Origin of the sequence: Streptomyces sp. NPDC019531 (assembly GCF_044903305.1) — a bacterium.
Classification (GTDB): Bacteria; Actinomycetota; Actinomycetes; order Streptomycetales; family Streptomycetaceae; genus Streptomyces.
In genome coordinates, this window is record NZ_JBJDQL010000008.1 from 114,594 (window position 1) to 225,807 (window position 111,214).

At 69.8% G+C, this 111,214-nt stretch carries 105 protein-coding genes and 2 pseudogenes (1 of these 107 running past the window's edge); 40 read left to right on the forward strand and 67 right to left on the reverse strand.

Going from position 1 to position 111,214, the window contains the following annotated elements; all coding sequences use genetic code 11:
• The 14 genes in view from nuoN to ACI2L1_RS12955 are tightly spaced (at most 14 nt apart) and all read right to left on the reverse strand, a layout consistent with a single transcriptional unit that may run on beyond the window.
• Window positions 1–1,031: the 5' portion of an NADH-quinone oxidoreductase subunit NuoN gene (gene nuoN, locus ACI2L1_RS12890; protein ID WP_404739363.1), read on the reverse strand. Its footprint begins 619 nt before the window's first position; the window shows 1,031 of its 1,650 coding nt (coding positions 1–1,031); it begins with the start codon at window positions 1,029–1,031; the stop codon falls past the left edge of the window.
• Window positions 1,028–2,614, reverse strand: a complete 1,587-nt coding sequence (locus ACI2L1_RS12895; RefSeq protein ID WP_404739364.1) for an NADH-quinone oxidoreductase subunit M — start codon at window positions 2,612–2,614, stop codon at window positions 1,028–1,030. Before ACI2L1_RS12895 ends, nuoN begins: the two co-directional genes overlap by 4 nt.
• Before the next feature lie 6 nt (window positions 2,615–2,620).
• Entirely contained in the window at window positions 2,621–4,585 is a 1,965-nt protein-coding gene (nuoL, locus tag ACI2L1_RS12900) for an NADH-quinone oxidoreductase subunit L (RefSeq protein ID WP_404739365.1), read from the reverse strand.
• Between the two features lie 14 nt (window positions 4,586–4,599).
• Complete coding sequence (gene nuoK, locus ACI2L1_RS12905) at window positions 4,600–4,899, reverse strand: NADH-quinone oxidoreductase subunit NuoK (RefSeq protein ID WP_003974374.1); 300 nt, start codon at window positions 4,897–4,899, stop codon at window positions 4,600–4,602.
• Window positions 4,896–5,732, reverse strand: coding sequence for an NADH-quinone oxidoreductase subunit J (locus ACI2L1_RS12910; protein WP_404739366.1), 837 nt, complete (start codon window positions 5,730–5,732; stop codon window positions 4,896–4,898). The genes nuoK and ACI2L1_RS12910 overlap by 4 nt, the downstream gene beginning before the upstream one ends.
• Entirely contained in the window at window positions 5,729–6,340 is a 612-nt protein-coding gene (nuoI, locus tag ACI2L1_RS12915) for an NADH-quinone oxidoreductase subunit NuoI (protein WP_404739367.1), read from the reverse strand. Before nuoI ends, ACI2L1_RS12910 begins: the two co-directional genes overlap by 4 nt.
• Window positions 6,333–7,709 carry an NADH-quinone oxidoreductase subunit NuoH gene (nuoH, locus tag ACI2L1_RS12920; protein WP_404739368.1) on the reverse strand — a complete coding sequence of 459 codons (1,377 nt, stop codon included), beginning with the start codon at window positions 7,707–7,709 and terminating at the stop codon, window positions 6,333–6,335. The genes nuoI and nuoH overlap by 8 nt, the downstream gene beginning before the upstream one ends.
• On the reverse strand, window positions 7,706–10,210 hold the full coding sequence (locus ACI2L1_RS12925; RefSeq protein ID WP_404739369.1) for an NADH-quinone oxidoreductase subunit G: 2,505 nt from the start codon (window positions 10,208–10,210) through the stop codon (window positions 7,706–7,708). Before ACI2L1_RS12925 ends, nuoH begins: the two co-directional genes overlap by 4 nt.
• Window positions 10,207–11,556, reverse strand: a complete 1,350-nt coding sequence (gene nuoF / locus ACI2L1_RS12930) for an NADH-quinone oxidoreductase subunit NuoF (RefSeq protein WP_404739370.1) — start codon at window positions 11,554–11,556, stop codon at window positions 10,207–10,209. Before nuoF ends, ACI2L1_RS12925 begins: the two co-directional genes overlap by 4 nt.
• Window positions 11,556–12,416: an NADH-quinone oxidoreductase subunit NuoE gene (nuoE, locus tag ACI2L1_RS12935; RefSeq protein ID WP_404739371.1), complete on the reverse strand. Its 861-nt coding sequence runs from the start codon at window positions 12,414–12,416 to the stop codon at window positions 11,556–11,558. The genes nuoF and nuoE overlap by 1 nt, the downstream gene beginning before the upstream one ends.
• Window positions 12,413–13,735 carry an NADH-quinone oxidoreductase subunit D gene (locus ACI2L1_RS12940; protein ID WP_404739372.1) on the reverse strand — a complete coding sequence of 441 codons (1,323 nt, stop codon included), beginning with the start codon at window positions 13,733–13,735 and terminating at the stop codon, window positions 12,413–12,415. Before ACI2L1_RS12940 ends, nuoE begins: the two co-directional genes overlap by 4 nt.
• Window positions 13,732–14,490 carry an NADH-quinone oxidoreductase subunit C gene (locus tag ACI2L1_RS12945; protein WP_404739373.1) on the reverse strand — a complete coding sequence of 253 codons (759 nt, stop codon included), beginning with the start codon at window positions 14,488–14,490 and terminating at the stop codon, window positions 13,732–13,734. The genes ACI2L1_RS12940 and ACI2L1_RS12945 overlap by 4 nt, the downstream gene beginning before the upstream one ends.
• Complete coding sequence (locus ACI2L1_RS12950; protein WP_003998928.1) at window positions 14,487–15,041, reverse strand: NADH-quinone oxidoreductase subunit B family protein; 555 nt, start codon at window positions 15,039–15,041, stop codon at window positions 14,487–14,489. The genes ACI2L1_RS12945 and ACI2L1_RS12950 overlap by 4 nt, the downstream gene beginning before the upstream one ends.
• A gap of 14 nt (window positions 15,042–15,055) precedes the next feature.
• On the reverse strand, window positions 15,056–15,415 hold the full coding sequence (locus ACI2L1_RS12955) for an NADH-quinone oxidoreductase subunit A (RefSeq protein ID WP_007383963.1): 360 nt from the start codon (window positions 15,413–15,415) through the stop codon (window positions 15,056–15,058).
• A gap of 734 nt (window positions 15,416–16,149) precedes the next feature.
• Between ACI2L1_RS12955 and ACI2L1_RS12960 the strand changes: the two genes are divergently transcribed.
• Together ACI2L1_RS12960 and def are read left to right on the forward strand one after the other, a co-directional pair.
• Window positions 16,150–16,968 carry a C40 family peptidase gene (locus tag ACI2L1_RS12960; protein ID WP_404739374.1) on the forward strand — a complete coding sequence of 273 codons (819 nt, stop codon included), beginning with the start codon at window positions 16,150–16,152 and terminating at the stop codon, window positions 16,966–16,968.
• Between the two features lie 343 nt (window positions 16,969–17,311).
• Window positions 17,312–17,959 (forward strand): peptide deformylase, encoded by a 648-nt coding sequence (def, locus tag ACI2L1_RS12965; protein ID WP_404739375.1) that lies wholly within the window; start codon window positions 17,312–17,314, stop codon window positions 17,957–17,959.
• Window positions 17,960–18,064: 105 nt separating this feature from the next.
• On the opposite strand, the gene ACI2L1_RS12970 is transcribed toward def, so the two are convergent.
• Window positions 18,065–19,351 carry a geranylgeranyl reductase family protein gene (locus ACI2L1_RS12970; protein ID WP_404739376.1) on the reverse strand — a complete coding sequence of 429 codons (1,287 nt, stop codon included), beginning with the start codon at window positions 19,349–19,351 and terminating at the stop codon, window positions 18,065–18,067.
• 99 nt (window positions 19,352–19,450) lie between these two features.
• Between ACI2L1_RS12970 and ACI2L1_RS12975 the strand changes: the two genes are divergently transcribed.
• Together ACI2L1_RS12975 and ACI2L1_RS12980 are read left to right on the forward strand one after the other, a co-directional pair.
• Complete coding sequence (locus tag ACI2L1_RS12975; RefSeq protein WP_404739377.1) at window positions 19,451–19,975, forward strand: GNAT family N-acetyltransferase; 525 nt, start codon at window positions 19,451–19,453, stop codon at window positions 19,973–19,975.
• A gap of 110 nt (window positions 19,976–20,085) precedes the next feature.
• On the forward strand, window positions 20,086–20,406 hold the full coding sequence (locus tag ACI2L1_RS12980; RefSeq protein ID WP_404739503.1) for a PASTA domain-containing protein: 321 nt from the start codon (window positions 20,086–20,088) through the stop codon (window positions 20,404–20,406).
• A gap of 15 nt (window positions 20,407–20,421) precedes the next feature.
• Here ACI2L1_RS12980 and ACI2L1_RS12985 read toward each other — a convergent pair whose 3' ends face one another.
• The 4 genes from ACI2L1_RS12985 to ACI2L1_RS13000 are packed head-to-tail and all read right to left on the reverse strand — an operon-like array spanning window position 20,422 to window position 25,173.
• The gene (locus tag ACI2L1_RS12985) at window positions 20,422–21,117 is read right to left on the reverse strand and encodes a demethylmenaquinone methyltransferase (RefSeq protein WP_404739378.1); all 696 of its coding nucleotides are present in this window, start codon (window positions 21,115–21,117) and stop codon (window positions 20,422–20,424) included.
• Window positions 21,114–22,469 carry an acyltransferase gene (locus ACI2L1_RS12990; protein WP_404739379.1) on the reverse strand — a complete coding sequence of 452 codons (1,356 nt, stop codon included), beginning with the start codon at window positions 22,467–22,469 and terminating at the stop codon, window positions 21,114–21,116. Before ACI2L1_RS12990 ends, ACI2L1_RS12985 begins: the two co-directional genes overlap by 4 nt.
• A complete protein-coding gene (locus tag ACI2L1_RS12995; RefSeq protein WP_404739380.1) occupies window positions 22,469–24,757 on the reverse strand; it encodes a bifunctional polysaccharide deacetylase/glycosyltransferase family 2 protein in 2,289 nt (762 codons plus the stop codon). The genes ACI2L1_RS12990 and ACI2L1_RS12995 overlap by 1 nt, the downstream gene beginning before the upstream one ends.
• 17 nt (window positions 24,758–24,774) lie before the next feature.
• On the reverse strand, window positions 24,775–25,173 hold the full coding sequence (locus tag ACI2L1_RS13000; protein WP_404739381.1) for a hypothetical protein: 399 nt from the start codon (window positions 25,171–25,173) through the stop codon (window positions 24,775–24,777).
• 303 nt (window positions 25,174–25,476) lie between these two features.
• On the opposite strand from ACI2L1_RS13000, the gene ACI2L1_RS13005 reads away from it, so the two are divergent.
• Entirely contained in the window at window positions 25,477–26,511 is a 1,035-nt protein-coding gene (locus tag ACI2L1_RS13005) for a chitinase (protein ID WP_404739382.1), read from the forward strand.
• A gap of 84 nt (window positions 26,512–26,595) precedes the next feature.
• On the opposite strand, the gene ACI2L1_RS13010 is transcribed toward ACI2L1_RS13005, so the two are convergent.
• The 3 genes from ACI2L1_RS13010 to ACI2L1_RS13020 form a co-directional block, all read right to left on the reverse strand.
• The gene (locus ACI2L1_RS13010; RefSeq protein ID WP_404739383.1) at window positions 26,596–27,153 is read right to left on the reverse strand and encodes an imidazolonepropionase-like domain-containing protein; all 558 of its coding nucleotides are present in this window, start codon (window positions 27,151–27,153) and stop codon (window positions 26,596–26,598) included.
• A 7-nt stretch (window positions 27,154–27,160) separates the two neighbouring features.
• A complete protein-coding gene (gene mqnC, locus ACI2L1_RS13015; protein ID WP_404739384.1) occupies window positions 27,161–28,360 on the reverse strand; it encodes a cyclic dehypoxanthinyl futalosine synthase in 1,200 nt (399 codons plus the stop codon).
• Between the two features lie 71 nt (window positions 28,361–28,431).
• Window positions 28,432–29,292: a prepilin peptidase gene (locus tag ACI2L1_RS13020; protein WP_404739504.1), complete on the reverse strand. Its 861-nt coding sequence runs from the start codon at window positions 29,290–29,292 to the stop codon at window positions 28,432–28,434.
• A gap of 273 nt (window positions 29,293–29,565) precedes the next feature.
• Between ACI2L1_RS13020 and ACI2L1_RS13025 the strand changes: the two genes are divergently transcribed.
• Window positions 29,566–29,784: a hypothetical protein gene (locus ACI2L1_RS13025; RefSeq protein WP_404739385.1), complete on the forward strand. Its 219-nt coding sequence runs from the start codon at window positions 29,566–29,568 to the stop codon at window positions 29,782–29,784.
• A gap of 20 nt (window positions 29,785–29,804) precedes the next feature.
• Here the strand turns inward: ACI2L1_RS13025 and ACI2L1_RS13030 are convergent.
• Window positions 29,805–29,984: pseudogene (locus tag ACI2L1_RS13030) on the reverse strand (serine/threonine protein kinase); the annotation flags it as partial.
• A gap of 224 nt (window positions 29,985–30,208) precedes the next feature.
• Between ACI2L1_RS13030 and ACI2L1_RS13035 the strand changes: the two are divergent.
• Window positions 30,209–31,453 (forward strand): RNA-guided endonuclease InsQ/TnpB family protein, encoded by a 1,245-nt coding sequence (locus ACI2L1_RS13035; RefSeq protein ID WP_404739386.1) that lies wholly within the window; start codon window positions 30,209–30,211, stop codon window positions 31,451–31,453.
• 116 nt (window positions 31,454–31,569) lie between these two features.
• Here ACI2L1_RS13035 and ACI2L1_RS13040 read toward each other — a convergent pair whose 3' ends face one another.
• Complete coding sequence (locus ACI2L1_RS13040) at window positions 31,570–31,953, reverse strand: hypothetical protein (RefSeq protein ID WP_404739387.1); 384 nt, start codon at window positions 31,951–31,953, stop codon at window positions 31,570–31,572.
• A gap of 67 nt (window positions 31,954–32,020) precedes the next feature.
• Here ACI2L1_RS13040 and ACI2L1_RS13045 point away from each other — a divergent pair, with 67 nt between their 5' ends.
• The gene (locus ACI2L1_RS13045) at window positions 32,021–32,179 is read left to right on the forward strand and encodes a hypothetical protein (protein WP_404739388.1); all 159 of its coding nucleotides are present in this window, start codon (window positions 32,021–32,023) and stop codon (window positions 32,177–32,179) included.
• Window positions 32,180–32,239: 60 nt separating this feature from the next.
• Here the strand turns inward: ACI2L1_RS13045 and ACI2L1_RS13050 are convergent, their stop codons facing one another.
• Complete coding sequence (locus tag ACI2L1_RS13050) at window positions 32,240–33,088, reverse strand: menaquinone biosynthetic enzyme MqnA/MqnD family protein (RefSeq protein WP_404739389.1); 849 nt, start codon at window positions 33,086–33,088, stop codon at window positions 32,240–32,242.
• A gap of 285 nt (window positions 33,089–33,373) precedes the next feature.
• On the opposite strand from ACI2L1_RS13050, the gene ACI2L1_RS13055 reads away from it, so the two are divergent.
• A complete protein-coding gene (locus tag ACI2L1_RS13055) occupies window positions 33,374–33,577 on the forward strand; it encodes a cold-shock protein (protein ID WP_003992177.1) in 204 nt (67 codons plus the stop codon).
• A gap of 108 nt (window positions 33,578–33,685) precedes the next feature.
• Here the strand turns inward: ACI2L1_RS13055 and ACI2L1_RS13060 are convergent, their stop codons facing one another.
• Window positions 33,686–34,249, reverse strand: a complete 564-nt coding sequence (locus ACI2L1_RS13060; RefSeq protein WP_404739390.1) for a helix-turn-helix domain-containing protein — start codon at window positions 34,247–34,249, stop codon at window positions 33,686–33,688.
• Between the two features lie 68 nt (window positions 34,250–34,317).
• Here ACI2L1_RS13060 and ACI2L1_RS13065 point away from each other — a divergent pair, with 68 nt between their 5' ends.
• The 3 genes from ACI2L1_RS13065 to ACI2L1_RS13075 are packed head-to-tail and all read left to right on the forward strand — an operon-like array spanning window position 34,318 to window position 35,967.
• Window positions 34,318–34,986, forward strand: a complete 669-nt coding sequence (locus ACI2L1_RS13065) for an AzlC family ABC transporter permease (protein ID WP_404739391.1) — start codon at window positions 34,318–34,320, stop codon at window positions 34,984–34,986.
• Window positions 34,983–35,297 (forward strand): AzlD domain-containing protein, encoded by a 315-nt coding sequence (locus tag ACI2L1_RS13070; protein ID WP_404739392.1) that lies wholly within the window; start codon window positions 34,983–34,985, stop codon window positions 35,295–35,297. The genes ACI2L1_RS13065 and ACI2L1_RS13070 overlap by 4 nt, the downstream gene beginning before the upstream one ends.
• A 31-nt stretch (window positions 35,298–35,328) precedes the next feature.
• Window positions 35,329–35,967: a class I SAM-dependent methyltransferase gene (locus ACI2L1_RS13075; protein WP_404739393.1), complete on the forward strand. Its 639-nt coding sequence runs from the start codon at window positions 35,329–35,331 to the stop codon at window positions 35,965–35,967.
• On the opposite strand, the gene kstD is transcribed toward ACI2L1_RS13075, so the two are convergent.
• Window positions 35,964–37,694, reverse strand: coding sequence for a 3-oxosteroid 1-dehydrogenase (gene kstD, locus ACI2L1_RS13080; protein ID WP_404739394.1), 1,731 nt, complete (start codon window positions 37,692–37,694; stop codon window positions 35,964–35,966). The genes ACI2L1_RS13075 and kstD overlap by 4 nt on opposite strands.
• 330 nt (window positions 37,695–38,024) lie before the next feature.
• Here kstD and ACI2L1_RS13085 point away from each other — a divergent pair, with 330 nt between their 5' ends.
• Complete coding sequence (locus ACI2L1_RS13085; RefSeq protein ID WP_404739395.1) at window positions 38,025–38,918, forward strand: LysR family transcriptional regulator; 894 nt, start codon at window positions 38,025–38,027, stop codon at window positions 38,916–38,918.
• 39 nt (window positions 38,919–38,957) lie between these two features.
• Here the strand turns inward: ACI2L1_RS13085 and ACI2L1_RS13090 are convergent, their stop codons facing one another.
• Window positions 38,958–40,871 (reverse strand): AMP-dependent synthetase/ligase, encoded by a 1,914-nt coding sequence (locus ACI2L1_RS13090; RefSeq protein ID WP_404739396.1) that lies wholly within the window; start codon window positions 40,869–40,871, stop codon window positions 38,958–38,960.
• 240 nt (window positions 40,872–41,111) lie between these two features.
• The gene (locus ACI2L1_RS13095; protein WP_404739397.1) at window positions 41,112–43,076 is read right to left on the reverse strand and encodes an AMP-dependent synthetase/ligase; all 1,965 of its coding nucleotides are present in this window, start codon (window positions 43,074–43,076) and stop codon (window positions 41,112–41,114) included.
• A gap of 286 nt (window positions 43,077–43,362) precedes the next feature.
• Here ACI2L1_RS13095 and ACI2L1_RS13100 point away from each other — a divergent pair, with 286 nt between their 5' ends.
• Both ACI2L1_RS13100 and ACI2L1_RS13105 read left to right on the forward strand, forming a co-directional pair.
• The gene (locus tag ACI2L1_RS13100; protein ID WP_404739398.1) at window positions 43,363–44,646 is read left to right on the forward strand and encodes a 3-oxoacyl-ACP reductase; all 1,284 of its coding nucleotides are present in this window, start codon (window positions 43,363–43,365) and stop codon (window positions 44,644–44,646) included.
• A gap of 32 nt (window positions 44,647–44,678) precedes the next feature.
• Window positions 44,679–45,572 carry a MaoC family dehydratase gene (locus ACI2L1_RS13105; protein WP_404739399.1) on the forward strand — a complete coding sequence of 298 codons (894 nt, stop codon included), beginning with the start codon at window positions 44,679–44,681 and terminating at the stop codon, window positions 45,570–45,572.
• Here ACI2L1_RS13105 and ACI2L1_RS13110 read toward each other — a convergent pair.
• The 8 genes from ACI2L1_RS13110 to ACI2L1_RS13145 all read right to left on the reverse strand — a co-directional run bounded on the left by ACI2L1_RS13110 (window position 45,549) and on the right by ACI2L1_RS13145 (window position 51,688).
• Complete coding sequence (locus tag ACI2L1_RS13110) at window positions 45,549–46,238, reverse strand: TetR/AcrR family transcriptional regulator (protein ID WP_404739400.1); 690 nt, start codon at window positions 46,236–46,238, stop codon at window positions 45,549–45,551. The genes ACI2L1_RS13105 and ACI2L1_RS13110 overlap by 24 nt on opposite strands.
• 45 nt (window positions 46,239–46,283) lie before the next feature.
• Entirely contained in the window at window positions 46,284–46,595 is a 312-nt protein-coding gene (locus ACI2L1_RS13115; RefSeq protein WP_404739401.1) for a DUF4229 domain-containing protein, read from the reverse strand.
• Window positions 46,596–46,691: 96 nt separating this feature from the next.
• The gene (locus ACI2L1_RS13120) at window positions 46,692–47,216 is read right to left on the reverse strand and encodes a GNAT family N-acetyltransferase (RefSeq protein ID WP_404739402.1); all 525 of its coding nucleotides are present in this window, start codon (window positions 47,214–47,216) and stop codon (window positions 46,692–46,694) included.
• Between the two features lie 58 nt (window positions 47,217–47,274).
• Complete coding sequence (locus ACI2L1_RS13125) at window positions 47,275–47,922, reverse strand: UdgX family uracil-DNA binding protein (RefSeq protein ID WP_404739403.1); 648 nt, start codon at window positions 47,920–47,922, stop codon at window positions 47,275–47,277.
• Window positions 47,923–47,975: 53 nt separating this feature from the next.
• The gene (gene mqnE, locus ACI2L1_RS13130) at window positions 47,976–49,139 is read right to left on the reverse strand and encodes an aminofutalosine synthase MqnE (protein WP_404739404.1); all 1,164 of its coding nucleotides are present in this window, start codon (window positions 49,137–49,139) and stop codon (window positions 47,976–47,978) included.
• Between the two features lie 38 nt (window positions 49,140–49,177).
• Window positions 49,178–49,633, reverse strand: a complete 456-nt coding sequence (locus ACI2L1_RS13135) for an Lrp/AsnC family transcriptional regulator (protein ID WP_362670801.1) — start codon at window positions 49,631–49,633, stop codon at window positions 49,178–49,180.
• 58 nt (window positions 49,634–49,691) lie between these two features.
• On the reverse strand, window positions 49,692–50,375 hold the full coding sequence (locus tag ACI2L1_RS13140) for a UbiX family flavin prenyltransferase (protein ID WP_404739405.1): 684 nt from the start codon (window positions 50,373–50,375) through the stop codon (window positions 49,692–49,694).
• Window positions 50,376–50,449: 74 nt separating this feature from the next.
• A complete protein-coding gene (locus ACI2L1_RS13145; RefSeq protein ID WP_404739406.1) occupies window positions 50,450–51,688 on the reverse strand; it encodes an RNA-guided endonuclease InsQ/TnpB family protein in 1,239 nt (412 codons plus the stop codon).
• A gap of 266 nt (window positions 51,689–51,954) precedes the next feature.
• Here ACI2L1_RS13145 and ACI2L1_RS13150 point away from each other — a divergent pair, with 266 nt between their 5' ends.
• Window positions 51,955–52,557 (forward strand): rhomboid family intramembrane serine protease, encoded by a 603-nt coding sequence (locus ACI2L1_RS13150; RefSeq protein ID WP_404739505.1) that lies wholly within the window; start codon window positions 51,955–51,957, stop codon window positions 52,555–52,557.
• Here ACI2L1_RS13150 and ACI2L1_RS13155 read toward each other — a convergent pair.
• From ACI2L1_RS13155 to ACI2L1_RS13170, 4 genes are read right to left on the reverse strand one after another with little or no spacing between them, the layout of a single operon-like run.
• Window positions 52,548–53,120 carry a Uma2 family endonuclease gene (locus ACI2L1_RS13155; protein WP_404739407.1) on the reverse strand — a complete coding sequence of 191 codons (573 nt, stop codon included), beginning with the start codon at window positions 53,118–53,120 and terminating at the stop codon, window positions 52,548–52,550. The two genes, ACI2L1_RS13150 and ACI2L1_RS13155, sit on opposite strands and share 10 nt — an antisense overlap.
• Window positions 53,121–53,166: 46 nt before the next feature.
• Window positions 53,167–54,090 (reverse strand): menaquinone biosynthesis prenyltransferase MqnP, encoded by a 924-nt coding sequence (mqnP, locus tag ACI2L1_RS13160; protein WP_404739408.1) that lies wholly within the window; start codon window positions 54,088–54,090, stop codon window positions 53,167–53,169.
• Window positions 54,087–54,557, reverse strand: a complete 471-nt coding sequence (locus ACI2L1_RS13165) for a hypothetical protein (protein ID WP_404739409.1) — start codon at window positions 54,555–54,557, stop codon at window positions 54,087–54,089. Before ACI2L1_RS13165 ends, mqnP begins: the two co-directional genes overlap by 4 nt.
• Window positions 54,554–56,011: a menaquinone biosynthesis decarboxylase gene (locus tag ACI2L1_RS13170; protein ID WP_404739410.1), complete on the reverse strand. Its 1,458-nt coding sequence runs from the start codon at window positions 56,009–56,011 to the stop codon at window positions 54,554–54,556. Before ACI2L1_RS13170 ends, ACI2L1_RS13165 begins: the two co-directional genes overlap by 4 nt.
• 87 nt (window positions 56,012–56,098) lie before the next feature.
• Here ACI2L1_RS13170 and ACI2L1_RS13175 point away from each other — a divergent pair, with 87 nt between their 5' ends.
• Window positions 56,099–56,488 (forward strand): PLD nuclease N-terminal domain-containing protein, encoded by a 390-nt coding sequence (locus tag ACI2L1_RS13175; RefSeq protein WP_404739411.1) that lies wholly within the window; start codon window positions 56,099–56,101, stop codon window positions 56,486–56,488.
• Between the two features lie 81 nt (window positions 56,489–56,569).
• A complete protein-coding gene (locus ACI2L1_RS13180; RefSeq protein ID WP_404739412.1) occupies window positions 56,570–57,961 on the forward strand; it encodes a purine-cytosine permease family protein in 1,392 nt (463 codons plus the stop codon).
• 58 nt (window positions 57,962–58,019) lie between these two features.
• Here ACI2L1_RS13180 and ACI2L1_RS13185 read toward each other — a convergent pair whose 3' ends face one another.
• Both ACI2L1_RS13185 and ACI2L1_RS13190 read right to left on the reverse strand, forming a co-directional pair.
• The gene (locus ACI2L1_RS13185) at window positions 58,020–58,997 is read right to left on the reverse strand and encodes an isopenicillin N synthase family dioxygenase (RefSeq protein WP_404739413.1); all 978 of its coding nucleotides are present in this window, start codon (window positions 58,995–58,997) and stop codon (window positions 58,020–58,022) included.
• Complete coding sequence (locus tag ACI2L1_RS13190) at window positions 58,978–59,436, reverse strand: nucleoside deaminase (protein WP_404739414.1); 459 nt, start codon at window positions 59,434–59,436, stop codon at window positions 58,978–58,980. Before ACI2L1_RS13190 ends, ACI2L1_RS13185 begins: the two co-directional genes overlap by 20 nt.
• Window positions 59,437–59,529: 93 nt before the next feature.
• Here ACI2L1_RS13190 and ACI2L1_RS13195 point away from each other — a divergent pair, with 93 nt between their 5' ends.
• Complete coding sequence (locus ACI2L1_RS13195; protein ID WP_404739415.1) at window positions 59,530–60,837, forward strand: PucR family transcriptional regulator; 1,308 nt, start codon at window positions 59,530–59,532, stop codon at window positions 60,835–60,837.
• Here ACI2L1_RS13195 and ACI2L1_RS13200 read toward each other — a convergent pair.
• Window positions 60,834–61,757: a transglutaminase-like domain-containing protein gene (locus ACI2L1_RS13200; protein WP_404739416.1), complete on the reverse strand. Its 924-nt coding sequence runs from the start codon at window positions 61,755–61,757 to the stop codon at window positions 60,834–60,836. The two genes, ACI2L1_RS13195 and ACI2L1_RS13200, sit on opposite strands and share 4 nt — an antisense overlap.
• A 113-nt stretch (window positions 61,758–61,870) precedes the next feature.
• A complete protein-coding gene (locus ACI2L1_RS13205; protein WP_404739417.1) occupies window positions 61,871–62,863 on the reverse strand; it encodes a zinc-binding alcohol dehydrogenase family protein in 993 nt (330 codons plus the stop codon).
• Between the two features lie 88 nt (window positions 62,864–62,951).
• Here ACI2L1_RS13205 and ACI2L1_RS13210 point away from each other — a divergent pair, with 88 nt between their 5' ends.
• The 3 genes from ACI2L1_RS13210 (at window position 62,952) to ACI2L1_RS13220 (ending at window position 67,037) form a co-directional block, all read left to right on the forward strand.
• Window positions 62,952–63,278 carry an ArsR/SmtB family transcription factor gene (locus ACI2L1_RS13210; RefSeq protein ID WP_404739418.1) on the forward strand — a complete coding sequence of 109 codons (327 nt, stop codon included), beginning with the start codon at window positions 62,952–62,954 and terminating at the stop codon, window positions 63,276–63,278.
• 106 nt (window positions 63,279–63,384) lie between these two features.
• Complete coding sequence (locus ACI2L1_RS13215) at window positions 63,385–65,475, forward strand: hypothetical protein (protein WP_404739506.1); 2,091 nt, start codon at window positions 63,385–63,387, stop codon at window positions 65,473–65,475.
• Window positions 65,475–67,037 carry a hypothetical protein gene (locus ACI2L1_RS13220; protein ID WP_404739419.1) on the forward strand — a complete coding sequence of 521 codons (1,563 nt, stop codon included), beginning with the start codon at window positions 65,475–65,477 and terminating at the stop codon, window positions 67,035–67,037. The genes ACI2L1_RS13215 and ACI2L1_RS13220 overlap by 1 nt, the downstream gene beginning before the upstream one ends.
• Before the next feature lie 22 nt (window positions 67,038–67,059).
• Here ACI2L1_RS13220 and ACI2L1_RS13225 read toward each other — a convergent pair whose 3' ends face one another.
• From ACI2L1_RS13225 to hemL, 8 genes are all read right to left on the reverse strand, one after another.
• Window positions 67,060–67,458 (reverse strand): SRPBCC domain-containing protein, encoded by a 399-nt coding sequence (locus tag ACI2L1_RS13225; protein ID WP_404739420.1) that lies wholly within the window; start codon window positions 67,456–67,458, stop codon window positions 67,060–67,062.
• 97 nt (window positions 67,459–67,555) lie between these two features.
• A complete protein-coding gene (gene ccsB / locus ACI2L1_RS13230) occupies window positions 67,556–68,635 on the reverse strand; it encodes a c-type cytochrome biogenesis protein CcsB (RefSeq protein WP_404739421.1) in 1,080 nt (359 codons plus the stop codon).
• On the reverse strand, window positions 68,632–70,410 hold the full coding sequence (locus ACI2L1_RS13235; RefSeq protein ID WP_404739422.1) for a cytochrome c biogenesis protein ResB: 1,779 nt from the start codon (window positions 70,408–70,410) through the stop codon (window positions 68,632–68,634). Before ACI2L1_RS13235 ends, ccsB begins: the two co-directional genes overlap by 4 nt.
• A gap of 3 nt (window positions 70,411–70,413) precedes the next feature.
• Complete coding sequence (locus tag ACI2L1_RS13240) at window positions 70,414–71,187, reverse strand: cytochrome c biogenesis CcdA family protein (RefSeq protein ID WP_404739423.1); 774 nt, start codon at window positions 71,185–71,187, stop codon at window positions 70,414–70,416.
• 1 nt (window position 71,188) lies between these two features.
• A complete protein-coding gene (locus ACI2L1_RS13245) occupies window positions 71,189–71,797 on the reverse strand; it encodes a TlpA family protein disulfide reductase (protein ID WP_404739424.1) in 609 nt (202 codons plus the stop codon).
• A gap of 66 nt (window positions 71,798–71,863) precedes the next feature.
• The gene (locus ACI2L1_RS13250; RefSeq protein ID WP_404739425.1) at window positions 71,864–73,150 is read right to left on the reverse strand and encodes a hypothetical protein; all 1,287 of its coding nucleotides are present in this window, start codon (window positions 73,148–73,150) and stop codon (window positions 71,864–71,866) included.
• A 164-nt stretch (window positions 73,151–73,314) separates the two neighbouring features.
• Complete coding sequence (locus tag ACI2L1_RS13255) at window positions 73,315–74,010, reverse strand: histidine phosphatase family protein (RefSeq protein WP_404739426.1); 696 nt, start codon at window positions 74,008–74,010, stop codon at window positions 73,315–73,317.
• Window positions 74,007–75,326, reverse strand: coding sequence for a glutamate-1-semialdehyde 2,1-aminomutase (gene hemL, locus ACI2L1_RS13260; RefSeq protein WP_404739427.1), 1,320 nt, complete (start codon window positions 75,324–75,326; stop codon window positions 74,007–74,009). The genes ACI2L1_RS13255 and hemL overlap by 4 nt, the downstream gene beginning before the upstream one ends.
• 314 nt (window positions 75,327–75,640) lie before the next feature.
• Here hemL and ACI2L1_RS13265 point away from each other — a divergent pair, with 314 nt between their 5' ends.
• Complete coding sequence (locus ACI2L1_RS13265) at window positions 75,641–76,297, forward strand: hypothetical protein (protein ID WP_404739428.1); 657 nt, start codon at window positions 75,641–75,643, stop codon at window positions 76,295–76,297.
• Window positions 76,298–76,435: 138 nt separating this feature from the next.
• Here ACI2L1_RS13265 and ACI2L1_RS13270 read toward each other — a convergent pair whose 3' ends face one another.
• Window positions 76,436–77,086: a peroxiredoxin-like family protein gene (locus ACI2L1_RS13270; protein WP_404739429.1), complete on the reverse strand. Its 651-nt coding sequence runs from the start codon at window positions 77,084–77,086 to the stop codon at window positions 76,436–76,438.
• 142 nt (window positions 77,087–77,228) lie between these two features.
• Complete coding sequence (locus ACI2L1_RS13275) at window positions 77,229–77,375, reverse strand: hypothetical protein (protein ID WP_404739430.1); 147 nt, start codon at window positions 77,373–77,375, stop codon at window positions 77,229–77,231.
• Between the two features lie 165 nt (window positions 77,376–77,540).
• On the opposite strand from ACI2L1_RS13275, the gene ACI2L1_RS13280 reads away from it, so the two are divergent.
• Window positions 77,541–78,140 carry a TetR/AcrR family transcriptional regulator gene (locus tag ACI2L1_RS13280; RefSeq protein WP_404739431.1) on the forward strand — a complete coding sequence of 200 codons (600 nt, stop codon included), beginning with the start codon at window positions 77,541–77,543 and terminating at the stop codon, window positions 78,138–78,140.
• 18 nt (window positions 78,141–78,158) lie between these two features.
• On the opposite strand, the gene mctP is transcribed toward ACI2L1_RS13280, so the two are convergent.
• From mctP to ACI2L1_RS13305, 5 genes are read right to left on the reverse strand one after another with little or no spacing between them, the layout of a single operon-like run.
• Window positions 78,159–79,793: a monocarboxylate uptake permease MctP gene (gene mctP / locus ACI2L1_RS13285; RefSeq protein ID WP_404739432.1), complete on the reverse strand. Its 1,635-nt coding sequence runs from the start codon at window positions 79,791–79,793 to the stop codon at window positions 78,159–78,161.
• Complete coding sequence (locus ACI2L1_RS13290; protein WP_404739433.1) at window positions 79,790–81,361, reverse strand: MFS transporter; 1,572 nt, start codon at window positions 81,359–81,361, stop codon at window positions 79,790–79,792. The genes mctP and ACI2L1_RS13290 overlap by 4 nt, the downstream gene beginning before the upstream one ends.
• A 2-nt stretch (window positions 81,362–81,363) precedes the next feature.
• On the reverse strand, window positions 81,364–83,028 hold the full coding sequence (locus ACI2L1_RS13295) for a histidine phosphatase family protein (protein ID WP_404739434.1): 1,665 nt from the start codon (window positions 83,026–83,028) through the stop codon (window positions 81,364–81,366).
• Window positions 83,028–85,076 carry an FAD/NAD(P)-binding protein gene (locus ACI2L1_RS13300; RefSeq protein ID WP_404739435.1) on the reverse strand — a complete coding sequence of 683 codons (2,049 nt, stop codon included), beginning with the start codon at window positions 85,074–85,076 and terminating at the stop codon, window positions 83,028–83,030. The genes ACI2L1_RS13295 and ACI2L1_RS13300 overlap by 1 nt, the downstream gene beginning before the upstream one ends.
• Before the next feature lie 28 nt (window positions 85,077–85,104).
• Window positions 85,105–85,515, reverse strand: coding sequence for an OsmC family protein (locus ACI2L1_RS13305; protein WP_404739436.1), 411 nt, complete (start codon window positions 85,513–85,515; stop codon window positions 85,105–85,107).
• Window positions 85,516–85,772: 257 nt separating this feature from the next.
• On the opposite strand from ACI2L1_RS13305, the gene ACI2L1_RS13310 reads away from it, so the two are divergent.
• Both ACI2L1_RS13310 and ACI2L1_RS13315 read left to right on the forward strand, forming a co-directional pair.
• Complete coding sequence (locus ACI2L1_RS13310) at window positions 85,773–87,266, forward strand: NB-ARC domain-containing protein (protein ID WP_404739437.1); 1,494 nt, start codon at window positions 85,773–85,775, stop codon at window positions 87,264–87,266.
• 93 nt (window positions 87,267–87,359) lie between these two features.
• A complete protein-coding gene (locus ACI2L1_RS13315; RefSeq protein WP_404739438.1) occupies window positions 87,360–88,049 on the forward strand; it encodes a haloacid dehalogenase type II in 690 nt (229 codons plus the stop codon).
• 72 nt (window positions 88,050–88,121) lie between these two features.
• Here the strand turns inward: ACI2L1_RS13315 and ACI2L1_RS13320 are convergent.
• Window positions 88,122–88,450: pseudogene (locus ACI2L1_RS13320) on the reverse strand (site-specific integrase); the annotation flags it as partial.
• Window positions 88,451–88,592: 142 nt separating this feature from the next.
• Between ACI2L1_RS13320 and ACI2L1_RS13325 the strand changes: the two are divergent.
• The 6 genes from ACI2L1_RS13325 (at window position 88,593) to ACI2L1_RS13350 (ending at window position 95,608) form a co-directional block, all read left to right on the forward strand.
• The gene (locus ACI2L1_RS13325; protein WP_404739439.1) at window positions 88,593–88,949 is read left to right on the forward strand and encodes a carboxymuconolactone decarboxylase family protein; all 357 of its coding nucleotides are present in this window, start codon (window positions 88,593–88,595) and stop codon (window positions 88,947–88,949) included.
• A gap of 202 nt (window positions 88,950–89,151) precedes the next feature.
• Window positions 89,152–90,003: a class II glutamine amidotransferase gene (locus tag ACI2L1_RS13330; RefSeq protein ID WP_404739440.1), complete on the forward strand. Its 852-nt coding sequence runs from the start codon at window positions 89,152–89,154 to the stop codon at window positions 90,001–90,003.
• Between the two features lie 120 nt (window positions 90,004–90,123).
• The gene (locus ACI2L1_RS13335) at window positions 90,124–92,814 is read left to right on the forward strand and encodes a LuxR C-terminal-related transcriptional regulator (RefSeq protein ID WP_404739441.1); all 2,691 of its coding nucleotides are present in this window, start codon (window positions 90,124–90,126) and stop codon (window positions 92,812–92,814) included.
• Window positions 92,815–93,109: 295 nt separating this feature from the next.
• Window positions 93,110–94,738, forward strand: a complete 1,629-nt coding sequence (locus tag ACI2L1_RS13340; protein WP_404739442.1) for an MFS transporter — start codon at window positions 93,110–93,112, stop codon at window positions 94,736–94,738.
• A gap of 18 nt (window positions 94,739–94,756) precedes the next feature.
• Window positions 94,757–95,284, forward strand: a complete 528-nt coding sequence (locus ACI2L1_RS13345) for a hypothetical protein (RefSeq protein WP_404739443.1) — start codon at window positions 94,757–94,759, stop codon at window positions 95,282–95,284.
• Window positions 95,285–95,410: 126 nt separating this feature from the next.
• Window positions 95,411–95,608 (forward strand): hypothetical protein, encoded by a 198-nt coding sequence (locus ACI2L1_RS13350; RefSeq protein ID WP_404739444.1) that lies wholly within the window; start codon window positions 95,411–95,413, stop codon window positions 95,606–95,608.
• A gap of 211 nt (window positions 95,609–95,819) precedes the next feature.
• Here the strand turns inward: ACI2L1_RS13350 and ACI2L1_RS13355 are convergent, their stop codons facing one another.
• Window positions 95,820–97,229 (reverse strand): DUF2252 domain-containing protein, encoded by a 1,410-nt coding sequence (locus ACI2L1_RS13355; protein ID WP_404739445.1) that lies wholly within the window; start codon window positions 97,227–97,229, stop codon window positions 95,820–95,822.
• Window positions 97,226–97,867, reverse strand: a complete 642-nt coding sequence (locus ACI2L1_RS13360) for a potassium channel family protein (protein WP_404739446.1) — start codon at window positions 97,865–97,867, stop codon at window positions 97,226–97,228. Before ACI2L1_RS13360 ends, ACI2L1_RS13355 begins: the two co-directional genes overlap by 4 nt.
• Before the next feature lie 231 nt (window positions 97,868–98,098).
• Here ACI2L1_RS13360 and ACI2L1_RS13365 point away from each other — a divergent pair, with 231 nt between their 5' ends.
• The 6 genes from ACI2L1_RS13365 to ACI2L1_RS13390 all read left to right on the forward strand — a co-directional run bounded on the left by ACI2L1_RS13365 (window position 98,099) and on the right by ACI2L1_RS13390 (window position 103,568).
• Window positions 98,099–98,758, forward strand: coding sequence for an HdeD family acid-resistance protein (locus tag ACI2L1_RS13365; protein WP_404739447.1), 660 nt, complete (start codon window positions 98,099–98,101; stop codon window positions 98,756–98,758).
• A gap of 122 nt (window positions 98,759–98,880) precedes the next feature.
• The gene (locus ACI2L1_RS13370; RefSeq protein WP_404739448.1) at window positions 98,881–100,239 is read left to right on the forward strand and encodes a hypothetical protein; all 1,359 of its coding nucleotides are present in this window, start codon (window positions 98,881–98,883) and stop codon (window positions 100,237–100,239) included.
• 3 nt (window positions 100,240–100,242) lie between these two features.
• Window positions 100,243–101,106, forward strand: a complete 864-nt coding sequence (locus ACI2L1_RS13375; protein ID WP_404739449.1) for a ribonuclease BN — start codon at window positions 100,243–100,245, stop codon at window positions 101,104–101,106.
• Window positions 101,107–101,248: 142 nt separating this feature from the next.
• On the forward strand, window positions 101,249–101,713 hold the full coding sequence (locus ACI2L1_RS13380; RefSeq protein ID WP_404739450.1) for an SHOCT domain-containing protein: 465 nt from the start codon (window positions 101,249–101,251) through the stop codon (window positions 101,711–101,713).
• Window positions 101,714–101,742: 29 nt separating this feature from the next.
• Window positions 101,743–102,222 (forward strand): hypothetical protein, encoded by a 480-nt coding sequence (locus tag ACI2L1_RS13385; protein ID WP_404739451.1) that lies wholly within the window; start codon window positions 101,743–101,745, stop codon window positions 102,220–102,222.
• Window positions 102,223–102,275: 53 nt separating this feature from the next.
• Window positions 102,276–103,568: a diacylglycerol/lipid kinase family protein gene (locus tag ACI2L1_RS13390; protein WP_404739507.1), complete on the forward strand. Its 1,293-nt coding sequence runs from the start codon at window positions 102,276–102,278 to the stop codon at window positions 103,566–103,568.
• A gap of 108 nt (window positions 103,569–103,676) precedes the next feature.
• Here ACI2L1_RS13390 and ACI2L1_RS13395 read toward each other — a convergent pair whose 3' ends face one another.
• From ACI2L1_RS13395 to ACI2L1_RS13410, 4 genes are read right to left on the reverse strand one after another with little or no spacing between them, the layout of a single operon-like run.
• Complete coding sequence (locus ACI2L1_RS13395; protein ID WP_404739452.1) at window positions 103,677–105,035, reverse strand: GH1 family beta-glucosidase; 1,359 nt, start codon at window positions 105,033–105,035, stop codon at window positions 103,677–103,679.
• 20 nt (window positions 105,036–105,055) lie between these two features.
• Window positions 105,056–105,895, reverse strand: coding sequence for a carbohydrate ABC transporter permease (locus tag ACI2L1_RS13400; protein ID WP_404739508.1), 840 nt, complete (start codon window positions 105,893–105,895; stop codon window positions 105,056–105,058).
• A 13-nt stretch (window positions 105,896–105,908) separates the two neighbouring features.
• The gene (locus tag ACI2L1_RS13405) at window positions 105,909–106,901 is read right to left on the reverse strand and encodes a carbohydrate ABC transporter permease (RefSeq protein ID WP_404739453.1); all 993 of its coding nucleotides are present in this window, start codon (window positions 106,899–106,901) and stop codon (window positions 105,909–105,911) included.
• 5 nt (window positions 106,902–106,906) lie between these two features.
• The gene (locus ACI2L1_RS13410; RefSeq protein ID WP_404739454.1) at window positions 106,907–108,223 is read right to left on the reverse strand and encodes an ABC transporter substrate-binding protein; all 1,317 of its coding nucleotides are present in this window, start codon (window positions 108,221–108,223) and stop codon (window positions 106,907–106,909) included.
• Between the two features lie 160 nt (window positions 108,224–108,383).
• Here ACI2L1_RS13410 and ACI2L1_RS13415 point away from each other — a divergent pair, with 160 nt between their 5' ends.
• Together ACI2L1_RS13415 and ACI2L1_RS13420 are read left to right on the forward strand one after the other, a co-directional pair.
• Window positions 108,384–109,643, forward strand: a complete 1,260-nt coding sequence (locus ACI2L1_RS13415) for an ROK family protein (protein ID WP_404739455.1) — start codon at window positions 108,384–108,386, stop codon at window positions 109,641–109,643.
• A 98-nt stretch (window positions 109,644–109,741) separates the two neighbouring features.
• Window positions 109,742–111,082: an MFS transporter gene (locus ACI2L1_RS13420; RefSeq protein WP_404739456.1), complete on the forward strand. Its 1,341-nt coding sequence runs from the start codon at window positions 109,742–109,744 to the stop codon at window positions 111,080–111,082.
• Window positions 111,083–111,214 lie beyond the last annotated feature (132 nt).

A 111,214-nucleotide genomic window follows, 5' to 3' on the forward strand; every position in this document is an offset into this window, starting at 1 on the left:
GCCCACATGACCGGCCGCCAGTCCCAGCGCAGGCCCGGCAGCACGACGTACAGGAGGCGCAGCAGCGCGCCGAAGGCGGCCACCTTGGTCGCCGCCGCCATGAAGCCGGTGACCGGGGTGGGCGCGCCCTGGTAGACGTCCGGCGTCCACATGTGGAACGGGACGGCGCCGACCTTGAACAGCAGGCCCATGACGATCATCGCGGCGCCGATCAGCAGCAGCGCGTCGTTGCCCATGGTGTCCACGAGCGCCGGGTCCACGGTGGTGATGGTGCCGTCGACGACCTGCGCGATCGTGCCGTACGACACCGAGCCCGCGTAGCCGTACAGCAGCGCGATACCGAACAGGGTGAACGCGGAGGCGAACGCCCCGAGCAGGAAGTACTTGACCGCGGCTTCCTGCGACATGAGCCGCTTGCGGCGGGCCAGCGCGCACAGCAGGTACAGCGGTAGGGAGAAGACCTCCAGGGCCACGAACAGCGTCAGCAGATCGTTGGCGGCCGGGAAGATCAGCATGCCGGCGACGGCGAAGAGCAGCAGCGGGAACACCTCGGTGGTGGTGAACCCGGCCTTCACGGCCGCCTTCTCGCTGTCACTGCCCGGCACGGAGGCGGCCTGTGCGGCGAACGAGTCGACGCGGTTGCCGTGCGTCTCGGGGTCGAGCCGCCGTTCGGCGAAGGTGAACAGGCCCACCAGGCCCGCCAGCAGGATCGTGCCCTGCAGGAACAGGGCCGGTCCGTCGACGGCGATCGCGCCCATGGCCGCGATGCCCGCCTTCGTCGTGGCGTACCCGTCGGCGGCGAGTGCCACGACCGCCGCGAAGGCGGCACACAGCGCCACGACGGACACGAACAGCTGGGCGTAATAACGGGACTTGCGCGGGACGAACGCCTCGACCAGCACTCCGATGATCGCCGCGCCCACGACGATCAGGGTGGGCGACAATTGCCCGTATTCGATCTTCGGCGCGTCGATCTTCGAGATCGGGTCGGCCGCGGTTGTCCACAGGCTGTGGACGGCTACTGCGCTCACTTGGCCGCCTCCACCTCGGGCTTGGGGTCCTTCTTGTGTACGTCGGACATGGTCGACTTCACCGCCGGGTTGACGATGTCCGTGACGGGCTTCGGGTAGACGCCCAGGAAGATCAGCAGCACGATCAGCGGGGCGACGACCACGAGTTCACGCGCGCGTAGATCGGGCATCGCGGAGACCTCCGGCTTCACCGGGCCCGTCATCGTCCGCTGGTAGAGGACGAGGGTGTAGAGCGCGGCGAGCACGATGCCGAAGGTCGCGATGATGCCGATCGCCGGGTAGCGCGCGAACGTGCCCACCAGGACCAGGAATTCACTGACGAAGGGCGCGAGTCCCGGCAGCGAGAGCGTCGCCAGGCCGCCGATCAGGAAGGTGCCGGCGAGCACCGGGGCGACCTTCTGGACCCCGCCGTAGTCGGCGATGAGCCGCGAGCCGCGCCGCGAGATCAGGAAGCCGGCCACCAGCATCAGCGCGGCCGTGGAGATCCCGTGGTTGACCATGTAGAGCGTCGCTCCGGACTGGCCCTGGCTGGTCATCGCGAAGATGCCCATGATGATGAAGCCGAAGTGCGAGATCGACGCGTACGCCACCAGCCGCTTGATGTCCCGTTGGCCGACCGCGAGCAGCGCCCCGTAGATGATGCTGATCACCGCCAGGACGAGGATCGCGGGTGTCGCCCACTTGCTCGCCTCCGGGAAGAGCTGGAGGCAGAAGCGGAGCATCGCGAAGGTGCCCACCTTGTCGACGACCGCCGTGATGAGCACGGCGACCGGTGCGGTGGCCTCCCCCATCGCGTTGGGCAGCCAGGTGTGCAGCGGCCACAGGGGTGCCTTCACCGCGAAGGCGAAGAAGAACCCGAGGAACAGCCAGCGTTCGGTGTTGGTCGCCATGTCGAGCGAGCCGTTGGCCCGCGCCTCGGCGATCTCGGTGAGGCTGAAGTTCCCGGCGACCACGTAGAGGCCGATCACCGCGGCCAGCATGATCAGGCCGCCGACCAGGTTGTAGAGAAGAAACTTCACGGCGGCGTACGAGCGTTGGGCCGCCGCGTTCTCGTCGGTGCCCGCGTGGGCACGGTCCCCGAAGCCGCCGATGAGGAAGTACATCGGGATGAGCATGGCTTCGAAGAAGATGTAAAAGAGGAAGACGTCCGTGGCCTCGAAGGAGATGATCACCATCGCCTCGACGCCGAGGATCAGGGCGAAGAAGCCCTGCGTCGGCCGCCACCGCCTGCTTCCGGTCTCCAGCGGGTCGGCGTCGTGCCAGCCGGCCAGGACGATGAACGGGATCAGCAGCGCCGTCAGCGCGATGAGCGCGACCGCGATGCCGTCCACGCCCAGTTCGTAGCGGACCCCGAAGTCCGCGATCCAGGCGTGGGATTCGGTGAGCTGGTAGCGGTCGCCGTCGGGGTCGAAGCGGACCAGGACGGTGATCGCGAGGGCGAGTGTGGCGAGCGAGACGAGCAGCGCCAGCCATTTGGCGGCGGTTCGCCGCGCGGCCGGTACGGCGGCCGTGGCGATCGCCCCGATCGCCGGGAGCGCCGCCGTCGCTGTCAGCAGAGGAAAGACTGTGCTCGATTCAGACATTCGGTATCAGACCGCCCTCATCAGCAGGGTCGCGGCGACGAGGATGGCCGCACCGCCGAACATCGAGACCGCGTACGACCGCGCGTAGCCGTTCTGCAGTTTGCGCATCCGGCCGGAGAGGCCGCCGACCGAGGCCGCCGTGCCGTTGACCACGCCGTCGACCAGGGTGTGGTCGACGTAGACCAGGGATCGCGTGAGGTGTTCTCCGCCGCGGACCAGGACGACGTGGTTGAAGTCGTCCTGGAGCAGGTCGCGCCGGGCGGCCCGGGTGAGCAGCGACCCGCGCGGGGCGACGACCGGGACCGGGCGCCTGCCGTACTGCAGCCAGGCGATGGCGACGCCGATGACCATCACGGTGACGGTGGCCGCCGTGACTGTCGCCGCGCTGATCGGCGCGTCTCCGTGGTCGTGCCCGGTGATGGGCTCCAGCCAGTGCAGGAAGCGGTCGCCGATGCTGAACAGGCCGCCCGCGAAGACCGATCCGAAGGCCAGCACGATCATGGGGATCGTCATGGACTTCGGGGACTCGTGCGGGTGGGGTTCAGCGTGCTCGCCGTGGTGTTCGGCCGCTGGCTCGGCGCTCGGGACCTCCGGGGAGCGGGTCGGCTGGTTCTTCCAGCGCTCCTCGCCGAAGAACGTCATCAACATCACGCGCGTCATGTAGAAGGCGGTGATGGCCGCGCCCAGCAGGGCCGCGCCGCCGAGGATCCAGCCCTCCGTGCCGCCCTTGGCGAAGGCCGCCTCAATGATCTTGTCCTTGGAGAAGAAGCCGGACAGGCCCGGGAAACCGATGATGGCGAGGTAACCGAGGCCGAAGGTCACGAAGGTGACCGGCATGTACTTCCTGAGGCCGCCGTACTTCCGCATGTCGACCTCGTCGTTCATGCCGTGCATGACCGAACCGGCGCCGAGGAACAGTCCGGCCTTGAAGAAGCCGTGTGTCACCAGGTGCATGATCGCGAAGACGTAGCCGATCGGGCCGAGACCCGCGGCGAGGACCATGTAGCCGATCTGCGACATGGTCGAGCCCGCGAGGGCCTTCTTGATGTCGTCCTTCGCGCAACCGACGATCGCACCGAACAGGAGCGTGACGGCACCGACGACGGTGACGACGAGCTGGGCGTCCGGAGCGAGGTTGAAGATGTTGGCGGAGCGGACGATCAGATAGACACCCGCGGTCACCATGGTCGCCGCGTGGATGAGGGCCGAGACCGGCGTCGGGCCCTCCATCGCGTCCCCGAGCCAGGACTGCAGCGGCACCTGGGCCGACTTTCCGCAGGCGGCGAGCAGCAGCATCAGGGCGATGCCGGTGAGCGTGGCCTCGGAGGCGCCGTCGACGAGTCCGGGCTCCTCGTGGGTGCCGAGGACCGGGCCGAAGGCGAAGGTGCCGAACGTCGTGAACATCAGCATGATCGCGATGGACAGGCCCATGTCGCCGACGCGGTTGACCAGGAAGGCCTTCTTCGCCGCGGTGGCCGCGCTGGGCTTGTGCTGCCAGAAGCCGATCAGCAGGTAGGAGGCGAGACCGACGCCCTCCCAGCCGACGTACAGCAGCAGGTAGTTGTCGGCGAGGACGAGCAGCAGCATCGCCGCGAGGAACAGGTTCAGATAGCCGAAGAAGCGGCGGCGCCGCTCGTCGTGCTCCATGTACCCGATCGAGTACAGGTGGATCAGCGAGCCGACGCCGGTGATCAGCAGCACGAACGTCATCGACAGCTGGTCGAGGCGGAAGGCGACGTCGGCCTGGAAGCCCTCGACCGGGACCCAGCTGAACAGGTGCTGGATGAGCGTGCGGTGCTCGGCGTCCTTGCCGAGCAGGTCGGCGAAGAGGATGGCGCCGAACACGAAGGAGGCACCGGCGAGCAGGGTGCCGATCCAGTGGCCGACGGCGTCCAGCCGCCGGCCGCCGGTCAGCAGGACCGCCGCTCCGAGCAGAGGCGCCGCGATAAGCAGCGCGATCAGATTCTCCACGATTCAGCGACCCCTTACAGCTTCATCAGGCTGGCGTCGTCGACCGAGGCCGAGTGGCGGGAACGGAACAGCGACACGATGATCGCGAGCCCGACCACGACCTCCGCGGCGGCGACGACCATCGTGAAGAAGGCGATGATCTGGCCGTCGAGATTGCCGTGCATCCGGGAGAAGGCGACGAACGCGAGGTTGCAGGCGTTGAGCATGAGCTCGATGCACATGAACACGACGATCGCGTTGCGCCTGATCAGTACGCCGGTGGCGCCGATCGTGAACAACAGGGCGGCGAGGTAGAGGTAGTTGACGGGGTTCACTTCGACGCCTCCCTCTTGAAGGTGGCCGGTTCGATCTCGGTCCGCTCCAGGCGTTCCTCCGCGCGCTGCTCCAGCGCCTTGAGGTCGTTCAGCGCCTCGGCCGACACGTCACGGATCTGGCCGCGCTCGCGCAGCGTCTTGCTGACCGTGAGCTCGGACGGGGTGCCGTCGGGCAGCAGGCCCGCGATGTCCACCGCGTTGTGCCGGGCGTAGACACCCGGGGCCGGCAGCGGCGGGACGTGCTTGTTCTCGCGCACCCGCTCCTCGGCCATCTCGCGCTGGGTCTTGGCGCGCTCGGTGCGCTCGCGGTGCGTGAGGACCATGGCGCCGACGGCGGCCGTGATCAGAAGGGCGCCGGTGATTTCGAAGGCGAAGACGTACTTGGTGAAGATGAGGGTCGCGAGGCCCTCCACATTGCCGCCCGAGTTCGCCTGGGCAACGCCGTTGAACTCCGTGAGGGAGGCGTTGCCGATGCCCGCGAACAGCAGGATGCCGAAGCCGAGGCCGCAGAGAAGGGCCAGCCAGCGCTGGCCCCTGATGGTCTCCTGGAGGGAGTCCGCGGCGGTCACGCCGACGAGCATCACGACGAACAGGAACAGCATCATGATCGCGCCGGTGTAGACGACGATCTGCACGACGCCGAGGAAGTAGGCGCCGTTGGCGAGGTAGAACACCGCCAGGATGATCATGGTGCCGGCGAGACAGAGCGCGCTGTGCACGGCCTTCTTCATGAAGACGGTGCACAGGGCGCCGATCACGGCGACGGTGCCGAGGACCCAGAACTGGAAGGCCTCGCCGGTGGAGGTCGAGTAGGCGGCGAGCTGCGCACTCATGCGTCCACCTCCTCTTCGTCAGGCTTCTCGCCCTTGGAGACGGCGACCTGGGGCACGGTGCCGGGCGCGGCCTCCGTCACCAGGCCCCGGTAGTAGTCCTGCTCGTCCATGCCCGGGTAGATCGCGTGGGGGCTGTCGACCATGCCCTCGTCGAGCCCGGCGAGCAGCTGTTCCTTGGTGTAGATGAGGTTGGCGCGGCTGCTGTCGGCCAGCTCGAACTCGTTGGTCATCGTGAGGGCGCGTGTGGGGCACGCCTCGATGCACAGGCCGCACAGGATGCAGCGGGCGTAGTTGATCTGGTAGACGCGGCCGTAGCGCTCGCCCGGGGAGTAGCGCTCCTCGTCGGTGTTGTCGGCGCCCTCCACATAGATGGCGTCGGCGGGGCAGGCCCAGGCGCACAGCTCACAGCCGACGCATTTCTCCAGGCCGTCCGGATGGCGGTTGAGCTGGTGCCGTCCGTGGAACCGCGGAGCGGTGGTCTTCTGCTGCTCCGGGTACTGCTCGGTCAGCCGCTTCTTGAACATGGCCTTGAAGGTCACGCCGAAGCCGGCGACGGGGTTCATGAAGCCGGGCTTCGTCGGCCCGGCCTCCTTGGGCTCCTCAGCCATCGGACGCCTCCTTTCCCTCCGTGGAACCGCTCAGCGATCCGTCACTCTGAGTATCGGACCCGCCACTGACAATCAGCTCCCGCTCCTGGCGCGAGCGGCGCCTGGGCACCGGCGGCAACTCCTGTCCGGGCAGCGGCGGGACGGGGAATCCACCCGCCGTCGGGTCGAATCCGGCCGGCTTTTCGGCGGGCTGCGCGGCCGCCTTCGACTTCTCCCGGAACATGTCGGCGACGAACGAGAGCAGCAGCAGGACCAGGACCCCGCCGCCGATGTAGAGGGCGATGTCGGCGAAGTCGTAGTTCTCGTTGCGCAGGGTCCGCACGGTCGCGACGAGCATCAGCCACACCACGGAGACCGGGATGAGGACCTTCCAGCCGAGCTTCATCAGCTGGTCGTAGCGCACGCGAGGGAGCGTGCCGCGCAGCCAGATGAAGAAGAACAGCAGCAGCTGCACCTTGATGACGAACCAGAGGAGCGGCCACCAGCCGTGGTTGGCGCCCTCCCAGAAGGTGCTGACGGGCCAGGGAGCCCGCCAGCCGCCGAGGAAGAGCGTGGTCGTCACGGCCGAGACCGTCACCATGTTCACGTACTCGGCGAGCATGAACATCGCGAACTTGATCGACGAGTACTCGGTGTTGAAGCCGCCGACCAGGTCGCCCTCGGACTCCGGCATGTCGAAGGGTGCGCGGTTGGTCTCGCCGACCATGGTGATGACGTAGATCACGAAGGAGACCGGCAGCAGGACGATGTACCAGCGGTCCTGCTGGGCCTCGACGATCGCCGAGGTCGACATCGACCCGGAGTAGAGGAACACCGAGGCGAAGGCCGCGCCCATGGCGATCTCGTACGAGATCATCTGCGCGCAGGAGCGCAGACCGCCGAGGAGCGGATACGTCGATCCGGAGCTCCAGCCCGCCAGGACGATGCCGTAGATGCCCACCGAGGCGACCGCGAGGATGTAGAGCATCGCGATCGGGAGATCGGTGAGCTGCATCGCCGTGCGGTGGCCGAAGATCGAGATCTCGTTGCCGGCCGGGCCGAAGGGGATCACCGCGATCGCCATGAAGGCCGGGATGGCCGCGACGATCGGCGCGAGGACGTAGACGACCTTGTCCGCGCGCTTGACGATGACGTCTTCCTTCAGCATCAGCTTGATGCCGTCGGCGAGCGACTGGAGCATGCCCCAGGGGCCGTGCCGGTTGGGGCCGATGCGCAGCTGCATCCAGGCGACGACCTTGCGCTCCCAGACGATGGAGAACAGCACGGTCACCATCAGGAAGGCGAAGCAGAAGACGGCCTTGATGACGACGAGCCACCAGGGGTCGGTGCCGAACATCGAGAGGTCTTCCGCGGCGAGGTACGGGCTCATGCCTCCACCTCCTTGGGGGCTTCGGCGGCGAGCGTGGCCGGGCCGATACGGACGAGGGAGCCGGGATGTACTCCGGCGTCGGAGGCGACGCCCCCGCCGGTGGAGTTCAGCGGGAGCCAGACCACGCGGTCGGGCATCTCGGTGATCTGCAGCGGCAGTTCGACGACTCCGGTCTTGCCGGTCACGGCAAGGAGGTCGCCTTCCTTGACGCCCGCCTCGGCGGCCGTCGCGGCCGACACGCGTGCGCGTGCCGCGTGCCGGGTTCCGGCGAGTGCCTCGTCGCCCTGCTGAAGCAGGCCCTGGTCGAGCAGCAGCCGGTGTCCGGCCAGCACGGCCTCTCCGGCGGCCGGGCGCGGCAACTGGGCACCGGTCTCCAGAGGGTCGGTGCCGCGCGGCCCGTCCCAGGGACCGAGCCGGTCGATCTCCGCGCGCGTGGTGCGCAGATCGGGCAGGCCCAGGTGTACGTCCATGGCGTCGGCCAGCATCTGCAGCGCCCGTGCGTCGGTGGGCGCGAGGCGGCGGGTCATCTGGTCGGGCTTGAGCGCGGTCTCGAAGAACCGCACCCTGCCTTCCCAGTTGAGGAAGGTGCCGGCCTTCTCGGCGACTGCCGCCACCGGCAGGACGACGTCCGCGTGCTCGGTGATCTCGCTGGGCCGCAGCTCCAGCGAGACCAGGAAGCCGACTTCGACGAGGGCTTCACGCGCGCGTTGCGGATCGGGCAGGTCGTTGATCTCCACGCCCGCGACGACCAACGCCTGAAGTTCTCCACTGGTGGCGGCCTCGACGATCTGGCTGGTGTCCCGCCCGTAGCGGTGCGGCAGTTCGGCCACGCCCCAGACCGCGGCGACCTCCTCACGCGCGCGCGGGTCGGTGGCCGGGCGTCCGCCCGGCAGGAGCGAGGGCAGCGCGCCTGCCTCGACGGCACCGCGTTCTCCGGCCCGCCGTGGGATCCACACCAGCTGAGCTCCGGTGGCGGAGGCGGCTCGTACGGCGGCGGTCAGTCCGCCCTTCACGGCGGCCAGCCGCTCGCCCACGACGATCACCGCGCCCTGGGTGCGCAGCGCCTCGGCGGCCCTGCTGCCGTCCTCCTCCAGGCCGACTCCGCCGGCCAGCGCGTCCAGCCACTCGGTCTCGGTGCCGGGAGCGGCGGGCAGCAGGATGCCGCCGGCCTTGTCCAGGCCTCGTGTCGCGTAGGTGGCGAGGGAGAAGACCTTCTGGCCGTGCCCCCGCCAGGCCTTGCGGAGCCTCAGGAAGACGCCGGGCGCCTCCTCCTCGGCCTCGAACCCGACCAGCAGGACGGCGGGCGCCTTCTCCAGAGCGGTGTACGTGACGCCCGTACCGTCGAGGTCACGGCCGCGTCCGGCGACCCGCGCGGCCAGGAAGTCGGTCTCCTCGGCGCTGTGCACGCGCGCGCGGAAGTCGATGTCGTTGGTGTCGAGCGCCACGCGCGCGAACTTGCTGTACGCGTAGGCGTCCTCGATGGTGAGGCGGCCGCCGGTCAGGACGCCGGCCCGGCCGCGTGAGGCGAGCAGCCCCTGGGCGGCGATCTGGAGTGCCTCCGGCCAGGAGGCCGGTACGAGGTCGCCCTCGGGGTTGCGCACCAGGGGTGTCTGGAGCCGGTCGCGTTGCTGCGCGTACCGGAAGGCGAAGCGCCCCTTGTCGCAGATCCACTCCTCGTTGACCTCGGGGTCGTTGGCCGCGAGCTTGCGCATGACCTTGCCGCGCCGGTGGTCGGTGCGGGTGGCGCAGCCGCCGGAGCAGTGCTCGCACACGCTCGGGGAGGACACCAGGTCGAAGGGGCGGGAGCGGAATCGGTACGCCGCAGAGGTGAGCGCGCCGACCGGGCAGATCTGGATGGTGTTGCCGGAGAAGTACGACTCGAAGGGGTCGCCCTCGCCGGTGCCGACCTGCTGGAGTGCGCCCCGCTCGACCAGCTCGATCATCGGGTCGCCGGCGATCTGGTTGGAGAAGCGGGTGCAGCGGGCGCACAGCACGCACCGCTCACGGTCGAGCAGCACCTGGGTGGAGATGGGGACGGGCTTCTCGTACGTCCGCTTCTTGCCCTCGAAGCGGGATTCGGCCTGGCCGTGGGACATCGCCTGGTTCTGCAGGGGGCACTCGCCGCCCTTGTCGCAGACCGGGCAGTCCAGCGGGTGGTTGATGAGGAGGAGCTCCATCACACCGTGCTGGGCCTTCTCGGCGACCGGCGAGGTGAGGTGGGTCTTCACCACCATCCCGTCGGTGCAGGTGATGGTGCACGAGGCCATCGGCTTGCGCTGGCCCTCGACCTCGACAATGCACTGGCGGCAGGCGCCGGCCGGGTCGAGGAGGGGGTGGTCGCAGAAGCGCGGGATCTCGATGCCCAGCTGCTCGGCGGCCCGGATGACCAGGGTGCCCTTGGGCACGCTGATCTCGGCGCCGTCGATGGTCAGCGAGACGAGATCCTCCGGCGGGACCGCCGCTTCCCCCCCACCCGAGGGAGCGTTGGTGGTCACGGTCATGCGTTCACCTCCGTGCGGGAATCGGCCCAGACCGTCGACTTGGCCGGGTCGAAGGGGCAGCCACGGCCCGTGATGTGCTGCTCGTACTCCTCGCGGAAGTACTTCAGCGAGGAGAAGATCGGCGAGGCGGCACCGTCGCCGAGGGCACAGAACGACTTGCCGTTGATGTTGTCGGCGATGTCGTTCAGCTTGTCGAGGTCGGACATGACGCCCTTGCCGGCCTCGATGTCGCGCAGCAACTGCACGAGCCAGTACGTCCCTTCACGGCACGGAGTGCACTTGCCGCAGGACTCGTGGGCGTAGAACTCGGTCCAGCGGGTGACGGCGCGGACCACGCAGGTCGTCTCGTCGAAGCACTGCAGGGCCTTGGTGCCGAGCATGGAACCGGCGGCGCCGACTCCCTCGTAGTCGAGGGGGACGTCGAGGTGCTCGTCGGTGAACATCGGCGTGGAGGAGCCGCCCGGCGTCCAGAACTTGAGGCGGTGGCCCGGCCGCATGCCACCGCTCATCTCAAGGAGCTGGCGGAGCGTGATGCCGAGCGGGGCCTCGAACTGGCCCGGGTTGGCGACGTGGCCGCTGAGCGAGTAGAGCGTGAAGCCCGGGGACTTCTCGCTGCCCATCGACCGGAACCATTCTTTGCCCCGAGTGAGGATCGCGGGAACCGACGCGATCGACTCCACGTTGTTTACAACAGTCGGGCAGGCGTAGAGGCCCGCGACCGCAGGGAAAGGGGGACGGAGCCGCGGTTGACCACGGCGGCCTTCGAGCGAGTCGAGCAGTGCGGTCTCCTCACCGCAGATGTACGCGCCCGCGCCCGCGTGCACGGTGATGTCGAGATCGAGGCCGCTGCCCAGGATGTTCTGTCCGAGGTAGCCGGCCGCGTAGGCCTCGCTCACGGCCGAGTGCAACCGCCGCAGCACAGGGACGACTTCACCGCGCAGATAGATGAAGGCATGCGAAGACCTGATGGCATAACACGCGATGATCATGCCCTCGATGAGGCTATGCGGGTTCGCGAAGAGGAGCGGGATGTCCTTGCAGGTCCCGGGCTCCGACTCGTCGGCGTTGACAACTAGATAGTGCGGCTTTCCATCTCCCTGGGGAATGAACTGCCATTTCATTCCGGTGGGGAATCCCGCGCCGCCACGGCCGCGCAGACCGGAGTCCTTGACGTACGCGATCAGGTCGTCCGGCGACATCGCGAGCGCCTTGCGGAGCCCCTCGTACCCTTCGTGCCTCTTGTAGACGTCCAGCGTCCAGGACCTGTCCTGGTCCCAGAAAGCCGACAGCACGGGTGCGAGCAGCTTCTCGGGGCTGTTGTTCTTGAGTTCGGGTGCCAAGGTCATCACTCCCCCTCCTCGGCGGCGGGCCCTGCCGGGTGGGCAGGGTCGGAGGCCGACGTGTCCTGTGGCGCGTCGTGTGAGCTCAGGTGTTCCGCCGGGGACGGCTCGTGGACGTCCCTGTCCTGCGGTGCGCCGTCGCGCGGATGGACCACGCGCGCGGGTGCGGTCTCTCCCCTGGCCAGGCGGAGACCCACCAGCGACGCCGGTCCCGCACTGCCGCTCTCCTCGACGGCCCCTGGCCGCTCGTCGGGGAAACCGGCAAGAATCCGCGCGGTGTCCTTGAACGTGCACAGGCGCGCCCCGCGCGTGGGCTCGACGGCCCGCCCCGCGCGCAGGTCGTCGACGAGGCGCTTGGCGCTGGCCGGGGTCTGGTTGTCGAAGAACTCCCAGTTGACCATCACGACCGGCGCGAAGTCGCAGGCCGCGTTGCACTCGATGTGCTCCAGGGTGACCTTGCCGTCGTCGGTGGTCTCGCCGTTGCCGACGCCCAGGTGCTCCTGGAGCTCCGAGAAGATCGCGTCGCCGCCCATCACCGCGCACAGGGTGTTGGTGCAGACACCCACCTGGTAGTCACCGGACGGCCTGCGCCGGTACATGGTGTAGAAGGTGGCCACCGCGGTGACCTCGGCCGTGGTCAGCTCCAGCACGTCGGCACAGAACTGCATCCCGGTGCGCGTGACGTGGCCCTCCTCCGACTGCACGAGATGCAGCAACGGCAGCAGGGCCGAGCGGGAGTCCGGGTAGCGGGCGATGATCTCGCGCGCGTCCGCCTCCAGCCGGGCTCGGACGTCGTCCGGGTAAGCGGGTGCGGGCAGTTCGGGCATGCCCAGGCTGACGCCCCGCTCGGAAGAACTGGTGGTCACCGGTCGACGCCTCCCATCACGGGGTCGATGGACGCGACGGCGACGATGACGTCGGCGACCTGGCCGCCCTCGCACATCGCCGCCATGGCCTGAAGGTTGGTGAAGGACGGGTCGCGGAAGTGGACCCGGAAGGGGCGGGTGCCGCCGTCGGACACGGCGTGCACCCCGAGTTCGCCCTTGGGCGACTCGACGGCCGCGTACACCTGCCCCGGTGGGACGCGGAAGCCCTCGGTGACCAGCTTGAAGTGGTGGATCAGGGCCTCCATGGAGGTGCCCATGATCTTCTTGATGTGGTCGAGGGAGTTGCCGAGCCCGTCGGGGCCCAGGGCGAGCTGGGCGGGCCAGGCGATCTTCTTGTCGGCGACCATGACCGGTCCTGGCTGCAGCCGGTCCAGGCACTGCTCGATGATCCTGAGCGACTGGCGCATCTCCTCCAGGCGGATCAGGAAGCGGCCGTAGGAGTCGCAGGTGTCGGCGGTCGGGACGTCGAACTCGTACGTCTCGTAGCCGCAGTAGGGCTGCGACTTGCGCAGGTCGTGCGGCAGGCCGGTGGAGCGCAGGATGGGGCCGGTGGCGCCGAGGGCCATGCAACCGGCCAGGTCGAGGTAGCCGACGTCCTGCATACGGGCCTTGAAGATGGGGTTCCCGGTGGCGAGCTTGTCGTACTCCGGGAGGTTCTTCTTCATCTTCTTCACGAACTCGCGGATGTGGTCCACCGCGCCGGGCGGCAGGTCCTGGGCGAGTCCGCCGGGGCGGATGTACGCGTGGTTCATCCGCAGGCCCGTGATGAGCTCGTAGATGTCGAGAATCATTTCACGATCACGGAATCCGTAGATCATGATCGTGGTGGCGCCGAGTTCCATGCCGCCGGTGGCGATGCACACCAGGTGCGAGGACATCCGGTTCAGCTCCATCAGGAGCACGCGGATGATCTCGGCCCGGTCGGTGATCTCGTCCTCGATGCCGAGGAGCTTCTCGACGGCGAGGCAGTAGGCGGTCTCATTGAAGAAGGACGTCAGGTAGTCCATGCGCGTCACGAACGTGGTGCCCTGCGTCCACGTGCGGAACTCGAGGTTCTTCTCGATGCCGGTGTGGAGGTAGCCGATACCGCAGCGGGCCTCGGTGACCGTCTCGCCGTCGATCTCCAGGATCAGGCGGAGCACTCCGTGAGTGGAGGGGTGCTGCGGTCCCATGTTGACGACGATGCGCTCGTCGTCGGCGCGGGCCGCGGACTGGACGACCTCGTCCCAGTCACCGCCGGTGACCGTGTATACGGCGCCTTCCGTGGTCTCGCGGGGGGATGCGTGGGAAGTGCTCACGAGTACGACCTCCGCTGGTCCGGAGCCGGGATCTGGGCGCCCTTGTACTCGACGGGGATGCCGCCGAGGGGGTAGTCCTTGCGCTGCGGGTGGCCCTGCCAGTCGTCCGGCATCATGATCCGCGTCAGGGCCGGGTGACCGTCGAAGACGATCCCGAAGAAGTCGTAGGTCTCGCGCTCGTGCCAGTCGTTGGTCGGATACACGGAGACCAGGGACGGGATGTGCGGATCGGCGTCCGGGGCGCTGACCTCCAGGCGGATCAGCCGGTTGTGGGTGATCGAGCGCAGGTGGTAGACGGCGTGCAGCTCGCGGCCCTTGTCGTGGAGGTAGTGGACCGCGCTGACACCGGTGCAGAGCTCGAAGCGCAGGGCCGGGTCGTCGCGCAGGGTCTGGGCGACCCGCAGGAGGTGCTCGCGCTCGATGTGGAAGGTGAGTTCGCCGCGGTCGACGACCGTCTTCTCGATCGCGTTGTCGGGGAGCAGTCCCTGCTCCTCCAGGGCGCCCTCCAGCTCGTCGGCGACCTCGTCGAACCAGCCGCCGTACGGGCGGGCCGCCGGTCCCGGGAGGCGGACCGAGCGGACCAGGCCGCCGTAGCCGGAGGTGTCGCCGCCGTTGTTGGCGCCGAACATGCCGCGCTGGACGCGGATCTCCTCACCGCCCTCGCCGCGCTGGCCGGGGAGGTTGGAGGCGCCGAGATCCTTCTCGGGGTTCACCCCGTTCGAGGCACCGTTGCTCGTGCCGTTCGCGTCGCTCACCGCAGCAGCCCCTTCATCTCGATCGTGGGCAGGGCCTTGAGCGCCGCTTCCTCCGCCTCACGGGCCGCCTCCTCGGCGTTCACGCCGAGCTTGGAGGTCTGGATCTTCTGGTGGAGCTTGAGAATGGCGTCCATCAGCATCTCGGGCCGTGGCGGGCAGCCGGGCAGATAGATGTCGACCGGGACGATGTGGTCGACGCCCTGCACGATCGCGTAGTTGTTGAACATGCCGCCCGAGGAGGCGCAGACCCCCATGGAGATGACCCACTTGGGGTTCGGCATCTGGTCGTAGACCTGCCGCAGCACCGGCGCCATCTTCTGGCTGACCCGGCCGGCGACGATCATGAGGTCCGCCTGGCGGGGTGAGCCGCGGAAGACCTCCATGCCGAAGCGGGCCAGGTCGTAGCGTCCGGCGCCCGTGGTCATCATCTCGATGGCACAACAGGCCAGGCCGAAGGTGGCCGGGAAGACGGACGCCTTGCGCACCCAGCCCGCGGCCTGCTCGACGGTGGTCAGCAGGAAGCCGCTCGGCAGCTTTTCTTCGAGTCCCATGAGTTAAAGGCCCCTCAGTCCCATTCCAGGCCGCCGCGCCGCCATACGTACGCGTACGCGACGAAGACGGTGAGCACGAAGAGCAGCATCTCCACGAGCCCGAAAACACCCAGGGCGTCGAAGGTGACGGCCCAGGGGTAGAGGAAGACGATCTCGATGTCGAAGACGATGAAGAGCATCGCCGTCAGGTAGTACTTGATGGGGAAGCGCCCGCCGCCGGCCGGCGTGGGGGTCGGCTCGATGCCGCACTCGTAGGCTTCGAGCTTGGCCCGGTTGTACCGCTTCGGACCGATCAGCGTGGCCATGACCACGGAGAAGATCGCAAAGCCTGCCCCGAGGGCTCCCAGTACGAGGATGGGCGCATAGGCGTTCACCGCTCCTCGCTCCTCTCAGTCGGCACTGACTGCTGGCGATGGCATCGGACTCACACCCGACTCATACGTCACTCCAACCTCCGCCAGTCCCGACGAAGATCGCGAACATGTGAAGCAGGTCACAAGCCCAACTGACCCGCATCCTATGCCCGCCGGTCTGTGATCTGCGACACGGGGTATTGCACAAGCTTTGTGATCTCCACCACCTGGCGAAGGATCATGAAGTCGGATGAGCGGTGATCTTCGCACGAGAAGCGTCCGACTGATCACCAGAGGTGACATTTTCACCAGTCGACCCAGGTCGGGAGAGGCGTCTCAATATCAAGAGACTTCCCTTGCATGCAAATTGGTGCTGGACGCGACTGCTTGCTAGTGGACCGCGTTCACACATCAGAGGGAGTCGCGAGGGCGAGTGTGGACGCGTGCACACATTCACGAGCGATGACCGCATCCGGACGCACCCGCTGCCGTAACCGTTGCGTGACCTCCACCACATGCGTGAGAGGTTCCCAGGAAGGGGGCTTGGCCATCGGCCTCAACCGGTGGTAGATGCGGGGCAATTAGGGCGTAATAGCGAAAGTGCATGATCACAGGCTTGATCGCGAGCGTCCACAATGTCCGTTACGGCGTCAATAAAGAGCGGCACACCTGGGATTCGGGCCGCCGATTGAACAACTGTGGCGCAGCACACGTTTCTTGAAGGTATGGAGGAGCCCCTGATACCAGTTGGTCTCATGTCCCACACCGCTCACATACGCAGCCACCGGAAACCCCGCCGCAGCGCGACGACTTCGATCGCTGTGCGCGCCGGAGTCGCCGGTGGCGTCCTCAGCATGGCAGCGGCGGGCGCGTCGGCTACGGCGTTCGCCGCTGAGTCGACGACGCAGACCCTCGAACTGCCCACCCTGTCGGCCGACCTGGGCAGCCAGGTCGCCGAGTCCGCCGACGCGATGCAGCAGGCGGCCGCGAACTACCAGCTGCAGGCCGAGCGTGACGCGGCCGCCACGAAGGCCGCGAAGCAGGCCAAGGCGGACCTCGCGGAGGCCAAGAAGAAGGCGGAGGCCAAGAAGAAGGCCGAGGAGGCCCGCAAGGCCGCCGCCGAGGAGGCCGCGTCCCGCAGCGCCGAGCGGGCCACCCTGTCCGCCTCGGCGAGCGCCAGTGTCTCCACGAGTGCGTCCACGAGCTCGTCCACGGCCACCGGTTCGGCCGCGGCTGTCATCGCCTTCGTGAAGGCGCAGGTCGGTGACGCCTACGTCTCCGGCGGCACGGGCCCCAACTCGTGGGACTGCTCCGGGCTCGTCCAGGCCGCCTTCAGCCAGATCGGCGTCGACCTGCCGCGTGTCTCTCAGGACCAGTCGACGGCCGGCACCCAGGTCTCGCTGAGCAACCTGCAGCCGGGCGACATCCTGTACTGGGGTGGCGCGGGCAGCGCGTACCACGTGGCGGTGTACGTCGGCGACGGCATGTTCGTCGGCGCGCAGAACCCCTCGACGGGTGTCGTCGAGAAGCCGCTGTCCTACGACCCGCCGACCGGCGCGGTGCGGGTGCTCTGACACCGGCGGAACAACTTGGTGGGGCCGCAGCCGCTCGGGGGCAGCGGCCCTACTGGTTCATCCCGGGCCGAAGGTGTCGAAGGTGCTGGGCGGGCCCAGCCGGTAGCGCGCCTCGTCGACCCGTTTCAGGGCTCCATTTCTCTCGACCCGTGTCAGGGCTCCATCTCCCGGGCCGGTAGAGCCCCTCCGCACACGGCTCCGCCCGGTGTCCGAATTGTCCGCACCCAAGAGCGCGTTGACCACGAGCCGGGCCGAGCTGTCGCGGGTGTGGCCGGTCTGCTCCTGGAACTGTTGGATGTGCTCTGTCTGTTCTCAGAGCCCTCACCCGACAGGAGAGATCGCCATGCCCCGTGTGTTCGTCCAAGGCAGGCCCGCCGACTCGTACCCGCCTCTGGCCCCCGAGGCCCGGCGCGGGCGGGTCCGCCGCATCACCGAGGCCGGCGAGGAGATCCTGCACAAGCCGTGCCGGGACGTGACCGAGTTCGGGCCCGATCTCGCCGCGCTGATCGACGACATGTTCCTGACGATGTACATCGCGGAAGGGGCCGGCCTCGCCGCCAACCAGGTCGACGTCGATCTGCGGCTGTTCGTCTACGACTGCCCGGACGACGACGGGGTCCGGCATGTCGGGCACATCGTCAACCCGGTCCTCGATCAGCTCGACCCGGCCGGGCGCAGGCTGCTCGACGACGGCGAGGGGTGTCTGTCGGTGCCGGGCGCCGTCATGGACGTGGCGCGTCCGGACCGGGCCGTGGTGCGCGGGTTGGACAGGGACGGCCAGCCGCTCGTGATCGAGGGCACCGGGTACTTCGCGCGATGCCTGGAACACGAGACCGACCATGTGAACGGACGCGTGTATCTGGACCGGCTGTCCAAGCGCGAGCGCAGGGAGGCGCTGCGGCAGACGGCGGACCGGCGGGACGAGGTGTTCGCCCGCCGGGCGGCCAACATCGAGGCGTGGAGCGGCAGTCAGGGCACCGTCAGCGCCTGAGGGAGCGGACCAGAGCCCACACCGACACCGTGATGAGAATGACGAAGAGCGGTAACGCGACGCCTGCGTCCATTCCTCCAACATGCCCCCGGCAGGGGGCCCGCGTCACGCCTTCGGCGCCACCTTGCTCAGCCCGTTGATGATCCGGTCCATCGCGTCGCCGCCCGTGGGGTCGGTGAGGTTGGCGAGCATCTTCAGGGTGAACTTCATGAGCAGCGGGTGGGTCAGGCCGCGCTGGGCCGCGATCTTCATGACCTTCGGGTTGCCGATGAGCTTCACGAAGGCGCGGCCCAGCGTGTAGTAGCCGCCGTAGGTGTCCTTGAGGACGCGCGGGTAGCGCTGGAGGGCCATCTCGCGGCCCGCGGGCGTGGAGCGGGCTTGGGCCTGCACGATGACGTCGGCGGCGATCTGGCCGGACTCCATGGCGTAGGCGATGCCCTCGCCGTTGAAGGGGTTCACCAGGCCGCCGGCGTCGCCGACCAGCAGCAGGCCCTTGGTGTAGTGGGGCTGGCGGTTGAAGGCCATCGGGAGCGCGGCACCGCGGATCGGGCCGGTCATGTTGTCGGGGGTGTAGCCCCAGTCCTGCGGCATGGAGGCGCACCAGGCCTTCAGCACCTCGCGCCAGTCGAGCTCCTTGAAGGAGTCGGAGGTGTTCAGGACGCCCAGGCCGACGTTCGACGTGCCGTCGCCCATGCCGAAGATCCAGCCGTAACCGGGCAGCAGCCGGTCCTCGGCGCCCCGCCGGTCCCACAGCTCCAGCCAGGACTCAAGGTAGTCGTCCTCGTGGCGCGGGGACTCGAAGTACGTCCGTACGGCCACGCCCATCGGGCGGTCCTCGCGGCGGTGCAGGCCCATCGCCAGGGAGAGCCGGGTGGAGTTGCCGTCGGCGGCGACCACCAGGGGCGCGTGGAAGGTGACTTCCCGCTTGTCCTCGCCCAGTTTCGCGTGGACGCCCGTGATACGGCCCGTGCGGTCGTCGGTGATCGGGGCACCGACGTTGCAGCGCTCGAACAGCCGCGCGCCCGCCTTCTGGGCCTGACGGGCGAGCTGCTCGTCGAAGTCGTCGCGCTTGCGGACGAGGCCGTAGTCGGGGAAGGAGGCGAGATCCGGCCAGTCCAGCTGGAGGCGCACACCGCCGCCGATGATCCGAAGGCCCTTGTTGCGCAGCCAGCCGGCCTCTTCGGAGACGTCGATCCCCATGGCGATGAGTTGTTTGGTGGCGCGCGGGGTGAGGCCGTCGCCGCAGACCTTCTCGCGCGGGAACTCGGTCTTCTCCAGCAGGAGTACGTCGAGTCCGGCCTTGGCGAGGTAGTACGCGGTCGTGGAGCCGGCCGGCCCCGCGCCGACGACGATGACATCGGCGGTGTTTTCGGAGAGGGGCTCAGCGGTCACGGCGGGATCTCCCCAAGTTCGCAATCTGCGTGCCGACCGGCACTGGACATGGGCAGTCTATTCAGCAGAATTGATCACCCGGCTGAAGGGCTGCCCCCAGTGAACCGAGCTCTGCCCGTAGTACGGCTGCGCGTCCCCACCGACGAGGACGCCGTCGCCTGGCACCGGATCTTCGACGACCCGGACGTCATGGAGTTCCACGGCGGGAAGTCCGCGGAGCTGTCCGTCTACGAGGAGCTCACCGCGCGCCAGCGCCGGCACGACGCCGAGCGCGGTTTCTGCCTGTGGACCATGGTCGACGAGAACGAGCAGGTCATCGGCTTCACCGGGGCCCAGCCGTGGCCGCAGGACTGGGGCCCGACCGGCGAGATCGAGATCGGCTGGCGGCTGGGGCGGGAGTACTGGGGCAAGGGGTACGCCACCGCGGCCGCGCAGATGACGCTGGAACGGCTCAGGGCGGCGGGCGTCACCAGCGTGGTCGCGATGGTCAGACCCGGCAACCAACGGTCGATCGCGGTCACCAGGCGGCTCGGAATGGAGCTCGCGGAGACTTTTCCGCACCCTCAACTCGCGGAGGGCGCGCTGTGCTTCCGGCTCCCCCTGCAGAGAAGTCACGCACAGTAGCGGACTGCTACAGAAAGAGACCCGGCACTTCCGGCGGGAACGAAGCCGGAGTTACCCTTCCTGTACCGCTGGGGGTGACATCTGTGCGCATAACACCCAAGACGCCCGAAGTGCGCGTACCGCGTCTGGTCGGTCTGATGGCCATGGACGCGCGCGAGACGGCCCAGGCGCAGGGCCTGTTGATCAGCGCGCCGGATCGGAAGGACTTCCACCTGGCCGTCGTCGACTACGTCGTGCGTCAGTACCCGCAGGCCGGCGCGGAGGTGCCGCGGGACTCGGTGGTCTACGTGTTTTTCGACCTCGGTCCGGGTGAGGGCGGCGGAGGCATCCGCGAGCCCCGTATCCCGAGGCCCCCGAGCGGCGGCCTCCAGCGCGAACTGGACGAGCCGGGCGACCCGTACGCCGTCCGCTGTACGACGGGCTTCGGCTGAGCCCCCGGTTCGGTCTCAGCTCTCCTTGACGCCCCGGTGCAGCGCCACGATCCCACCGGTGAGGTCCCGCCACGCCACCTTCGACCAGCCGGCCTTCTGGAGGCGCTCCGCGAGGGCCGGCTGGTCGGGCCAGGCGCGGATGGACTCGGCGAGGTAGACATACGCGTCGGGGTTGGAGGAGACCGCCCGGGCGACCGGCGGCAGGGCGCGCATCAGGTACTCGGTGTAGACCGTGCGGAAGGGCGCCCACGTCGGGTGCGAGAACTCGCAGATCACGACCCGGCCGCCGGGTCTGGTCACCCGGTACATCTCGCGCAGCGCGCTGTCGGTGTCCTGGACGTTGCGCAGCCCGAAGGAGATCGTGACCGCGTCGAAGACACCGTCCCGGAACGGCAGCTTCGTCGCGTCGCCCGCGGTGAACGGCAGCCAGGGGTGGTTCCGCTTGCCGACCCGGAGCATGCCCAGCGAGAAGTCGCAGGGGACGACGTAGGCCCCGGTACGGGCGAACGGCAGCGAGGACGTGGCCGTACCGGCGGCCAGGTCCAGGATCTTCTGGGCGGGGCGGGCGTCGACGGCCCTGGCGACCTCCTTGCGCCACACCCGGTCCTGGCCGAGCGACAGCACGTCGTTGGTCAGGTCGTACCGTTCCGCCACGTCGTCGAACATCGAGGCGACTTCGTGCGGCTGCTTGTTCAGGGAAGCGCGGGTCACATCCCCATTCTTGCAGGCCGCCCTCCCGGGAGAAGCTGCGGCTTCTTCTTCCCGGCCACGTCCTCCACCCACCCGCACACCAGCACGAACACCGCGATCAGCACCCACCCGATGCCGAACATGAACCACTGGCTCTCCAGCGGCAGCCACTTCTCGAACGCGGGCACGTTCCAGAACTGGTCGATCAGCGGGACGGCGAGGATCAGCGCGATCTCGTGCCACAGATAGATCGTCACCGCGCGGGAGTTGAAGATCGTGACGATCCGGTCGGTCCGCCGGAAGCGGGTCAGCCAGGCGAAGTCGATCCCGAAGTACGACTTGGCCCACATCAGCAGCATCACGTACCCGGCGGACCAGAAGGCCTGCGCGAGGGGGATGTCGTCGAGGTCGTACGACCCGGACTCGGCCTGGTGCGTGAAGGCGTACCAGCCGCCGAACCCGATCGCGGCGAGCGAGAGCACGACGACGACCAGCGGCTTCAGCCGCTCCAGGACCTTGTCCCGGTGGGCGAAGCCGAGCATCCAGCAGAACAGGAAGGTCGCCAGGTCCGTCAGCGCGCTGCCGAGGCGGTTGTCCGGCGGCTCCCAGAGGAAGTGGAAGACCACGATCGGGGCCAGGGACAGCAGCAGGACCGGCACCGGGGCGAGCCGGAACACCTTCAGCAGGACCGGGGAGAGCAGGACGAACCAGAGGTAGGTCCTCAGGTACCAGAGGATCTCCCAGGCCTGGACCGCCCACTGATTGCCCGGCGGGTCACCGAGCGGCACGACCCAGAAGACGATCTGCCAGCCCGGCATCCAGTCGTGGATCAGCATCGCGAGGACCACGAAGAGGCCCCAGAACCAGAACGGCGGCAGCAGCCTGCGCATCCGGCTCTTGACGACCTTGAACGCCGGGCGCTCCAGGGACTTCGCCATCAGCGTGCCGGCCAGGCCGAACATGATCCCCATGGAGGGGAAGACCATGCCGGCCCAGGCCCACCCGAAGGTGTGATAGGCGACGACCCGGATCAGGGCGACGGCCCTGAGGGTGTCGAAGTAGCGGTCGCGGCCCGGGGGCCGAGACGGAGGCTTCTCCTCCTCCGCCTCGGCGTCAGCGGGGGCTTCGAGAACCGGTGGCTCCGGCTCCGGCTCCACCACCGGCATCGGGGACGTCGCGTCCGGCACGCTCTGTCCGTCGTACCCGTGGTCGACGTACTCCTGCGAGTACGGCTGCGGGTACGACTGCTGCGGGTACGCCTGCGGTGGATACGGCTGTTGCTGATACGGCTGCTGTACAGAGCCCGAGTACCCGTACTCCTGGCCGTACCCCTGTCCCTGTTGCGGGTACCCCTGCTGCTGTTCCCAGCTCATCAGCCGACCCCCGCCGGCGTGCCGACCTCACCGGTCCGCTTGAGCTTCTGCCAGCGCAGTCGGCCGCCGGTCAGGGCGGTGATGCAGGAGTGGATGAGGACGAGGTACATCATCTGGCGGTAGGCCAGCTGCTGGAGCGGCATCATCAGCAGATACCGGTACTTCTCCTTGTCCAGCTTGAAGGCGTACGCCGCGCACACGAGCTGGACGCAGAGGACCGCGAGCCACGCGTACAGCGCCGCCTGGAAGTCGACGAAGATCATCGAGTAGGCGGTGAACACGTCGATCAGCGGGGCGAAGACCGGCGTGATGATCTGGAAGATCACCACGAGCGGCATGCCGACCCGGCCGAAGCGGCCCGAGGGACCCTTGTCGGTGAGGGACTTGCGGTGCTTCCACAGTGCCTGCATGGTGCCGTACGACCACCGGTAGCGCTGCGACCACAGCTGCTTCAGGGAGGCCGGCGCCTCGGTCCACGCGCGCGCGTGCTCCTGGTAGACGACCCGCCAGCCCTCGCGGTGCATCGCGATGGTGATGTCGGTGTCCTCGGCGAGGGTGTCCTCGCTCATGCCGCCGACCTGGAGGACCGCCTCACGGCGGAACGCGCCGATCGCGCCCGGGATGGTGGGCATGCAGCGCAGCAGGTCGTACATCCGGCGGTCGAGGTTGAAGCCCATCACGTACTCGATGTGCTGCCAGGCGCCGATGACCGTGTTGCGGTTGCCGACCTTGGCGTTGCCGGCGACCGCGCCGACCTCGGGATCGGCGAAGGGCTGCACCAGCTGCCGTACGGTGTCCGGCTCGAAGACGGTGTCGCCGTCCATCATCACGACGATGTCGTAACTGGCGCTGCGGACACCGTTGTTGAGGGCGGCCGGCTTGCCCGCGTTCTCCTGGCGGATGACCCGGACGTTCGTCATGCCCAGAGCCCGGGCCGCCTCGCGCGAGATCTCGGAGGTGCCGTCCGACGAGCCGTCGTCGACCACGATGATCTCGATCGGATGGGTGCTCTTCGACAACGACTCCAGGGTGTTGGCGATGCACTCCTTCTCGTTGTACGCCGGGACGATCACGGTCACCGGCCGGGTGACCGTCGGCCCCCAGCTGAAGCGGCGTTTGTTGCGCTGCCTGTAGTGCCGGCGGGCGAGGATCAGCATCATCCCGAACCGGCCCATGACAGCCACGCCCACGATCGCCAGTCCGACCGACAGCGTGGGCACCGTGTACTCGGCGACGGCGACGGCCACGACGAGCGCCTTGCCCTCGTAGAGGGTCGCGCCGGTGGCCTCGCGGTGCGCGGCCTGCAGACGGGCGGCGGCGTTCTGGTCGCCCGTCACCCCACCGGGCTGCTGCCCGTTCGAACCGGCCGGAGCGTTCGCCTGCTGGCCCTGCGGACCGTTGTTCGCGTTCTGCGCGTCCAGGACACCGCTGATGGTGGTGAAGGTGTAGCCCTTCGCCTTCATCTTCTCGATGTACGTGGGCAGCGCCTTGATCGTCTGCTCGCGGTCGCCACCGGCGTCGTGCATCAGCACCGAGGCACCCGAGGTCCCGGACGGCGTGGCCCACTTGACGATCTTCGAGACGCCCGGCTTCTTCCAGTCGTCGCTGTCGGTGTCGACGAAGACGCTGGTGTAGCCCTCCTCGCCGAGCTTCTTGTAGACGGGCCAGCTGTAGTTGTCGATCGCGTCCGTCTCCGAGGAGTACGGCGCCCGGAACAGCGTGGTGGTGATGCCGGCCGCGCCCGCGAGGGCGAGCTGCGTCTGGGTCATCTCGCGCCGGATGCGAGCGTCGCTCTGGTAGGAGAGGTCGACGTGGGTGAAGGTGTGGATGCCCACCTCATTGCCCTCGTCGACCATGTCCTTCACGATCCCCGGATAGCGCGAGACCATCGAGCCGACCACGAAGAAGGTGGCCGGGACGTCGTACTTCTCCAGGATGTCCAGGACCTGGGGGGTGTACGTCGGGTTCGGGCCGTCGTCGAAGGTGAGCGCGATCGTCTTGGACGGCACGGAGGTCGTGGTGGCCTGGCCACCCCGGAAGCTGATGATCGGTCCACCGTTGAGGATCTTGTCGGGGACCTTGCTGGAGCTGGCGCCGTCGCGCACCCGCTCGTCGCCGCCGACCTCGGCGCGCAGATAGCCGTCGAGCAGCATCACGCTGGTCAGACCGAGCAGGAGCAGCAGGGCGAGGATGACCCTCGGTTTCTGCAGCGCCGCGGCCTTGCCCGCCGCCCGCTCCATGCGGGTGGGGGCACGCCGGCGGCCACGGGAGGGCGTCGTCGTGGTCATATGGTGGGCCGTTCCGGTCAGTTGGAGGCCGCGGAGGCGGTCGCGGTCGGGGCGGCGCTCGGCGGAGCGCCCGTGGCGGTGCCGGTGGGCGGAGTACCGGTCGGCCTCGACGGCGGGGTGCCGATGCCTCCCTGCGGCTGGGTGCCGCCGGGGCCGGAGTTCGAGGTACCACCAGGACCGCCGCCCGCGAAGGGCAGCAGCGTCGTGCTGGAGACACCGATGCCCATGAAGGCCAGGCCCAGCACGACGGCGTACCCGAGGGACAGGACACCGAGGAGAAGGCCGATCCGGCGCAGCATCTTGGAGCGGCGCCCGGAGTTGTCAACGAACACGGGACCCTCTGCGGACCCGTTGCCGCGTTTGCGGCGGCGACCGCGCACGTCGGCGCGGTTTTCGATGGCAGGCTCGGAATGCATTCCCCAGACATTAGGCAGTCTTTATGTGTCCAAATTTGACGTTCTTGTGAGGCGCATATGAGAAACCTCTTATCCTGTCTGTTTCCTGAGAGGTTCCAAGAAAGCCTGCGCAGCCCCCCGGGAGGTGAAGGGGGTTGATTGTCCGCGTTGCGTGACCGATTCGCTCTTTACCACCCTCCTTGTCTGTGAGTCCGCTGTTCAAAGACTGTCCTCATGAAGCTCAGGACCGTGTGAGACATTCACTCTCCGAAAACCGATCCTGTTTCGATCTGAGACAGAAATCACGAGAGCGGGTGCATGCGAATGCGGAGTTTCCTGAAGCCGATGGCCGGGCTCACTTGTCTGTTTGCCCTGGCCACGGCCGGGTGCTCCTCGGAATCGGACGGCAGCTCGGACGCGGAGCCTCCGAAACAGAGCAGTACGTCACCGTCCGCGTCGGCCACCGAGTCGACGTCGTCGGTCACCGCGTACGCGCCCTACGTCAGCGCGACCGAGGCGTCCGACAACGACTCCGCCGGCTCGCCCTCGGTGTACAACCTCGCGTTCGTGATCGCCGACGGCAGTGCCTGCACGCCGTCGTGGAACGGCACGTCGGCCATCGGCGACTCCACGGTCAACTCCCGGATCAGTGCGCTGAAGGAGGACGGGGCCGAGGTGCGGGTGTCCTTCGGCGGGGCGTCCGGGAAGGAGCTGGCCGAGACGTGTACCACCGCGGCGAAACTGGCGGCGGCGTACGGGGCGGCTCTGGACGCGGCCGGTTCCTCTCTTGCCGACTTCGACATCGAGGGGGACACGCTCACCGACTCGGACTCGGTGGAACTGCGGTCCGAGGCGATCGCGTTGCTGCAGAAGGAGCGGAGCGACCTCGCGGTCTCCTTCACTCTGCCCGTGATGCCGTCCGGGATCGACGACGACAGCGTGGCGCTGCTGGAGTCCGCGAACAACAACTCGGTTCAGGTGTCGACCGTGAACATCATGACGATGAACTACGGGGAGTCGTACGACGGGGACATGGGGGATTACGCGATCACTTCGGCGAAGGCGGCGCAGGCGCAGTTGAAGGAGGTCTTCGGTACGTCCGACTCCACTGCGTGGCGGGCCATGGCGCTCACTTCGATGATCGGCACGAATGATGTGGACGGGGAGACGTTCACGTTGTCCGACGCGGCTCAGGTGCGGGAGTTCGCTGAGTCGAATGAGGTGGCGTGGGTGTCGATGTGGTCGACGTTCCGGGATCAGCAGTGTGAGTCGGGGAACTCGGATGAGGATGACGCGTTGACCAACTGCAGTGGGGTTTCTCAGGATGCCGGGGCGTTTGGGGAGGCGTTGGCCGGTTGATTTTCCGGGCGCGGCTCGGTGGGGGCTGGTCGCGCCCACGCGGCGGAGCCGCATAGTGATACAGCCCCGCGCCCCTGAAGGACGTCACCTGCGGCGGTGTAGCAAGCGGCCCTTGATCACCGTGGCCACGCAGGTTGTCAGGTCGGGCGTGTCGAAGGCGGCGAAAGTCGCGTCCGCGCCGGGGAGCAGCGGGATCAGGGGCCCCTCGGTGAACCTGTGCTCGATCGTCAGGCCCGACCTGTGTACGGCGTCGATCACCGCGGGGCGTCGCAAGGGGCCCACCACCGCCACCGTCCCCTGCGTCAGCATCCGCTGTACGCCCCGCCTCGCGCTCGCACCCCACCGCGCGTCCGTCATGTCCAGGGACTCGAGCGCCTCGCCCGTGAGGGGTTCGTCGCCCAAGTCCTCGCGGGGGTCCGGGTGGTAGGACTGCTCCAGTAGCTCCCGGCCGTACGGGTTCACCAGGCCCGGGGTGAGAACTCCCGGCCAGCGGCGCACCCTTGCCGACGGATACGCGGCTGCCAGATCGTCGTACACCTCTACGGCCGTGATCTGCCGCCCCTCGACCAGGACTGCTCCGCCGGGCAGGGACGGCCGCCCGTCCCCGAAGACCACCAGGTCGGCCGTGTGAATCGTCAGCAAGGCGGGCCTAGTTGGACGCGAGGATCTTCAGCTCGGGATGGGCCGTGCCGCCCTCGATCGCCGTGGAGGAGATGTGGGACATCACGCGCGCGTCGACGGGGTCGTTCGCCGGGTCGTCGTGGACGACGAGGTGCTCGTACGTGGTGGCGCGCTGGGCCGGCACCCGCCCCGCCGAGCGGATCATGTCGATCATTTCCTGGAGGTTGGAGCGGTGCTTGGCACCGGCCGCCGAGACGACGTTCTCCTCCAGCATGACCGAGCCGAGGTCGTCCGCGCCGTAGTGCAGCGTCAATTGGCCCGCGTCCTGGCCGGTGGTCAGCCAGGAGCCCTGGATGTGGGCGATGTTGTCCATGAAGAGCCGGGAGATCGCGATCATCCGCAGATACTCGAAGATCGTGGCCTGGGTGCGGCCCTTCAGGTGGTTGTTCATCGGCTGGTAGAGGTACGGGATGAACGCGCGGAAGCCGCCCGTGCGGTCCTGTACGTCACGGATCATCCGCAGGTGTTCGATGCGCTCGGCGTTGGTCTCACCGGTGCCCATGAGCATGGTGGAGGTGGACTCCACGCCCAGGTTGTGCGCGGTCTCCATGATCTCCAGCCAGCGCTCGCCGGACTCCTTGAGCGGCGCGATGGCCTTGCGGGGGCGCTCGGGGAGCAACTCGGCACCGGCGCCCGCGAAGGAGTCGAGACCGGCCGCGTGGATGCGCTGGATCGCCTCCTGGACGCTCACCTTGGAGATCCGGGCCATGTGCTCGACCTCGGACGCGCCCAGCGAGTGGATCACCAGCTGGGGGAAGTCCTTCTTGATGGCGGCGAAGTGCTTCTCGTAGTACTCGACGCCGTAGTCCGGGTGGTGTCCGCCCTGGAACATGATCTGTGTGCCGCCGAGCTCGATGGTCTCCGCGCACCGGCGCAGGATGTCGTCGAGGTCGCGGGTCCAGCCCTTGTCCTTGGCCGTGGGCGGGGCGTAGAAGGCGCAGAACTTGCACGCGGTGACGCACACGTTCGTGTAGTTGATGTTCCGCTCGATGATGTACGTCGCGATGTGCTCCGTACCCGCGTACCGGCGGCGGCGCACGGCGTCCGCGGCGGAGCCCAGCGCGTGCAGCGGGGCGTCCCGGTAGAGGTCGAGCGCCTCCTCCGGAGTGATGCGCCCACCCTCGGCGGCACGGTCGAGGACGGACTGAAGGTCGGCCTTCTCGGTCACCGGGGCGTGCCTTTCGTCAAGGGTTCGGACGGTCTCGGCCAGCCTACGCCAGCCCTCCGACAAGCCCGACCTCAGGCCGCGTACGCGCCCATCAGCAGCCCCGCGTACGCCCCCGCGATCAGGAACGGCCCGAACGGGATCGCCGTCCTGCGCCCCGCCTTCCCTGTGAGGACGAGGACACCGCCCCAGAGCGCGCCGAACAGGAAGCCCGCGAAGGTGCCGAGCAGCACGGTGTCCCAGCCGTACCACCCGAGGACCGCCCCTGCCGCGAGCGCCAGCTTCACATCGCCGAAGCCCATGCCGCCGGGGTTGATCCGCCACAGCACGTAGTAGCCGCCGCCGAGCGCGAGAGTGCCCCACAGTGCCGTCTGCCAGTTCCCCGTGTGCTCGGGGACCGCCGCGACCGCCCCGAGCAGTCCGAGCGCGGCGGCAGCGAGGGGCAGCGTCAGCACGTCCGGCAACCGTCGCACCCGCAGATCGACGAGGGCGAGCAGTACCCCTAAGGGCGTGAGCAACAGCCAGACGGCGAGTTCGGGCCGCGCGTCCGTGACGAGGGCGAGCACCGCGCACAGGAGCGCGGTGGCGAGGGAGACGGGGAGCGTACGAGGGCCGTACACCGACGCCTGCCCGGCGCTTGACGCCGACGGCTCACCGGCGGCTGGCGACGGCGGCTCGTCGGCGTTCGACGTCAGCGGCTCATCGGCGCTTGACGCGGGCGGCTGCCCCCCGGCCGACCTCGACGCACACCCGTCGGCCGACGCCGACGGCCGCTCGGCACTTGACGCCGACGGCTCATCGACGCTCGACGGGGACGCCTGCCCAGCGGTTGAGGACGACGCCTGCCCAACGGCCGACCCCGACGCGTCCCCCGCGCCTGACGCGAACGGCCGCTCGGCGCTTGACGCCGTCGACTCATCGGCGCCCGACGACAGAGCCTGTCCCTCCGTCGGCACCGGCGGCTGCCCGACAGCCTCGACCACGGCCGCCCCGCCCCCCTCCGCCGCACACCGCGCGCACCGCCCCCGCCCGAGCCATCCGCGGAGGGGATGCCCCCCGGGGCAGACTGCGCGCCAGTCCTCCTCCGGCGGGACGGAGAAGCGGTACGCCGCCCGCGGCAGGAGCGCCCCCGCGCCCGCGCCCCACAGCGCGGCCACGACGACGTGCAGAGCGGTCACGAGGGTGCGGTACGGCGTCGGGATCGCGGCATGCCGAGAGCGTACCCAGCCCGCGGCCCCGCACCGGGCTCCCGCCTCCGGGCCGCCCACCGACCCAAACACCGCAGCCGACCACCCGACCCGGCCACCACCCGTACGACGACCGCAGGCGGCGACAGCATCGAGTCCCAACGCGGAGTCACCGACCAGGCGAGTGACCACGACCCGCAGATCGTGCGGATCGACGTCAGCAGGTGCCGCGGGCACTGACCCGTCGGCACGGGCCCGCGCTACTCCACCTTGGACATCCGCGCTTCCGGGTACCCCTCCGCCGCACTCTCCGACGTGTACTTCAGGTCATCGCCGACCGGGGTGAGTCGGACGGTGTGGGCGGTGGGGTTGCAGCCCGCGTGGTTGTCCTCGGCACCGACCGCCGTCGTGACGAGCTCGGTGTCCGTGACCTTCTTCAGCCTGTTCTTGCGAGGAACCCCCGGGCTTCAGCCCTGGGAGGAATCGCATCCTTGTGGTTGCGGCGCGGAGCGCCGCGTATCGCTCCTGGGTTCACGGTCGCGGAGCGGCCGGGTGTCGTCTCCGGCGGAGCCGGGGGATCGTGCGCGGTGACGGATTCACCCGGTCGGGTGATCAAGGGCGAACGCGCGGCGGGTGATCGTACGGGTGTGTACGTTGGGTGATCGTGAAGCTGACCGTGCAGGTGAGACTGCTGCCGACGCCCGAGCAGGCGGCGGCACTTGAGGCGACCCTGCGCGCCTGCAACGAGGCAGCCACCTGGGCCAGCGGCGTGGCGTTCGAGAAGGACGTGAAGCGGAACTTCGCACTGCGCGAGCACACCTACGGCGAGATCAAGGCACGGTGGGGGCTGGGGGCGCAGGCCGCCCAGCATGTGATCAAGAAGACCTGTGACGCGTACGCCACACTCAAGGCGAACCTGACGGCGGGGAATCTGGGCAGGCCCGGTTCCAAGCGCTACCGCCGGGCCACCGAGAAGCCGCTTGTCTTCCGTCCGCAGGGCGCGCAGCCCTACGACGACCGGATGCTGTCCTGGCAGACGGCAGAGCGCCAGATCTCGATCTGGACCGTGGCCGCGCGTATCAAGGACGTGGCCTTCACCGCATCCCCGGAGCAGCTGGCCACGCTGGCCCTGTACCGCAAGGGCGAGTCGGATCTGCTGGTGCGGGACGGCATGTGGTTCCTCAACGCGACCTGCGAGGTTCCCGAGGCCGAGCCGAACACCGACCCGCATGACTTTCTCGGCGTCGACCTGGGCATCGTCAGTATCGCCACCACCTCGGACGGCGAGATCATGGCCGGGCGTGAGCTCAACCGCATCCGCACCCGGGAGCGGAAACTCCGCAGCAAGCTGCAGAAGAAGAACACCCCGTCCGCCAAACGTCGGCTGAAGAAGCGGCGGCGCAAGGAGGCGCGGCGGGCGAAGGACATCAACCACAAGATCGCGAAACATGTGGTGGCCGAGGCAGAACGCACCGGTCGCGGGATCGCCCTGGAAGACCTGACGGGCATCCGCGAGCGGGTACGGCTCCGCAAGCCCCAACGGGCCACCCACTCCAGCTGGTCCTTTCACCAGCTGGGGCAGTTCATCGCGTACAAGGCCCGCCGGGCGGGAGTGCCGGTGGTGCACGTCGATCCGGCGTACACCTCCCGTACCTGCGCCGAGTGCGGGCACATCGACCAGGCGAACCGGGTCTCGCAGGCCTGGTTCGCGTGCCGGTCCTGCGGATTCGTTGATCACGCGGACCGGAACGCCTCCCGCAACATCCGCGCCCGTGCGTGGGAGTTGTGGCGATGCGGGGCCCTGCCAACGGCCCCCGCCCCACCACCGGAGCACACACGCCGGGGTGGGGCCGGACGCGAACGCAGTACCACCGCCAGTGGTGCCCGTTGCGCAAGCCCGGCGCTTTAGCGCCGGGTAGTTGCCCGTGAGGATGTCCGTGCAGACCGCGCCGATCGCGTCGGTCTGCCGGAGCCAGCCCAACTCCTCGCCGACGCCGACCTGTTCGACGGTGATCCGGAAGGTCCCTATCGGCACACTCCCGTTGAGACCGCTGCCCTGACCCTCCCAGGTGCCGAGGTAGCGGGCGGGGACACCGCGGGCCCGCTCGCCGCCGCGCTGGACGACGGGGAGGCGGAGGTGGCGGACGCCGAGGGCGCGGAGGAGGCCGGTGCCGAGGAGTAGGCATCGGTGCCGGACCCGGCGTCGGAGCTCGCCGTGTCGTCCCCGCCCCGCCCCGGCAGCAGGTCGAACACGAACACCGACCCCACGGTCACCGCAGCCAGCGCACCCGCGACCGCGAGGGCCACGGTGCAACTCAGCCGACGGCCACGGCCGTTGTCGCGGGGCATGGACGTGGCGGCCAGGGAGACGGAGAGCTTTCCGGGACCGGGGCGCCGGTCGGAGGGCACGACCGTCTCCTGCGGTGCCGCGTCCCGGGGTTCGGGAACCAGGGGCACGCCCGTGGTGACCGGCGGCGTGACCGGGAACGCCGGAGCCCCGGCAGCGGCGGCCGGAGGCGCACCCGCGGACACAGCCGGCATCACCGGCGGCGGCCCGAACGCCCCGACCGAGCCCACGGAACCCGAGGACCCCACCGAACCCGGCCACCCCGACGCCCCCTCACCCACCGAATGACTGCTGAACCCCACCGGCCCCGACGGCTGCTCCCCCACCGCCTCCAGATTCAGATGCAGGTTACGGCCGAAGCAGTTCCACCTTCACGTCCCCCGGGAAACCCGTCGTGGGCCCGACCCGGCGCGCGAACTCCGCGACGGCGGCCAACTGCGGTGCCCCGAAGCGGAAGTCGAGCGTGGTGAAGTACTTCTCCAGGACCTGCTCGTCGAAGGCCTCCCAGCGGGCCGCCTGCTCGGCGACCTTGCCGACCTCGTCGAGGGAGAGGTTGCGGGAGGAGAGGAAGGCCTCGTGGACGCGCCGGGTGATCACCGGCTCGCGCTCCAGGTAGTCCCGCCGGGCCGCCCACACCGCGAAGACGAACGGCAGTCCGGTCCACTCCTTCCAGAGCGAGCCGAGGTCGTGCACTTCGAGGCCGAAGCGCGGGGCGTCGAGCAGGTTCGCCCGCAGGGCCGCGTCCCCGATGAGCACGGCCGCCTCCGCCTCCTGCATCATCAGGCTGAGGTCGGGCGGGCAGGTGTAGTAGTCGGGCCGGACGCCGTAGCGGTCGGCGAGGAGGAGCTGGGCGAGGCGTACGGAGGTGCGCGAGGTCGACCCGAGGGCCACTCTCGCTCCGTCCAGCTCGTCCAGCGGGGCCTGCGAGACGATGACGCAGGACATGACCGGGCCGTCGCAGCCGACGGCGATGTCGGGGAAGGCGACCAGGTCGTCCGCGTTCTTGAGGAACTCGACCAGGGTGATGGGCCCGATGTCGAGGTCTCCCTGCACCAGCCTCTCGCTGAGCTTCTCCGGGGTGTCCTTCGTGAGCTCGAAGTCGAGGAGCGTGCCCGTCCTCGCGAGCCCCCAGTACAGGGGCAGGCAGTTCAGGAACTGGATGTGGCCGACGCGCGGCCGGGTGCGAGAATTGTCCACATCGCGACACTAGACCCTTTGGGGTACGCTTCGGACTTCGGCCCCAGAGTCAACCCCTTCGCGATCTTCAAACATTCGGGTGACGTGATCTTGGCCTCTATTGCTTTCGGCTGCCTGCGTGCTAGGCTCGCCGCAAGTTGCAGTTTGGTTTCCCTTGCAGTACAGAGCCTGCGGAGCATGTAACCGCGGGCTCTAGTCGTTTTCAGACATATGCAGTTGTGCGGCACTGTTTTCACACTTGCAGGTTCTGGAGCAGGGCAACCCTTTTGGGCCCAAGGAGGGCTTATGGCTACCGGAACCGTGAAGTGGTTCAACGCCGAAAAGGGCTTTGGCTTCATCGCCCAGGAGGGCGGCGGCCCCGACGTCTTCGTCCACTACTCCGCGATCAATGCGAGCGGCTTCCGTTCGCTGGAGGAGAACCAGCAGGTCTCCTTCGACGTGACCCAGGGCCCGAAGGGCCCGCAGGCGGAGAACGTCACCCCCGTCTGAGCGATCCAGACTCCGAGGTGATCCTGCCTCTGATCCGGACCTGAAAGCAGTACCCAAGGAGCCCCGCGCCGCACGGCAGCGGGGCTCCTGCCTTTACCCGTACCGCCCTTACATGTGCTGCATGACCAGCACGAAGGTGGTGCCGGGGCCGAGCGCCTCGTACGAATGGGCCACATCACCGCGATATGTCATGTAGTCGCCGGGGTCCAGCTCGACCTCCTCCCCGACCGGTCCGGCCTTCACCCTCCCCGTGCTCACGATCAGGTGCTCCACGGTCCCCGGAATGTGCGGCTCCGATTCCCGTACGGCCCCCGGTTCGGCCCGCAGGTGGTAGATGTCCCGGCGCGCCCCGGGCGGGCTCGCGGACAGCAGCGTGGCCGCGTACTCGGCCTTCTCGGAGGCCACGGTCGGCCCCTGTCCCGCCCTGACCACCTGCACGGACGAGACCGGCGGCTCCACCAGCGCGCTGAACGGCACCCCGAGCGCCACCCCCAGCGCCCACAGCGTCTCCACGCTCGGGTTCCCGCTCGCCGCCTCCAGCTGGGAGAGCGTGGACTTGGCGATTCCGGCGCGCTTGGCCAGTTCGGAGAGGGAGAGTCCGGCACGGGTGCGCTCGCGCTTGAGGGAGGCGGCGATCCACTCCAGGGGGAGCCTGGGCGAGCTGTCGGCCATGTCGTTCGCTCCATCGGTACGATCGTTCGCCTTGACGAACATGGTCACTACCGTCCAGTGTAGTGAACATGCGTACGGCAGAGCGAACAGCCTTGGTCCGTGACAGTGCGCTCGTCTGGCTCGCGAGCGGAATCGTGGGCGTCTCCTTCGGCGCGATCGCCGTCACGGGCGGCCTTCCGGTGTGGGTGCCGGTGGTGATGTCCCTGGTGGTGTACGCGGGCTCGGCCCAGTTCAGCGCGGTGGGTGTGCTGCTGGCCGGGGGCGGTCCGGTCGCCGCGGCCGCCACGGGGCTCCTCCTGAACACCCGTACGGCGGCCTTCAGCCTCGCCGTCGCCGACCTCTTCGGCCCGGGCCGCCTCACCCGTCTCCTCGGTGCCCACCTGGTCACCGACGAGACGGTGGCCTTCGCCCTCGCGCAGCCGGACCCGGCCCGGCGCCGGGCGGCCTTCTGGGTCTCCGGACTCGGCCTGTTCGCCGTATGGAACGTGACCATCCTGCTGGGCGCGCTGGCCGGCAGTGCCCTGGGCGACACCGGCGCCTACGGCCTGGACGCCGCCTTCCCCGCCGTCCTCGTCGCCCTGGTCCTGCCGACCCTGCGCAAGGATTCCGCCGTACGACGTTCCGCGCTGCTCGGCACCGGCCTGGCCCTGGCGGTGACACCGACGGTCCCGGCGGGGGTGCCGGTGCTGGTGGCACTGGCGGGGCTGGTCGTCCACGGCGGCAGGAGGCCGGTATGAGCGCCACGGTGGCAATGATCCTGGCGCTGGCGGTCGGGACGTACGCCTTCCGGCTGGTCGGGCCGGTGCTGCACGGTCGGGTGGAACTGCCGCCGCGCGTGCAGGAGTTGCTGTCCGCCGCAGCCGTGGTGCTGCTGGTGGCGCTGCTGGCCACGGGTGCGCTGACGGAGGGCGGCGGCTTCGCGGGCTGGGCGCGGCCGACCGGAGTGCTGGTGGGGGGTGTGCTGGCGTGGCGGCGGGCGCCGTTCGTGGTGGTGGTGCTGGGGGCGGCGGGGACGACGGCGGTTCTGCGGGCGGCCGGAGTCGCTTGAGTGTCAGTGGGGGCGGCTAGGGTCCCCCGCCATGACCGACATCGACTTCGTGACCACCACTCGAACCTTCTACGACACCGTCGCCGAGGACTACGCCGCCCAGTTCCGCGACGGACTCGCCGGCTCTCCCCTGGACCGGGCGGTGATCAGCGGTTTCGCCGAACTCGTGGGCAGGGACGGCACGGTGGCCGATCTGGGGTGCGGGCCCGGGCGGGTCACGGGGTACCTCGCCTCCCTCGGGCTGTCCGTCTTCGGGCTCGATCTCTCGGAGTCGATGCTCACGATCGCGCGGCGGGAGAACCCGGGGCTGCGGTTCGAGCGGGGCTCGATGCTGGAACTGGATCTTCCGGACGGGTCGCTCGCGGGTGCCCTGTCCTGGTACTCCTCCATCCACACGCCTGTGGATGAACTCCCCCGCCTCTTCGCGGAGTTCCACCGGGTCCTGGCACCGGGTGGCCACCTCCTCGTCGGCTTCCAGGCCGGCGACGAGGACCGGCATCACGACGGGCCCTGGGGGCACCCCGTGGCGCTGACCTTCCTGAGGCGGCAGCCGGAGCAGATCGTCGAGTTGCTCCGCGCGGCCGGGTTCGCGCTCGTCTCACGGACGGTACGCGAACCGGACCGCGGGGAGGTGTCGCAGCAGGCGGCCCTGATCGTCCGGCGGGACTAGAGCACCCCGGCGATGTCCCGCGCCGCGACATACCCGAACGTCATCGCCGGACCGATCGTCGAGCCCGCGCCCGCGTAGCTGTGGCCCATGACCGCCGCGCTGGCGTTTCCGGCGGCGTACAGCCCCGGGATCACCGAGCCGTCTGGGCGCAGCACGCGGGCGCGGGCGTCGGTGCGCAGGCCGCCCTTGGTGCCGAGGTCGCCGGGGACGAGCCGGAAGGCGTAGTACGGGGGCAGCCAGAGGGGCGCGAGGCAGGAGTTGGGGAGGATGGCGGGGTCCGTGTAGTAGTGGTCGTAGGCACTGTCACCGCGACCGAAGTCCGTGTCGTCGCCTTTCAGGGCAAGGGAGTTGAAGCGGTCCACGGTGGCACGGAGCGCGGCGGCCGGGACGCCGATGGACCCGGCGAGGGCGTCGAACGACCAGGCCTTGTGGGCGGCGCCTGAGCCGTACCAGTCGTCGGGGAGGACGAAGGTCGGCGCGATGTCCTTGAAGAGGTACCGGTTGCGGTAGTTCTGGTCGACGATCAGCCAGGACGGGATGTCGGGGTCGGTCGGGTTCCGCTCGTACATGGTGTGGACGACGTCGCTGTAGGGCGCGGCCTCGTTGACGAACCGCCGCCCCGCCGCGTTGACGATGAGCCCGCCGGGGAGGGTGCGTTCGGCGAGGCAGAAGTACGGCTCGTCGGGCAGCGGGATCGCCGGTCCCCACCAGGCGTCCTCCATCAGCGCGACATCGGCGCCGAGGCGCTGCCCGGCCCGGATGCCGTCCCCGGTGTTCTCCTTCGCGCCGACGGTCCACTCCGTGCCGATGGGCTGCTGCTGGTACTGCGCCCGCATGGCCGCGTTGTGCTCGAAGCCGCCGGAGCCGACGATCACGCCTCGGCGTGCGCGGTAGAGCCCGCCGGGGGTGACGGCTCCGGCGACGGTGCCGTTCTCGACATGGAGGTCGGTGAGGGGGGTGTTGAGCCGGACGGGCACGTTCGCGTCCAGGAGCCCCTTCCTCAGCCCGGCCGCGAGCGACTGCCCCATGGTGAGCGGAGTCTGCCCGAGTACGGCCGCCCTTGTGCCCCGCGCCAGGCACTCGGCGGCGACGGCGGCGCCCTTGGCGCTGACGGCGGACAGGGCGAGCCACTTGTAGTCGGCGCTGAACACGACCAGACCGGCGGGGACTTCGAGGTACGGCGGGTTCAGGTGGGCGAGTTCGGCGCCGAGGATGTTGCCGTCGAGTTGGTCGGGTTCGATGGAGCGGCCGTTGGGGAGGCCGCCGGGGAGCTCGGGGTAGTAGTCGCTGTAGCCCTCCATCCAGCGGAAGCGGAGAGGGCTGTTGGCCATGACGGAGGAGATCATGGCGGGGCCGTGGGCGAGGAAGGCCTGCCGGCGGGCGGCGGGGACGTCCGGTCCTACGACGGCGGCGAGGTAGGCGGCCGCCTTGGCCGGGGTGTCCGGGACTCCGGCGGCGAGGATGACGGGGTTGTTGGGGATCCAGATCCCGGCGCCGGAACGGGCGGCGGACCCGCCGAAGGTGGGCGCCTTCTCCAGCACCACGGTGGTGAGCCCCTGCTTCACGGCGGTCAGCGCGGCGGTCATACCGGCGGCACCGGAACCGATGACGACGACGTCGTACGTCCCGAGAGTCGGCAAGTCGGCGGCGCTCACCCCCTGTTGCACCCCTGCGGCCACGGACAGCCCGGCCCCGGCGGCCAGCAGACGTCTTCGGGTCACGCTCATGGTCGGCCCCCTGCGGTTGGTATGGACGAAGGGTCCGGAACGTCCTGCGGGGGTCTTGAGAAGTCAAGAAGCGTGCGAGGCGCTCCGCTGGGGGCCTTGCGCCTATGAGGGTGCCTCGCTGCGCCGTCGGGCGAGTGCGGGTACTCGTGGCTGGTCGCGCAGTTCCCCGCGCCCCTTCGGAGCACGTCGGCCGCCGGATGTGGGTCGGCACCCGCCCCTTCCCGGGTGCGGGGCGGGTTGCCGCCCGGGCCCTGAGGAGATCGTCGTACGGGGGCTCGCCCTAGTCAATCCTAAGTATTTGTCGCTGGACCCAAGTGTTAGCTTGGGGCCATGACCCTGGATGACCTGCGTGTCTTCGTCGCCGTGTGCCGGGCGGGGAGCCTCAGTGCGGTGGCTCGGGACTTGGGGTGCACGCAGTCCGCGGTGAGCCAGCATGTGAAGCGGCTGGAGCGGGAGACGGGGGTCGGTCTGCTGGAGCGGCAGCCTCGGGGGGTCGTACCGACGCAGGCGGGGCGGGTGCTGGAGGCGGCCGCGGCGGAGGGGATCGCCGGGCTGGACCTCGCTCTGCGACGGCTGCGGGAGCTGGTCGACGGGGAGAGCGGTTCGGTGCGGGTGGCGACCGGCGCGACGACCGTACGGCATTTCATGTCGGAGGCGGTCGTCGCTTTCCGGCGGCAACACCCGCACGTCAGCCTGGAGTTCAGGACCGAGAGCTCCAGCCGGGCCTGTTTCGACGCGCTGGCCGACAGCAGTCTCGACCTGGCGTGGATCACGCTGGGGGCGCCGGCGCGCGGCGTGGAGCAGCGGCCGGTGAGGGAACTGCCGTGGGTGCTGGCGGTACGGGCGGACGATCCGTTGGCCGCACGGACCTCCGTGGAGGCGGCCGAGCTTGAGGGCCTGCGGCTGATCCGCCTCCCCCCGAATTCCACCTCCGCCGCTCATCTCGACGCGGTCTGCTCGGAGTTGGGCGTGCGGTTCGCCTTCGACACGAGCGTGGCCGACTGGGACACGGCGCTGCTGCTGGCCGAACTCGGGTTGGGGCGGGCGGTGGTGCCTTCCTTGCCGGGCCTGGACGTACCGGGCCGGGGCGACCTGCGGCTGGTCCCCGTGCCCGCGCTGCGTCCGCTCTCCGTCGGCTGGGCGGTACGCCGCTGGGACGCGCTGTCGCCACTCGCGCGGAAGTTCGCCGACACCGTGGCGGAGTTCTGCCGACCTGCGAGGTGACGCCCGGCTGCCAGGCCCCGCCGACGTCGCCCCAGCGGCTCAGCGCTCGTACAAGCCGTCGATCTCCCCCGCGAAGTCCCGCATCACGGCCTCGCGGCGGAGTTTCATCGACGGGGTCAGATGGCCCGCCGTCTCGGTGAGGTCGGACGGCAGGATCGTGAAGCGGCGGATCGACTCCGGGCGGGAGACCAGCTTGTTCGCCTCGTCCACGGCGCGTTGGAGGATGTGGCGCAACTCCTCGTCCTCGACCAGGAGTTCGGCCGGGACGGTGTGTTTGCCGTTCATCTGGCGCCAGTGGTTGACGCCGTCCATGTCGAGGGTGATCAGGGCCGAGATGTAGGGGCGGCGGTCGCCGAGGACCATGCACTGGGAGATCAGGGGGTGGGAGCGGAGCCAGTTCTCCAGCGGGGCCGGGGCCACGTTCTTGCCGCCTGCCGTGATCAGGATTTCCTTCTTGCGGCCCGTGATCGTCAGATAGCCCTCGTCGTCCAACTGGCCGATGTCACCCGTCGGGAACCAGCCGTCGGCCGAGGCGGGTGCCACCCCCTCGCCGTACGGGTCCCAGTAACCGCGGAAGACCTGGCCGCCGTTGAGCAGGATCTCGCCGTCCGCCGCTATGCGGACCCTCGTGCCGGGCAGGGGCCAGCCCACCGTGCCCAGACGGGGTTTCAGCGGGGGCGTGACCGTCGCCGCGCCGGTCGACTCGGTCAGGCCGTAACCCTCGTAGATCTCCATGCCCGCGCCCGCGTAGAACGCGGCGAGGCGGCGGCCGAGCGGGGAGCCGCCGGAGATGATGTGGCGGATCCGGCCGCCCATGGCGTTGCGGATCCGGCGGTAGACCAGCGGGTCGTAGAAGGTGCGGGCCGCCCTGAGGGCCGCGTTCGGGCCTGAGCCGGTGCCCGCGTGGCGCGACTCCATGGCCTCGCCGTGGCGCACGGCGACGCTCGCCGCGCGGTCGAACGCGGCGACCCGGCCGCCGCTCTCCGCCTTGGCGCGGGCGTTGTTGAAGACCTTCTCCAGCATGTAGGGGATGACGAGGAGGAAGGTCGGTTTGAAGGTCCCCAGGTCGGCCAGCAGGTCATCGGCCTGGAGGCTCGGCGCGTGGCCGAGGCGGACGCGGGCGCGGACGCAGGCGATGGCGACCATCCGGCCGAAGACGTGCGAGATGGGCAGGAAGAGGAGCGTGGCCGGGTTGTCGTCCGACTTCCCCTTGAAGACCGGGTAGAGGAGCTCGATCGCGTTGTCGACCTCGGTGAGGAAGTTGCCGTGGCTGAGGACACAGCCCTTGGGCCGGCCGGTGGTGCCGGAGGTGTAGACGACGGTGGCGACCGTGGCCGGGCCGAGCATCCCGCGCCGTACGCCGATCTCCTGCTCGGGAACGGACTGGCCGAGCTCCCCCAGCCGCTCCACATGCCCCTTCTCCATGATCCACATATGGCGGAGGTCCGGGAGACGGCTGAGTTCGGGGCCGAGCGCGGAGGCCTGGCCCGCGGTCTCCGTGACCAGGGCGACCGCGCCGGAGTCCTGGAGGATGAAGCGGGTCTGGAAGACCGAGGACGTGGGGTAGATCGGGACGGTCACCAGGCCCGCGGCCCACGCGGCGAAGTCGAGGAGGGTCCACTCGTACGTCGTACGCGCCATGATCGCGATACGGTCGCCCGGCATCAGGCCCTCGGAGATCAGGCCCTTGGCCACCGCCAGCACCCGCTGCGCGAACTCCGCAGCCGTCAGGTCGATCCAGCCGCCGTCCTCCGTGCGGCGGCTCATCACCCGCTGCTCCGGTGCCGCCTCCGCGTTGTCGAACGGCAGGTCGGCGAGCGAGCCATGGGTCACCGGCGGGGCGAGCGGCGGGACCGACACCTCGCGGACCTCTCCGTCCAGCCGCACGATCTCGGGCGCGACGAGCACCGGTTCACCGTCGTAATCGGTACCGGACGTGTAGGAGAGGGACATGAGCGACTCCTGGGGCGTGCAGCTGGATTCCGCACTTACTGCATGTGGTACGTGCGATGCGTGCCTGGGCGTTCACAGGGGGTGTACGCCCCAGGGGTTACCGCCGGTTAGCACGGTGATCCTAGGGGGCCCTCATGGGGGGCCTGTGCGCATTCCGGGGTTCTCCGGGGCCGGGCCTGTGCAGTATCGACCCGGAAGTGAACGCCTGTCAGCTCCTGTGCCGGTCTTTGTGGGCCGCGGTCAGCCGCCCGTCCGCCGCTTCGGGCCGAAGGCCGGTCCCGCGTACATCTCCTCGATCCACGACCCGAACTCCTCGGCGATGGCGTCCCGTTTGAGCTTCATCGACGGGGTCAGATGGCCCGCCTCCTCCGTGAAGTCCACGGGCAGCACGGCGAAGCGGCGGATGGACTCCGGGCGGGAGACCAGCTTGTTGGCCTCGTCCACCGCACGCTGCAGCGTGGTCCTCAAGTCATCGTCGTCCAGCAGGAGTTCGGCCGGGACCGGGTGCTTGCCGTGCATCCGGCGCCAGTGGCCGACACCCTCCATGTCGAGGGTGATCAGCGCCGAGATGTAGGGGCGGCGGTCGCCGACGACCATGACCTGGGAGATCAGGGGGTGGGCGCGGAGCCAGTTCTCCAGCGGGGCCGGGGCGACGCTCTTGCCGCCCGCGGTGATCAGCATCTCCTTCTTGCGGCCCGTGATGTACAGATACCCGTCCTCGTCCAGGTGCCCGAGATCGCCGGTGGCGAGCCAGCCGTCGCCGGTCGCGGGGGCGAGCCCGTCGCCGTACGGGTCCCAGTAGCCGCGCAGGACATGGTCGCCGGCCAGCAGGATCTCGCCGTCGGCCGCGATCCGGACCCGGGTACCGGGCAGGGGCCAACCCACGGACCCCATACGGGGTTTGAGCGGGGGCGTGATCGTGGCCGCGCCGGTCGTCTCGGTCAGGCCGTAGCCCTCGTAGATCTCTATGCCCGCGCCGGCGTAGAACGAGGACAGCCGCCGGCCCAGCGGGGAGCCGCCGCAGATCATGTAACGGACCCTGCCGCCCATGGCGTTGCGGATACGGCGGTAGACCAGCGGGTCGTAGAAGGTGCGGGCCGCCTTCAGCGCGGCGCCCGGTCCTGAACCGGTGCCCGCGTGGCGGGACTCCATGGCCTCGCCGTAGCGGCGTGCCACGCCCACCGCGCGGTCGAAGGCCGTCACCCGGCCGCCCGTCTCGGCCCGCGCGCGGGCGACGTTGAACACCTTCTCCAGCATGTACGGGATGGTGATGAGACAGGTCGGCCGGAAGCTCGCCAGGTCGGGCAGGAGCTCCTCCGACTTGAGACTCGGCGCGTGCCCCAGCCGCACCCGGGCGCGGATGCAGGCGACCGCGACCATACGGCCGAAGATGTGCGACATCGGCAGGAAGTGCAGGACCGCCGCCTCCTCGCTGGTCCGCGTCCGGAAGACGGGGTAGAGGAGCTCTATCGCGTTGTCGACCTCGGCGAGGAAGTTGCCGTGGGTGAGGGCGCAGCCCTTGGGGCGGCCGGTGGTGCCCGAGGTGTAGACGACGGTGGCCAGCGTGTCGGGGCTCAACACCCCCCGGCGTACGGCGACTTCCTGGTCCCCCACGTCCGTGCCGCACTCCGCGAGGCGCTCCACATGGCCGCGCTCGATGACCCACAGGTGCCGCAGGTCGGGCAGCTGGTTGAGCTCCGGGCCGAGGGCGAAGGCCTGCTCGGCGGTCTCGGTGACGAGGGCGACCGCGCCGGAGTTCTGGAGGATCCAGCGGGCCTGGAAGACCGAGGAGGTGGGGTAGATCGGGACGGTGACCAGTCCCGCGGCCCAGGCCGCGAAGTCGAGGAGCGTCCATTCGTAGACGGTCCGCGCCATGACGGCGAGCCGGTCGCCGGGTGCCAGTCCCTCGGCGATCAGTCCCTTCGCGACCGCCAGGACCTCGTCGGCGAACCGGGCCGCGGTCACGTCCGCCCAACGGCCGTCCTCGGTACGGCGGCTGAGGACCCGGTCGTCCGGGGCGACGCGGGCGTTGTCGAAGGGCAGTTCGGCGAGCGAGCCGTGCGTCGCCCAGGGAACGAAGGGGGGCACGGACACCTCGCGCGCCTCCCCGTCCACGGAGCGGATCTCGGGCTCCACGAGCACCGGTGTGCCGTCACGGGTCGTGGCGTGGACCGTCGCGGAGGAGAGCGGGTGCGAGGTGGACACGGTACGGCTCCAGAGGTTCACCAAGAGCGACCGGCGAAGAGTTTGCGCAGGTCAGGCAGGCGATGGTATTGCGTCCGCGTGAGGGCGAGGTGAGGGTGACGCGATGGTCCGACGGGGGAGATGTGCAGCCTCGTCGTACTTCTTGCGTCCGGGGCCCTACCGGACGGTATCCTGAACAATTTTCATCTTCGCCCAGCCTGACCGCACCGTCCGGTACCCCTCGATAACCAGCACTTACCTCGGGTAACCTTACTTTGCAGTAAGGGACCCACTGGGGGAGTTGGACATGGCCGACCGCTATCTGAGCTTCACCGGCACCGCGCCCGGCCGCTTCCTCACCCGGCGTCTGGGACTTCCGCAGCCGGCGGCGCTGCGGCGGTGGTCGGTGCAGGCCCCGGAGTTCGAGGGCGGGGTGCTGCTCCTCACGGCGGGCAAGTCGGAGCTGTCCGGGCTGGAGTTCCCCGCCCCGTCGGACGCTCCCGCCGCGATCCTCCTCGACGCCACCGGAGTCCGGGACGTCGAGGGACTCGCCGAGGTGCACGCCGCCCTGCACCCGGCCGTGCGGTCGGTCGCCGCGAGCGGGCGGATCATCGTCCTCGGGGCGCCGCTCGATCCCGCCGACCATCATCAGGCCGCCGTCCAGCAGGCCCTGGAGGGGTTCACCCGCTCGCTCGGCAAGGAGATCGGGCGGGGCAGAACGGTCAATCTCGTGCGGCTGTCGGATGCTTCGGCCGCGGAATCGACCCTGCGGTTCCTGCTCTCCCCCAAGTCCGCGTACGTCAGCGGGCAGGTGATCGAGGTCGGGCAGGCCGCCGGGGAGGCCGAGGTCGACTGGGAGCTTCCGCTCGCCGGGCGGACGGCTCTGGTGACCGGCGGTGCGCGCGGCATCGGTGCGGCGGTCGCCGAGACCCTCGCCAGGGACGGGGCCCGGGTCGTCGTACTCGATGTGCCGGGGGCGTCGGCGGATGCCGAGCGGCTGGCCGCGCGGCTCGGCGGGAGCGCCCTCGCGCTGGACATCACGGCGGCCGACGCGGGCGTACGAATCGCGCAGGCGCTGCCCGACGGGCTGGACGTGCTGGTCCACAACGCGGGGGTCACCCGGGACCGGCGACTGGTCAACATGCCCGCGGAACGCTGGAGTTCGGTGCTCGAAGTCAACCTGGCGAGCGTGCTGCGCACGACGGACGCGCTCTTGGACGCGGGTGCGCTGCGGCGCGGCGGGCGGATCGTCGCCACCGCCTCGATCGCGGGGCTCGCGGGGAACGCCGGGCAGACCAACTACGGCGCGAGCAAGGCCGGTGTCGTCGGGATGGTGCGCTCCCTGGCACCCAGGGCGCTGGCCGGGCACGGGGTCACCGTCAACGCGGTCGCCCCCGGGTTCATCGAGACGAAGATGACGGCGGCGGTCCCGCTGTTCATCCGGGAGGCGGGACGGCGGATGAACTCCCTCGCCCAGGGCGGGCTTCCGGCCGACGTGGCCGAGACGACGGCATGGCTCGCGCATCCGGCTTCCGGTGCGGTGAACGGACAGGTCGTGCGGGTGTGCGGCCAGAGCCTGTTGGGGGCGTAGTGGGCGGATACTCCGAAAGCGACGGAGGCGTGGTGGGCGGCGGCGGGTACTCCGGCGGCAACCGCTCCGGGAACACGCCGATCGTCCTCGACCGGCCCCCCGCCCTCGGCCCCCTCCTCGCCGCCGGCGCCCTGCGCTCACCGTTCAAACGGCCCGCTCCGGACGCGGAGTTCCCCCGCACCCGGCTGGTACTGCCCGGCCTGCGCATCGACCTCGCGCGGCTGGCGGCCTACGAGCGGGTGTGCGGGTTCCCCACCGGGGACGACGCGCTGCCGGTGACGTATCCGCATGTGCTGGGCTTTCCGCTGGCCATGCGGCTGATGAGCGGGCGGGGCTTCCCGCTGCCGCTGCTCGGGCTCGTGCACACGTCGATCGAGATCACCCGCCACCAGGCGCCGACGGCCTCCGGGGAGTACGAACTCACCGTGTACGTCGACGGGTTGGCGCCGCACCGACGCGGTACGGAGGCCACGGTGGTCACCGAGCTGCGGGTGGGCGAGGACGTCGTGTGGGAGTCCGTGAGCACGTATCTCGCACGGCACCGCACGGACGGCGCCGCCCACGGTTCGCACGGGGAGCGGGAGCCGGAGAAGCACGAGCCGTTGCCCGCGGTCGCCGAGTGGCGGCTGGCCGGGGACATCGGACGGCGTTACGGCGCCGCGTCCGGTGACCGCAACCCCATCCACCTGCACCCGCTCACCGCCCGCCTCTTCGGCTTCCCGAGGGCGATCGCGCACGGCATGTGGACGGTGGCCCGCTGCCTGGCCGCGCACGGCACGCCTCAAGCGGTGCTGGTACGGGCGGAGTTCAGGGCACCGGTACTGCTGCCGGGGACGGTGACGTACGCGGCGGACGGGGAGCGGTTCGAGCTGTGCGGCGGGGAGCGGGTGCATGTGGCCGGTTCAGTGGTCGCGCTCGCTCCCTGAGCTCGACCGAGGCCTCTGCTGGACCGTGACCGGGGCCTGCCACGGCCGCCCCTCCATCAGGTTGCCCAGGCCCGACCAGGCGAAGTTCATCAGGGTGGCCGTCGCCTGGCGGGCGCCGACGTCGGGGGTGGTGTTGGCCCAGGCCGCGAGGGACTCGGCGGCGCCGACGAGGGCCTCGGCGAGACCGGCGACCTCGCGTTCGGGCAGGTCGGGGTCGCGGTGGGCCCCACGGGCCGCGACCACGATCAGATGGGTCACGAACGCGACGATCTCCTCACGCATCGCGGTGACCTCGGCGGCGAACGCCTCGCCGTGGATACGGGCCTGCAGATGCAGCACGGACCAGCCGTGCGGGTTGCCCGCGGTGTGCGTGAAGAAGGCCAGCAGCCCGTCCCAGAGTTGCCGGTCGGCGGGCAGATCGGTACGAACACCTGTGCGCACGGCCTCGGTGAGCGCGGCGGCCTCGCGACGGATGCACGCGGTGAACAGGTCTTCCTTGGAGTTCAGATACAGATAGACCAACGGCTTGGACACACCGGCGAGTTCGGCGATCTCGTCCATCGAGGCCGCCATGTACCCACGCCGGCCGAAGGTCTCCACGGCGGCGTCCAGCATCTGCTGCTCACGCACGGCACGCGGCATCCGCTTGCTCTTCAGGGCACCCATGCGGCAAGAGTACGGTCACGCGGGACGGCGGCAGGGGCGTTGGGCTCAGGAAGCCTGCGGGGCCTGGCCCTGGGAGCGGCCCGCCTCGTCGACGGCCTCGTCCTCCTGGCTGCGGTTGGCCTCCAGGTTGGCCTTCATCCGGTCGACGCGCTGCACGACCTGGATGGAGGCGCGGTCGCGCTCCTTGCGCAGGACCACGAAGCTGATGGGGGCCGAGAGCAGCAGGGAGAGCAGGACGATCCACATGCCGTTGGAGTCGCCCAGGCCGCGCGGGGCGAGGCCGGAGTAGACGAGGCCCCAGACGACCACGAGGCAGCCCACCAGGATCCCGAGGCGCATCAGTGTGTAGCGGAGCATGTCAATCCACTCTTCCGTATCCGTATCGAACGGCCTGAACACCCCAAAGGGGCACCGTCCAGTGAAGCACGCCGGGCACCAGATCTTCGAAGGGGGTCAGCCGAGCGGCAGCAGCATGATGACGTCGTCGCGGTCGTCGCCGGGGGCGACCCGTATCGCGTCGGGTATGCGGCCGACCTCCTTGTAGCCGCAGGAGCCGTAGAAACGCTCCAGGCCGAGGCCGCCGCGGCAGGTGAGCCGTATCGCCTCGATGCCGTCGAAGGTGCGGGCCGCGTCCGCGGTGGCGGCGAGCAGTTCACGGCCGTAGCCCCTGCCCTGGTGTCGCGGGTGGACCATCACGGTGTAGGCCCAGACCCAGTGGGTCATCAGCCGATGTGTGTTGAAGGTGAGGAAGGCGGTCGCGGCCACCCGGCCGTCCTCGTCGCGCCCCACGAGCAGCCGGGTGCGCCCCTCGGCCATCGCGGCGAAGTGCTTCACCAGCTCCGGCCGGATCGTCTGCGGGTCCACCGGCGCGACGAACCCGACGGCGCCGCCCGCGTTGGACACGTCCGCCCACAGATCGAGCAGGCCGTCGCGCAGGTCGGGCGTGACGGCGGGGTCGAGGGTGAAGGTAAGGGGCATAGGGCGAGGCTAGCCATTACCCAAGTCCCACCTCAAGCGCGTTCCGACGTCACGTACGTCACCCCAGCGCCCTCGCGGCGACCTCCAGATCCGCCACCAGCCCCTGATAGGCGCTCTCCCTGTCCTCGGCCCGCAGCACGGCCGACGGATGCACGGTCGCCACGAGCCGCTCCCGCCTGCCGTGGATCTCCTCCTCCAGCACGGCCCCCCGCACCTGCGTCACCCGGAACGACGATCCGAGCAACGCCTTGCCCGCGGTGGCCCCGAGGACCACGATCAACTCCGGTTCGACGAGCTCCAGCTCCTTGGCGAGCCACGGCCCGCAGGCCGTCATCTCCCGCAGGGAGGGCGCCTTGTGGATACGGCGCTTGCGGGGCTCGGCCTGCGTGAACTTGAAGTGCTTGACGGCGTTGGTGACGTATGTGTCCGACGGGTCGATCCCGGCCTCTTCGAGCGCCCGGTCGAGCAGCTTCCCCGCCGGCCCGACAAAAGGCTTCCCTCGCCGGTCCTCCTGGTCACCGGGTTGTTCGCCTACGAGCATCAAGCTCGCGTGGGGGTCTCCGGCGCCGAAGACGGTCTGGGTGGCGTCCCGGTGGAGGGGACAGCCCCGGCATTCAGCCGCGGCCTTGCGCAGGGCGTCGAGACCGCCACGATCAGGCAGGAAGGGTTCGGCGGTGTAGGCATCCTCGGGGTCCTGCGCAGCCATGCGCCCCGAGTACCCACCCCAGGGGCGCCGCAGACGAGATACAACCGGAACCGTCAGACCCGCATCGGCTGAGGCGACTCCCGACGCCCCGCGTCCGGCCCGTCGTACTCGCGGATGATCTCGTACCGCGTGTTCCGTTCCACCGGGCGGAAGCCGGCATCCCGGATCAGGTCCAGCAGATCCTCGCGCGTCAGCTTGTTCGGCGTGCCGTAGTTGTCGGCGTCGTGGGTGATCTTGTACTCGACGACCGAGCCGTCCATGTCGTCCGCGCCGTGCTGGAGGGCCAGCTGGGCGGTCTGTACGCCGTGCATCACCCAGAAGACCTTGACGTGGGGGACGTTGTCGAACAGCAGCCTCGACACCGCGAAGGTCTTCAGGGCCTCGGCGCCGGTCGCCATCCGGGTGCGGGCCTGGAGGCGGTTGCGTACCTTGCCGTCCTTCAGGTCCACGAAGTCGTGCTGGTAGCGCAGCGGGATGAAGACCTGGAAGCCGTTCGTCTCGTCCTGGAGCTCGCGGAGCCTGAGGACGTGGTCCACGCGGTGGCGCGGTTCCTCGATGTGGCCGTACAGCATGGTGCTCGGGGTCTTCAGACCCTTCTCGTGCGCCAGGCGGTGGATCCGGGACCAGTCCTCCCAGTGGGTGCGGTGGTCCACGATGTGCTGCCGGACCTCCCAGTCGAAGATCTCCGCGCCGCCGCCGGTCAGCGACTCCAGGCCGGCGTCGATCAGCTCGTCGAGGATCTCGGAGGCCGACAGGCCGGAGATCGTCTCGAAGTGGTGGATCTCCGTCGCCGTGAAGGCCTTCAGGGAGACGTCCGGCAGGGCCGCCTTGAGCTCCCGCAGCGAGCGCGGGTAGTAGCGCCACGGCAGGTTCGGGTGCAGGCCGTTGACGATGTGCAGCTCGGTGAGGTTCTCGCCCTCCATCGACTTGGCGAGCTTCACCGCCTCCTCGATGCGCATCGTGTACGCGTCCTTCTCCCCCGGCTTGCGCTGGAAGGAGCAGTAGGCGCAGGACGCCGTGCACACGTTGGTCATGTTGAGGTGGCGGTTCACGTTGAAATGAACCACGTCACCGTTCTTACGGGTCCGCACCTCGTGCGCGAGGCCGCCCAGCCATGCCAGGTCGTCCGACTCGTACAGCGCGATGCCGTCCTCGCGGGTCAGCCGCTCACCGGCCGCGACCTTCTCCTCCAGCTCGCGCTTGAGCCCGACGTCCATTCCCACACCTTTCCTAGCCGACCTGTCCCACCGTACGTCTACGCCTCTTCGGGCAGTTCTCCGACCCGGTTCTCCCACTTCGTGGAGAGCACGATCGTGGTACGGGTCCGGGAGACGCCCTTCGTCCCGGACAGCCGCCGGATGATCTTCTCCAGGCCGTCCACGTTGTCCGCCCGCACCTTGAGCATGTACGAGTCGTCGCCCGCGATGAACCAGCAGTCCTCGATCTCCCCGAGATCCCTCATCCGGGCCGCCACGTCCTCGTGGTCCGCCGCGTCGGAGAGCGAGATACCGATCAGCGCGGTGACGCCGAGGCCGAGCGAGGCGGCGTCGACGGTGGCGCGGTACCCGGTGATGACACCGGCCGCCTCCAGCCGGTTGATGCGGTCGGTGACACTGGGTCCCGACAGACCCACGAGGCGTCCCAGCTCCGCGTAGGAGGCCCGGCCGTTCTCCCTCAGGGCCTGGATGAGCTGCCTGTCCACCGCGTCCATGGGATCGAAGCCTTCCGCTGAAGAGTTCCTGAAGTGATGAGAGGTACTGCCGCTTGCCTTACCGACCCGCCGTGCCGCCGCCCAGTTCGCCCTGCCAGCGCCGGTACAGGTCGTGTCCCACGCCCGCCGCGTCCAGCACCCGCCCGGCGACGAAGTCCACCAGGTCCTGGATGTGGGCGGCGCCCGCGTAGAAGGCCGGTGAGGCCGGGACCACGCTCGCGCCGGCGTCGTCGAGCGTGACGAGGTGCCGAAGGGTCTGGCCGTTCAGAGGCGTCTCCCGTACGGCGACGACCAGCGGCCGCCGCTCCTTGAGCGTCACGCTCGCGGCCCGCTGCAGGAGGTCCTTAGAGAGGCCGAGGGCGACCCCGGCGACGCAGGCGGTGGAGGCGGGGACGATCAGCATCCCCTTGCTCGGATACGACCCCGAGGACGGCCCCGCGGCCAGGTCCCCGGCGTTCCAGTACCGCACGGCGTCGGTGTCCGCCTCGAAGGTGCCGGGCTTCCCGTCGGCTCCCCGCGACAGCCATTCCCGCAGGTCGTCCTGCCAGTGGGCGTCCCGGAACGAGATGCCGGTCTCGTCGAGGAGGGTCAGCCGGGAGGCGCGGGACACGACCAGGTCCACGGACTCGCCCGCGCCGAGGAGCGCGCGCAGCACGGACGCGGCATACGAAGTGCCGGAGGCGCCGGACACCCCTACGATCCAAGGCGTACGCCGTGTCTCTCCTGGCTTGACTGGGTTCACGCCCCCGAGCCTATCCGGCGTCGCAGGTGGGAACCGGCCAAGGGGGTCCGGGCGTTCCTGTCAACTACCCGTCGCTAAAGCGGCGGGCTTGCACAGCGGGCGCCACTGGCTGTGGTGCTGCGCTTGCGTCCTGTCCCACGCCCGGGTTCGGGGAGTGGGTCTGGGGCGGTTGACTGCGCCCCGCGTCGCCACAACTCTTCCGCGCGAGCGCGGATGTTGCGGGAGCCGTTGCGGTCTGCGTGATCAACGAATCCGCAGGACCGGCACGCGAACCACGCCTGGGAGACGCGGTTCGCCCTGTCGATGTGGCCGCACTCGGCGCAGGTGCGGGAGGTGTACGCCGGATCGACGTGCACCACCGGCACCCCGGCCTTGCGGGCCTTGTACGCGATGAACTGCCCCAGCTGGGCGAAGGACCAGCTGGAGTGGGTGGCCCGTTGGGGCTTGCGAAGCCGTACCCTCTCACGAATGCCCGTCAGATCCTCCAGGGCAATACCGCGCGAGGTGCGTTCTGCCTCAGCCACCACATGTTTCGCGATCTTGTGGTTGATGTCCTTGGCCCGCCGCGCTTCCTTGCGCCTGCGTTTCTTCAGGCGACGCTTGGCGGACGGGGTGTTCTTGCGTTGCAGCTTGGTCCGGAGCGTGCGCTCGCGCAGCCGGGTGCGGTTGAGTTCCCGCCCGCCCATGATCTCGCCGTCACTGGTGGTGGCGATGTTGACAATGCCCAGGTCGATGCCGAGGAAACCGTCCGGGTCGGTGTTCGGCGGCGCTTCGGGTACCTCGCAGGTGGCCAGCAGGAACCACATGCCGTCCCGCATCAGCAGGTCGGATTCGCCCCGGCGATACAGGGCCAGGGTGGCCAACTGCTCCGGGGCGGCGGTGAACGCCATGTCCTTCACTCGCCCCGCCACCGTCCAGATCGACGCCCGCCGCTCGCCGACCTGCCAGGACAGCATCCGGTCGTCATAGGGCTGAGCGCCCTCGGGCCGGAACGCGACCGGCTTCTCGGTGGCCCGCCGGTACCGCTTGGACCACGGCTTGCCCAGGTTCCCCGCCTTCAGGTTCGCCTTCAGGGCGGCGTACGCGTCACACGTCTTCTTGATCACGTGCTGGGCGGCCTGCGCACCCAGCCCCCACCGTGCCCTGATCTCGCCGTAGGCGTGCTCGCGCAGCGCGAAGTTCCGCTTCACATCCCTGGCGAAAGCGACCCCGGAGGCCCAGGTGGCGGCCTCATTGCAGGCATGCAGAGTCGCCTCGAGTGCCGCCGCCTGTACGGGCGTCGGCAACAGCTTCACCTGCACCGTCAGCTTCACGATCACTTAACGTACACACACGTACGACCACCCACCGCACGTTCACTTCTGATCACCCGAACGGATGATCCCACCGCCGTACGGCAGCACCCCCGGCCCCGCCGCAGGACGGCGCCCGGCCGCTCCGCCGCCGGACAATCAGCAGCGATACCGTGGCGCTCCGCGCCGCAACGGCAAGGATGCGATTCCTCCCAGGGCTGAAGCCCTGGGGTTCCTCGCAAGACAAAATACTGAAGGGGATGGGGGTTGCCATGGCGGGCAGGGAAATGGCGAGCAGGGAAGCCGAGTGGTCGCGCGGTGATCGTGCGAAGGCCGCGGCCAAGTTGATGGTGGGCTGGGTCGCACTGCTGTGGCTGCTGGAAGTGGTGGACGTGGCGAGCGGTCACGCGCTCGACGGCCTCGGCATCACCCCGCGCACCCCGTCCGAGCTGGTCGACGTCGTCCCGGCCGCCTTCATCCACTTCGGCTTCGCCCATGTCGCCGCGAACAGCGTCCCGCTGCTGGTCATGGGCTTCCTCGCGGCCCTCGGCGGCCTGCGCCGGTTCGCCGCGGTCTGCGCCCTGATCATCGTGGCCGACGGTCTCGGTGTCTGGCTCATCGCCCCGGCCCACACCAACACGGCGGGCGCGTCGGGCCTGATATTCGGCCTGTTCGGCTATCTGCTGGTCACCGGCTTCGTGGAGCGCCGACCACTGGGCGTCCTGGCCGGCCTGCTGGTCGGCGCGATCTGGGGCACGTCGATTCTGGTGGGCCTGGCGCCGACGCAGACGGGCGTGAGCTGGCAGGGGCACCTGCTGGGGCTGGTGGCGGGAGTGGCGGCCGCGTTCGTGTTCCGACGCCGGGCCGGGCGTGGCGTGGTTCAGCTCTGAGGGCGGGCCTTCGGGTCGACGGGGAGCCGAGAGGTGGAGATCGTCAGCTTGCCGAGCGGGGAGTCGACGGTCAGGTCGGGGCCGTAGGGGATGGTGTCGCGGCCTCGGTACCCGTCGGGGCCTGGGTTCCACATGGCGACGGCGTGGCCCTGCAGCGGATCGAGGATCACATAGTTGGCGATGCCTCGGGAGGCGTACCAGCGCGGCTTGATCTCATAGTCACGACGCACGCTCTCCGGCGACACCACTTCGGCTACGAACTCGATCAGATCAGCGGGGTAGGAGCTACGGTTCTCCGCCTCCGCCTCGGCCGGGATGACGGCGATGTCCGGGCAGAACTCGTTGGCGTCGTCGAAGGGGAACGCCACATCACTCACCAACGCCCATTCCGGTGACAGCTGGTCCTCAAGGTTGCCCGACACCCTGAGGATCGTCTTCCCGTGGAACGGCCTGACCGGGTTCATCACGATGCTGCCCTCGACAATCTCCGTCAGATAGCCGGGGAACATGTCCTCCAGCTTGCTGAGCTGCGAGTGCAGGCGGTCGATGCCCGAGACGGTCACGTTGGCCTCCCTGGGGTCCTGCCCTCGATGGTAGGCCGCACCGTACTTACACGGTCAGGCCACGAACCAGGAGATCAAGCAGCGCACACACGAACAGGGCAATGCCGATGAACCCGTTGACGCTGAAGAACGCCCTGTTCAACCGGGACAGATCATGCGGCCGCACGATGGAGTGCTCGTACACGAAAGCACCCGCGACGATCATCAGTCCCACCCAGAAGAACCCGCCCGCGTCCGTGGCGACGGCGTACCAGACGAGGAGGGACATCGTCAGGACGTGACAGACCCGGGCGCCCCAGATCGCCCCCGGGATGCCGAAGCGCGCCGGGACCGACATGACACCGATCTCCCGGTCCGTCTCCACGTCCTGGCAGGCGTAGATCAGGTCGAACCCGCCGATCCAGATGCCGACCGCGAGCCCGAGGAGCACCGCGTCCCAGGACCACTCCCCGGTGATCGCGAGCCAGCCGCCCACCGGACCCATCGCCTGCGCGAGACCCAGGATGGCCTGCGGGAAGTTCGTGAACCGCTTGCCGTACGGGTAGACCACCATCGGGATGACGGCGACCGGGGCGAGCGCCAGGCACAGCGGGTTCAGCAGCGCCGCCGAGCCCAGGAAGACCACGACCGCGATCAGCGCGCCGGTCCACGCGTGCTTCACCGACATCGCTCCGGTGACGAGCTCCCGCTGCGCCGTGCGCGGGTTCCGCGCGTCGATCTCCCGATCGATGATCCGGTTGACCGCCATCGCGAAGGTGCGCAGACCGACCATGCAGACGGTCACCAGGAGCAGCCGCCCCCAGTGGATGTTCTTGTCCCACTCGAACATCGCGGTCAGCGCGGCGATGTACGCGAAGGGCAGCGCGAAGACCGAGTGCTCGATCATCACGAGGCGCAGGAAGCCCTTCACCTTCCCGGTCGGCTGCGGCGCCGGGCCCGGGCCCACGACCCCGTCGGCGGTGGTCATCATGCGAGGCTCCCGAGGAAGGCGTCGAGGTCGGTCAGGAGTGCGGCGGCGGGCAGCGGACCCGTCTCCACGGTCACCGGTGTCCCGGCGTCGTCGGGCGGGGTGACGTGCGCCGTGAAGGCGTATCCGTCCGCACCGGCCGGACAGGCGTCCAGTCGCAGCGTCGCTCCGCCGTCGACCGTGAACGGACCGTCCGCCGCGGCGAGCCCCGCGCGCAGCCGCTCCGCGAAGTCGGCGGGTTCCGCGTCGCGCACACCGGGCAGCTCGAAGCCGTCGCCGTTGCCGCCGTGCTCGAAGAGGACCGCCCAGGTGTCACCGGAGCCGGCGAGTTCCTCCGGCGTGACGCCCGCCTGCTCGGCGGCCTGCCGGACGCCCGGGTCGGCCGGGTCCAGCTCGGGCCGCACGAGCGCCACGTAGTCGGTGTCGGTGCCGATGAACAGGGCCGGGCCGCCCGCGGCGCTGGGGCTCACAGTCCGTACTCCTTCCACCGGCGGTCGACCTTCGCCGCCGTCTCCGGGTCGGACAGGACCATCTCGGGCCAGCCGCCGTCTCGCGTGTAGCCCTCCTCGGGCCATTTCCTCGTCGCGTCGATGCCCGCCTTGCCGCCCCAGAACTGCTGGTAGGAAGCGTGGTCGAGGTGGTCGACGGGTCCCTCCACGACCGAGAGGTCACGGGCGTAGTCCGTGTTGCCCAGTGCCCGCCAGGCGACCTCGTGCAGATCGTGGACATCGCAGTCGGAGTCGACGACCACGATCAGCTTGGTCAGGGACATCATGTGTGCCCCCCAGACCGCGTGCATCACCTTCTGCGCGTGCTTCGGGTACTTCTTGTCGATCGACACGATCGCGCAGTTGTGGAAGCCGCCCGCCTCGGGCAGGTGGTAGTCCACGATGTCCGGCACGATGATCTTCAGCAGGGGGAGGAAGAAGCGTTCCGTGGCCCGGCCCAGCGGTCCGTCCTCCGTCGGGGGGCGGCCCACGACGATCGACTGGAGCAGCGGCCGCTTCCGCATCGTCACGCAGTCGATCGTCAGCGCCGGGAACGGCTCCTGCGGGGTGTAGAAGCCGGTGTGGTCCCCGAAGGGCCCCTCCGGCAGCATCTCGCCCGGCTCCAGCCAGCCCTCGATGACCACCTCGGCCTGCGCCGGCACCTGGAGCGGGACCGTCCTGCAGTCCACCATCTCGATCCGCTTGCCCGCGATGAAGCCCGCGAACAGGTACTCGTCGATGTCGCCGGGGAGGGGCGCGGTCGAGGCGTACGTCACGGCCGGCGGGCAGCCGAAGGCGATCGCGACCGGCAGGCGCTCACCTCGCCGGGCGGCGACCTGGTAGTGGTTGCGGCTGTCCTTGTGGATCTGCCAGTGCATGCCGATCGTGCGCTTGTCGTGGCGCTGGAGCCGGTAGAGCCCGAGGTTGCGGATCCCGCTCTCCGGGTCCCTGGTGTGGGTGAGCCCCAGGTTGAAGAAGGACCCGCCGTCCTGCGGCCAGGTGAAGAGGGCCGGGAGCTGGTCCAGATCGACGTCGTCCCCGGTGAGGACGACCTCCTGGACCGGAGCGTCCCCCGACTTCACCTTCTTCGGCGGCACATGAGTCATCGCGCCGAGCTTCCCGAAGGCCTCGCGCACGCCCACGAAACCCTGCGGCAGTTCGGGACGCAGCAGCCCGCCGATCTTGTCGGAGATGTCGCCGTACGACTTCAGGCCCAGGGCCTTGAGCAGTCGCCGGTCGGTCCCGAAGACGTTCATGGCGAGCGGCATGGCGGACCCGCGGACGTTCTCGAAGAGCAGCGCGGGTCCCCCCGCCTTCTGCACCCGGTCGACGATCTCCCCGACCTCCAGATACGGGTCGACCTCGGCCTTGATCCGCTTGAGGTCTCCCTCGCGTTCCAGTGCCCTGAGCAGGGAGCGAAGATCGTCGTAAGCCATGGGGTCAAGTATCCCCGAGCCGCTACCCTGACCCCGTCAGGGGCCCGTCACAGGCTCCACACAACGTTCCCTGGGGGGCCAAAGCACATGTTCCGGCTGCTGATGTACCTGATCCCGCTGGCGCTGACGATCTACGCGTTCATCGACTGCCTGAACACCCCGGAGGACGAGGCCAAGCATCTTCCCAAGATCGCCTGGGTCTTCATCATCCTGCTGTTCTGGATCGTCGGCCCGATCGCCTGGCTCGCCGCCGGCAAGCTGCGCACCCCGCCGGCGAACGGCCGCACCCCCTCCGAGTGGCACCGCAACCACCGCATGGAGTACGTCGCCCCCGACGACAATCCCGAGTTCCTGAACTCCCTCAGGGCCGAGAACAAGTCGGACGAGGCCCTGCTGAAGGACTGGGAGGCGGATCTGCGCCGCCGCGAGGAGGAGCTGAAGCGCCGCGAGGCCGGCGAGGAACCGAAGAGCGACTGACAGGCTGTACGCCGCCGAGCCCCCCGAAGCGGACAGTGCGCCCCTGGGCGGGGCCGGGCGGGAGCCGGACACTTACCTCGCATGACGACAGCTCCCGCCGACTCCGCCGGCACCCTCGCCCCCGCATACGGTGACAAGGTCATCGCCGTCGAGTCGGCCGGCTCGGAACCCATTCCCGAGTCCGAACGCCACGGCGGCCCGCTTCAGTTGCTGTGGACCTGGGCCTCCCCGAACATCGAGTTCGCGACCGTCTTCATCGGTGTGATCGCGGTCCTCTTCTTCGGACTGAGCTTCTGGCAGGCCACGGCCGCGATCGTGCTCGGCACCGCGCTCGGCGCGCTCACCCAGGGCGTGCTGTCCCTGGACGGACCGCGGTTCGGGGTCCCGCAGATGGTGATCGGCCGGCTCTCCTTCGGCCACCGCGGCAACATCCTGCCCGCCGCGGCCAACGGCCTGGTGGCGGGCGTCGGCTGGTTCGCGGTGAACAGCGTGAGCGCGGCCTTCGCCCTCAACACCCTCACCGGTCTACGGCCGTTGCCGTCCCTCCTGCTCGTGGTGGCCGCCGAGATCCTGATCGGCTTCTTCGGCCACAACTTCGTCCATGTCTTCGAGAGGTACGCCTTCCCCGTCCTCGCGCTGATCTTCCTGCTGGCCGGGGTGTGGACCTTCAAGGACGCGGACCTCGGCGGGGGCGGCACGGGCGGCGGCATCGGCGGCTTCCTGCTGGCGTTCAGCGCGGCCTGGGGCTACGCGGCCGGCTGGAACCCGTACGCCTCGGACTACTCGCGCTATCTCCCCCGTACGGCGAACAAGGCCAGGACGGTCCTGTACCCGGCGCTCGGTCTGTTCCTGTCGGTCACCGTCGTCGCGGTGATCGGCGCGGCCTCGGCGACCATCGTGGCCCCGAAGGACGCGACCCCGACGGCAGCCTTCACCGGCCATCTCCCGGGCTGGCTCGGCGACCTGGTACTGCTCGCGATCATCCTGGGCGCGGTCTCGGCGAACGCCCTCAACGTGTACTCCGGCGCGATCTCGATCGCCTCCTTCGGCCTGGACCTCCCCTCGTGGCTGAGCCGCAGCATGCTGGTCGTGGTGTCCGGGGTCGCGGGTACGGCGGCGGCGTGGGCGGCGCTCTCGGACGCGGGGGCGGCGTACGAGGCGTTCCTGCTGGTGATCGCGTACTGGGTGGCGCCCTGGCTGGGCGTCGTCCTGGTCGAGCGGTGGCTCCGCCCCCGGGGGTCCGACGAGGCACTGTCCATCCGGCTGAACGACCGCGCCTTCACCAACTGGCCCGGCCTCGCAGCCCTGTTGACCGGTGTGGCGGTCTCGGTCCCGCTCTTCTCCAACCAGGAGGACTACGTCGGCTACGTGCCGGAGCACTGGCCGGCGTTCGGGGACATCACGCCGGTGGTGGGCTTCTTGGTGAGCGCGGTGCTGTACGCGGCGCTGCGGAGGCGGTCGCCGGCGCGGTGAGGTTCAGCCCTCCGTCGCCGGGTCGCTCCGGTACAGGTCGGAGGGGACCTGGCTCCTCTCAGCCGACCGTGATCGAGTCCAGCTTCGCCCTCAGGTACACGTGTGAGTCGACGGGTTCGTGGGCCACCCGGCCGACCGGTGCCGGGACGGACTCGACGGTCGTGCCCGGGGTGCACTCGCCGAAGTAGACCAGGGACATCAGCTCCTCGGCGGGCGCGTCCGCCGGTGGCGGCAGCACCCGGTGCCGTCCGGACCGCCACCGGTCTCCCGTCCAACGGGCCATCAGGTCACCGATGTTGATGGTGAACGCGTCGGCGTCGAAGGGCGCGTCCTCCCAGCCGCCCTCGTCGGTGAAGACCTGGAGTCCGCCCTTGCCGGCCTGCCGGTCGAGGATCGTGACCGTGCCGAAGTCGGTGTGCGGGCCGATGCGGAACTGACCGGGCCGGGGCTCCCCGATCATCTCCGTGCCCGGGTACCAGTTGATATTGAAGCCGTACGTCGGATGGTCCATGTGCCGGGAGAAGAAGTCGGGTTCGAGCCCGAGGGCCTCCCCGAGGAGGAAGAGCAGCTGCTTCTCCAGCTCGCCCATCCGCTCCAGGTACTCCTCGCACAGTGTCCGCAGCTCCGGCACCTCGGCGGGCCAGACGTTCGGCGCGTACCACTCCGCGTTGACGACCGGGTCCTCGAAGGGCTCGTGGGTGGCGAAGGTCAGCGACTCCTTCAGGTCCGGCGGGGTCTCGGTGCCCTCCGAGTAGCCGTTGGCCTCCGCTCCGGGTCCGAGCCAGCCACGGCCGCCGACCTTCGCCTCGTACGCCTTCTTGGTGTCCGCGGGCAGCCGGAAGAAGGTCCGCGCCGCCTCCCGGATGCGGGAGCGCAGGGCGGGGTCGACGCCGTGGCCGGTGACCAGCAGGAATCCGGCGGTCCGGAGCGCCTCGTCGACAGTCCTGGCGATCGCCGCGCGTGCCTCGGCGTCGCCGTCCACCCAGGGGCGCAGATCGATGGTGGGGATACGGGGCCTACTCACCAATGTCCTCATTCCACAGTGCCGGGTTCTTCTCGATGAAGTCGGTCATCATCCGGACGCACTCGGGATCGTCGAGAAGCACGATCTCCACGCCGTGCTCGGCCAGCCAGTCGTGCCCGCCGTGAAAGGTGGCGGCCTCCCCGATCACCACGCGCGAGATGCCGAACTGGCGGACCAGGCCTGAGCAGTACCAGCACGGGGAGAGGGTGGTCACCATGGTCGTGCCACGGTACGACCGCTGCCGCCCCGCGGCCCGGAAGGCGGCCGTCTCGCCGTGCACCGAGGGGTCGTCGTCCTGGACGCGCCGGTTGTGGCCGCGCCCGAGAAGGGTGCCGTCGGCGCCGTAGAGCGCGGCCCCGATGGGGATGCCGCCCTCGGCGAGCCCGGCGCGGGCCTCCTCGACGGCGGTGGCGAGCCACCTCCGGGCCTGTGCCTGATCCATGGGGTCCATGCCTCTCACTCTCCTGTGGCCGAAACACCAGGGCAACGTGCGGAAAGTACTCTCCCGACAGCTCACAGCCGGACGAACTGTCGGGAGACGCGCATGCCCGCACTCACCCTGCGAGAGATCCTGGCCCTCGATCCCGTCCGCGCCGCCGAGCCCGAGCTGCTCGCCGGCCACACGGCCCTGGACCGCCCGGTCCGCTGGGTCCTCCCCCTGCTTCTCGGCTTCGCTCGAAGCGGGGGGACTCCCACCAGCGAGGTGTACGAAGGCGCGAACTTCCTGGACGGCGGCGAGTTGCTGCTCACCAACGGTTTCGGCCTGACGGACACCGAGGAGTCGATCCGCCGCCGGTACGTCCGCGAGCTGGCCGCCCGGGGCGCCGCCGGTCTCGCGGTGGAAGTCGGCCGCTCCCTTCCGTCCATGCCCGCCGAGGTGATCGACGAGGCCCACCGCCGCGAGCTGCCCCTGCTGGCCATGCACCGGGTCGTGCCCTTCGTACGGATCACCGAGGCCGCCAACCGGGCGATCGTGGCCCGCGGCCTGTCGGGCCGTTCGGTCGTACGGCCCTGGGGCGACGACCATACGGCGGCCCTGCTCGCCGACCTCGCCGACCGGGCGGCGCTGAACCAGCCGGAGGTGGAGGCGCGGGCCGCGCTCGCGGGCTTCCACCCCGGCCCCGGCGCCCGGCTGATCGGGGTGTCCCTGCACGGCACGCGGGAGGTCGGGACGGTCGACCGCGCGGTACGGCTCCTTGGCGGCGCCGGGGTGATGCGGGCCGCGTTCCCCGGGGACGTCCTGGCCCTGCTGTCCCTGCCGGGGGCGCGCGCCGGTGACCCGGTGAAGGCGGTCCAGGAGGCCTTCCGTACCTCGGCCGTCCCCGGCCTCACGGTCGCCGTGGGCCACGCGGTGTCCGCCTCCGACGGCGGCAGCGGGTGGCTGCGCTGGAGCGACACGCTGCGGGCGGCCCGTACGACACTGGAACTGGCGCTGACGGTCCCGCCCGCGGAGCCCGGCGTCCCCGACGGCCCCCTGGTCACCTCGTCCCGGGCCCTCGCCCTGGAGCGGGAGCTGACGCGGGGCGGAGTGGAAGCCAACCGCGAGCGTCTCGCGGCTCTGGTCCAGCACTCCCTGGGGCCGCTCCTGGCCTGGGAGGCGGCCCACCCCAGCGATCTGGTCCGCACCCTGGAGACCCACCTCCGCAACGGCTGCTCCCCCACCCGCACCGCGGCCCTCCTCCACATAGGCCGCCAGTCCCTCTATCAACGCCTGGAGCGCATCGAGTCGTTGCTGGACCTGGACATAGACGACCCGGACCTCCTGGGAGAGCTGCTGGCGGCAACCTGCGCGCACCGGCTGGTACGGGAGACGGGAGCGGTCGTGCGAGGTGGGTTGCGGACGGTGGCCTAGCGAAGCGTGACGAGGCTCGGCCCGTTGAAGGGCGCGTAGGACGTCACCGTACTCGGGGTCCGCAGGACGTCGTCCGTGTCGAACAGCTCGCGCGCGGCCTCGAAGGACACCTCCCCGCTGACGACTGGGGCGACACGGTCGTAGAACGCGCGCGACTGCTCCGGCAGCGGTTCCCCGGGCTCGCCCTCGCCCTCGCCCCACACGTCCCACAGCAAGGTCTCCACCTTGCTGAGCGCGGCGAGATCGAGCCGGATGTTCCCGGCCACGAACCGCTCTCCGTAGAAGGGCCCCTCCTGCGGCCGATGGAGTCCGAACTCCGTCTGGTCGGCCCCGTCCTCCCGGATGGCACGCCAGGCCTCACCCGCGACCAGGAAGCGTGAGCGCGGGACGTCCATCGGATCGAAGTCCACCGGCCAGTTGGCCGTGATCTCGGGGTCCGCCAACTGCGCGTCCGCCAGCAGCCAGCCCCGCCCCTCGTCCCAGTACTCGGTGACCACGTGGTCACCGTGGAACCCGGTCGACCCGAAGTAGTCGGCGAACCCGGACCGCAGCCGGGCCGGGATGCCGACATGGCGCAACAACGAGACGTGCAGCAGGGTGAAGTCGCGGCAGATCCCGACGAACCGGTCGCCCGGCTCGCGCCGCACGGTCAGCGGGGCGGCGTTCCGCTCGACGACGATCCGCAGGATGTCGTCGATGTAGCGGGACTCCGCGTCGTTGTGGAGCCGGTCGGTCGGATGGGTGTGGTCGAAGAGTTCTCCCTCGCCCCGATGAATCATCAGATCCCGTACGACACGGGCCAGTCGGGCGGTGTCGCGCGGCAAGTCGCCGTAAAGAGAGGCGAGTTCGCCCGGGTCGGAGAACACACTCTGCGCGGCGTAGAAGGAGCGCGACACGACGGGCCTCCCGAAAGGCGTCATCGACCACGTGTTCGATTACGGGTCGGCGCACCCCACCGTGTCAAAATTCCCCGCCGAATGTCCATACGCGGGCGGTCTCGAACTGCTCGTCCAGCGGAGCGCCTGAGCGGCGTTCACGGACTTTCCGCGCTGATACCGCCCACCCGCAGCAGCAGCTTGCCCATACTCGCCCGCGCCCCCATCAGCCGGTGCGCCTCCGCCGCCTCCTCAAGCCCGAACTCGGCGGTGACCGGCAGGGACACCGTGCCGTCGGCCACGGTCGCGAAGGCCCGCTCGGACAGGGCCCGCAGTTCGGCGGGGGCGGTCTGGGCGAGGGTCAGGATGGAGAAGCCGCCGACGGAGAGGCCGAGGGGGTACAGCTCGGGCTGACCCACCTGCCACGCCGGCGCCCCGCTCGCGTTGCCGAAGGAGACCAGGCGGCCGTAGACCGCGAGCGAGGCCAGGGAGGCGCGGAGGGTGTCGCCGCCGACCGGGTCCAGGGCGAGGTCGACCCCGCGCCCGCCGGTCGCCGCACGCACCGGCTCGGCGAAGTCACCGACGAACACCTCGTCGTATCCGTGCTCGCGCGCGTACGCCGCCTTGGCCTCGCCGGACACCACGCCGTACACCGTGGCGCCCGCCGCCTTCGCCAACTGCCCGACCACGGTGCCGATTCCGCCCGCCGCGCCCTGCACCAGGACCGTCTCCCCGGCGCTGAGCCGGCCCACGGTGTGCACGAGGGCGTACGCCGTCGGGAGCACCGCCGGCAGGGTGGCCGCCGTACGGAGATCGACGCCTGCCGGGAGCGGGAAGACGTTCGGCTCGTCGGCGACGACCACGTCCGCGTAGCCGCCGCCCGCCGTCAGCGCGGCGGTCACCTCCTGGCCGACGCTCAGCCCGGTCACGCCCTCGCCGACCGCCCGCACCCGCCCGGACGCCTCAAGGCCGGGCACGAACGGCAGCTTCGGCACCCGGTATCCCTCCGCACGCGCCTTGAGATCGGCGAAGTTCACCCCGGCGTACGCCACGTCGACGCTCACCTGCCCGGGTCCCGGCTCGGGCACCTCCGTCTCCACGACCTTGAGGGCCTCGGGACCGCCGTACTCCTGGATCTCGACCGCGCGCATGCCACACCCCAAACTGTTCAACGAAAACCGAACACTCAGAAGTGTATGGTTTTCATCGAACACTCGGCAAGCGGCCCGGAAGGACACCATGGCCACCCCACGTCACCGGACCGCCCCCGAGCACACACACCCCGACGAGGTCCCCGTCCTCACCGCGCTCGCCGCGCTCGCCGACCCCGTCCGGGCCCAGCTGGTGCGGGAGTTGGCCGGCTCCCCCGACTGGTCCCGCAGCTGCGGCACCTTCGACGTGCCCGTCGGCAAGGCAGGACTCAGTCACCACTTCGCGGTGCTGCGCGCGGCCGGGCTCGTGGAGCAGCGGGACGAGGGGCCGAGACGCGTCAACCGGCTCCGGCGGGCGGAGTTCGACGCGCGCTTCCCGGGGTTGCTGGAACTCGTGCTCCGAACGGACTTCTGAGCAATCCGGTGTCGACACTTTCGTAACCCAACGGACACCACACGATCTAGTCCGAACCAACTCCCCCTCCTTACCCTGGGATTGATACACAGCGCGCATGGGGGGAATGCGGGTGCACAGACAGCTGCACGGGCGCGGGGCGCTGTTCGACACGGATCCGGCGGGGCTCGCGCCACGGCTCGTGGGGCTGCGGCCGCACCAGCACCGGGCCACCCCTTTCGAGCATCCGCAGGAACTGCCCTTCGTCGTGCTCACCGGCCGGCGCGGGCTGGGCAAGAGCGCGGTGCTCGAAGAGCTGCGGGACGCCTACAAGGGGCACACCCCCGTCGCCCTGATCGACTGCGAGAGCGCCGAGTTCGTGGCGCCGCCCCCGGGACGGGACGCCGAGGCCTGGTCACCGGTGTCACAGGCGCTGCTGGTGATCGCCGAGCAGCTCGCGGAGCCGGTGACCGGCGCGGGGCGGATCACCTTCCCGCGGCTCATGTCGGGGCTGGTCGCGGTCGCCGCCGGGGGCTGGCGGGACGCCGACTCGGAGCGCATCCGGCGTGAGGTCGAGCGGATCCTGCTGCTGAACGAGAGCGGGTCGTGGGTCGCCGGGTTCGCCGGGCGCTGGGCCGGGCGGGTCGCCGCCAATGTCGCCGCGGCCGCGACCGGCACCGGGCCGCTGCTGTCCTCCGCCATCGAGGCGACCCTGGAGTCCATCTCGGACAGCTTCGTGCACCGCCGCCAGCAGCGCGCCGCCACCTGGTGGCGGGACTACCCCAACGCCAGCCGCAACGCCCGGCGCGGACTCATGCTGCTGTCCGGGCACTTCAGGGCGGGCGGCACCTCCCGCGAGCACGCGGAGCGCCATCTGGTGCGCGCCCTGCTCGCCGACCTCACCGACGCCTACACCGGCATGCTGCCCCGTATGCAGCGCATCGGCCGGCCGCTCGTCCTCGTGGACAACGCGCAGTCCGCGCCCGGCCCCGGCCTGACCGACCCGGCCCTGCGCGACCGTTCCGAGGGCATCGCCGACCAGGTCGTCTTCGTCACCGCGCTGCGCGGCGACAGCCGCCCCGCCCTGCGCAACGCCGTACGGCAGACCCTCCCGGAGGTCGCCCGGCGCACCGACTGGACGCCCGACCCCGCGTCCGCCTCCTCCCGCGCCCTGCTGGTCTCCCTGCCGCCGCTGAGCGCCGACGACACCCTGCACATCGTCGACGAGCACCAGGTGCCGCCCCAACTCCCGCACGCCATCCACCGGTTGACCGGTGGCAACCCGCTGGGCATCACGCTGCTCACCGAGTCCGCCGCGCAGCACGACACACCCTCCCTCAGCGAGCTGCTCACCTCCGACATACGGCTGCACGAGGACCACGACGGCCGGCCCGCCTACGTCGAACTCCTCGACCGACTGGTGCCCTCCGACCGGCTGGAGGAGCTGACCGTGCTGGCCGCCGCCCACGACCACGACTCCGCCACCGCGCTGGCCGAGGCCCTCCTGCCCGACGACTTCGGCCCGGCGGACGTACGGGCCCTGCAGACCCGGCTGGTCCAGGAGGGGCTGCCGGAGGTGCCGGGCCGGTTCGTCGGCGACCCGTTCGTGCGGACGCTGCTGCTGCTCCGGCTGCACCACCGCTCCGCCGACCACGGGCGCTGGCGGGAGGCGCACGAGACACTGATCGCGCACTACGCGCCCACGGACACCTCGGGCGCCCGCTACCGCCTGCATCACGAACTCGCCCTGGGTGCAACGGAGTCCGCGGTCACCCACCTGCGTGACACCTTCACCGCCCTGGACACCCGCAGCTGGCTGCGCACCCTGCGCTTCGTCGCCTCGGCGCCCTACTTCCACGCGCACGACGCCGAGGGCCACGACTTCGACGCGCGCGACGACCGGCGCGCGGCGATCGCGCTCGGGCACACGGACGCCGCCCAGCGGGTGCCGGACGATGTGGACCCCGTACTGCATCTGCGGGTACGACGGCTGCTGTACGCCGTGTGGCAGCTGACCGACCCGCTCGCGCTGCCCGACCCGAAGGTGTGCGACCGGCTGCGCTTCGAGCTGGAGCAGCTGTCCAACCTGCGCCCGGCGGGCAACGCGCTGCTGTGGCGGGCCTCCCGGGACTGGCCCGAGGACGCGCTCGCAGGGCGCCCGCTCAGAGTCCCGGACGACCACGACGACAGCGGCGACGACGGCGAGGGGGAGGCGTGATGGCCGGCACAGGCTTCGGAACGTGGCTGCGGGAGGGCGTCTGGGAGATCCCCCTGCGCCGGTACATCGCCCTGCTGCTGACCCTCGTGGTGCTGGTCGGACTGGGTTTCGGCGTCCGCGCCCTGGCCCACGACGACCGCTCCTGCGCGGCCGGGGTGGTCAGGCCCGAGGACAGCGACGAGTGCGTCGGTGTCTCGGCGACCGACTACGACTGGGGCCGGGCCCCGCTGCGGCCGGTGGTCCGGGCGATCGACCGCGAGAACCGGTCCATCAAGGGCCCGTTCGTCACGGTCGCCCTCCTTGAGCCCTTCACCGCCACCGACGCCGACAACCTCGGTGACGTCCTGCACGAGCTCCAGGGCGCGTATCTCGCGCAGTACCAGGCCAACCACCAGTCCAACGGGACCGTCCCCGCGATCCGGCTGGTGCTCGCCAACCCCGGGTCCACCGGCGCCCATTGGGAGCACACCGTCGATCAGCTGGAGGGCATGACCGGCGGCAAGGACCGGCTGCGGGCGGTCGCCGGGGTCGGGCTGAGCACCTCCAACAACAAGCGGGCGGTCACCGCCCTCACCGCCCGCGGCATCGCGGTGATCGGCACCTCCATCACCGCCGACAACCTCGCCAACGGCCAGAACGGCAAGGACCCCTTCCCCGGGCTCGCCCGGGTCGCCCCCACCAACACGGACGAGGCCCGCGCGCTCACCTCCTTCGCCCAGGTCGCGGCCGACAAGGCGGTCCTGGTCTACGACGAGAAGGCGGACGACCAGGAGAACGGCGATCCCTACTCGCTGACCCTGCAACGGTCGTTCGAGAAGCTGCTCAAGGGATCGCCGTACGCCCCCTGGTCGTTCAACCCGCCCGACGACCGCGCCCAGGAGGGCTCCACCGCCAACGACTTCGAGCAGATCACCCATCTGGTCTGCGACACGGACGCCGGCACCGACACCATCCTGTTCGCCGGACGCCACACCCAGCTGCGCCAGTTCATCAACGCACTCGGCGAACGCGGCTGCCAGAAGCGGAAGTTCACCCTGCTCACCGGTGACGAGGCGTCCTACCTGACCGGCGACAAGGACCTGAACCGGGACGCCCTCGACCGCAACCTCACCGTCCGCTACACCGCTCTCGCCCACCCGGACGCCTGGATCAAGTCGCCGCCCGCGACCGGGGGTTCGACCGCCGACGCGAAGGTCCTTCAGGAACTGGTCCGGGCGGGCCAGGGCGACAAGGTGGGCCCGATCGGTGACGTCGACCTGGAGGACGGCCAGCTGATCATCGCCTACGACGCGATGCGGCTGACGTACCAGGGCATCCGGTTCGCCAAGGGCAGCAAGGACATCCCCACCCTCGAAGAGGTCCGCAACGAGTGGCGGCTCATCAAGGGCACCCAGCAGCGGGTCAACGGCGCGTCCGGCTGGATCTGCCTCGACAACCACGGCAACCCGTACGACAAGGCCGTACCCATCGTGGAACTGACCCCGCAGGGCACCGCCCGGTTCGTGCGGATCGCATGGCCGGAGGGGAGGCCACCGGCGAAGGAGTGCCTGCCGCCGGCGTAGGCGCCGTGCCCGAGGTGCACCTCTAGCCGTCCAGGAGTTCCACCAGGCGTTCGAACCGAGCTCGCCACTCGGGCTCGGTCTCGCCCTCCCCCTCGTACTCGTGCGTGAAGCGCAGTACGGCCCCGTCGTCCCCGTCCCGCTCCAGATGGAACCGGACCCGGCCGCCCCGCTCCAGCGTGTACTCGGCGACCCGGTCCACGTCCCACGCGGTGACCCGGCCCTCCCCGAGGCCCGGCAGCACCACCGCGCCGCCGAGCCGGGGCTCCAGCGCCTCCACCCCGGTCCACCAGGCCCCCAGCCCCTCCGCCGTGGCCACCGCCGGCCAGACCGTCTCCATCGGCACCGACAGCCGCACCAGGAAGTGCAGGATGCGGGTGCTGCCGTGGGTCTGACTGACGCCCTGCTCGACGGAACCGGTCATGACTCCAGGGTGGCCCGGAGCCCGGCGTTCCGCACACGATGAAGGCCGGTTCCCGTGACTGAGGTCACAGGGAACCGGCCTTGGCCGCAAGGTGGTCTCAGACGCCGGCGTAGGAGTGCTTGCCGGTGACGAAGATGTTGACGCCGTAGTAGTTGAACAGCCAGCAGCCGAAGGCGAGCATCGCCAGGTAGGCGGCCTTGCGGCCCTTCCAGCCGGCGGTGGCACGGGCGTGCAGGTAGCAGGCGTAGGCGACCCAGGTGATGAAGGACCAGGTCTCCTTGGGGTCCCAGCCCCAGTAGCGGCCCCAGGCGTCGCCCGCCCAGATCGCGCCCGCGATGATCGTGAACGTCCACAGCGGGAAGACGGCCGCGTTGATGCGGTAGGCGAACTTGTCGAGGCTCGCGGAGGCGGGCAGCCGGTCGAGGACGGAGTTCGCGAACCTGCCGGGGGTGCCGCCGGTCGCGATCTTGTTCTCGTAGCTGTCCTTGAAGAGGTACAGGATCGTGGCGACCGCGCCGACGTAGAACACCGCGCCGCAGAAGATCGCGGTGGAGACGTGGATGTACAGCCAGTACGAGTGGAGGGCGGGAACCAACTGGTCGCTGGCGGTGTACAAGACAGTGACGGCGAGGCCGAGATCGAGGAGGACCGTGGTGATCAGGAACAGCCCGAGCCAGCGCACGTTCTTCTTCAGGGCCAGCAGCCCGAGGTACACGGCGACGGCCACCGTGGAGAAGGTGATGTTGAACTCGTACATGTTGCCCCAGGGCGCCCGCTCCACCGAGGCCGCGCGGGCGACGACCCCGGCGAGCTCGACGAGAAAGGCGAGCACCGTGAGGGAGATGGCGATACGCCCGTAGAGGTCGCCCTGCTCGTCCCCGCCGTGTGCCCCGGGTCCGTCGGGCACGTCCCGCGAACCGGCCGCCGACCGCACCACGACCTGCGGCCGCTCCAGTACGGCGGTACTGCCGCCCTTGTTCACGGTGACGGCCGGCGCCTGCCCCTTCTTGGCGTCGGCCGTGAGCGCGGCGGCGGTCCGGCCGACCTTGCTGCGGCTGCCGAGGAGCCATTCGGCGATGTACGCGAAGAAGGCCAGGGTGTAGACGGCCATCGCGGAGTAGATCAGCGTGTTGCTGATGTTGGCGAGGTGCTCGTTGGTGGCGGTGGCGAGAGTCACTTCTCAGGCCTTTCGGCAGGGATGACTTGAGGATCGTCGTTCGGCTGCGGGTCGGTGGGGGCTGGTCGCGCCCGCGCGGCGGTAGCCGCAGATTCAGCACCGCCCCGCGCCCCTGGGTTGGCTGGGTCACCCTGCGTTTGGTCGTACAGCACTCCCGCCAGCTGTCCCAGTTCCTCGGGCACCTTCGCCGACTCGCTGCGGCCCAGGCCTGCCATCTCGACCACCGTCACTCCATCCGCACCGCGCACCGCCCTGACCCACACGCGGCGGCGCTGGATGAACAGGGACGCGGCGAGGCCGAAGATCGCGGTGAGGGCGCCGGCGAGGGCCCAGCCGCTGGCGGGCTGCTGGACGACCTGGAAGTTCGCCCACTGCTTGGTGCCGTCGTAGGTGACCGAACCGGCGCCGTTGGGGAGCTTCATGGTCTCGCCGGGCTTCAGGTTCTCCCTGAGCTGCTCGCCCTTGGAGTCCTTGAACTCCTTCACATGCGACTTGTCGAGCTGGTAGACGCTCTGCGGGATGCCCGAGTCGACACCGAGGTCACCGTGGTACGGCGCGAGGTTGAGCACCGGGTTGTTCAGCGCGGGGAAGGTGGAGGCCGTCTCGCTGCCGGTGGTGTAGGTCGGCAGGAAGAAGGCCGAGATACCCAGCTGCTCGCTGACGCCCTTGGCGTTCTTGTAGCCGTCGAGGACCTTGATCACACCGGTGGAGGTGACGTTGGAGTCGAGCGGCAGCATGGCGACCGCGTCGTGGAAGACGACGTTGCCCTTGCCGTCCCGGACCGTGATCATGGGCGCGTAGCCGTGGGCGGTGAGATAGACCTTCGCGTCGCCGATCTCCAGCGGCTCGTTGACCTTGACGAGGGTCTTGCGGTCCTTGCCGTAGGCGCCCTCGCTGTAGGTGATGGCCGCCTGGTAGAGGCGCGGCGTGCCCTTGTTGGGGCCGGTGGTCTCGTAGGTGCCGGTGAACTTGTTCAGGGTGAAGCTGAGCGGCACCAGGTCGCCGGTGTCGAAGAGGTTCCCGGACTTGAAGTCGTCGTACTGGGTGAGGGTGTTGGAGAAGCCGTCGCCCTCGACGACCAGCTTGTTGCCCTCGGACTTGAAGAGCTGGCCCCAGGCGAAGGCGGTCAGCATCACGATCAGCGCGATGTGGAAGGCGAGGTTGCCGATCTCGCGCAGATAGCCCTTCTCGCCGGCGACGTTGTCCCCGGCGAGGTGGGCGCGGAAGCGCTTCTTCTTCAGCAGGGTGAGCGCGGCTTCACGGACCTGCTCGGGCTCGGCCTCGGTGCGCCAGGTGGTGTAGGCGGGCAGCCGGGTCAGCCGCTTCGGGGCGCCCGGCGGGCGGCTGCGCAGCTGGCCGACGAACTGCCAGGTGCGGGGCACGATGCAGCCGATGAGGGAGACGAACAGCAGGATGTAGATCGCGGAGAACCACACCGAGCTGTAGACGTGGAAGAGGCCGAGCTTGTCGTAGACGTCCCCGAGGGTGGGGTTGTTCTTGACGAAGTCGGCGACCTTGGTCGCGTCGGTGCCGGTCTGCGGGATCAGCGAGCCGGGGATCGCACCGAGCGCCACCAGCAGGAGCAGCAGCAGCGCGACCCGCATGGAGGTCAGCTGGCGCCAGAACCAGCGGGCCCAGCCGATCGCTCCCAGGGCGGGCAGGTTGGGCGGGCCCTCGACCGGCGCGGTGGACAGCTGGGAACCGGCGGCGCCGAGGTCCTGGTCGCCGACGGGAGCGTCGGCGGTAGCGGGGGTGGCGGGTGTGGTCTTGCTCATGGATCAGATCCCCACAGTGAAGCCGGCGGACCAGGACTGGACGTCCTGCACAAGGCGGTCCCACGCGCCGGTCAGCAGCAGCAGTCCGGTCACGATCATCATGGTGCCGCCGATGCGCATGACCCAGACGTAGTGGCGCTTGACCCAGCCGAAGGCGCCGAGCGCCTTGCGGAAGGCGACCGCGGCGAGCACGAAGGGCACTCCGAGGCCGAGGCAGTAGGCGACGGTCAGTATGGCACCGCGGCCCGCGCTGCCCTGCTGGGAGGACAGGGCGATCACCGAGGCGAGGGTCGGGCCGATGCAGGGGGTCCAGCCGATACCGAACAGCGCGCCCAGCAGCGGGGCCCCGACCAGGCCCATGGCGGGCTTGTTGTGGAAGCGGAACTCCCGCTGGGTCATCCAGGGCATCAGGCCCATGAAGAAGACGCCCATGAGGATCATGAGCCCGCCCAGCACCTTGGACAGCACGCCCTGGTTCTCCTGGAGCGTCTGGCCGAAGTAGCCGAACAGCGCCCCGCTGGAGACGAACACCGCGGTGAAGCCGAGCACGAACAGGGAGGCGCCCGCGACCATCCGGCCGCGCCGGGCCTCGGCCAGGTCGGTGCCGGTGACGCCGGTGACGTACGACAGATAACCGGGGACCAGCGGCAGGACGCACGGGGAGAAGAAGGAGACCAGCCCGCCGAGGACCGCGATGGGCAGGGCGAGCAGCAACGCGCCGTTGAGGACGGTGCCGTTGTAGCCGGTGTCGGCGGCGAGCGTGACGACTGCGCTCACGTCACTTCTCCGCGACGACCGGGTCGATCATCTTGCGGAGCTTGCTCTCGCTGAGCGCGGCCAGCGAGCGGGCGGCGATCTTGCCGTCCCGGTCGATGACGAGCGTGGAGGGCACGGCCTGCGGGTTGAGGGTGCCCTTCTGGAAGCGGAGCATCAGCTTGCCCGTCGGGTCGTACAGGCTGGGGAAGGTGATGCCCATGTCCTTCTCGAAGGCGCGGGCGTTCTGGACGCTGGTGTCGCGGGTGTTGACGCCGACGAACTGCACGTCCTGGCCCTTGAGTTCCTTGTAGACCGCTTCGAGGTTGGGTGCCTCGGCCCGGCATGGGGCGCACCAGGAGCCCCACATGTTCAGGACGACGACCTTGCCCTTGTAGTCGGCGACGTCGAGCTGTCCTCCGTCGACGGTCTTGCCTGAGAGGTCGGGGGCGGTGCCCCGGTCCCCCTGCTTGGCGGTGGAGATGCCGTCCGCGCCCATGATGAAGTTGGTGTCGCCGCCTCCGCCCGAGGTGCCGCCCGAGCCGCACGCGGACAGGGTCAGCGCGGTGGCTGCGGCGCCCACGGTGAGCAGACTGGCACGGACTCGGGAGCGGCTACGGCTGGCGGCACTCATGTGAAAAGTTTCGCATGCCCGTTCTGGGGATCTTGCGCACCCCCCTTGCGGGCGGAAACCCGCATTTCAGGCAGCGTTCGAGGAGGGCGTCGAGGACGAGGGGGAGGACGAGGTCGAGGGGCCCTGGAGGAACGTCTTCCAGCCACCTGCGGGCTGCTGTCCGACGTCGAGCGTCCGCAGCTGCGCGAGCACCTCCGGCTTCTGTACGTCCATCCAGTCGACGAACTGCCGGAAGGAGACCATGCGGACGTCCGCGCCCTTCTCCTTCTCCCGCGCGATGTGCTTGAAGGCCTGCTCGACGGCGTCCATGTAGATGCCGCCGTTCCAGTGCTCGAAGTGGTTGCCGACGAAGAAGGGGGCGCGGTTGGTCTCGTAGGCCCGCTGGAAGCCCGCGACGTAGGAGCCGGCGGACTGCTCGCGCCAGGCCGGGTAGTTGTAGGCGGGCGCGTTGGTCGAGTTGATCGACTGGTTGGCGAGCATGTTGTAGTCCATGGACAGGACCTCGAAGCTGTGGCCGGGGAAGGGTATCGCCTGCAGGGGCAGGTCCCAGACGCCGTTCTTCCTGTCGGGCCAGACCTGGCGGCCGCCGGGCGAGGAGGCGTCGTAGCGCCAGCCGAGTTCGCGGGCGGTGGGCAGCAGGTTGTTCTGGCCGAGCAGACAGGGCGTGCGGCCGCCGACGAGCTCCTTCTCGTAGTCGAAGGGCAGGGCGGGCAGGTCGGTCCAGCCGGTGTTGGTGCGCCACTCCTTGACGAAAGCTTTCGCCTGAGCGATCTCCGACCGCCACTGCGCGGGCGTCCAGTTGGCGACCGTGCCGTGGCCGGAGCAGAAGTGGCCGTTGAAGTGGGTGCCGATCTCGTGCCCTTCGAGCCAGGCACGGCGGACGTTGGTGAGGGTCGCCTTGACGTGCTCGTCGGTGAGGTAGCCGATGTCGGAGGCACCGCGGGGGTTGTTCGGGGGGTCGTAGAGCCGCTTCTTCGACTCGGGCAGCAGATACAGCCCGGAGAGGAAGAAGGTCATGTGTGCGCCGTGCTGCTTGGCGAGGTCGAGGAAGCGCGGGAAGAGGCCGTTGCCGACCTCGCCGGCCCCGTCCCAGGAGAAGATCACGAACTGCGGCGGGGTCTGCCCCGGCTCCAGCGGCACGGGCTTGCCGGGCTGGTACGGCTGCTTGCCGGTGAAGGAGGTGGAGCCGTCGCCGATGGGGCGCGCGGTGACGGCCGGGCTCTTGCTCGCCGAGGACCCCGAGGTGCGGGTCACCCCGTCCGACCCGGTGAGGCTCCCGCACCCCGACAGGCCGACGGCGGCAGCGGCACCGGCGCCGAGTCCGAGTGCTCCCCTTCGGGTGAGAGAGTGCATGCTTCCCCGATTCGTCACGTGCTCTGGTGGTCACCCAGTCAGAGGAGGCGACGAGGGGGGAGGTTCCCGCACTTTTTCCGGATTCGGTAACAGAAGCGCGCCCCGAAGGGGTACGGGGAACTGCGCGACCAGCAACAACGGACCGCCAGTTCCCCACAGACCGACTACGCCCCGAATGCCTTGCCCTTGCCCTTCACCGGCTTGGCACCCGCCCGCAGATGGACCGGCACAAGATCGAGCGCGGGCTCGGAGTACCCCACGGACACGATCCTGTCGCCCTGATACGTGAAGGACGTCAGGGACGCGAGCGTGCACTGCCGCCTGCGCGGGTCGTGCCACAGCCGCCGCTTCTCGACCCACGACCGCACGATCCAGATCGGCAACTGGTGACTGACGAGCACGGCTTCATGCCCCCGCGCCCGGTCCCGCGCGGCGTCCAGCGCGCCCTTCATCCGCACGACCTGGTCGACGTACGGCTCGCCCCACGACGGCTTGAACGGGTTGACGAGGTGCTTCCAGTTGTCCGGGTTCTTCAGCGCCCCGTCGCCCACGCCGAAGGTCTTGCCCTGGAAGACGTTCTCGGCCTCGATGAGCCGCTCGTCGGTCGCGATGTCGAGCCCGTGCGCCTTGGCGATCGGCGTGGCGGTCTCCTGCGCCCGCTCCAGCGGGGAGGCGCCGACATACGTGACATCTCGGGCAGCCAGATGCTCGGCGACCCGGTCGGCCATCTGCCGCCCCAGCTCGGAGAGGTGATAGCCCGCGAGACGGCCGTAGAGCACCCCGTCGGGGTTGGCGACCTCGCCGTGCCGCATGAGGTGGACGACGGTGATGTCGCTGTTGTTCTCGAAGGTGCTGCTCATGCCGCCGTGGCCTCCGCCGCCGCTCGGGCCGCCGCCGGAAGGGCGTCGGCGATCCGCTGAACCGCCTGCTCGTCATGGGCCGTGGACACGAACCACGACTCGAAGGAGGACGGCGGCAGGTAGACGCCGTTCTCCAGAAGGGAGTGGAAGAAGGCGGTGAACCGGAAGGACTCCTGCGCCTTGGCGTCCTCGTAACTGCGCACCGGCCGGTCGGTGAAGAACACGGAGAACATGTTGGAGGCGCTCTGCACGGTGTGCGCGACGCCTTCCTTGCCGAGCGCCTCGGAGACCAGCGACTGGATCCGCCCGGACACGGTGTTGACCTTGTCGTAGGCGGCGTCGTCGAGCAGCCGCAGCTGGGCGAGCCCGGCGGCGGTGGCGACGGGGTTCCCGGAGAGGGTGCCGGCCTGGTAGACGGGCCCGGCGGGAGCGAGGTGGGCCATGATGTCCGCGCGCCCGCCGAAGGCGGCGGCGGGGAACCCGCCCCCCATGACCTTCCCGAAGGTCATGAGATCGGGGCGAACGCCGTCGATGCCGTACCAGCCACTGCGGCTGGTACGGAACCCGGTCATGACCTCGTCGGAGATGTAGAGGGCGCCGTTCTGCGCGCAGGCGTCCCGCAGCCCCTGGTTGAACCCGGGAAGGGGCGGAACAACACCCATGTTCCCCGGTGAGGCCTCCGTGATCACACAGGCGATCTCACCGGGGTGCCGGTGGAAGGCCTCGTGGACGGCTTCGAGATCGTTGTACGGCAGCACGATCGTGTCGCCGGCCTGGGCGCCGGTGACGCCCGGGGTGTCGGGAAGCGCGAAGGTGGCCACACCGCTGCCCGCCGCGGCGAGCAGTGAGTCCACGTGACCGTGGTAACACCCGGCGAACTTGATGACCTTGGTGCGCCGGGTGAAGCCACGGGCGAGCCGGATGGCGGACATGGTGGCCTCGGTCCCGCTGGAGACGAGCCGCACCTGGTCGACTGGCTCGACCCGGGCGACGATCTCCTCGGCGAGCGCGACCTCGCCCTCACCGGGGGTACCGAAGGAGGTGCCTTTCGACACCGCCTCCCGGACGGCGGCGATCACTTCGGGGTGCGAGTGCCCGAGGATCATGGGGCCCCAGGAACAGACGAGGTCGACGTACTCGCGTCCGTCGGCGTCCGTCAGGTACGGCCCGGTGCCGGAGACCATGAAGCGAGGGGTGCCGCCCACGGCGCGGAATGCGCGCACCGGGGAGTTCACGCCGCCGGGCGTGACGGCCGAGGCGCGGTCGAACAGGGCCTGCGAGACAGGCGCGTCGTACGAATAGGGCAATTCACTCATATCCTGCGACTACTCCGACCTTCTCCGGGTGTGTTCGGCTTTCTTCGGCTTTCTCGGACTCCGTTGCCGGTGACTACCTCAGGGTAGGCCAGGGCTCGAAACGCCCCGGCCCCCGGCGATCTGCGAAACTGGATGCAGATACACACAGCTCACGGAGATGACGGCACGGAGCCGTTTGTTCAGGGGCTGCGAAGATCCTGCGGACAGGTGTTTCAACGCACGTTTCGGCGGGCGGCCGTGGGGGAGGTCACTGACACGATGATCGGGTTGCGCGGCGGGGGCCACGCGTCCTAGAAAAGCAGTCGGGTGGAGATATGCATCGCGGTGGCGGACTGGGCGAGGGGACTGATGACCTGGGTCCTCGACGTGCCCGGCGGGGGAAGCACCGGCGCGAGGCGGAGGAAGCCAACGAGACGCGTCAGGGACTCGGTGCATCCGGTGCACCGGGCACAACCGGTGAGTCGGAACGCGACGAGCGACGTATCGAACGTCGGATCGATCGGTTGAGGGCGGGAAGCAGGAATGGTGGTCGGGTGGGGGTGACGTACAAGTACTTCGGCGCGCCCGACGGCGCGACCGCGGCCCGGGTCCCGATCTCGATGCGCCCCGAGGAACTCGGCGGCGACGAGCTCGGCATGAACGGCATGTTCACCAAGATCAAGCCGGAGACGATGGCGGCGATGGTCCTCACCGGCATAGAGGGCGTCCCGCTCCACAAGGTCCCCCCGCTCGAACTGATCGTCCTCCACCCCGACTACGCGGTGGTCAAGCTCCCCATGACGGTCGTCGACCCCCTGCGCGGCATCGGCGAGGAAGCGGTCGGCGCGGCGGCGTTCATCTGGTCGACGGTCCCGGACCGGGGCGGCCCGCGGGACGCGTTCAATGTCTACCAACTGCTGCACGAGTGGCAGGACTTCAGCCATCGGTTGCATGAGGCGGGGCATCAGCCGTATTGCCTTGTCTGGCCCTGACCTGGGGCTTCGTTTGGTGCGGGCGGGGCTTTCGGGTCCCGCCTTTGTCATGTGCCGGGAGGGGCCGTCAGGCGGCCAGGGCACATTGAGGGCACATGGGTTTCGGCGGGGGCGCCATGTGCCCTCTCGGCAGTGCGATCAGCCCAGGGCGTCGAGGGCCGCGAGGATGTCGGCGGGTTCGGCGCGGGTGGTGTAGTCGGTGTCGACGAAGGCCCAGCGGATCGTGCCGTCGCGGTCGATGACGTAGGTGGCGGGCAGCGGCAGCGTGCGCGGGTGGCCGTAGTTGACGCGCTGAAGGTCGAAGCCGAGCTTGTCGTAGACGGCGGCGAGGTCGTCGGGGAGGTCGAAGGCGAGGCCGTACTGCTTGGCGGTGTCGGAGCCGATGTCGCTGAGGACGTCGAAGGTGAGGGCGTGCTTCTCGGCCAGAGTGAGGGACTCGTCGGGGATCTGCGGGGAGACGGCCACCAGCCGGGCGCCGCGTGCGGTGATCGCGTCGTGGTGCTGCTGGAGGGTGCGGAGCGCGATATTGCAGTAGGGGCACCAGGCGCCGCGGTAGAAGGTCAGGACGACCGGCCCGTCAGCAAGCAGGTCGTCCAGAGCCAGGACCTGCCCGGCGGCGGAGCGGAGGCTGAAGCGCGGGGCCTGGGCGCCGATGGCAAGGGCGCGGTCGGCCTGGCCGGAGTCGGCGAGTTCCTGGCCGGCGCGCTGCATGATGGCCCGGATCTCGGCGGGGATCTGCTGCTGGCGGGCTTCGTAGAAGGTGCGCAGTTCGGCGTTGAGGGTGGTCATGGCGCTTGTTCCTCCTGGCTGGTGGCTGACGCGGGGCCGGACGCCGCTCAAGGTCGGGGCGGCGTCGGCAAAATCTTGAAATGACCGTTCCAAGATAAGGCCGGGCGTGGCCCCGCGCCAGCCGTGTGGAGGGTCCGATGGGTCAGAGGCTGGTGAACGGGCGGTGATCAGCCAGGGCGAGAGCCCTGATGAAGGCGGCGAGATGGACGGCGCGGCGGGCAAGGAAGCGGCGGAGTCGGGGCGTCTGCGATCCGTACGCGGCGGCCCACAGGGCTGGTATGCGATTCATGGGGGCATGGTCGCGGCGCGTGGCGGCCCGCAGGCGGATCGTGGACGAAGCTGGACGCTGCTGCACAGGCGGGTGGCCTGTGCAGCTCTGTACCCGTCAGCGCCTTTGCCGCCGGGTGAACGCGGAGTATCTTGGAATCCCTATTTCAAGATGGCGGGGTGAGGCATGCCGGACATCAAGCACTTCGATCCGGACGCGACCCTGGAGGCCGTGGTGCGGCTGTTCTGGCGGCAGGGTGTGGCCTCGACCGGAATCCAGGACGTGGTGACGGCGACCGGGCTCAACCGCTCCAGCCTGTACGCCACGTTCGGCGGCAAGCAGGAGCTCTACCTCGCCGCGTTGCGCCGCTATCTCGAACAGCGATCTCAGCCGATGTTCCGACGCCTGGCGGAGGACGGGCGGGGGCTGCAGGCCGTCTCCGAGTTCTTCGGCGGCCTGATCGAGGCGCGCTGCTCCGGCGAGTACGCCCGCTGGGGCTGCATGGTCTCCAATGCACACGCAGGGGCCGAGAACAGTGATCCGGAGGTGCGCGCCGTCCTGGACCGGCATCACCAGGATTTGCGGGACGCGCTGTACGCGGCGCTCGTCGCCGGCGAGGCCCAGGGCCAGTTGGCCGCCGGTGCGGACCCCGGCGCCTCCGCCGACTTGCTGGCGCTGCTCGCCTACGGTGTGAACCTGCGCTCCCGTGCCGGCGCCGATGCCGCGACACTGAGGAAGACGGTGACGGCCGCCCTGGACTCGATCGCCGACCGAGCGGCCGCGTAGAACCGGCTGACCCGGCTCTCAACTGCCGTGGGGAGCAGGCGAAGTGCCCGGACGAAGAACGGGCGCCGCCTTCGCTCCTGCTGTGTCCGCCGTGTAGTCCCCAGGGGATGTGACGTCGACACCCTCCGGCGCCTTGACGGCCTTGAGCACGAAAGTCAGGACTACCGTCACCATCACGTTGAGCACGAACGCCGTCAGGCCGATGTAACCGATCTCGCCAATGCCCGGGATCTCCTTCGCCGAGCCGCCGAAGTGCCTCTGCGTCGGGGAGGCGACGCCGTACGCGGCGAAGGTGCCGTAGACCATGCCGACCGCCCAGCCGGCGAGCAGCGCCCAGCGGTGGAACCAGCGGGTGAAGAGGCCGCCGACCAGAGCCGGGAAGGTCTGCAGGATCCAGATGCCGCCCAGGAGCTGGAAGTTGATGGCCACCGTCTTGTCCATGGTCAGGACGAAGACCAGCGCACCGATCTTCACCAGCAGGGACACCAGCTTGGAGACCTTCGTCTCCTGTTCCGGTGTCGCGTCCGGCTTGATGAAGTCCTTGTAGATGTTGCGGGTGAAGAGATTCGCGGCTGCGATCGACATGATCGCGGCCGGCACAAGCGCGCCGATGCCGATCGCCGCGAAGGCCACGCCCGCGAACCAGCTCGGGAACATGTCCTCGAACAGCTGCGGGATCGCCAACTGCCCGTTGGTGACCTTGACTCCGGCCGCGATGGCCATGAAACCCAGCAGAGCCAGCAACCCCAGCATCAGCGTGTAGAGGGGCATCACCGTTGTGCTGCGCCGGATCACCTCGCGGCTGCGGGAGGACAGCGTGGCCGTGATCGAGTGGGGGTACATGAACATGGCCATCGCGGAGCCGAGGGCCAACGTCGCGTACGTCCACTGGGCTTCACTGCCGCTGACCAGTGATCCACGGGGCTTGCCCGTGGCCGGATTGGTCTGGGAGAACGCCTGGCCCGCCTTGGCGAAGATGTCGTCGAAGCCGCCCAGCTTGATCGGTATGTAGATGATGGCCACCGTGATGACGATGTAGATCAGGGTGTCCTTGACGAACGCGATCATGGCTGGGGCTCTCAGGCCCGAGGAGTAGGTGTAGGCCGCCAGCACGCCGAAGGCGATCAGCAGCGGCAGGTCCTTGACGAACCAGTTGCGGTTCTCGCCGCCGCCGACGCCCATGACGTCGAGAACCGCCTGGATGCCGACCAGTTGAAGTGCGATGTACGGCATCGTCGCCAGGATCCCGGTGAAGGCCACGGCCAGCGACAGGCCCTTCGAGCCGAAGCGGCCGCGCACGAAGTCGGCCGTGGTGACGTACCCGTGCCTGTGGCAGACCGACCAAAGCCGTGGCAGGAACGTGAAGATCAGCGGGTAGACGAGGATCGTGTACGGCACCGCGAAGAACCCGGCCGCACCCGCGGCGTAGATCGCCGCGGGAACAGCCACGAAGGTGTAGGCGGTGTACACGTCGCCGCCGAGCAGGAACCACGTGATCCAGGTGCCGAACGAGCGGCCGCCCAGGCCCCATTCGTCGAGGGTGTGCTCGTTGTCGGCCTTGCGCCAGCGCGCGGCCAGGAAGCCCATGACGGTCACGGCCAGGAAGAAGAGGACGAAGACGGCGAGTGCGACGCCGTTGACGCCGCCGGTCATGTCGCCGTACCTCCCTTGCCAGGCAGGTGCGTTGTCGCCTTGGCCTGGGCGGCGACGACCTCGCGGCTGACCAGTTCGTCGAGTTCGGCGTCCAGCGCGGTAATGCCCTCGGGAGTCTGGGCGGCGGCCTGCGGGTTGCTCCCGCGGACGGCGACGGCGATCCCTGCCAGGGCCATGGGCAGCGCCACGAACACCGCGGCGGTGCGGATGCCTCCCGGCGCCGAGAGGACCAGGGCGATGAGGGGCGGGCCGAAGGCCCCGCCGGACTTGCCGACGGCCGCGGCCCAGCCGCCGGCGGTGCCCCGGATGGCCAGGGGGTAGATCTCGGCCGTGTAGGGGCCGATGAGCGCGATGACTCCGGCGGTGCCGGCGAACAGCAGCATCACGGTGGCCAGCAGGATGGGCCGGCTGCCCTCCAGCCCGACGGCGGCCAGCGTCAAAAGGGCGCCGACGGTGAGGGCCGCGTAGACGACCATAGTGCCCCTGGCCGACCAGTGCATGTAGAGCCATGCGCCGACCGCGCAGGTGGGGATGGCCAGCAGTGACGAGAGGAACAGCAGGGTGGCGGCGGACATGCCGTGCCGGCCGGAGGATTCCAGCTGGCTGGGCAGGAAGGTGATGAACCCCCAGTAGACGAGGCCCCAGGCCAGTGCGTAGGCGCTGACGACCAGCGTCTTGGCCGTCTGCGGGCGCTTGAACAGGGCGGAGGCCGGGACCTGCTTCGCCCGTGTCTGCCGGGCGGTGAAAGCGGCCGATTCGGGGATCCAGCGGTTCAGTGCGATCAGGACCAGGACCAGCGGGAGTTGGGCGAACCAGGTCACGCGCCAGCCCGCCAGGGGAATCAGGACGGCGGCCAGGCCGGAGGCGGCCATGTAGCCGCCGGTGGTGGTGAGTCCGGCCTGCAGGACCATGATGGCCGCCCGGCGGCCGGGCGGCAGGCTCTCGGTCATCAGGGCGTAGACGACGGGCAGCATGCCGCCGGCCGCCATGCCCATCAGGGCACACATGACGAGCGTGCCGGCGAAGGTCGGCATGGCGCCGCACACCGTGGTGCCGAGGAAGAGCAGGGAGGCTATGAGGATGGTGGCCCGGCGGCCGATGCGGTCCGCCGCGCGTCCCCAGACGAGCGATCCGAGCACGGTGCCGGTCAGCGCGACCGTGGGCAGCCACGAGACGTCGGCGGCACTGAGGCCGTATTCGGCCCGCAGGCCGGGCGAGATGAACGCCAGGGTGGCCGGCTTCATCTGGTCCACCAGGAGGGCGAAGGTCAGGATGGCGACGAGGCGACGCCGGCCGGCCGCCGTGGTGGGGGCCGGAGCGGGGGCGGCAGCGGGAACGGCTGTCCGTGGCTGCACGACCGCGATGCCGGAGAGCACCACGCCGACGACGATGGCGGCCATGGCCGCCCACATCATCGCCGGTGACATGTCCATCATGGACATGTGGAAGTGCATGGATGCGGAGTCGATGAACATCCACAGGTGCTCGGCGACGCCGGCGCAGGTGAGGGCGACACCGGTCCAGAACAGTAACGGCCGGGGTATCAACGAAGCAGGTGGCGCGGACAAGGTCAACTCCTCGCGGAAAGCCGGGCGTCGGGGTCTTCAAGGACGCGGACGGGGGCGACGGCATGCTGCTCGGCCGACGGACGGTCCTTGAGCGCGAGTACGTCGGGCCAGCGCGGGTCGTCGGGGGCGACGACGAGGTGGCGGGCGTACCAACTGTCGAAGAAGGACAGGACGAACATCGGCAGCAGGGTCCAGATCGCCACCTGCTCCAGCGGCCCGTTGCCGGTCAGCGCGGCGATGATGACCACGACGAACACGTTCGGGTAGGTCATCGCGGTGTAGTCGTCGAGCGTCTGGACGTGGCGGCGGCGCTTGAGCAGGGTGGCGACCAGGCGCAGGCCGAGGGCGATGCCCGCGGCTGTGGGCGCGTAGGTGGTGAAGCCGTCCAGGTCGAGCTTGAGGCAGACCAGCACGATGAACGCGGTGAGCAGCAGCACCGCCACGTATCCGTTGCGCTCGCCGTACTTGGCCGTGCGGACGGGCGAGCGTTCCCTCAGGCGTTTGACCAGGAGGTAGACCGCGGTGACGACGCCGGTGGAGGTGGCGGCGCTGATGGCGATGGCCGGGGCGATGTCCTCGTGCAAGGTCAGGGCGAGGACGGTCGAGAACGACAGCGTCGCGGCCAGCGAGGAGAGCAGGACCTGCGCGAACGTCGGCATGATCATCCCGCCGAGGCAGCGGCTGACGGTCATCGCCACCACCGAGCTGGGCGTGGCGAGGAACACCGCGGCGATCGCCGCCGTACTCGTACTGCCTGCGTCCGACCAGCGCACCAAGGCCGCGAAGGCGATCGGCAGGGCGAGGTAGCGCAGGGCCACGGACCTCAGCGTGCCGCGGTCCGTCACGAAGGCTCGCGCGTTCTCCAGCTCGATGCGGCACATGGTGATGACACTGGCCAGCACCAGTAGGAGGAGCAGTACATAGGGCGAGGCGGAGATCCGCGCTCCCGCCAGGTTGGCCATCAGGCCCGCTGCCAGGCCCGCGCAGAAGACCACGGGATGGTTGACGACGATCCAGTCGTAGACCATGTTCATGGTCTTGTTCTCGTTCTTGACGTAGCTGTGGATCCGGTCGCCCTGCAGCATCTGGGAGTTGGGCAGCCGCAGGTCGTACGACTCGTCGGCCGGACGGTCCAGGATGAACCGGCAGATCAACTCGACGACGTACTTGTGTGAGACCACACAGACGGTCTCGCCGCGCCGCAGCGCGGGCAGCAACTCCTCCTCGTAGAAGCCGTGCACGCGGTCCTTGAACTGCTGGAACGTCTCGCCGCCGTACATGGTCGGGCTGTCGGCGTTCATGGCACGCTCGTACTCGGCGATGCCGTGGCGGCGCTGGAGGATGGACTTGCTCTCCAGCGTGTAGCTGCCGAAGTCGCGCTCCATCAGGCGCTCGTCGACCACGGCCTCGGGGACGTCCGCGCCGGGGGCGTCCCTGCCGAAGATGGTGTTGGCGGTCTCGAAGGCGCGGGTCAGCGGGGAGACGTAGACGCGGTCGAAGTGCTGCCCACGGTGGCCCTTGGCGACCTTCTCGGCCTGGATCCGGCCGAGGAAGGTCAGGGGGGCGTCGCGCTGCCCGGCGATGCGGTGGACGGAATTGCAGGTCGATTCGCCGTGCCGGACCATGAACAGCCGGCTCAGCAGCTCCTGCTCGTTGTGCTCTGCCATCACGCGCCCTTCTTCGGGGCGTGCTTGACCTGCTCGGCGTACTGGGAGTCCCAGCCCGCCAGCTTGGTGATGTCGCACAGGTTGTGGACCGCGTGCTTCTGCACGAGCGTGGCCAGCAGGGAGATGGTCCGCCGGGCCTGCTGCGGGGCGAGTCCGAACTCGCGGCCCAGGGCGGCGCCGAAGTCGGCCAGGTCGTCGTCCAGGATGGCGCGGTATTTGCGGCGCTCGGTGCGGTCCTGGGCCTGCAGGTAGTTGACGGCATTGGGGTAGGCGTTGTCGCGGGCGTAGTCCTGCAGGCGCTTACGCAGGCGGGTGGCCTGCGGTTCCTCGCCGGCGAGGTCGGCGGCGATCCAGTCGCTGCTGCGGATCAGGCAGTGGTGGATGCCGTCGGGAATGTCCATCTGCCCCTCGTCGCTGGCGGATTCGAGGCGGCGCAGCACCTCCATTGCCGTGTCGAAGCACTGGTTGCGCAGGGTGCCGATGCTGAACACGAACGCGCCGAGCCGGCCGCGGCGGGTGGTCTCGTCGCCCTGGCGCATCGGGCCGACGCCGAACAGACCCGCTGCCACCGTGCCGTCGGCGGCGATGAGTTGACCGTGGGCGCCGACCTCGATGCCCCGGTGGGTCTTGGTCTGCGGCTGCGCGTAGCCGTGTCCGTTGACCAGGCCGTGCCACAGGGGGTGGTCGGTGCGCTCGTAATCGGTCTTGTTACCCAGGCAGTTGACGACCCGGTCGACGACGATGTCCGGCTGGTCGGCGAAGACCACCCGGATCTTCGTGCCGTCCTCGACGGGGCGCATGTCCTGGATGTCGGCGGCCAGGGCCTCGACGGTCTTCGGGGCGCCGTTGTATCCGCGCATCCGGCTGCGTACAACGCCGCCGATCTCCCTCACGGTGCTGGTGCGGTTGGTGACGATCAGGCTCTTGTACTTGTCGAGCAGCATCCGCACGTCGCGGGCGTCCATGCGGGAGATCAGCTCGATGACGTACGGCTCCCACGCCTTCATGACCCGCTCGGGGAAGACCGCGTCGAGCGCGCTGCCCGGCTCCACCCCGTGCTCGGCGCGCAGGTGGGCGTACTCCGCCCTGATCCCCTCGACCACCATCTCGGAGGTGAGCTTCTTGGCGTCGAGGAAGGGCGGCCGGCGGGCCTGCCAGATGTCGTGCTCGTGGTCGACGGGGTAGGTGCCGTGCATGTGGCCGCCACGCGAGCAGATCAGGATCTGTCCCCGGTGGCCGGCGTGGATGAGGGAGATCACCGTGTCGAAGGCCGACAGCGCGGAGCCCGTGACGAGGACGCTCTCCTCGGCGCCCACTGCCTGGAACCAGTCCTGCGCGCCGGGGGCGTAGGGATCGGCGAGGAAGCGGTCGCAGTCCTTGATGCGGTGGTAGAAGGGCGCCTGCACCGGCGAGAGGTGACCGGTCGCGAGGATCACCTGGTCCGACGGCAGATTGTGTACGCCGCCCTGCTCTCCGGCGTCGGCGTACTTGACGACGTAGCCGTCGGCCTGCCGGTGTACGTCGATGACCTCACCGGTGAGCTCGCACAGGGTCACCTCGGCGTGGGCGTCGGCGGCCGCGTCACGCAGCCGCTCGGCCAGGTACTGCCGGAAGATCCGCCGCGGCACGACACAGGCCACACCGAAGGTGTGGTACTGCCACTTCCGCGGCCATTCGGAGCGGTCCGCCTCCTCATTGGCCCACTCCAGGAAGTCCTCCGGGCGTTCGCGGCGCAGGGTGATGCGGCCGGCCTGGATGTTGAGCATGTGCTCCCAGTTGGTGGACGCCCTTCCGAAGGCGATACCGCCGTAGCGGTAGCCCTCCTCCCGCTCTATCAGGCATATCTCCAGGGGTTCATCGGCGAAGTGGAGCAGCCGGATGGCGGTGAGCGTGCCCGAGAAGCCGGCGCCGACGATCGTGACGCGCCGCGTGCCCGGGGCCACACCCTCCATGGACTCGTGCTGCATGCCGCTCGCCTGCATCGCCATGGCCGCCATGCCGCGGTCCCGGCTCGGGCTGTCCTGCATCGTGGTGTGCTGTATTTCCACGGTCTTGTCTCCTTCGGTGGGGGGAGCGTCAGCGCCACTCGTGGGTGAAGCGGACCGACACGGCGTCGCGGATCGAGTTGTGGACGATGCAGCCCCGCTCGGCCTTGAGCAGGGGCTTGGAGATCAGGTCCCGGAGGGCGACGGGCGCCGACACCTGCACGGTGATTTCGGAGAATCGAGTCGGCGCGCTCACGAGGCTTCCGTCGACCTGGAAGCTGATCTCGGAGGCGTCGGCCTGCGGGTCCTCGGCCTTCAAGGCGGCGAGGAAGGTGCTCACGTAGCACCCGCCGAGAGCCAGGAGCAGCAGCTCCCCGCCCATGGGGCCGGCGTCGGTCCCCTCCTTCTCCTTGGGCCGGTCGATGGTGACCGTGTGGTCTCTGGCCTGGCCCACGACGACGCTGCCGCCGACGGGGCGTAGGGACACACCGATGTCAGGCATGGCTGTGCACGGACTCCTGTCCTGGAACGGGGCACCTGGGGTCTGCCGGGACTCCCGGGGTGCCGGTGAGCGGGATCGGGCCTCAGCATCGGGACGGAATCTGGGCTTCCGGACAGATCGTGGATGATCCTGGATGCGCTCCGTGGCCGGACGTCAACACATGGAAACTGCTTGACAGCCACAGCCCCACTTCGCCTAACTTGAAACGACCGTTCCAAGTTGGTCGTGGCCCAGGTGTCCCATGGGGGAGGATGTTCGTGCCGCAGGTACTGGATCCGGGCAAAGCCCGCACGTTAGACGAATACATCGCGGAACTGCGGCTGTTGAAGGCGTGGGTGGGCAACCCGTCGATCACCGAGATCACGCGGCGCATCCACCGGGACTGGCAGCAGGCCGGGCGGCCCCGCAGCGAGTGGCCGGCCCGCTCGACCGTGGGCAACTGCTTCCAACTCGGCCGTCGTCGGCCCAACGCCGACCTGTTGCTGGCCGTGGTGCAGGCCCTCGTCGGCTCCGAAGAGGCCATCGTCTCGAACTGGCGGCAGTCACTGCGCGCGGTGCTCGGCGAGGCCGAGGCCGCCGCACAAGTCAGCGCCTACGACCGACTGCCCGCAGGACTCCCCTCGTTCGTCGGCAGGGCCGGCCTGGTGGCCCGTGCACGAGCTCTGCTGACCGCCGACGGCGATCTGCAGACACTGGCGCTGGAGGGCATGCCGGGCGTGGGAAAGACGTCACTTGCCCTGCATGTCGCCCACCAGCTGCTCGTCGAGGAGCGTACCGACGCGCCCGTCCTCTTCGTGAACCTCCGAGGTTCCGCACCACAGGGCCCGCCCGCCGACCCCGCCGCCGTACTGGAGACCTTCCTGCGCCTGCTCGGCGTTCCCGGAGATCGCATTCCGTACGGACTCGACGCACGAGCGGCCCGCTACCGCCAGTTGCTGGCGGGAACCGGCGCGCTGATCGTCCTGGACGACGCGACGGACACGGAACAGGTACGGCCGCTCCTGCCCGCGACCCGTGGCAGCCGTACTCTGATCACCAGCCGATCCACCCTGACCGGCCTCGGCGACACCCACCGCATGCCGGTATCGCCGCTCGAGCCCGACGACTCCCTGGAACTGCTGCGGGCAACGGCGGGAGCCGATCGCATTGCCCCGGACACCCCAGCCGTCCAGCAGATCGCGGACCTGCTGGGCCATCTCCCGCTGGCACTGTCGGGCATCGGCCGGCACATGCGGGACCACCCCTGCTGGGCGCTCGGCGACTACTACATCGAGCCCCTGATCACCCTGGCCCTCGAAGACGGCGGACGGGCCGCGCTGGCCTCCTCCTACGCTCGGCTGCCGAGGGGCGCACGGCGGCTGCTGCGTCTGCTGGCGCTCCATCCGCCACAGGAGGTGGATGCCGGCGCGGCCGCCGCGCTCCTGGGTGAACCGCCCGCCGTTGCCGAGATCCACCTCGCCACCCTGACGGCGGCGCACCTGATCCAACGAACCGCGCCGCACCGGTTCCGGCTTCACCCACTCATCCACGCCTACGCGGAGGAACGTATCTGCATCGACGAGCCGGCGACCCGAATCCGAGAAGCCCTGGCCCGCATGCTGGAACACAGCCACGGCCGCGATGACTCCGTGCGGCTCCGGACCCGGACCACCCGCGGACTCCGTCTCCCCATGCCCTGGCAGCAACCTGAAGCAGGTGCAGAGATCCGGCTGCCTCAGGAATTGGACGCCGGGCGGGTACTCGCAGCTTGATGGACGTCACGTCCGGCATCGGCGTACGGCTACCTACGTATGCCCTGCCCGGGTGGGACGGACACGGCATCGAGAAAGTGAAGCGGAGGAAGCATGCCTGCCGACCAGCACCAGGTCATCGTCTTCGACGTCAACGAGACGCTCAGTGATCTCGACTCGCTGCGCAGCCGCTTCGAGGACATCGGGGTGCCCGGGTACTTGATGCCGGGCTGGTTCGCGGGGGTGCTGCGGGACGGGTTCGCGCTGACAGCTGCCGGTGGGTACGCGGACTTCGCGGCCGTTGCCCGGGACGGTGTACGGACGGTGCTGTCCGGGCTGGAGGGCTGGTCGGGAGACGAGGAGGGCGCGGTCCAACATGTGCTGGACGGCTTCACCCAGCTGGACGTGCATCCCGATGTGCCGGACGGGGTGCGGAAGTTGAGCGATGCGGGCTATCGGCTGACGGCGATGACCAACGGCAGCGTCGACCTGGCCGAGCGGCTGCTGGGCAAGGCCGGACTGCTGCACCGCTTCGAGGCTTTGTGGGACGTACGAGGCCCCCGCTGCTGGAAACCGGCTCCGGCCGCCTACCACCACGCCGTCGAACGGGCCCGCGTACAGCCCGACCAGGCCGTGCTGGTGGCCGTGCACCCCTGGGACATCGACGGAGCCCGGCGCGCCGGGCTGGCCGGCGCCTGGCTGCGGCGCGGCGCCTGCGTGTACCCGCAGACGATGACACGGCCCAACTACAGCGCGCGGGACCTGCGGGAACTTGCCGACGTGCTGACCGCTGGTCGATCGTGACGCCGCCAGTACCGAGCCGATGGATCGGGCGGGTTTCGACTCCCGCCCTCTTCATGCGCCGCGAGCAGCACGTCAGGCGGCCAGGGCGCGTTGAGGGCAAAAGGGTGTCTTCTTGTCTCCGACGGGGCTGAAGCGCCATGGGCGGCGGATTGGCCACCGTCGTCTCCTGCTTCGGCTTCCGTGAAGGCGTCGTCTATCGCCATGCGCGTGCGGGTCTCGCTGGACGCCGGCAGGTGCGTGTACGTCCGCAGCGTGAAGCCCGGTACGAGTGCCCGAGGTACTCCGAGAGCGCCTTGATGCTCTCCCCCGCGCGGTGCTGCCTGGAGGTACCTCGCGCCCCGCTCACGGGGAGGTATCACGTCGGCGGCCCCCAGAGCGCGCTTCCAGCCGCCCATGTTGAAGCAGCGATCACCCGCTCAGCCCAACATGCGCTCGGCTCTCACGGCTCCTACCGTGGATGAGGAAAAGACCGACGCGTGAGGGTTCCTGTGGTCAACAGGATGGCGCGTGTCGGCTCCTCACAGCACCGGAAGGCAGACGTACATGGCCACACGGTCCGACACCCCCGTTCTCGACACGCTCGCCGCCATGACGGTCGACTCGATCGAGCGCTGCGGCCTGGACGAGAGAACGTTCATTCTCACCCGCCTGGCCGCGCTCGCGGCCATGGATGCACCGGCGATCTCCTACCTCGCGCATGTCGACCCTGCCGTCAAGGCCGATCTGACCGCCGAGCAACTACAGGACGTTCTCGTTGCCATCGCCCCAGTCGTCGGCACGGCACGCGTCATGTCGGCCGCAACTCACATCACCGAGGCACTCGGCATCACCATCGCGTTGGCCGAGGCCGAGGCCGAGGCCATGGCCGAAGCGGAAGCCCAGAGCCGGAGCAAGCCCTGAGCGAGCTCTCCCGCCCCTGTCTCGGGCTGGTATCCGTCCTCGTCGCAGGACGGATACCAGCAGCGGGGTACGGCAACCACAGTGGCCGTAAGCGGACTTCACAAACCGTCACGAGCCGCCTGACCAGGTCCGCGGACCTCAGCGACAACACGGCTCGCTATACCTGCCGATACCTGCCGATACATGAAACCGGGGGCCCAGGATGTGCCGCTGGATCGCCTACTCGGGTACACCCATCCTTCTCAGCCAGGTCCTGTTCAAGCCAGAACACTCCTTGATCGACCAGAGCCTGCACTCCCGCATGGGGGTGGAGACGACCAACGGCGATGGTTTCGGTGTCGGCTGGTACACGCAGGACACGGACACTCCGGCGGTGCTGCGGGAGGTCGGTCCCGCCTGGAACAACCGCAATCTGCTGGAGGTCGCCCACCACGTTCGCTCGGGCCTGTTCTTCGCGCACATCAGGGCCTCGACCGGGACTGCCGTGCAACAGACCAACTGCCACCCCTTCCGCAGCGGTCGATGGATGTGGATGCACAACGGGGCGATCAGCGGGTTCCAGCGGCTCCGGCGGGAGCTCGCACTGGCCGTCGATCCGGCGCTGTATCCCGACATCGAGGGTTCCACCGACTCGGAGCTCATGTTCTTCCTGGCCCTCACCTTCGGTCTGACGGAGGATCCTCCCGGTGCCGTGGCGCGTATGGCCGGCCTGGTCGAGGAAGCGGGGCACGCGCACGACATCCCATACCCGCTGCAGATGACCCTCGCAGTAGCCGACGGCGAACGCGTATGGGCCTTCCGCTACTCCAGCGAGGGCCGCTCACGGTCGTTGTACTTCAGCACCAAGGTGGACGCCCTGCGTGCACTCCATCCGGATGCCGCGTTCCTGCGGGACGTCTCCGACGAGACCCGTCTCGTCGTGTCAGAACCGCTGGGCGCTCTCTCCGGCGCATGGAACGAGGTGCCGGAGAGCAGTTACGGCATCATCCAGCCGGGGGGAGACGCGCTCCATGCTTTCCGACCCGCCCTGCAAGGCGACTCGGCCTTGAGCTGACCAGCAGACTGGTGAACGGGCCAGTGGCCGGCTGTGCCGCGCGCCGGGGCAGGAGGACTGGGATGCTGGGAGGGAGCGCTGCTCGTGACGTGACCCTGGCGGACAGGGGTGGTGAGCTCCATGGCCGAGAACCACGACAACGCCCAAGGACCGGCCGTTCCGATCGTTCCGGCGGTTCCGTGCGCCGATCCCCTGGGAGACCCGTTCCTGCGTATCCGATTCGCCCTCCCCGCGAGGCCCGCCACGTTCCTGCGGCGGCAACGGCTCGTCGATCACCTCGACCAGGCTCTGCGGACACCGTTGACACTGCTCAACGGCGCGGCCGGGGCCGGCAAGACCCTGCTGGCCGCCGACTGGGCAGCCGGACTGCGGCCGCCGGTCGCCTGGCTCACCGTCGAGGTGGGGGATCGACGTCCGGGGGTCTTCTGGGCATACGTCCTTCAGGCACTGCGCGATTGCGGTGCACCGGCGTCCGACGCGGTCGGGGCCCCCGCGGACGCGACCGGGGTGGACCAGAAGCTGCTGGCAGCCCTCGCCGCCGAGCTGAACGATCGCGACCGGTCCGTGGTGCTCGTCCTCGACGAGTACGACCGCGTGACCGCCCCGGAGGTCGCGGAGCAGTTGGAGTTCGTACTGCACCACGCCGGGCGCGGCCTGCACCTCGTCCTCGTCACGCGCACCGAACCGCTGCTTCCGCTGCACCGTTACCGGGCGGCCGGCGAGCTGACGGAGATCCGCGCCGCCGAGCTGGCCTTCACCCCCGAGGAGGCCCTCGCACTGCTGGAGCTGCACGGTCTGAGCCTTCCGGTCCACGCCGCGCGCGCCTTGGTGGACCGCACCCGGGGCTGGGCCGCCGGGCTGCGCCTGTCCGCCCTGGCCGCGCGGGAGAGCGCCGACCCGGAGCTCTACCTGAAGGAGTTCGAGGCGGACCGCACCACGGTCGCGGACTTCCTGCTGGCCGAGGTCCTCAAGAGACAGCCGGAGGAGACACAGGACCTCCTGCTGCGCGTGAGCGTCCTGGAGCGTTTCTGTCCCGGTCTGGCCGACGCGCTGACCCTCCGGGCCGATGCCGAACCCGTTCTCGCCGGGCTGCACCGCGCCAACGCGTTCGTCGAGCACCTCGGGCACTCGTGGTATCAGCTTCATCCGCTGTTCGGGGAGATACTCCGGGCCCATCTGCGCGAGCGCCTGCCCGGCCTGGAGCCGGAACTCCACCGGCGGGCCGCGCGGTGGATGCGTCGTCACGGATTCCTGCCGGAGACACTCGCCCACGGCGCCGCCGCGGGAGACTGGGATTTCGCCGCGGGTGCCCTCATAGACGACCTGGCGATCGGACAGCTCTTCACCGGCCTGCGCTCGGGTGACCTGACCCAGGTGTTCTCCCGGATGGGGCCCGAGGCCAGGAGTCCGGCGACGAACCTCGTACGCGCGGCCCATGCCCTGTCCCGGTGCGACCTGGACCACGGTCTGGCCCGCCTGCGCAATGCCGAGGAGCACCTGGCCGACGACGCGCCCGACCTGGCGGCTGCCCAGCTGAGCTGCGCGCTGCTGGAGGCACTGGCCGCCCGGCTGACCGGATGTCCCCCACGGGCCGAGAAGGCCGCCGAAGCGGCCGACGAACTGCGGCGGGAAGTCCCGGAGCACCTCCTGGACAAGCATCCCGAACTCCCCGCTCTGCTGCTGACTCATCTGGGATCGGCGCGTCTGTGGGCCGGGCGTTTCGAGGACGCGCGCGCTGCCCTGACCACCGTGGCGGGTACTCCCGGCGGAGCCTCCACCGCGCTGCCCAGGAAGGAGGCGATGGGGCATCTGGCCCTGCTCGACTATCTGAACGGCTGGCTGGGCCGGGCGGAACGCAAGGCCCTCGCAGCGGTGTCCGAGGCGGAGCGGGTCGGTCTGCCCCAGCCGTCCGGCTCCGGCATCGAACGGCTGGTCCTGGCCGCCGTGGCCGTGGACCGCCATGAATTGGACCGGGCCCAAGCCCTCCTCGACGAAGTGGGCCTCCCCTCAGGAACGCGTGATCCGGTGCCGGCGGCGGGACGAGCCCTCGCCACAGCTCGTCTGCTGATGGCCAGGGGCAGGGCACGGGCCGCCGTCGAGGCGGCGGACCCGGCCGTCTCCGCCGCCGTGGCCTCACCTTGGGCGGCAAGCCATGAAGCGCTTATCGCCTCCGCCGCTCACCTGGCCGAAGGACGGCCGGACGAAGCCACCGAGGTACTCCAGGGCGTGTCCGGCGACCAGCCGGAGTGTGCTGTGCAGGCCGCGGCGATCCAGTTCGCCGCAGGGCGTCCCGAGGCGGCCGTCGAGCTGCTCGACAGCATCCGCACCCAGGGCGGGACGGGTCCGGCGGTAGCCGTGAGGGCAGCGCTGCTGAGGGCTCAGGCCGCGCAGGGAGCGGGAGACACCGCCACAGCCCGCAGGCTCGTGGCACAGGCGCTCCTCGACGCCCGGCGCGAGCGGCTGCGGCGTCCGTTCCTGGATGCCGGAGCGTGGATCCGGCCACTGCTGGCCACGGCCTCACTGCACGAGCTGGCAGCGGGCTGGCTCACGCCCGGCCCGTCCCCGGCGCGACGGGGTGAGCAGCCCGGCCCGGATTCGCTGCCCTCGCCACTCGTCGTGGTGGAGCTGAGCGGACGCGAGCGTGACGTCCTGGAGCGGCTGGCCCGGATGATGTCGACGGAGGAGGTCGCCGCCGATCTGTACGTGTCGGTGAACACGGTGAAGACCCACCTCAAGAGCGTGTACCGGAAGCTGGCGGTGAACCGGCGAAGCGACGCGGTGCGCCGCGCGCGCGACCTCCGGCTGCTGTGAACGTTCAGGGGAGGGCTCCTCTCTCTTTTCGTCATGGTTCGTCGCTCACATGCGCTGTCCCGGACGCGCCTGCGGGCCCCGCGGGCTGCGGCCGCCTGGCTCACCGCCGAAGTCCCTCCGCGCCCGCCCTTCCCACCGGCAGACACCACCGCGGCGCAGCCCTTCCCCCGTCGCGGGTGAGGCACGGGGCGCGTGCTCGGGATGCGATGGGAGGAGCGGCGAGGCGTGCGCCGGCCCTCCGCACCGCCTGATCCGGCGGCGTACCTGGGCGGGACAACTCTGCGAGGTGGACACCGTGAGGCACTGGCGGGCTCTGATCGTCCTCGGTGCGGCCCAGTTCTTGATGGTCCTGGACACCTCCGTCATGAACGTCTCCATCAGTCAGCTGGTCGAGGACTTCGACACGGAGGTCACCGCCATCCAGGCCGTCATCACTCTGTACGCGCTGGTCATGGCGGCGTTCATGATCGTCGGCGGCAGGTTCGGGGACATCCTGGGGCGTCGCCGTATGTTCCTGCTGGGGCTGGTCGTCTACGGCGTGGGGTCGGCCCTGACCGCCGTGGCGCCCACTCTGTGGGTCCTCACGCTGGGCTGGTCCGTCATCGAGGGGCTCGGAGCGGCCATGGTGCTGCCGGCCATGGCCGCCCTCGTCGCGGAGACGTATCACGGGAAGGACCGGGCCATCGCCTACGCGGTGATCGGCGGCCTTGCCGGCGCCGGGATCGCGATCGGCCCGCTGCTGGGCGGCTGGGTGACGACGTACCTGACCTGGCGGCTGGTCTTCGCCGGCGAGGTCGTGGTCGTCGTGGCCGTCCTGCTGTGCCGCCGGGTGATCGCGACGCCCGCCCCGACCGGCCCGCGCCCCCGGCTGGACGGGGTCGGCGCGGCACTCTCCGCGGCCGGACTGGGCCTGGGCGTGCTCGGGGTGCTGCAGAGCAGCACCTGGGGATGGGTGCAGCCCCGTAACCCTCCCTTCACCGTCCTCGGCTTCGCTCCGACGCTGTTCGTCGTCGGCGCGGGGGCGGCCGTCCTGGCCGTTTTCCGGCACTGGGAACGGCGGCGGGAGCACCAGGGCGCCGACCCCCTCGTACACCTGTCCCTGCTGGGCAGACCCGTGCTGCGCTCCGGCCTGATGACGCTGCTGAGCCAGAACCTCATCCTGCTGGGGCTGTTCTTCACCATCCCGCTGTACCTGCAGGTGGTGCAGGGATTCGACGCCTTCGAGACGGGCCTGCGCCTCCTCCCGGTGTCCGCCACGATGCTGGTGGCCTCCCTTTCCGCGTCCTCGCTGGGACGGGTGTGGGGGCCGCGCCGGGTGGTTCGCCTGGCCCTGTTGACCCTGACGGCGGCCATCGTGTGGCTGCTGGCCACCATCGACCCGGTCATCGACGACGCACAGTTCGCCGGTGCCATGGCCCTGCTGGGCGTGGGTGTCGGCCTGCTCGCCTCGCAACTGGGCAACGTCGTCCAGTCCGGCGTCGGCGAGGAGGAACGCAGTGAGGCCGGAGGGCTCCAGTTCACGGCACAGAATCTGGGCTCGGCCCTGGGCACCGCGCTCATCGGGTCGATTCTCATCGGGGCGCTGGCCCACGCCTTCACCACGCAGGTGGACGACGATCCGCAGCTGTCCGAACAGACCCGTGAGCAGGTCGGTGTCGCTCTCGAGGCCGGGGTCACCTTTGTCTCCACCGATCAGGTGCGCTCGGCGGCCGAGCGTGCCGGACTACCGTCGTCCCAGGTCGACGCGGTCGCGGACTCCTACGCCTCCGCGCAGCTGGACGGTCTGAAGGCGGCGATCCTGGCCACCGGTGGCATCGCTCTCGCCAGTTTCCTGGTCACACCGCACCTGCCGACCGCGCGGGAGAGCCGTCCTCGGCGGCCGGACGCCGGCGCTCCGGCCGGGGCGACCGGATCGACGCGCTGAGTCCGGAGGGAGTCACCGGTGACCAGGATCAGGACCGGCCCGGCCACGGCCCGCGCTGAACGCCTCGCCGAGCGCCGGGCCCACGCGGACTACACGGGCGGCGTCTACGGTTCCATGCTCGCGGCCTCCGTGGTGATCGGCGCCGGCTCCCTGGGCTCGTTCCCCCGCACCGAGCTGGTGCTGCTGCTGTTGCTCACCGGTGTGGTGTTCTGGATCGCGCACGTGCATGCCCAGCTGTTCGGGGCGCGCCTGGCACAACAGGCGCCGGACCGCCGGGTCGTGCTGAACGTGTGCCGCGACGAGTGGCCGATCGTCAAGGCCGCCGTCCCGCCGGCCGCCGCGGTGGCCGTCAGCCCGCTCTTCGGCCTGGATGTGCGAGGTGCCCTCTGGCTGGCTCTCGGCGTCGCCGTGGCCGGCCAGGTGGGCTGGTCCGTGGCCGCGGCGCGCCGCGCCGGTGCTTCGCGGCGGCTCATGGCCGCCACCGCGTCGGTCAACCTGTTGCTCGGCCTGCTGATCATCTCCCTCAAGATTGTTCTGACCCATTGATCCCTGGCGTCCGTCGCCCGGTGACGGGTCACCTGTACCGGGTGAGGCCCGAAGAAGCACGGAGGCGCACGATCGCAGGGAAGGACGACGTCCGCCTGTCCGAAGCAGTCCTTGGAAGGACAGCTCGTGCGCTACGAGATCCGAATCGAGGGACACCTGTCGGAAACGCTGGCCAAAGCTTTTCCGGAGCTGGGCAACGTGGTGATGTCCGGCCAGACCGTGCTGTTCGGCCCTGTCGTGGACGAAGCGCATCTGTACGGGCTGCTGGCACGCTGCCAGTCACTGGGACTGCGTGTCTTGGAGATGCGGCAGCTGCCGGAGTGACGGGACCGTGCGGTGTCCGATACCGGGATCGGCTGCGGAAGTTCGTATGCAGCGGCCGGCCCGCTGAACGCTTACCCGTGCGCAAGCCCGGTGACGGGTCCGTGCCCGGCCCTCGGATGCGATGCGGGCGCCCGCCCTCCGAGGGGCACACACTTCCCTTGCCTCCCTCGTCGCCCTCTTAGCTCCTCGCTCGTGACCGGCAAGGGTCCACTCAGAGCCGCTCCGCCCTGATCCGGCCGGAGCGGCAGGCGGCCCCCAGCGCCCCGAAGTCCCGCTCGTTCTGGTCGGCGTAGGACTGGGCGAACTCGGTGAGCGCGCGGTCGAAGCGGTCGCTGCCGCCCAGGTAGGCGGTGAGGGCGATGGGATCGCCCGAGCGGGCGTGGGCCCGTGCCAGGGATGCCCCGCACAGCTGGCCGAAGAGGGAGAGCAGACCCGGCCCCATGGTCTCCGGCCGTGCGATGCCCTTCCAGTCCCACAGCTGGCGTACGTAGAAGTCCCGGCCCTTCCCGTCGAGGCCCACGACGTGCGTCCAGCCGAGGAAGATGTCGCCGGCGGTCTGCATCAGGCGCTGCCCGGCCACCACCCGGCGGCCCTGGTTGTCGTAGCGTTCGCCGCCCGTGTGAGCGGCCAGCACCGACTCCTGGGCCTCCTTGGCCTGCAACAGCAGGGGATCGTCGTCGTCCCTGCCGAGCAGGAGCAGCACCCAGCAGCGCGTACCGACGCTGCCGACGCCCACCACCTTCCGGGCCATGTCCACCAGGCGGTAGTGGCGCAACAGGTGCCGGCGTTCGGCCGGCAGGGTCCGCGCATAACCGGCCACGAGGCTCTGGAGTTCCTTCTCCCGCCCGGCCTCGGACGGATCGGCCGACAGCTGACCGAGCGGGGTGATCAGCGGTGGGTCCGGTGCGATGCGCCGGCCGTCGGCCGTGACGCGGGTGAGCTTCGCGAAGGCACGGAGATGAGTACGCGTACGTGCCTGCGCCGTGGCTCTGTCGATACGCTGTCCGGCCCCCCTGCTCATCGACGAGGCCAGCAGCTCCCGCATCCGGTCGGCGTCGTCCTGGGCGTACCAGATGTCCAGGGTGCGCATGCCGGCGAACACGCGCATCCGCTCCCGGTACGCCCGCACACAGGCTCGTACGGTGTTGTTCTGCTCCTTGACCGAGAAGCCGTTCGCCCGCGCCGCCGTCACGAAGCCGGCCGCCAGCCGCTTGACGTCCCATTCGAACGGCCCGGGCAGGGTCTCGTCGAAGTCGTTGATGTCGAAGACCAGACGGCGCTCCGGTGACGCCAGCAGCCGGAAGTTCAGCGGGTGGGCGTCCCCGCAGAGCTGCGCCTGCAGCCCGGTGCTGGGGAGAGGGGCCAGGTCTGCCGCCATGACCGCGGCCGCGCCGCGGTAGAAGCGGAACGGCGACTCCAGCATGCGGCCGTAGCGGATCGGCACCAACTCCGGTACCCGTTCGTCAGACTGGCGCACTATCACCTCGATGGGGTCGGGTCGCTCCTGTGCGGTCTCGTACCAGCCGTGCGACGAACGCGACGCCCGCCTGCGCGCGTTCCTGCCGTAAGCCGCTCGCTCGGCCGGGGACAGCGACGCGGTGAAAGCGCTGGGTACGGTCATGGTCCAGCCTCCTCGTCCGGCGTCCCGGCGTCGGTGCCGGAACGTGGCTCGGCCGACGGCCCGCGGTGCTGCCGACGCAGCCCCGCCTGGACCGCGCTCGTCAGCACCCGTGCGGCGACGCCCACGAGCAGCAGCCCTCCCGCCATCTGCGCCATCGTCAGCACGCGCCCGGTCTGGGAACGTGCGGTGATGTCCCCGTAGCCGACGGTGCTGAAGGTGGTGAGTGTGAAGTACAGGGCGTCCGTCCTGGTCAGCGGCTCGCTGAAGGAGCCCGCGTCGGAGCGGTCCAGCAGGTAGTAGGCGCCCGCGAAGAGGACCAGGAACAGCACGAGCGTGGCGGCCAGGGCCTCGATGGCCTTCAGGCGCGGGTGGGGTGAGCGCACGATGGCCCGCACCTCCCACCCGAACACCAGCAGCACCGCCACCAGGCCGCACACGAGCAGCGCCGACGCGCCGGCCGTACCGCGCTCGTCCAGAGGCAGCAGGTAGTAGGCGGTGACGAGGCCGACGGCGATGAGCGCGGCGCGGGCGGCGGCGACGGCCGCCGCCCACCGGCGGGGGCGAAGCGGCCGGCGCCGCCGGTGCGCGTCCGGGCCGGACCGGGTGGAGTCCGGCCGGGCAGTGCTCGGATCGCTCATCTCGTGTCCCTTCTTTCCGTCCAGCCGGAAGGCCGAGGGACAGGCGCTGGAGATTCCACCTCACCGCCATGGCGGCGCCGACGGATCACCCTTGGTGGGTGACCCCGGCACCCGGTCACAGGCGTGACCCTGGAGCGGTCAGATCCGTCGCACGGCGCCCCACCGCACACCCCGCACACGCCGCCCCGTCGGCGGTCCGGAAGCGACCCCCCGATCACGCGAGGAGGAGCCATGACCATGCCGCGTGGTCCGGCATCGCGCACCGGGCAGGAACACGAGCCCGACAGGGCCGCCCCAGGTCCGCTCGACGACCCCGCGCAAGCACTGGCGCGGCTCGGCCGTTCATGGACCTGGCTCCTGGCCTCGGCCGTCGCGACCCTGGTGCTGGGCCTCCTGGTACTGGTCTGGCCGGAGGCGACCCTGCACGTCCTGGCGGTCCTCATCGGCCTGCAGCTGCTGGTGACCGGGGCGTTCCGGTTCGTGGACGTCTTCGCACGCGGCGGGCACGAACGGCTCCCGGGGCTGCTCCTGTCCGTGCTGTGCGTCCTCGCCGGAGTGCTGTGCCTGCGGAACCCGCTGCAGACCATCGCCGCGCTCTCACTGATCGTCGGGGTCGTCTGGCTGGTGTCCGGCATCCTCACCCTCTACACGGCCATCGCCACCACGGACCTTCCGCACCGTGGCGTCGTCCTGGGCGCCGCGGTGCTGGGCATCGTCGCGGGGATCGTGGTGCTCGCCCTGCCGGCCGAGTCGGCCCGCGCGCTGACCCGGCTGCTCGGCCTGTGGCTGGTCCTGCTCGGCCTGGGCGAGACGACGGTCGCCCTCACGTGGCGGGCCGCACTCCGAAAGACGCACCCCCCGGGGCCGCATTCCCCCGCCGGGACGGACTGACACCGCGGCCTGCCCCTTCGGCGGGCGCGGCAGACGCACCGGCACCCTGCGGTCGCTCCTCCACCGTCATCCCGAGCGACGACCGTCACAGCCGGAGCGGCACACACCCGGAAGGGAGCACCATGAACCCGGCCGCGACCCCGGATCCGCCGAACTCCGGCGGCGCCTCGCACCAGCAGCACGTCATGACCGCCGAGGAACGAGCGGAGTACGAGCGACTGCGCCGCCACGCGGCGGTGCGCCACCGGCGGCTGCGCCGGGTCGGCTCCTCGGTCCTCCTCCTGCTCGCCCTGCTGCTCGCGCCCCTGGCCGTCGTCGCGGCCTGGGTCCAGGACACGGTCTCCGACACCGACCGGTACGTGAAGACCGTCGCGCCGCTGGCGTCCGAGCCGGCCGTACAGGAGGTCGTGATCAACCGGCTCACGGACCGTGTGGTGGCCAACGTGGACGTCGCGGCGGTGACGGACTCGCTCGTCAAGGCCCTTCAGGACGCCGGGGCACCACCCCGCGTCGTGGCGGGGGCCGAGTCCCTCGAGGGTCCGCTGCGCAACGCGGTCAGGACCGTCGTCGACCGCACCGTCACCCGCGTGATCACCAGCGACGCCTTCCAGCAGGTGTGGGAGGGCGCCAACCGGCGCTCGCACGCCGCGGTGGTGAACATGCTCACCGGAGAGCGCGAGGGCGCCGTGCGCGCCGAGGGCGACACCGTCCGACTGGACGTGGGAGAGGTAGTCGACCAGGTACGGGAGCGGCTCGTCGACGCGGGCTTCGACAAGGCGGCCGCCATCCCGGACACCAACCGGACGATCACACTGTTCGAGACGGAGGAACTGGGCAAGGCGCAGGACACGATGCGACTGCTGGACATCCTCGGCACCTGGCTGCCTGTCCTGACCGTGGTACTCGCCGCGCTCGCCGTGTGGACCGCTCCGGCACACCGGGTGATGCTGATGATCACCGCGACCGGTGTCGGCGTGATGATGGCGGTGCTCCTCGTCGCGCTCGCCGTCGTCAGACGGGTCTATCTGGACTCGGTCCCGCCCGACGCACTGCCCACTGACGCGGCCGCGGCGATCTATGACACGTTCGTCCGCTTCCTGCGGGACGGCACGCGCACCCTGCTGGTCGTCGCGGTGATCACGGCACTGGTCGCGTACCTGTACGGTCCCGGACGCCCCGCCCGCGCCGTCCGCACGGCGGCGGACCGGAGCACGACGGCCGCCGGCCGGAGGCTGCGCCGCGCCGGAGTGCCCACCGGGTCCACAGGTCGCTGGCTGACGGACCACCGGGCGTGGATCACCGGTGGCGTGATCGCGGCGGGAGCGCTGACGCTGGTGCTCTGGAACCACCCCACGGTCGGCGCGGTGGCCCTCGTTCTCGGCATCGCCCTGGCCGTCCTGATCATCCTGGCGATCCTCGCGGCGGCCGCCGGACCGGCCGGCCGTGCGGCGGACCAGGCGACGGAACGGGCGGCCCCGTGAGTCATGGTCGGGAAACCCGGCCTCGGGCACGCGTCCCGCAGACGCACGGCGGCGCGGGTCGCGGCGGTTCTGCGGTCCGGGGCCGCCGCCCGGCTGCTGTCCCGCCTGTCGGCGCTCAACGTCGTGGAGGGCTCCGTACGGCTCGCCGCGCAGGCGTTCCTCACCGCGCTCCCGCTGCTGATGACCGTCGCGGCGTTCGCCCCCGGCTGGCTGCAGGACCTGCTGGCCGACTCCCTCCGGGCGGTTCTGGGGGTGCGCGGCGACACCCTCGACGAGTTGCGCGAGGTCTTCTCCGCCACCGGCACGACGGAGAGCACCGCCGGCGCCGTGGGCGTGGTGGTGACACTGGTGTCGGCCACGGCGTTCAGCCGCGCGCTTCAGGCGGTGTGCGAGCGGTGCTGGCACCTGCCGCGTGCCCCCGTGCGGACCGCGGTCTGGCGCTGGCTGCTGTGGCTGGTCGTCTGGCTGGCCTTCCTCCTGCTCCAGGCGCCGGTGCGCAGCGGGTTCGGCGCCGGCGCGGTGACCGGGCTGGTGCTGTCCCTGCTCTCGGCGGCACTGCTGTGGTGGTGGTCCCAGCATCTGCTGCTGGGCGGCCGGATCGGCTGGCGGAGCCTGCTGCCGGGAGCGCTGCTGGCGGGCGCCGGCACGGTCCTGCTGAGCCTGTCCGCCCGCGTGCTGGTGCCCACGGCCATGGAGCGCAGCCTGGACGAGTTCGGCCCCCTGGGCCCCGTCTTCACGTTCCTCTCCTGGCTGATCGCCGTCTTCCTGGTGGCCGTCTCGGGCCTGGCCCTCGGCGAGTACGTCGCCTCCACCACCTGGTACCGGAAGGCCGCCCCACGCCGCGGCCGTGCGAAGAGCGACCCCTGATCCGGCCGCCGGAGCGGGTCGACCAGGCTACGGGGCTGCCGCACGCTCACCCGCATCGGGTGAGGCCGACCGCCCTCGCCGTGCTCACGCTGAAGACAGCACGCAACGGCGGCCGGGCCGACGCCCGGGACGGAGGAGAGACATGAGCGCGCAGACGTACCTGGCGTACGACTATCCCCTGCTGAGCGTCTTCTGGAGCATGCTCCTGTTCTTCCTGTGGATCATGTGGTTCGTGCTGCTCTTCCGTGTGGTCGTCGACATCTTCCGGGACGATCACCTGAGCGGCTGGGCGAAGGCCGGGTGGCTGGTGTTCACCATCGTGCTGCCCTTCCTGGGCGTCTTCGTCTACGTGGTCGCCCGCGGCAAGAACATGGGCCGCCGGGAGGTCGCGCAGGCGCGCGCGCAGCAGGAGGAGTTCAACACCTACATCCGGGAGACCGCGGCCGGCGGCCGGACCAGCAGCATCGACGAACTCGCCAAGCTGTCCGAGATCCGCGCCCGCGGCGACATCACGGACGAGGAGTTCCGCAGGGCGAAGGACCTGGTCCTGAGCGGCCACGGTCCGGCTGAGCACTCGGGCTCCACCTCCCGCACCGCCCATCGCTGAGCATCCGCACCACAGAAACGAGGCGCAAGATGACCGCGACACACACCCGTCCGGCACACACAGCGAAGCAGGAATGGGCAACCGGCCTGACGGCCTTCGCGGCCGTGATGCTCTTCCTCGTCGGCCTGCTCGACATCTTCCGGGGCATCATGGCCATCGCCGAGGACGACATCTTCCTCACGACGCGCAACTACGTGTTCGAGTTCGACCTGACCGGCTGGGGCTGGGTCCACCTGGCTCTGGGCGCGGTCGCCGTGATCGTCAGCTTCGGGCTGCTCCGGGCCGCGACGTGGGCGCGCGTCGCCGGCGTGGCCATCGCCGGCCTCGTCATCATCGCCAACTTCCTCTCCCTGCCGTACTACCCGGTCTGGTCGGTCGTGATGATCACCATCTCGGGCTTCATCATCTGGGCCCTGTGCGTGGTCCAGCGCGGCAACGTCTTCGAGCTGTCCGAGGAGCGCCCGGTGTACGAGGAGCGCCGCCCCTACGAGAAGCGGCCACCGGCCTAGTGCGACGCGACGGGAGCACGAGGGGACCGGGAGGGGTGAGCCCAGCCGTACCTATGGGCCCTCGGGGACGGGCCCGCCTCGCCGTGCTCGCCCTGCTGGGAAGCATCCTGGTGCCGCTCGTCGCCGCCGGTCTGCGGAGCGTGCTGTGGGCGCTGGCGGGCATCGCCGGACTGGCGCTGGCCGCCGTCGGGGTGTGGTGGACCCTGGCGCACACCGGAGCGCTCCGTGCTCTCGGGGCGGTCCTGTCGGTGGTGGCGCCGGTCGCTGTCCTGGCCCTCTATGCCACGTTCGGCATGCTGGGGCCGGCCTTGCTGTCCCTGGCTCTGTGGGTCCTGGCCGTCACGGCGGCGCGTACGGCCCCGAGCCCCGGGCGCACCACGTCCGGGCAGGCGGTCGCCGAGGCGCCCCACAGCCCCTGGATCGTCATGAATCCGCGCTCCGGCGGCGGCAAGGTGGGTCGTTTCCACCTGGTCGACAAGGCCCGGGCGGTCGGCTGCCGGGTGGTCCTGCTCGAAGGCGGCCAGGATGTCGCCGAACTGGCCCGGCAGGCCGTCGCCGAGGGAGCCGATCTCCTGGCGGTGGCGGGCGGCGACGGCACCCAGGCGCTGGTGGCCGAGGTGGCGGCACGCCAGGACCTGCCGTTCGTCGTGATTCCCGCCGGTACCCGCAACCACTTCGCCCTCGACCTCGGCCTCGACCGCGACGATCCGGCGGCGGCCCTGGAAGCCCTGACCGACGGCGTCGAACTCCGCATCGATCTCGGGTACGCGGCGGACCGGGTCTTCGTCAACAACGCCTCGTTCGGCACGTACGCGTCCATCGTCACCGACCCCGCGTACCGGGACGCCAAAGCCCGCACGACCCTGCGCACTCTCCCCGGCCTCCTCACCGGCGAGGACGCGCCCAGGCTGCGGACCCGGGCCGACCGGACGTACGTCGACGGACTTCAGGCGCTCCTCGTCAGCAACAATCCCTACGGTCGTGCCGTCGACGCGGCCCATCCGGGGCGTAGGCAGCGGCTGGACTCGGGACTCCTCGGCGTGGTGTGCGTGCGGGTCGGCAACACCGCTCAAGCGGCGCGAATGGTAGGCGGTCCGCGCTCCGGGGGACTCATCCGGCTGAGCGCCGGGGAAGTCGTCGTCGAGGCCGACACGGACACCCTCCCGGTCGGCATCGACGGAGAACACGTCGTTATGCCGTCACCGGTCGTGTGCCGCAGCGCGCCCGGGGTGCTCCGAGTGCGTGTGCCGCGCCGTCGCCCCCACGCACCGCGGGTCAGCGGCGGGGCGGCCGGCTGGCCGAGCGTGACACGGTTGGCGCTGGGGCGCCCGCCTGTTCGCGGGTGAGTGGCTCAGGCAGGCGCCCCAGGGCACATCCAGGGCACATGAGCCAGGGAAACGGCGTTGACCCGTGAGAACGGTGGCCGCTCAAGCCACTCAAGCCGCTCAAGCCCTTCAGGCCGCCCTCCGCACCCCCTCCCCATGCGCCCGGATGACATCCGCGTACCGATACCCCGTCCCCTTGATCGTGCGCCGCTGCGTCCCGTAGTCGACGTGGATCAGGCCGAAGCGCTTGTCGTAGCCGTAGGCCCACTCGAAGTTGTCCAGGAGGGACCAGGCGAAATAGCCCGCCAGTGGGGCGCCCTTGCGGGCGGCGGATGCGCATGCGGCCAGGTGGTCGATCAGGTACTCCTGGCGTTCCGGGTCGTGGATCGTCCCGTCGGGGCGCATGACGTCGGGGTAGGCGGAGCCGTTCTCGGTGACATAGAGCTTGCGGGCGCCGTACTCGTTCGTGAGGCGGAGCAGGAGGGTCTCGATGCCGTTCGCGTCGATCTCCCAGTCCATGCCGGTGCGCCGCACGCCGGGGCGGGGGACCTGACGGGCTTGTGGGGCCGGTCCGGTGGGGTCGTCGGCGACGGTGAGCGGCATGTAGTAGTTGAGGCCGAGCCAGTCCAGGGGGGCGGCGATCGTCGTCAAGTCACCTTCCCGCTCCGGGAGTTCTACTCCGTAGACCTCGCGCATGTCCGCCGGGAAGCCGCGGTCGTGGATCGGGTCGAGCCACCACCGGTTGGTGTGGCCGTCCATGCGGCGGGCGGCGTCGAGGTCGGCCGGCCGGTCGGTGGCGGCGTGGATCGTCGAGAGGTTGGTGACGATGCCGACCTGGGCGGACGGGGCCGCGGCGCGGATCGCCCGCGTGGCCAGGCCGTGGCCGAGGAGCAGGTGGTAGGAGGCGCGGACGGCGGCCGTGAGGTCCCTCAGGCCGGGGGCCATCGTGCCTTCCAGATGGCCGATCCAGGCCGAGCACAGCGGTTCGTTGAGCGTGGCCCAGTGGTTCACTCTGTCGCCCAGTCGCCCGGCCACGACCGAGGCGTACGCGGCGAAGTGCTCCGCGGTGTCGCGTGCGGGCCAGCCGCCCCGGTCCTGGAGCACCTGGGGCAGGTCCCAGTGGTAGAGGGTGACGGACGGGGTGATGCCGGCGGCCAGGAGGGTGTCGGTCAACTCGTCGTAGAAGTCGAGGCCCTTCGGGTTGACCGGGCCGTCACCCCCCGGCATCACGCGCGGCCAGGCGATGGACAACCGGTAGGCATTGGTGCCCAGTTGGCGCATGAGGTCGATGTCCTCGCGCCAGCGGTGGTAGTGGTCGCAGGCGATGTCGCCGGTGTCGCCGCCCGCGACCTTGCCGGGGGTGTGCGAGAAGGTGTCCCAGATCGACGGCGAGCGGCCGTCCTCCGACACGGCTCCCTCGATCTGGTAGGCCGCCGTGGCCGTGCCCCACAGGAAGTCGTGCGGGAGTGCGGCGAGGTCGATGCTCACGAAAGTCCTTTCAAGGTCGGTCACTTGACGGCGCCCGCCGTCAGTCCGGCGACGAGATAGCGCTGGAGCAGCAGGAACCCGGCGACCACGGGGAGGCTGACCACGAGCGAGGCGGCCATGATCTGGTTCCAGTAGACGTTGTTGAGCGTGGAGTAGCCCTGGAGGCCGACGGCGAGCGTGCGGGTGGCGTCGTTGGTCATCACCGACGCGAACAGCACCTCGCCCCAGGCGGTCATGAAGGCGTAGACGGCGACCGCGACGATCCCGGGGATCGCGGCCGGCACGACGACCCGGAAGAGCGCGCCGAGCGGACCGCAGCCGTCCACCAGGGCGGCCTCGTCCAGGTCCCTCGGCACCGAGTCGAAGTACCCGATGAGCATCCAGATCGAGAACGGCAGCGAGAAGGTCAGGTACGTCAGGATGAGCCCGCCGCGGGATCCGAAGAGGGCGATTCCCGTGGCGTTGCCGATGTTGACGTAGATCAGGAAGAGGGGCAGCAGGAAGAGGATGCCGGGGAACATCTGCGTGGACAGCACGGTGACCGTGAAGACGCGCTTGCCGCGGAAGTCGTAGCGGCTGACGGCGTACGCGGCGAAGACCGCGATCACGACCGAGCAGATGGTCGCCGCGCCCGCCACGATCAGCGAGTTCACGAAGTAGCGCGCGAGCGGGATCGTCGACCAGATGTCGATGTACGGCCGGATGGTCAACCGGCTCGGCAGCCAGTGGAATTCGCCCGTCACATCCGCCAGCGGCTTCAGCGAGCTGGAGACCATGACGTAGACCGGCAGCAGCACGAAGCCGGTGAGCAGCGTGAGGAAGATCCGCCGGGACCAGAAGAACGAACGCGGCGGTGCCATGGGCGAGTTGGGGCTAGGCATCGGCCGGCTTCCTTTCCCGGGAGGTCAGCAGGAGGTAGCCGCCCGTCACCGCGAGCAGGAACAGCAGCAGGAGTACGGACATCGCGGAGCCGGTGCCGAAGTTCCACGTCACGAAGGACGCCTGGTAGATGTGGACCGAGATCAGGTCCGCGGCCTCCGGGGCCGACCTGCCGAACAGGACGTACGGCGTGTTGAAGTCGTTGAAGGTCCACAGGAACAGGACGAGGAGCAGGACCTGGTTGACGGGCCGCAGGGACGGGAGCGTGATGCGGCGGATCTGCTGCCATATCCCGGCCCCGTCCAGTGCCGCCGCCTCGTACAGCTCGCCCGGGATGTTCTGCAGCCCCGCCATGATGATCAGGAAGGCGAACGGCCAGCCCTTCCACACCGACACGGTCAGCAGCGCCCAGAAGCTGTTGTCGCCGATGAGCCAGAAGGACGGCTTGCCGGTGAGGCGGAGCTGGTCGTGCAGGACGTGGTTCACCAGGCCGTTGTCGTGCTGGAACATGAACACCCAGGTGATGACGGCCGCGTAGACCGGCAGGGCGTACGGCACCAGGAACAGGGCGCGCAGCAGGCCCCGTCCGCGGAAGGTGTCCTGCATGTAGACCGCCGCCGCGGTGCCGATCAGCCAGCACAGGCCGACCGACAGCAGCGTGAAGGCCACGGTGACGAGGAAGGAGTGCAGCAGCGCCTCGCCGACCGGGGCGTCGAAGTCCACCGACACCTTGTAGTTGTCGATGCCGGACCAGGGCGCTGCGCCCCAGTCACGGATGTAGAACTGCGTGAGCTCCTTGAAGCTCATCACGACGCCGATCACCATCGGCACCAGGTGCACCAGGAGTTCGAGGAGCAGGGCCGGCAGCAGGAGCAGATACGGCAGGCCGATGCGGCGGACCCTTCCGGGGCGGCGGCGGGGGCCTGGAGTCGCCGTCCCGGAGGGGTTCTTGTGCACGCCGGCCTCGGCGGGTGCGGTGGTGGCCATCGTGCTCACTTCGTCGGCATCTGCTGCTGGGCCTTGTCCAGTGCCGCCTTCACCGAGTCGGTGGTGACCGCGCGTCCGGCGGCCGCGTCGGCGAACAGGTCCTTGACGGCGGTTCCCACGGCTGTCTCGAACTGTGACTCGTCGGCGACCTGCGGCAGCGCGGCCGCGCTGGTGGCGAGGGTGTTCTTGAGGACCGCGTTGGCTCCCGAGCTGAAGACGGAGTCCTGCTGCACGGTCTTCACCGGCGGGATGGAGCTGTATGCGGTGTTGAGGATCTTCTGTTCGGCGTCGCCGGTCATGAACTTCACGAACTTCTTGGCGCCGTCGATGTTGTCGGTGTTCTTGAACACGGCCAGGTTGATGCCCATGACGGCCGAGTTGACCTGCGTGCCGGTGCCCGGGGTGCCGGACTGCACGGGCACCGGTGCGATGCCGTACTTGTCCTCGCTCATGCCCTGGGACTTGAGGTTGGCTGACGCGGACTGCCACAGCAGCATGGCCTGGTTGCCCTTGGCGAAGTCGCTCACCGACTGGTTCTGCGCGTACTCGGCGTCGCCGGTCGGTATGACCTTGTCCGTGGCCATGAGGTCGACGTACTGCTTGACCGCGGCCACCACGTTGTCGTTGGTGAAGTCGGGCTTGCCGTCGGAGGTGAAGAAGTCGCCGCCGTGCTGTTGGGCGAAGACGAAGACGTGGTGGATGTTCTCCGCCAGGTTCGAACCTTCCGCGCCCAGCGCCGACTTGCCCTTGGCCTGGATCTTCTTGCCGTCGGCGACCAGTTCGTCCCAGGTGGCGGGGGGCTCGGTGATGCCGGCGTCGGCGAAGATCTCCTTGTTGTAGTAGAGGGCGTACGCCATCGAGTAGAGCGGGACCGCGGCCGGGTCCTGGCCCTGGGCGCCGGTGGAGCCGAGGGCGGAGTCGACGAAGCGGTCCTTGCCGCCGATCGCGGAGAAGTTCTCGGTGTTCCAGGGCAGCAGCGCGCCGGTGGCCTGGAGGGAGGCGCTCCAGGTGTTGCCGATGTTGAGGACGTCGGGGCCCTGGCCTGAGGTGGTCGCGGTGAGGATCCGGTTGAGCAGGTCGGACCAGGGGACGACCTCGACCTTGACCTTGATGCCGGTCTGCTTCTCGAACTTGTCGAGTTCGGGCTGGAGGACCTTCTTGTCGACCTCGATGCTGGCGCCCTGGTTGGAGGCCCAGTAGGTCAGGGTCTTCGGTGAGTCGTTGGACCCGCCGCTCGTCGACGAGCCGCCGCCACAGGCGGCCACGAGAGTCATGAGGGAAACGGTGACAGCACCGGCGGCCGCGGCTCGGGTTCTGCGCATGGCTCTGGTGTCCCTTCCTGGGGAGACCCCCGGGTGCGTTCGTTTCTCGAACACCGCCCCCGGGGTTAATTTATGGCGTGATTTAAGACGCGAAGGAAAGTCGCGTCAAGAGTCGGCGCAGCGGTATCTTGCAGGTCGAGGCGGCGTCGAAGGGATCCACATGGCGGGGCGGAACGGGCGGACGGTGCGTGACCTGCGACGGGGCAACCGGACCGCGGTACTGCGGCGGTTGTATTTCGACGGGCCGATGAGCCGCTTCGAACTGGGTCCGGCCACCGGTCTGAGCGGCGGCTCCATCAGCAACGTGGTCGGCGAGCTGGTCGAGGACGGCCTCGTCGAGGAGGCCGGCACCGTCGAGTCCGACGGCGGCCGCCCCCGCACCCTGCTGCGCGTCGCCCCCGCCGGCGGCCACATGATCGGCGTCGATGTCGGCGAGACCCGCGTACGCGTCGAGCTCTTCGACCTCACGCTCACCGAACTCGCCCGCACCGAACGGCCCCTGGAGCATCACGGCTACGACGTCGAGGTCGTCGTCGGGCACATTCGCGACGGCATCGCCGAGGTGCTCGCCGACACCGACATCGCGCCCGAACAGCTGCTGGGCGTCGGCATCGGAGTTCCCGGCATCGTCGCCCGAACTCCCGAGCAGGGCGCGGTGGTCCACGGCCAGACGATCGGCTGGGACGCCGTGCCGCTCGAATCCCTGCTGCGTTCGACCTGTGAACTCCCCGACTCCGTCCCGTACTTCATCGACAACGGCGCCCACACCCTCGGTCAGGCCGAGCTGTGGTTCGGGGCCGGCCGGGGCTCCCGCAACGCGATCGTCGTGCTCTTCGGCTCGGGCATCGGCGCCTGTCTCGTCACCGAGGAGGTGGAGTACGGGCGCCCCCTGGAGTGGGGGCATGTGACCGTGCAGGTCAGGGGACGCCGCTGCCGCTGCGGCGCCCTGGGCTGTCTGGAGGCGTACGCGGGCGCGGGTGCGCTCGTCGACCGCTGGCGCGAGGCGGGCGGCCGGCCGCCGGAGGGCGTCGACGAGGAGACGGCGCTGGCCGCGCTGCTCGCCGCCGCCCACCCGGCCGAGGGCGCCGGGGCCGACCCGGTGGCCCTCGCCGTCCTGGAGGAGACGGCCGAGTACGTGGGCGCCGGCCTGTCCGACCTGGTCAACCTCTTCCAGCCCGAACGCATCCTCATCGGCGGCTGGGCGGGGCTCCAGCTCGGCACCCGCTTCCTGCCCGCCGTACGCCGGTACGCCGACGCGTACGCCCTGCGCCATCCGGCCGAACGCGTCTCCATCGCCCTCGGCAAGCTCGGCCCGGACGCGGTCACGGTCGGCGCGGCGAGCCTGCCCCTCGCCGACTTCTTCGCCGGGGGCGGGCGGCGCGACCGTCGTAGCGAAGGCGTAGATCACCGAGCCCAGTGATGCGCATCACACGGGCGCCAATGTTGTGCACTTTATTGACGGCCGTCATTTGAGAGCCTAATTTCGCGGTGTCCTTCCCCCGCTCAAGGGAGACCGCGATGTCCCCGTCCCCCGTCGCATCAGAACGCGTCCGCCAACTCCGCAGGGTCGCCCTGTCCGGACTGCTCGGCACCGCCGTCGAGTTCTACGACTTCCTCGTCTACGGCACCGTCGCCGCGCTGGTCTTCGGCGAACTGTTCTTCCCGGGCGCCGACCCCGCCGTGGGCACCATCGCCGCCTTCGGCACCTTCGCCGCCGGATACGTGGCCCGCCCGATCGGCGGCATCGTCTTCGGGCATTTCGGCGACCGCCTCGGCCGCAAGAACATGCTGCTGCTCACCATGGGCCTGATGGGCGGCGCGAGCTTCCTCATCGGCCTGCTGCCCACGTACGACACCATCGGCGTCTGGGCGCCGGTCCTGCTGATCACCCTGCGCGTGCTCCAGGGCATCGCCATCGGCGGTGAGTGGGGCGGCGCCACGCTCATGGTCGTCGAGCACGCCGGCGAGAAGCGGCGCGGCCTGTGGTCCAGCTTCACGCAGATGGGAGCCCCGCTCGGCTCCCTGATCTCCGCCACCGTCGTCGCCCTGGTCTCCACCCTCCCCAAGGACCAGTTCGCGGCCTGGGGCTGGCGCGTGCCGTTCCTGCTGAGCGTGCTGCTGCTCGGCGTCGGCCTGTTCGTCCGCCTCAAGGTGGTCGAGAGCCCGCTGTTCGCCGAGGTGAAGAAGGACCGCGCCGAGTCCCGGCTGCCGATCCTCGACGTGCTGCGCCGCCCCCGCCCGGTACTGCTGGCCTGCGGTGTCGGCATCGGCGCCTTCACCGCCCAGTCCCTGCTGACCAGTTACCTGATCGCGTACGCCACCGGCATCGGCTACGCCCGCCCGCAGGTCCTCACCGCGCTCACCGTCTCCGCCGCGACCGCGCTGGTCGTACTGCCCTGCGCGTCCGCGCTCTCCGACCGGATCGGCCGCCGCCCGGTCGTCCTCACCGGCGCCCTGCTGTCCGCCGCCACCGCCTTCCCCGTCCTCACGCTGGTCGACTCCAAGTCCCCGGGCTCCCTGATCCTGGCCGTCGTCATCGGCCACGGCATCGCCCAGTCGCTGATGTACGGCCCGCTCGGCGCCCTGTTCAGCGAGATGTTCGGCACCAAGGTGCGCTACACCGGCGCCTCCCTCGGCTACCAGGGCGCCACCCTGGTCGGCGCCGGGTTCTCCCCGATGATCGCCGGAAGCCTGGTGGCTGGCAGCGGCAACGGCACCCCCGTCGCCCTCCTCATCTGCGGCGGCTCGCTGACCACCGCGCTGACCGTGTGGTTCGTCCGCGAGACCAGCCGTACCTCACTCGGCGAAGGCCCCACCCCGCAGCCCGCCTCGCCCCACGCGGAGGGCGTCACCGCGTAACCGACGGCACCCGCCACGTCCGGCACCACCCCACCCCGTGCCCGTGCCCGGACGACCTACCCCGCCCGCCCGGCCGACCGCCGATGACCTCGTACGACCGCCTGCCGTGCCGCCGGCGGACGGTCGTACCCT

What these genes read in the sequence shown, in the direction of transcription:
- ACI2L1_RS13110 (WP_404739400.1), bottom strand. Translation starts at nt 46,238, where the DNA reads ATGGGTGCCCTGAAGAGCAAGCGGATGCCGCGTGCCGTGCGTGAGCAG.
- ACI2L1_RS13390 (WP_404739507.1), top strand. Translation starts at nt 102,276, where the DNA reads ATGGGCCCTCGGGGACGGGCCCGCCTCGCCGTGCTCGCCCTGCTGGGA.
- ACI2L1_RS13295 (WP_404739434.1), bottom strand. Translation starts at nt 83,028, where the DNA reads ATGGCAGAGCACAACGAGCAGGAGCTGCTGAGCCGGCTGTTCATGGTC.
- ACI2L1_RS13225 (WP_404739420.1), bottom strand. Translation starts at nt 67,458, where the DNA reads ATGACCGGTTCCGTCGAGCAGGGCGTCAGTCAGACCCACGGCAGCACC.
- ACI2L1_RS13410 (WP_404739454.1), bottom strand. Translation starts at nt 108,223, where the DNA reads ATGCGCAGAACCCGAGCCGCGGCCGCCGGTGCTGTCACCGTTTCCCTC.
- ACI2L1_RS13185 (WP_404739413.1), bottom strand. Translation starts at nt 58,997, where the DNA reads ATGAGGACATTGGTGAGTAGGCCCCGTATCCCCACCATCGATCTGCGC.
- ACI2L1_RS13375 (WP_404739449.1), top strand. Translation starts at nt 100,243, where the DNA reads ATGGTCGGGAAACCCGGCCTCGGGCACGCGTCCCGCAGACGCACGGCG.
- ACI2L1_RS13415 (WP_404739455.1), top strand. Translation starts at nt 108,384, where the DNA reads ATGGCGGGGCGGAACGGGCGGACGGTGCGTGACCTGCGACGGGGCAAC.
- ACI2L1_RS13275 (WP_404739430.1), bottom strand. Translation starts at nt 77,375, where the DNA reads ATGAATCGCATACCAGCCCTGTGGGCCGCCGCGTACGGATCGCAGACG.
- ACI2L1_RS12950 (WP_003998928.1), bottom strand. Translation starts at nt 15,041, where the DNA reads ATGGGACTCGAAGAAAAGCTGCCGAGCGGCTTCCTGCTGACCACCGTC.
- ACI2L1_RS13330 (WP_404739440.1), top strand. Translation starts at nt 89,152, where the DNA reads ATGTGCCGCTGGATCGCCTACTCGGGTACACCCATCCTTCTCAGCCAG.
- mctP (WP_404739432.1), bottom strand. Translation starts at nt 79,793, where the DNA reads ATGACCGGCGGCGTCAACGGCGTCGCACTCGCCGTCTTCGTCCTCTTC.
- ACI2L1_RS13205 (WP_404739417.1), bottom strand. Translation starts at nt 62,863, where the DNA reads ATGCGCGCGGTCGAGATCCAGGAGTACGGCGGTCCCGAGGCCCTCAAG.
- ACI2L1_RS13400 (WP_404739508.1), bottom strand. Translation starts at nt 105,895, where the DNA reads ATGGCACCGCCGCGTTCGTTCTTCTGGTCCCGGCGGATCTTCCTCACG.
- ACI2L1_RS13180 (WP_404739412.1), top strand. Translation starts at nt 56,570, where the DNA reads ATGACGACAGCTCCCGCCGACTCCGCCGGCACCCTCGCCCCCGCATAC.
- ACI2L1_RS13220 (WP_404739419.1), top strand. Translation starts at nt 65,475, where the DNA reads ATGGCCGGCACAGGCTTCGGAACGTGGCTGCGGGAGGGCGTCTGGGAG.
- kstD (WP_404739394.1), bottom strand. Translation starts at nt 37,694, where the DNA reads ATGAGCGTGACCCGAAGACGTCTGCTGGCCGCCGGGGCCGGGCTGTCC.
- ACI2L1_RS13245 (WP_404739424.1), bottom strand. Translation starts at nt 71,797, where the DNA reads ATGAGTGCCGCCAGCCGTAGCCGCTCCCGAGTCCGTGCCAGTCTGCTC.
- mqnE (WP_404739404.1), bottom strand. Translation starts at nt 49,139, where the DNA reads ATGGACGTCGGGCTCAAGCGCGAGCTGGAGGAGAAGGTCGCGGCCGGT.
- ACI2L1_RS13190 (WP_404739414.1), bottom strand. Translation starts at nt 59,436, where the DNA reads ATGGACCCCATGGATCAGGCACAGGCCCGGAGGTGGCTCGCCACCGCC.
- ACI2L1_RS13075 (WP_404739393.1), top strand. Translation starts at nt 35,329, where the DNA reads ATGACCGACATCGACTTCGTGACCACCACTCGAACCTTCTACGACACC.
- ACI2L1_RS13055 (WP_003992177.1), top strand. Translation starts at nt 33,374, where the DNA reads ATGGCTACCGGAACCGTGAAGTGGTTCAACGCCGAAAAGGGCTTTGGC.
- ACI2L1_RS13100 (WP_404739398.1), top strand. Translation starts at nt 43,363, where the DNA reads ATGGCCGACCGCTATCTGAGCTTCACCGGCACCGCGCCCGGCCGCTTC.
- ACI2L1_RS13125 (WP_404739403.1), bottom strand. Translation starts at nt 47,922, where the DNA reads ATGGCTGCGCAGGACCCCGAGGATGCCTACACCGCCGAACCCTTCCTG.
- ACI2L1_RS13085 (WP_404739395.1), top strand. Translation starts at nt 38,025, where the DNA reads ATGACCCTGGATGACCTGCGTGTCTTCGTCGCCGTGTGCCGGGCGGGG.
- ACI2L1_RS13420 (WP_404739456.1), top strand. Translation starts at nt 109,742, where the DNA reads ATGTCCCCGTCCCCCGTCGCATCAGAACGCGTCCGCCAACTCCGCAGG.
- nuoH (WP_404739368.1), bottom strand. Translation starts at nt 7,709, where the DNA reads ATGAGCCCGTACCTCGCCGCGGAAGACCTCTCGATGTTCGGCACCGAC.
- nuoI (WP_404739367.1), bottom strand. Translation starts at nt 6,340, where the DNA reads ATGGCTGAGGAGCCCAAGGAGGCCGGGCCGACGAAGCCCGGCTTCATG.
- ACI2L1_RS13380 (WP_404739450.1), top strand. Translation starts at nt 101,249, where the DNA reads ATGAGCGCGCAGACGTACCTGGCGTACGACTATCCCCTGCTGAGCGTC.
- ACI2L1_RS13255 (WP_404739426.1), bottom strand. Translation starts at nt 74,010, where the DNA reads ATGAGCAGCACCTTCGAGAACAACAGCGACATCACCGTCGTCCACCTC.
- ACI2L1_RS13250 (WP_404739425.1), bottom strand. Translation starts at nt 73,150, where the DNA reads ATGCACTCTCTCACCCGAAGGGGAGCACTCGGACTCGGCGCCGGTGCC.
- ACI2L1_RS12990 (WP_404739379.1), bottom strand. Translation starts at nt 22,469, where the DNA reads ATGAGCTGGGAACAGCAGCAGGGGTACCCGCAACAGGGACAGGGGTAC.
- ACI2L1_RS13065 (WP_404739391.1), top strand. Translation starts at nt 34,318, where the DNA reads ATGCGTACGGCAGAGCGAACAGCCTTGGTCCGTGACAGTGCGCTCGTC.
- ACI2L1_RS13360 (WP_404739446.1), bottom strand. Translation starts at nt 97,867, where the DNA reads ATGAGCGATCCGAGCACTGCCCGGCCGGACTCCACCCGGTCCGGCCCG.
- ACI2L1_RS13215 (WP_404739506.1), top strand. Translation starts at nt 63,385, where the DNA reads ATGCGGGTGCACAGACAGCTGCACGGGCGCGGGGCGCTGTTCGACACG.
- ACI2L1_RS13175 (WP_404739411.1), top strand. Translation starts at nt 56,099, where the DNA reads ATGTTCCGGCTGCTGATGTACCTGATCCCGCTGGCGCTGACGATCTAC.
- ACI2L1_RS13335 (WP_404739441.1), top strand. Translation starts at nt 90,124, where the DNA reads ATGGCCGAGAACCACGACAACGCCCAAGGACCGGCCGTTCCGATCGTT.
- ACI2L1_RS13200 (WP_404739416.1), bottom strand. Translation starts at nt 61,757, where the DNA reads ATGACGCCTTTCGGGAGGCCCGTCGTGTCGCGCTCCTTCTACGCCGCG.
- ACI2L1_RS13370 (WP_404739448.1), top strand. Translation starts at nt 98,881, where the DNA reads ATGAACCCGGCCGCGACCCCGGATCCGCCGAACTCCGGCGGCGCCTCG.
- mqnP (WP_404739408.1), bottom strand. Translation starts at nt 54,090, where the DNA reads ATGATGACCACCGCCGACGGGGTCGTGGGCCCGGGCCCGGCGCCGCAG.
- ACI2L1_RS13000 (WP_404739381.1), bottom strand. Translation starts at nt 25,173, where the DNA reads ATGCATTCCGAGCCTGCCATCGAAAACCGCGCCGACGTGCGCGGTCGC.
- ACI2L1_RS13060 (WP_404739390.1), bottom strand. Translation starts at nt 34,249, where the DNA reads ATGGCCGACAGCTCGCCCAGGCTCCCCCTGGAGTGGATCGCCGCCTCC.
- ACI2L1_RS13385 (WP_404739451.1), top strand. Translation starts at nt 101,743, where the DNA reads ATGACCGCGACACACACCCGTCCGGCACACACAGCGAAGCAGGAATGG.
- ACI2L1_RS13120 (WP_404739402.1), bottom strand. Translation starts at nt 47,216, where the DNA reads ATGCCCCTTACCTTCACCCTCGACCCCGCCGTCACGCCCGACCTGCGC.
- ACI2L1_RS13115 (WP_404739401.1), bottom strand. Translation starts at nt 46,595, where the DNA reads ATGCTCCGCTACACACTGATGCGCCTCGGGATCCTGGTGGGCTGCCTC.
- ACI2L1_RS13365 (WP_404739447.1), top strand. Translation starts at nt 98,099, where the DNA reads ATGACCATGCCGCGTGGTCCGGCATCGCGCACCGGGCAGGAACACGAG.
- ACI2L1_RS13235 (WP_404739422.1), bottom strand. Translation starts at nt 70,410, where the DNA reads ATGAGCAAGACCACACCCGCCACCCCCGCTACCGCCGACGCTCCCGTC.
- ACI2L1_RS13270 (WP_404739429.1), bottom strand. Translation starts at nt 77,086, where the DNA reads ATGACCACCCTCAACGCCGAACTGCGCACCTTCTACGAAGCCCGCCAG.
- nuoF (WP_404739370.1), bottom strand. Translation starts at nt 11,556, where the DNA reads ATGACCTTGGCACCCGAACTCAAGAACAACAGCCCCGAGAAGCTGCTC.
- ACI2L1_RS13005 (WP_404739382.1), top strand. Translation starts at nt 25,477, where the DNA reads ATGCGGAGTTTCCTGAAGCCGATGGCCGGGCTCACTTGTCTGTTTGCC.
- ACI2L1_RS13280 (WP_404739431.1), top strand. Translation starts at nt 77,541, where the DNA reads ATGCCGGACATCAAGCACTTCGATCCGGACGCGACCCTGGAGGCCGTG.
- ACI2L1_RS13195 (WP_404739415.1), top strand. Translation starts at nt 59,530, where the DNA reads ATGCCCGCACTCACCCTGCGAGAGATCCTGGCCCTCGATCCCGTCCGC.
- ACI2L1_RS13305 (WP_404739436.1), bottom strand. Translation starts at nt 85,515, where the DNA reads ATGCCTGACATCGGTGTGTCCCTACGCCCCGTCGGCGGCAGCGTCGTC.
- ACI2L1_RS13210 (WP_404739418.1), top strand. Translation starts at nt 62,952, where the DNA reads ATGGCCACCCCACGTCACCGGACCGCCCCCGAGCACACACACCCCGAC.
- ACI2L1_RS12910 (WP_404739366.1), bottom strand. Translation starts at nt 5,732, where the DNA reads ATGAGTGCGCAGCTCGCCGCCTACTCGACCTCCACCGGCGAGGCCTTC.
- ACI2L1_RS12995 (WP_404739380.1), bottom strand. Translation starts at nt 24,757, where the DNA reads ATGACCACGACGACGCCCTCCCGTGGCCGCCGGCGTGCCCCCACCCGC.
- ACI2L1_RS13025 (WP_404739385.1), top strand. Translation starts at nt 29,566, where the DNA reads ATGCCGAGAGCGTACCCAGCCCGCGGCCCCGCACCGGGCTCCCGCCTC.
- ACI2L1_RS13325 (WP_404739439.1), top strand. Translation starts at nt 88,593, where the DNA reads ATGGCCACACGGTCCGACACCCCCGTTCTCGACACGCTCGCCGCCATG.
- ACI2L1_RS13355 (WP_404739445.1), bottom strand. Translation starts at nt 97,229, where the DNA reads ATGACCGTACCCAGCGCTTTCACCGCGTCGCTGTCCCCGGCCGAGCGA.
- ACI2L1_RS13405 (WP_404739453.1), bottom strand. Translation starts at nt 106,901, where the DNA reads ATGGCCACCACCGCACCCGCCGAGGCCGGCGTGCACAAGAACCCCTCC.
- def (WP_404739375.1), top strand. Translation starts at nt 17,312, where the DNA reads ATGCCCCGTGTGTTCGTCCAAGGCAGGCCCGCCGACTCGTACCCGCCT.
- ACI2L1_RS13070 (WP_404739392.1), top strand. Translation starts at nt 34,983, where the DNA reads ATGAGCGCCACGGTGGCAATGATCCTGGCGCTGGCGGTCGGGACGTAC.
- ACI2L1_RS13150 (WP_404739505.1), top strand. Translation starts at nt 51,955, where the DNA reads ATGGCGAGCAGGGAAGCCGAGTGGTCGCGCGGTGATCGTGCGAAGGCC.
- ACI2L1_RS13315 (WP_404739438.1), top strand. Translation starts at nt 87,360, where the DNA reads ATGCCTGCCGACCAGCACCAGGTCATCGTCTTCGACGTCAACGAGACG.
- ACI2L1_RS12895 (WP_404739364.1), bottom strand. Translation starts at nt 2,614, where the DNA reads ATGTCTGAATCGAGCACAGTCTTTCCTCTGCTGACAGCGACGGCGGCG.
- ACI2L1_RS12960 (WP_404739374.1), top strand. Translation starts at nt 16,150, where the DNA reads ATGTCCCACACCGCTCACATACGCAGCCACCGGAAACCCCGCCGCAGC.
- hemL (WP_404739427.1), bottom strand. Translation starts at nt 75,326, where the DNA reads ATGAGTGAATTGCCCTATTCGTACGACGCGCCTGTCTCGCAGGCCCTG.
- ACI2L1_RS13135 (WP_362670801.1), bottom strand. Translation starts at nt 49,633, where the DNA reads ATGGACGCGGTGGACAGGCAGCTCATCCAGGCCCTGAGGGAGAACGGC.
- ACI2L1_RS12925 (WP_404739369.1), bottom strand. Translation starts at nt 10,210, where the DNA reads ATGACCGTGACCACCAACGCTCCCTCGGGTGGGGGGGAAGCGGCGGTC.
- ACI2L1_RS13170 (WP_404739410.1), bottom strand. Translation starts at nt 56,011, where the DNA reads ATGGCTTACGACGATCTTCGCTCCCTGCTCAGGGCACTGGAACGCGAG.
- ACI2L1_RS13090 (WP_404739396.1), bottom strand. Translation starts at nt 40,871, where the DNA reads ATGTCCCTCTCCTACACGTCCGGTACCGATTACGACGGTGAACCGGTG.
- ACI2L1_RS13265 (WP_404739428.1), top strand. Translation starts at nt 75,641, where the DNA reads ATGCATCGCGGTGGCGGACTGGGCGAGGGGACTGATGACCTGGGTCCT.